101 protein-coding genes and 3 pseudogenes are annotated in these 112,100 nt (G+C 72.3%); 50 read left to right on the top strand and 54 right to left on the bottom strand.

The window, feature by feature from the left end:
* Positions 1 to 61: 61 nt before the first annotated feature.
* Positions 62 to 1,147, top strand: coding sequence for an excalibur calcium-binding domain-containing protein (locus tag SVTN_RS45460; RefSeq protein ID WP_245727499.1), 1,086 nt, complete (start codon positions 62 to 64; stop codon positions 1,145 to 1,147).
* Positions 1,148 to 1,225: 78 nt separating this feature from the next.
* Positions 1,226 to 1,549 (top strand): hypothetical protein, encoded by a 324-nt coding sequence (locus tag SVTN_RS11150; RefSeq protein WP_041128953.1) that lies wholly within the window; start codon positions 1,226 to 1,228, stop codon positions 1,547 to 1,549.
* 47 nt (positions 1,550 to 1,596) lie between these two features.
* Here SVTN_RS11150 and SVTN_RS11145 read toward each other — a convergent pair whose 3' ends face one another.
* Entirely contained in the window at positions 1,597 to 2,373 is a 777-nt protein-coding gene (locus SVTN_RS11145) for an SDR family oxidoreductase (RefSeq protein ID WP_052499053.1), read from the bottom strand.
* Positions 2,374 to 2,475: 102 nt separating this feature from the next.
* Between SVTN_RS11145 and SVTN_RS11140 the strand changes: the two genes are divergently transcribed.
* Positions 2,476 to 4,104, top strand: a complete 1,629-nt coding sequence (locus SVTN_RS11140; protein WP_041128951.1) for an alkaline phosphatase D family protein — start codon at positions 2,476 to 2,478, stop codon at positions 4,102 to 4,104.
* Here SVTN_RS11140 and SVTN_RS11135 read toward each other — a convergent pair.
* Entirely contained in the window at positions 4,091 to 5,092 is a 1,002-nt protein-coding gene (locus SVTN_RS11135; RefSeq protein ID WP_041128950.1) for a Gfo/Idh/MocA family protein, read from the bottom strand. The genes SVTN_RS11140 and SVTN_RS11135 overlap by 14 nt on opposite strands.
* A 91-nt stretch (positions 5,093 to 5,183) precedes the next feature.
* Here SVTN_RS11135 and SVTN_RS11130 point away from each other — a divergent pair, with 91 nt between their 5' ends.
* Positions 5,184 to 6,488, top strand: a complete 1,305-nt coding sequence (locus SVTN_RS11130; RefSeq protein ID WP_052499650.1) for a Bcr/CflA family multidrug efflux MFS transporter — start codon at positions 5,184 to 5,186, stop codon at positions 6,486 to 6,488.
* A gap of 9 nt (positions 6,489 to 6,497) precedes the next feature.
* Entirely contained in the window at positions 6,498 to 7,520 is a 1,023-nt protein-coding gene (locus SVTN_RS11125; protein ID WP_041128949.1) for a small ribosomal subunit Rsm22 family protein, read from the top strand.
* Between the two features lie 13 nt (positions 7,521 to 7,533).
* On the opposite strand, the gene ddaH is transcribed toward SVTN_RS11125, so the two are convergent.
* A complete protein-coding gene (gene ddaH / locus SVTN_RS11120; RefSeq protein ID WP_342669672.1) occupies positions 7,534 to 8,364 on the bottom strand; it encodes a dimethylargininase in 831 nt (276 codons plus the stop codon).
* Between the two features lie 202 nt (positions 8,365 to 8,566).
* Between ddaH and SVTN_RS11115 the strand changes: the two genes are divergently transcribed.
* Positions 8,567 to 9,199: a TetR/AcrR family transcriptional regulator gene (locus SVTN_RS11115; protein ID WP_041133779.1), complete on the top strand. Its 633-nt coding sequence runs from the start codon at positions 8,567 to 8,569 to the stop codon at positions 9,197 to 9,199.
* 93 nt (positions 9,200 to 9,292) lie between these two features.
* Complete coding sequence (locus tag SVTN_RS11110; RefSeq protein ID WP_041128947.1) at positions 9,293 to 10,066, top strand: bifunctional DNA primase/polymerase; 774 nt, start codon at positions 9,293 to 9,295, stop codon at positions 10,064 to 10,066.
* A gap of 16 nt (positions 10,067 to 10,082) precedes the next feature.
* Here the strand turns inward: SVTN_RS11110 and SVTN_RS11105 are convergent, their stop codons facing one another.
* The 4 genes from SVTN_RS11105 to efeO are packed head-to-tail and all read right to left on the bottom strand — an operon-like array spanning position 10,083 to position 14,402.
* On the bottom strand, positions 10,083 to 11,108 hold the full coding sequence (locus SVTN_RS11105) for an SCO2278 family lipoprotein (protein ID WP_041128946.1): 1,026 nt from the start codon (positions 11,106 to 11,108) through the stop codon (positions 10,083 to 10,085).
* Positions 11,077 to 11,946 (bottom strand): iron uptake transporter permease EfeU, encoded by an 870-nt coding sequence (efeU, locus tag SVTN_RS11100; RefSeq protein WP_041128945.1) that lies wholly within the window; start codon positions 11,944 to 11,946, stop codon positions 11,077 to 11,079. The genes SVTN_RS11105 and efeU overlap by 32 nt, the downstream gene beginning before the upstream one ends.
* Positions 11,947 to 11,964: 18 nt before the next feature.
* Positions 11,965 to 13,227, bottom strand: a complete 1,263-nt coding sequence (efeB, locus tag SVTN_RS11095) for an iron uptake transporter deferrochelatase/peroxidase subunit (RefSeq protein ID WP_041128944.1) — start codon at positions 13,225 to 13,227, stop codon at positions 11,965 to 11,967.
* Between the two features lie 20 nt (positions 13,228 to 13,247).
* Positions 13,248 to 14,402: an iron uptake system protein EfeO gene (gene efeO, locus SVTN_RS11090; protein ID WP_041128943.1), complete on the bottom strand. Its 1,155-nt coding sequence runs from the start codon at positions 14,400 to 14,402 to the stop codon at positions 13,248 to 13,250.
* Positions 14,403 to 14,658: 256 nt separating this feature from the next.
* Between efeO and SVTN_RS11085 the strand changes: the two genes are divergently transcribed.
* On the top strand, positions 14,659 to 15,327 hold the full coding sequence (locus tag SVTN_RS11085; protein WP_041128942.1) for a PhzF family phenazine biosynthesis protein: 669 nt from the start codon (positions 14,659 to 14,661) through the stop codon (positions 15,325 to 15,327).
* Positions 15,328 to 15,351: 24 nt separating this feature from the next.
* Here the strand turns inward: SVTN_RS11085 and SVTN_RS11080 are convergent, their stop codons facing one another.
* Positions 15,352 to 16,002: a biliverdin-producing heme oxygenase gene (locus tag SVTN_RS11080; RefSeq protein ID WP_041128941.1), complete on the bottom strand. Its 651-nt coding sequence runs from the start codon at positions 16,000 to 16,002 to the stop codon at positions 15,352 to 15,354.
* 115 nt (positions 16,003 to 16,117) lie between these two features.
* Positions 16,118 to 16,975, bottom strand: coding sequence for a type I methionyl aminopeptidase (map, locus tag SVTN_RS11075; protein ID WP_041128940.1), 858 nt, complete (start codon positions 16,973 to 16,975; stop codon positions 16,118 to 16,120).
* A 61-nt stretch (positions 16,976 to 17,036) separates the two neighbouring features.
* Here map and SVTN_RS11070 point away from each other — a divergent pair, with 61 nt between their 5' ends.
* Positions 17,037 to 17,270 carry a hypothetical protein gene (locus SVTN_RS11070; RefSeq protein ID WP_041128939.1) on the top strand — a complete coding sequence of 78 codons (234 nt, stop codon included), beginning with the start codon at positions 17,037 to 17,039 and terminating at the stop codon, positions 17,268 to 17,270.
* Between the two features lie 110 nt (positions 17,271 to 17,380).
* On the opposite strand, the gene SVTN_RS11065 is transcribed toward SVTN_RS11070, so the two are convergent.
* Positions 17,381 to 18,676, bottom strand: a complete 1,296-nt coding sequence (locus SVTN_RS11065) for an MFS transporter (protein ID WP_041128938.1) — start codon at positions 18,674 to 18,676, stop codon at positions 17,381 to 17,383.
* A gap of 187 nt (positions 18,677 to 18,863) precedes the next feature.
* Between SVTN_RS11065 and SVTN_RS11060 the strand changes: the two genes are divergently transcribed.
* From SVTN_RS11060 to SVTN_RS11050, 3 genes are all read left to right on the top strand, one after another.
* Positions 18,864 to 19,466, top strand: coding sequence for a hypothetical protein (locus SVTN_RS11060; RefSeq protein ID WP_041128937.1), 603 nt, complete (start codon positions 18,864 to 18,866; stop codon positions 19,464 to 19,466).
* A gap of 73 nt (positions 19,467 to 19,539) precedes the next feature.
* Entirely contained in the window at positions 19,540 to 20,238 is a 699-nt protein-coding gene (gene npdG, locus SVTN_RS11055) for an NADPH-dependent F420 reductase (RefSeq protein ID WP_041128936.1), read from the top strand.
* 91 nt (positions 20,239 to 20,329) lie between these two features.
* On the top strand, positions 20,330 to 20,515 hold the full coding sequence (locus SVTN_RS11050; protein WP_041128935.1) for a hypothetical protein: 186 nt from the start codon (positions 20,330 to 20,332) through the stop codon (positions 20,513 to 20,515).
* 17 nt (positions 20,516 to 20,532) lie between these two features.
* Here SVTN_RS11050 and SVTN_RS11045 read toward each other — a convergent pair whose 3' ends face one another.
* Together SVTN_RS11045 and SVTN_RS11040 are read right to left on the bottom strand one after the other, a co-directional pair.
* Positions 20,533 to 21,846, bottom strand: coding sequence for a carotenoid oxygenase family protein (locus tag SVTN_RS11045; RefSeq protein ID WP_041128934.1), 1,314 nt, complete (start codon positions 21,844 to 21,846; stop codon positions 20,533 to 20,535).
* A complete protein-coding gene (locus SVTN_RS11040; protein WP_041128933.1) occupies positions 21,843 to 22,397 on the bottom strand; it encodes a hypothetical protein in 555 nt (184 codons plus the stop codon). The genes SVTN_RS11045 and SVTN_RS11040 overlap by 4 nt, the downstream gene beginning before the upstream one ends.
* Positions 22,398 to 22,503: 106 nt before the next feature.
* Between SVTN_RS11040 and SVTN_RS11035 the strand changes: the two genes are divergently transcribed.
* Entirely contained in the window at positions 22,504 to 23,016 is a 513-nt protein-coding gene (locus SVTN_RS11035; protein WP_041133778.1) for a PadR family transcriptional regulator, read from the top strand.
* A gap of 155 nt (positions 23,017 to 23,171) precedes the next feature.
* Here the strand turns inward: SVTN_RS11035 and SVTN_RS11030 are convergent, their stop codons facing one another.
* Positions 23,172 to 23,969, bottom strand: a complete 798-nt coding sequence (locus SVTN_RS11030; protein ID WP_041128932.1) for a site-2 protease family protein — start codon at positions 23,967 to 23,969, stop codon at positions 23,172 to 23,174.
* 533 nt (positions 23,970 to 24,502) lie between these two features.
* Here SVTN_RS11030 and SVTN_RS11025 point away from each other — a divergent pair.
* Positions 24,503 to 27,964, top strand: a complete 3,462-nt coding sequence (locus SVTN_RS11025; protein ID WP_041128931.1) for an AfsR/SARP family transcriptional regulator — start codon at positions 24,503 to 24,505, stop codon at positions 27,962 to 27,964.
* Between the two features lie 15 nt (positions 27,965 to 27,979).
* On the opposite strand, the gene SVTN_RS11020 is transcribed toward SVTN_RS11025, so the two are convergent.
* The 3 genes from SVTN_RS11020 to panB form a co-directional block, all read right to left on the bottom strand.
* Positions 27,980 to 28,831, bottom strand: a complete 852-nt coding sequence (locus tag SVTN_RS11020; RefSeq protein ID WP_041128930.1) for an ABC transporter permease — start codon at positions 28,829 to 28,831, stop codon at positions 27,980 to 27,982.
* Entirely contained in the window at positions 28,828 to 29,838 is a 1,011-nt protein-coding gene (locus SVTN_RS11015) for an ATP-binding cassette domain-containing protein (RefSeq protein WP_174518249.1), read from the bottom strand. The genes SVTN_RS11020 and SVTN_RS11015 overlap by 4 nt, the downstream gene beginning before the upstream one ends.
* Before the next feature lie 109 nt (positions 29,839 to 29,947).
* Positions 29,948 to 30,811, bottom strand: a complete 864-nt coding sequence (gene panB, locus SVTN_RS11010) for a 3-methyl-2-oxobutanoate hydroxymethyltransferase (RefSeq protein WP_041128929.1) — start codon at positions 30,809 to 30,811, stop codon at positions 29,948 to 29,950.
* A gap of 189 nt (positions 30,812 to 31,000) precedes the next feature.
* Between panB and SVTN_RS11005 the strand changes: the two genes are divergently transcribed.
* The 3 genes from SVTN_RS11005 (at position 31,001) to SVTN_RS10995 (ending at position 35,154) form a co-directional block, all read left to right on the top strand.
* Complete coding sequence (locus SVTN_RS11005; protein ID WP_041128928.1) at positions 31,001 to 32,620, top strand: MFS transporter; 1,620 nt, start codon at positions 31,001 to 31,003, stop codon at positions 32,618 to 32,620.
* A 721-nt stretch (positions 32,621 to 33,341) separates the two neighbouring features.
* Positions 33,342 to 33,941, top strand: coding sequence for a TetR/AcrR family transcriptional regulator (locus SVTN_RS11000; RefSeq protein WP_041128927.1), 600 nt, complete (start codon positions 33,342 to 33,344; stop codon positions 33,939 to 33,941).
* Positions 33,942 to 34,131: 190 nt separating this feature from the next.
* The gene (locus SVTN_RS10995; RefSeq protein WP_041128926.1) at positions 34,132 to 35,154 is read left to right on the top strand and encodes an endonuclease/exonuclease/phosphatase family protein; all 1,023 of its coding nucleotides are present in this window, start codon (positions 34,132 to 34,134) and stop codon (positions 35,152 to 35,154) included.
* Between the two features lie 9 nt (positions 35,155 to 35,163).
* Here SVTN_RS10995 and SVTN_RS10990 read toward each other — a convergent pair whose 3' ends face one another.
* Positions 35,164 to 36,918: an NAD+ synthase gene (locus tag SVTN_RS10990; RefSeq protein ID WP_041128925.1), complete on the bottom strand. Its 1,755-nt coding sequence runs from the start codon at positions 36,916 to 36,918 to the stop codon at positions 35,164 to 35,166.
* Positions 36,919 to 37,022: 104 nt separating this feature from the next.
* Between SVTN_RS10990 and gadC the strand changes: the two genes are divergently transcribed.
* Positions 37,023 to 38,501: a glutamate/gamma-aminobutyrate antiporter GadC gene (gene gadC / locus SVTN_RS10985; RefSeq protein WP_041128924.1), complete on the top strand. Its 1,479-nt coding sequence runs from the start codon at positions 37,023 to 37,025 to the stop codon at positions 38,499 to 38,501.
* A gap of 60 nt (positions 38,502 to 38,561) precedes the next feature.
* On the opposite strand, the gene SVTN_RS10980 is transcribed toward gadC, so the two are convergent.
* The 4 genes from SVTN_RS10980 to SVTN_RS10965 all read right to left on the bottom strand — a co-directional run bounded on the left by SVTN_RS10980 (position 38,562) and on the right by SVTN_RS10965 (position 40,844).
* Positions 38,562 to 38,981: a CBS domain-containing protein gene (locus SVTN_RS10980; RefSeq protein WP_041128923.1), complete on the bottom strand. Its 420-nt coding sequence runs from the start codon at positions 38,979 to 38,981 to the stop codon at positions 38,562 to 38,564.
* Between the two features lie 122 nt (positions 38,982 to 39,103).
* Positions 39,104 to 39,724 carry a DUF305 domain-containing protein gene (locus SVTN_RS10975; RefSeq protein ID WP_041133776.1) on the bottom strand — a complete coding sequence of 207 codons (621 nt, stop codon included), beginning with the start codon at positions 39,722 to 39,724 and terminating at the stop codon, positions 39,104 to 39,106.
* Between the two features lie 2 nt (positions 39,725 to 39,726).
* Positions 39,727 to 40,407, bottom strand: a complete 681-nt coding sequence (locus SVTN_RS10970; RefSeq protein ID WP_041128922.1) for a thioredoxin-like domain-containing protein — start codon at positions 40,405 to 40,407, stop codon at positions 39,727 to 39,729.
* A gap of 74 nt (positions 40,408 to 40,481) precedes the next feature.
* Entirely contained in the window at positions 40,482 to 40,844 is a 363-nt protein-coding gene (locus SVTN_RS10965; protein ID WP_245727497.1) for a hypothetical protein, read from the bottom strand.
* A gap of 304 nt (positions 40,845 to 41,148) precedes the next feature.
* On the opposite strand from SVTN_RS10965, the gene SVTN_RS10960 reads away from it, so the two are divergent.
* A complete protein-coding gene (locus SVTN_RS10960; protein ID WP_041128921.1) occupies positions 41,149 to 42,510 on the top strand; it encodes a glutamine synthetase family protein in 1,362 nt (453 codons plus the stop codon).
* Between the two features lie 173 nt (positions 42,511 to 42,683).
* Here the strand turns inward: SVTN_RS10960 and SVTN_RS10955 are convergent, their stop codons facing one another.
* Both SVTN_RS10955 and SVTN_RS46390 read right to left on the bottom strand, forming a co-directional pair.
* Positions 42,684 to 42,962, bottom strand: coding sequence for a hypothetical protein (locus SVTN_RS10955; RefSeq protein ID WP_041128920.1), 279 nt, complete (start codon positions 42,960 to 42,962; stop codon positions 42,684 to 42,686).
* 257 nt (positions 42,963 to 43,219) lie between these two features.
* Positions 43,220 to 44,231, bottom strand: a pseudogene (locus SVTN_RS46390) (tyrosine-type recombinase/integrase); the annotation flags it as partial.
* A 76-nt stretch (positions 44,232 to 44,307) separates the two neighbouring features.
* On the opposite strand from SVTN_RS46390, the gene SVTN_RS46580 reads away from it, so the two are divergent.
* The 6 genes and pseudogenes from SVTN_RS46580 to SVTN_RS10915 all read left to right on the top strand — a co-directional run bounded on the left by SVTN_RS46580 (position 44,308) and on the right by SVTN_RS10915 (position 47,667).
* Positions 44,308 to 45,425, top strand: a protein-coding gene (locus SVTN_RS46580; RefSeq protein WP_425428957.1) for an IS630 family transposase whose coding sequence is annotated in 2 segments (ribosomal slippage) — positions 44,308 to 44,755 and positions 44,755 to 45,425 — 1,119 coding nt in all. Because the reading frame shifts where the segments join, the coding sequence is not laid out codon by codon here.
* Between the two features lie 254 nt (positions 45,426 to 45,679).
* Entirely contained in the window at positions 45,680 to 45,895 is a 216-nt protein-coding gene (locus tag SVTN_RS10935; RefSeq protein ID WP_041128918.1) for a hypothetical protein, read from the top strand.
* Between the two features lie 131 nt (positions 45,896 to 46,026).
* Positions 46,027 to 46,389, top strand: coding sequence for a hypothetical protein (locus SVTN_RS10930; protein WP_041128917.1), 363 nt, complete (start codon positions 46,027 to 46,029; stop codon positions 46,387 to 46,389).
* Positions 46,390 to 46,553: 164 nt separating this feature from the next.
* Positions 46,554 to 46,694: pseudogene (locus SVTN_RS45060) on the top strand (glutamine synthetase); the annotation flags it as partial.
* A gap of 41 nt (positions 46,695 to 46,735) precedes the next feature.
* Positions 46,736 to 47,137: a hypothetical protein gene (locus SVTN_RS10920; protein ID WP_245727494.1), complete on the top strand. Its 402-nt coding sequence runs from the start codon at positions 46,736 to 46,738 to the stop codon at positions 47,135 to 47,137.
* A gap of 41 nt (positions 47,138 to 47,178) precedes the next feature.
* Complete coding sequence (locus tag SVTN_RS10915) at positions 47,179 to 47,667, top strand: GNAT family N-acetyltransferase (protein ID WP_052499048.1); 489 nt, start codon at positions 47,179 to 47,181, stop codon at positions 47,665 to 47,667.
* Between the two features lie 422 nt (positions 47,668 to 48,089).
* Here the strand turns inward: SVTN_RS10915 and SVTN_RS10910 are convergent, their stop codons facing one another.
* Positions 48,090 to 50,213, bottom strand: a complete 2,124-nt coding sequence (locus tag SVTN_RS10910) for a PIG-L family deacetylase (protein ID WP_041128914.1) — start codon at positions 50,211 to 50,213, stop codon at positions 48,090 to 48,092.
* A 241-nt stretch (positions 50,214 to 50,454) separates the two neighbouring features.
* Here SVTN_RS10910 and SVTN_RS10905 point away from each other — a divergent pair, with 241 nt between their 5' ends.
* The gene (locus SVTN_RS10905; RefSeq protein WP_041128913.1) at positions 50,455 to 53,442 is read left to right on the top strand and encodes a bifunctional [glutamine synthetase] adenylyltransferase/[glutamine synthetase]-adenylyl-L-tyrosine phosphorylase; all 2,988 of its coding nucleotides are present in this window, start codon (positions 50,455 to 50,457) and stop codon (positions 53,440 to 53,442) included.
* Between the two features lie 32 nt (positions 53,443 to 53,474).
* Here the strand turns inward: SVTN_RS10905 and SVTN_RS10900 are convergent, their stop codons facing one another.
* On the bottom strand, positions 53,475 to 53,915 hold the full coding sequence (locus SVTN_RS10900; protein ID WP_041128912.1) for a MarR family winged helix-turn-helix transcriptional regulator: 441 nt from the start codon (positions 53,913 to 53,915) through the stop codon (positions 53,475 to 53,477).
* Positions 53,916 to 53,978: 63 nt separating this feature from the next.
* Here SVTN_RS10900 and SVTN_RS10895 point away from each other — a divergent pair, with 63 nt between their 5' ends.
* Positions 53,979 to 54,389, top strand: coding sequence for a VOC family protein (locus SVTN_RS10895; protein WP_041128911.1), 411 nt, complete (start codon positions 53,979 to 53,981; stop codon positions 54,387 to 54,389).
* Here SVTN_RS10895 and SVTN_RS10890 read toward each other — a convergent pair.
* A complete protein-coding gene (locus SVTN_RS10890) occupies positions 54,380 to 54,994 on the bottom strand; it encodes a TetR/AcrR family transcriptional regulator (RefSeq protein ID WP_041128910.1) in 615 nt (204 codons plus the stop codon). The two genes, SVTN_RS10895 and SVTN_RS10890, sit on opposite strands and share 10 nt — an antisense overlap.
* A 116-nt stretch (positions 54,995 to 55,110) precedes the next feature.
* Here SVTN_RS10890 and SVTN_RS10885 point away from each other — a divergent pair, with 116 nt between their 5' ends.
* Both SVTN_RS10885 and SVTN_RS10880 read left to right on the top strand, forming a co-directional pair.
* A complete protein-coding gene (locus SVTN_RS10885) occupies positions 55,111 to 56,646 on the top strand; it encodes an APC family permease (RefSeq protein WP_052499047.1) in 1,536 nt (511 codons plus the stop codon).
* Positions 56,556 to 58,124, top strand: coding sequence for an amidohydrolase (locus tag SVTN_RS10880; protein ID WP_041128909.1), 1,569 nt, complete (start codon positions 56,556 to 56,558; stop codon positions 58,122 to 58,124). The genes SVTN_RS10885 and SVTN_RS10880 overlap by 91 nt, the downstream gene beginning before the upstream one ends.
* A 99-nt stretch (positions 58,125 to 58,223) precedes the next feature.
* Here SVTN_RS10880 and SVTN_RS10875 read toward each other — a convergent pair whose 3' ends face one another.
* Together SVTN_RS10875 and SVTN_RS10870 are read right to left on the bottom strand one after the other, a co-directional pair.
* On the bottom strand, positions 58,224 to 59,141 hold the full coding sequence (locus SVTN_RS10875) for a phosphatase PAP2 family protein (protein ID WP_041128908.1): 918 nt from the start codon (positions 59,139 to 59,141) through the stop codon (positions 58,224 to 58,226).
* Between the two features lie 75 nt (positions 59,142 to 59,216).
* Positions 59,217 to 60,251, bottom strand: coding sequence for a LacI family DNA-binding transcriptional regulator (locus tag SVTN_RS10870; RefSeq protein ID WP_041128907.1), 1,035 nt, complete (start codon positions 60,249 to 60,251; stop codon positions 59,217 to 59,219).
* Positions 60,252 to 60,587: 336 nt separating this feature from the next.
* Between SVTN_RS10870 and SVTN_RS10865 the strand changes: the two genes are divergently transcribed.
* From SVTN_RS10865 to pulA, 7 genes are all read left to right on the top strand, one after another.
* Positions 60,588 to 61,862 (top strand): extracellular solute-binding protein, encoded by a 1,275-nt coding sequence (locus SVTN_RS10865; protein ID WP_041128906.1) that lies wholly within the window; start codon positions 60,588 to 60,590, stop codon positions 61,860 to 61,862.
* A 19-nt stretch (positions 61,863 to 61,881) separates the two neighbouring features.
* Positions 61,882 to 62,895: a carbohydrate ABC transporter permease gene (locus tag SVTN_RS10860; protein WP_041128905.1), complete on the top strand. Its 1,014-nt coding sequence runs from the start codon at positions 61,882 to 61,884 to the stop codon at positions 62,893 to 62,895.
* A complete protein-coding gene (locus SVTN_RS10855; protein ID WP_041133771.1) occupies positions 62,889 to 63,761 on the top strand; it encodes a sugar ABC transporter permease in 873 nt (290 codons plus the stop codon). Before SVTN_RS10860 ends, SVTN_RS10855 begins: the two co-directional genes overlap by 7 nt.
* 54 nt (positions 63,762 to 63,815) lie before the next feature.
* Positions 63,816 to 65,489 (top strand): glycoside hydrolase family 13 protein, encoded by a 1,674-nt coding sequence (locus tag SVTN_RS10850; RefSeq protein WP_041128904.1) that lies wholly within the window; start codon positions 63,816 to 63,818, stop codon positions 65,487 to 65,489.
* On the top strand, positions 65,477 to 66,556 hold the full coding sequence (locus tag SVTN_RS10845; RefSeq protein WP_041128903.1) for a LacI family DNA-binding transcriptional regulator: 1,080 nt from the start codon (positions 65,477 to 65,479) through the stop codon (positions 66,554 to 66,556). Before SVTN_RS10850 ends, SVTN_RS10845 begins: the two co-directional genes overlap by 13 nt.
* Positions 66,557 to 66,678: 122 nt before the next feature.
* Positions 66,679 to 68,367 (top strand): carbohydrate-binding module family 20 domain-containing protein, encoded by a 1,689-nt coding sequence (locus SVTN_RS10840; protein ID WP_041128902.1) that lies wholly within the window; start codon positions 66,679 to 66,681, stop codon positions 68,365 to 68,367.
* A gap of 55 nt (positions 68,368 to 68,422) precedes the next feature.
* Positions 68,423 to 73,711, top strand: coding sequence for a pullulanase-type alpha-1,6-glucosidase (gene pulA, locus SVTN_RS10835; protein WP_041128901.1), 5,289 nt, complete (start codon positions 68,423 to 68,425; stop codon positions 73,709 to 73,711).
* 42 nt (positions 73,712 to 73,753) lie between these two features.
* Here pulA and SVTN_RS10830 read toward each other — a convergent pair whose 3' ends face one another.
* Positions 73,754 to 74,266 carry a GNAT family N-acetyltransferase gene (locus SVTN_RS10830; protein ID WP_041133770.1) on the bottom strand — a complete coding sequence of 171 codons (513 nt, stop codon included), beginning with the start codon at positions 74,264 to 74,266 and terminating at the stop codon, positions 73,754 to 73,756.
* 66 nt (positions 74,267 to 74,332) lie between these two features.
* Between SVTN_RS10830 and SVTN_RS10825 the strand changes: the two genes are divergently transcribed.
* The gene (locus SVTN_RS10825) at positions 74,333 to 74,665 is read left to right on the top strand and encodes a 5-carboxymethyl-2-hydroxymuconate Delta-isomerase (protein WP_041128900.1); all 333 of its coding nucleotides are present in this window, start codon (positions 74,333 to 74,335) and stop codon (positions 74,663 to 74,665) included.
* Here the strand turns inward: SVTN_RS10825 and SVTN_RS10820 are convergent.
* On the bottom strand, positions 74,650 to 75,363 hold the full coding sequence (locus SVTN_RS10820) for a TetR/AcrR family transcriptional regulator (protein WP_041128899.1): 714 nt from the start codon (positions 75,361 to 75,363) through the stop codon (positions 74,650 to 74,652). The two genes, SVTN_RS10825 and SVTN_RS10820, sit on opposite strands and share 16 nt — an antisense overlap.
* 37 nt (positions 75,364 to 75,400) lie before the next feature.
* On the opposite strand from SVTN_RS10820, the gene SVTN_RS10815 reads away from it, so the two are divergent.
* A complete protein-coding gene (locus SVTN_RS10815; protein ID WP_041128898.1) occupies positions 75,401 to 75,856 on the top strand; it encodes a hypothetical protein in 456 nt (151 codons plus the stop codon).
* A gap of 24 nt (positions 75,857 to 75,880) precedes the next feature.
* On the opposite strand, the gene SVTN_RS10810 is transcribed toward SVTN_RS10815, so the two are convergent.
* On the bottom strand, positions 75,881 to 76,933 hold the full coding sequence (locus tag SVTN_RS10810) for a PDR/VanB family oxidoreductase (RefSeq protein WP_041128897.1): 1,053 nt from the start codon (positions 76,931 to 76,933) through the stop codon (positions 75,881 to 75,883).
* Positions 76,933 to 77,817 (bottom strand): metal-dependent hydrolase, encoded by an 885-nt coding sequence (locus SVTN_RS10805; protein ID WP_041128896.1) that lies wholly within the window; start codon positions 77,815 to 77,817, stop codon positions 76,933 to 76,935. Before SVTN_RS10805 ends, SVTN_RS10810 begins: the two co-directional genes overlap by 1 nt.
* Positions 77,818 to 78,051: 234 nt before the next feature.
* Between SVTN_RS10805 and SVTN_RS10800 the strand changes: the two genes are divergently transcribed.
* Together SVTN_RS10800 and SVTN_RS10795 are read left to right on the top strand one after the other, a co-directional pair.
* Positions 78,052 to 78,774, top strand: coding sequence for a hypothetical protein (locus SVTN_RS10800; RefSeq protein WP_159026434.1), 723 nt, complete (start codon positions 78,052 to 78,054; stop codon positions 78,772 to 78,774).
* A gap of 95 nt (positions 78,775 to 78,869) precedes the next feature.
* On the top strand, positions 78,870 to 79,679 hold the full coding sequence (locus SVTN_RS10795) for a hypothetical protein (RefSeq protein ID WP_041128894.1): 810 nt from the start codon (positions 78,870 to 78,872) through the stop codon (positions 79,677 to 79,679).
* Between the two features lie 122 nt (positions 79,680 to 79,801).
* Here SVTN_RS10795 and SVTN_RS10790 read toward each other — a convergent pair whose 3' ends face one another.
* From SVTN_RS10790 to SVTN_RS10755, 8 genes are all read right to left on the bottom strand, one after another.
* The gene (locus SVTN_RS10790) at positions 79,802 to 82,231 is read right to left on the bottom strand and encodes a hypothetical protein (RefSeq protein ID WP_041128893.1); all 2,430 of its coding nucleotides are present in this window, start codon (positions 82,229 to 82,231) and stop codon (positions 79,802 to 79,804) included.
* 57 nt (positions 82,232 to 82,288) lie between these two features.
* Positions 82,289 to 83,089 (bottom strand): tyrosine-protein phosphatase, encoded by an 801-nt coding sequence (locus SVTN_RS10785; protein WP_041128892.1) that lies wholly within the window; start codon positions 83,087 to 83,089, stop codon positions 82,289 to 82,291.
* Between the two features lie 163 nt (positions 83,090 to 83,252).
* Positions 83,253 to 84,251, bottom strand: coding sequence for an NAD-dependent epimerase/dehydratase family protein (locus SVTN_RS10780; protein WP_078908287.1), 999 nt, complete (start codon positions 84,249 to 84,251; stop codon positions 83,253 to 83,255).
* A 101-nt stretch (positions 84,252 to 84,352) separates the two neighbouring features.
* Positions 84,353 to 84,904 (bottom strand): winged helix-turn-helix domain-containing protein, encoded by a 552-nt coding sequence (locus tag SVTN_RS10775; RefSeq protein ID WP_041128890.1) that lies wholly within the window; start codon positions 84,902 to 84,904, stop codon positions 84,353 to 84,355.
* A gap of 374 nt (positions 84,905 to 85,278) precedes the next feature.
* A complete protein-coding gene (locus tag SVTN_RS10770) occupies positions 85,279 to 86,193 on the bottom strand; it encodes a DUF6891 domain-containing protein (RefSeq protein ID WP_041128889.1) in 915 nt (304 codons plus the stop codon).
* Between the two features lie 88 nt (positions 86,194 to 86,281).
* A complete protein-coding gene (gene glnII, locus SVTN_RS10765) occupies positions 86,282 to 87,313 on the bottom strand; it encodes a glutamine synthetase (RefSeq protein WP_041128888.1) in 1,032 nt (343 codons plus the stop codon).
* A 156-nt stretch (positions 87,314 to 87,469) separates the two neighbouring features.
* Positions 87,470 to 88,621 carry an ARPP-2 domain-containing protein gene (locus SVTN_RS10760; protein ID WP_041128887.1) on the bottom strand — a complete coding sequence of 384 codons (1,152 nt, stop codon included), beginning with the start codon at positions 88,619 to 88,621 and terminating at the stop codon, positions 87,470 to 87,472.
* Complete coding sequence (locus SVTN_RS10755) at positions 88,618 to 90,201, bottom strand: hypothetical protein (protein WP_245727492.1); 1,584 nt, start codon at positions 90,199 to 90,201, stop codon at positions 88,618 to 88,620. The genes SVTN_RS10760 and SVTN_RS10755 overlap by 4 nt, the downstream gene beginning before the upstream one ends.
* On the opposite strand from SVTN_RS10755, the gene SVTN_RS10750 reads away from it, so the two are divergent.
* Entirely contained in the window at positions 90,200 to 91,105 is a 906-nt protein-coding gene (locus SVTN_RS10750; protein WP_041128885.1) for a Gfo/Idh/MocA family protein, read from the top strand. The two genes, SVTN_RS10755 and SVTN_RS10750, sit on opposite strands and share 2 nt — an antisense overlap.
* Positions 91,089 to 91,577, top strand: coding sequence for a GNAT family N-acetyltransferase (locus SVTN_RS10745; RefSeq protein WP_245727491.1), 489 nt, complete (start codon positions 91,089 to 91,091; stop codon positions 91,575 to 91,577). Before SVTN_RS10750 ends, SVTN_RS10745 begins: the two co-directional genes overlap by 17 nt.
* Here SVTN_RS10745 and pdxR read toward each other — a convergent pair.
* Positions 91,552 to 92,967 carry a MocR-like pyridoxine biosynthesis transcription factor PdxR gene (pdxR, locus tag SVTN_RS10740; protein ID WP_041128883.1) on the bottom strand — a complete coding sequence of 472 codons (1,416 nt, stop codon included), beginning with the start codon at positions 92,965 to 92,967 and terminating at the stop codon, positions 91,552 to 91,554. The genes SVTN_RS10745 and pdxR overlap by 26 nt on opposite strands.
* A gap of 221 nt (positions 92,968 to 93,188) precedes the next feature.
* Positions 93,189 to 93,614, bottom strand: a pseudogene (locus tag SVTN_RS10735) (MarR family transcriptional regulator); the annotation flags it as partial.
* 75 nt (positions 93,615 to 93,689) lie between these two features.
* Here SVTN_RS10735 and SVTN_RS10730 point away from each other — a divergent pair.
* On the top strand, positions 93,690 to 94,544 hold the full coding sequence (locus SVTN_RS10730) for an alpha/beta fold hydrolase (RefSeq protein WP_041128882.1): 855 nt from the start codon (positions 93,690 to 93,692) through the stop codon (positions 94,542 to 94,544).
* Between the two features lie 18 nt (positions 94,545 to 94,562).
* On the opposite strand, the gene SVTN_RS10725 is transcribed toward SVTN_RS10730, so the two are convergent.
* Complete coding sequence (locus SVTN_RS10725) at positions 94,563 to 94,922, bottom strand: arsenate reductase family protein (protein WP_041128881.1); 360 nt, start codon at positions 94,920 to 94,922, stop codon at positions 94,563 to 94,565.
* Positions 94,923 to 95,082: 160 nt separating this feature from the next.
* Between SVTN_RS10725 and SVTN_RS10720 the strand changes: the two genes are divergently transcribed.
* Positions 95,083 to 95,358: a hypothetical protein gene (locus SVTN_RS10720; RefSeq protein WP_041128880.1), complete on the top strand. Its 276-nt coding sequence runs from the start codon at positions 95,083 to 95,085 to the stop codon at positions 95,356 to 95,358.
* 79 nt (positions 95,359 to 95,437) lie between these two features.
* Here the strand turns inward: SVTN_RS10720 and SVTN_RS10715 are convergent, their stop codons facing one another.
* From SVTN_RS10715 to glnA, 3 genes are all read right to left on the bottom strand, one after another.
* Positions 95,438 to 96,631: a cytochrome P450 gene (locus SVTN_RS10715; protein WP_041128879.1), complete on the bottom strand. Its 1,194-nt coding sequence runs from the start codon at positions 96,629 to 96,631 to the stop codon at positions 95,438 to 95,440.
* Positions 96,631 to 97,365, bottom strand: a complete 735-nt coding sequence (locus tag SVTN_RS10710) for a cyclodityrosine synthase (protein ID WP_078908286.1) — start codon at positions 97,363 to 97,365, stop codon at positions 96,631 to 96,633. Before SVTN_RS10710 ends, SVTN_RS10715 begins: the two co-directional genes overlap by 1 nt.
* A 229-nt stretch (positions 97,366 to 97,594) precedes the next feature.
* Positions 97,595 to 99,016, bottom strand: a complete 1,422-nt coding sequence (glnA, locus tag SVTN_RS10705; protein ID WP_041128878.1) for a type I glutamate--ammonia ligase — start codon at positions 99,014 to 99,016, stop codon at positions 97,595 to 97,597.
* A gap of 220 nt (positions 99,017 to 99,236) precedes the next feature.
* Between glnA and SVTN_RS10700 the strand changes: the two genes are divergently transcribed.
* Entirely contained in the window at positions 99,237 to 99,704 is a 468-nt protein-coding gene (locus tag SVTN_RS10700) for an RDD family protein (protein ID WP_041128877.1), read from the top strand.
* A 62-nt stretch (positions 99,705 to 99,766) separates the two neighbouring features.
* Here the strand turns inward: SVTN_RS10700 and SVTN_RS10695 are convergent, their stop codons facing one another.
* The 4 genes from SVTN_RS10695 to lipB form a co-directional block, all read right to left on the bottom strand.
* Positions 99,767 to 100,471, bottom strand: a complete 705-nt coding sequence (locus SVTN_RS10695) for a DUF4191 domain-containing protein (RefSeq protein ID WP_041128876.1) — start codon at positions 100,469 to 100,471, stop codon at positions 99,767 to 99,769.
* Positions 100,472 to 100,481: 10 nt separating this feature from the next.
* A complete protein-coding gene (locus SVTN_RS10690; protein ID WP_041128875.1) occupies positions 100,482 to 100,697 on the bottom strand; it encodes an SCO2195 family GlnR-regulated protein in 216 nt (71 codons plus the stop codon).
* Positions 100,698 to 100,976: 279 nt separating this feature from the next.
* Positions 100,977 to 101,945 (bottom strand): lipoyl synthase, encoded by a 969-nt coding sequence (gene lipA, locus SVTN_RS10685; protein ID WP_041128874.1) that lies wholly within the window; start codon positions 101,943 to 101,945, stop codon positions 100,977 to 100,979.
* A 104-nt stretch (positions 101,946 to 102,049) separates the two neighbouring features.
* A complete protein-coding gene (gene lipB, locus SVTN_RS10680; protein WP_041133767.1) occupies positions 102,050 to 102,871 on the bottom strand; it encodes a lipoyl(octanoyl) transferase LipB in 822 nt (273 codons plus the stop codon).
* A 288-nt stretch (positions 102,872 to 103,159) separates the two neighbouring features.
* Between lipB and SVTN_RS10675 the strand changes: the two genes are divergently transcribed.
* Positions 103,160 to 104,635: an NsdA family TPR-like regulatory protein gene (locus SVTN_RS10675; RefSeq protein ID WP_041128873.1), complete on the top strand. Its 1,476-nt coding sequence runs from the start codon at positions 103,160 to 103,162 to the stop codon at positions 104,633 to 104,635.
* 537 nt (positions 104,636 to 105,172) lie between these two features.
* Here the strand turns inward: SVTN_RS10675 and SVTN_RS10670 are convergent.
* On the bottom strand, positions 105,173 to 106,534 hold the full coding sequence (locus SVTN_RS10670; protein WP_078908284.1) for an FAD-dependent oxidoreductase: 1,362 nt from the start codon (positions 106,532 to 106,534) through the stop codon (positions 105,173 to 105,175).
* A gap of 191 nt (positions 106,535 to 106,725) precedes the next feature.
* Complete coding sequence (locus SVTN_RS10665) at positions 106,726 to 107,646, bottom strand: TIGR01777 family oxidoreductase (protein ID WP_099055184.1); 921 nt, start codon at positions 107,644 to 107,646, stop codon at positions 106,726 to 106,728.
* 155 nt (positions 107,647 to 107,801) lie between these two features.
* Between SVTN_RS10665 and SVTN_RS10660 the strand changes: the two genes are divergently transcribed.
* On the top strand, positions 107,802 to 108,284 hold the full coding sequence (locus SVTN_RS10660) for a GNAT family N-acetyltransferase (RefSeq protein WP_245727490.1): 483 nt from the start codon (positions 107,802 to 107,804) through the stop codon (positions 108,282 to 108,284).
* A gap of 38 nt (positions 108,285 to 108,322) precedes the next feature.
* Here SVTN_RS10660 and SVTN_RS10655 read toward each other — a convergent pair whose 3' ends face one another.
* Positions 108,323 to 109,015, bottom strand: coding sequence for a TetR family transcriptional regulator (locus SVTN_RS10655; RefSeq protein ID WP_041128872.1), 693 nt, complete (start codon positions 109,013 to 109,015; stop codon positions 108,323 to 108,325).
* Between the two features lie 118 nt (positions 109,016 to 109,133).
* Here SVTN_RS10655 and SVTN_RS10650 point away from each other — a divergent pair, with 118 nt between their 5' ends.
* Both SVTN_RS10650 and SVTN_RS44200 read left to right on the top strand, forming a co-directional pair.
* Positions 109,134 to 109,928: an SDR family NAD(P)-dependent oxidoreductase gene (locus SVTN_RS10650; protein WP_099055183.1), complete on the top strand. Its 795-nt coding sequence runs from the start codon at positions 109,134 to 109,136 to the stop codon at positions 109,926 to 109,928.
* Positions 109,928 to 110,065: a hypothetical protein gene (locus SVTN_RS44200; RefSeq protein WP_159026433.1), complete on the top strand. Its 138-nt coding sequence runs from the start codon at positions 109,928 to 109,930 to the stop codon at positions 110,063 to 110,065. Before SVTN_RS10650 ends, SVTN_RS44200 begins: the two co-directional genes overlap by 1 nt.
* 410 nt (positions 110,066 to 110,475) lie before the next feature.
* Here the strand turns inward: SVTN_RS44200 and SVTN_RS10645 are convergent, their stop codons facing one another.
* Entirely contained in the window at positions 110,476 to 110,997 is a 522-nt protein-coding gene (locus SVTN_RS10645; protein WP_041128871.1) for a DUF4240 domain-containing protein, read from the bottom strand.
* Positions 110,998 to 111,118: 121 nt separating this feature from the next.
* Here SVTN_RS10645 and SVTN_RS10640 point away from each other — a divergent pair, with 121 nt between their 5' ends.
* Positions 111,119 to 112,039, top strand: coding sequence for an SDR family oxidoreductase (locus SVTN_RS10640; protein WP_041133762.1), 921 nt, complete (start codon positions 111,119 to 111,121; stop codon positions 112,037 to 112,039).
* Positions 112,040 to 112,100: the final 61 nt, after the last annotated feature.

Raw genomic sequence — 112,100 nt, 5'->3', positions numbered from 1 at the left:
GTGCAGGTCATACCCTGTGTGGCGCCGAGATGTCGTCAGGGAGGGGCAGGGTCGGGTGGGCGTGTCGCTGGACAAGGCGGGCAAGGGGGACGAGGGGAACGAGCGGGGCAAGGGGGACACGGGGCCGGTTCGCGAGGAGTCGCGGTGGCGGCGGCCCGGGGTCGTCGTCCTCTGTCTCGTCCTCCTGCCGCCCCTGGGCATCATCCTTGCCTGGCGCAGCCGTTGGTCGCCGGGGCGGAAGGTGCTCGCGACGGTGCTGTCCGGCGTCTGGTTCGTGGCCATGGGCACGAGCGAGCCGCCGGCGGACAAGCCGGCGGTGGCCGACGCCAAGCCGCAGGTCGGCAAGTTCCCGTCCTACACCCCGTACACCCCGTACACCCCCACGCCGACTCCCCTCGTGCGCCGGGTCGTCGCCGACTACACCGGCCAGAACCTGGAGACCGCCTCGCAGGCGGCGTACGAGGCCGGGTTCCGGGCGCGTTCGCACGACGCCACCGAGGACGACAAGATGCAGCTCGTCGACGGCAACTGGAAGGTCTGCTTCCAGGAGCCGGCCGCCGGGGAGACCGCCACGACCGAGGAAGGACGCAGGGCCCGGATCGAGTTCGCCGTCGTCGAGAAGAGCAGCCCCTGTCCGGCGCGGGACGGCGAGGCCGTCGTCTTCCCCAAGGTGCCGAACGTCGTCGGCAAGACCTTCGCGGCCGGCTCCGCCGTGCTCCGGAAGGCGGGCCTCAGTGAGATCCGCGGCGACAGCGTGTACACGGACGTCGACCTGGCGGCCCGTCACGACGACTGGCGGATCTGCTTCCAGGACCCGGAGGCGGGCGAGGACATCGAGCGGCCGGAGTACATGTCCGTACGGCTCTCCCTCGCCCGGCCCGGCCTCTCCTGCCCGTCCGAGGACTACGCGCAGCTGAACCCGGACCCGGACCCGAATCGCCACGGCGGCGGCAGCGGAGGCTCCGGTTCCGGAGGTTCCGGCGGCTCCAGCGGCGGTGGCGGCTCCAGTGGCGGTGGCGGCGCCGCCTACTACAAGAACTGCGACGCCGTCCGCGCCGCCGGCAAGGCCCCCATCTACGCCGGCCAGCCCGGCTACCGCTCGGGTCTCGACCGCGACGGCGACGGCAAGGCCTGCGACTGGTCCTGACGGTTCAGGACCGCTGTCGGAGGGACCTCACGGCCGGGGCGCCCGGAGACGGGCGCCCCGCGGGTGTACGGGTGGGGCATGACCATTCCCGTGAAGCAGCTCAGCGACCCGGCCGTGCGTGAATTCGTCACGGCCCTCAACGCCAACGACGAGTCGGCCCTCTTCGAGGCCATGACCCCCGGCGCGACCATGTCCGACGACGGCTCCGACCGCGATGTGCGGGAGTGGCTCGACCGGGAGGTGTTCGCCTCGCGCGGGCACATGGACGTCGTGTCCGAGGCGGACGGCGGGCGCAGCCTCGTCGCCGACTACCGCAACGACACCTGGGGCTCGATGCGGACCAAGTGGGTCTTCACCGTCGACGGCGGAAAGGTCTCGCGCTTCGAGACCGGGCAGGCCTGACCCCCGCGTCGTCGGCCGGGGGCGCTACCCCCCCGGCCGATGTCGCGCTACCCCCGGCCGATGTACGGCATCGTCGTCGCCATCACCGTCGCGAACTGCACGTTCGCCTCCAGCGGCAGCGCCGCCATGTGCACCACCGTCGCCGCCACGTCCGCCGCGTCCATCACCGGCTCCACCGCCAGCTGACCGTCGGCCTGGAGGATGCCGGTCTGCATGCGGGCCGTCATCTCCGTCGCCGCGTTGCCGATGTCGATCTGGCCGCAGGCGATCCGGTACGGGCGGCCGTCGAGCGACAGGGACTTCGTCAGGCCCGTCATCGCGTGCTTCGTCGCCGTGTACGCGATCGAGTGCGGGCGTGGCACGTGCGCCGAGATCGAGCCGTTGTTGATGATCCGGCCGCCCTGCGGGTCCTGCTCCTTCATGGCCCGGAAGGCGGCCTGGGCGCACAGGAACGCGCCCGTCAGGTTCACGTCGACGACCGCGCGCCAGGTCGCCGGGTCCAGGTCCTCGACGGGGACGCCGCCGCCCGCGAACGTACCGGCGTTGTTGAAGAGCAGGTCGACCCGGCCCCAGCGGTCCCGCACCGCCGTGAAGAGGGCGGCGACCTCCTCTTCCGAGGTCACGTCCGTCGGGACGGCCAGGAAGTCGCCCGTCGGCAGGGACGCCGCCGTCTCCTCCAGGGCCTCCGCCCTGCGGCCCGCCAGGGCCACCGACCAGCCGGCCGCCGCGAGGGCCAGCGCCACGCTCCGGCCGATGCCCGAACCGGCTCCCGTCACCACTGCGATGCTCATGGGCGCGCAGCGTACGCGAGACGCGTGCCCCATGAACTCATCCGTCCGACACGTGGATGTTCTGTACTCGACAATGCGAGGTCGTCCCCTGCCCTTCGAATGACGGACGGACAGCATCCGTCTGGGGAGGGGCACATGACCCACGTACGCCATTCCGAGGAACTCCGCGCCGCCGCACGCCACTTCGGCCGCCGGCGGTTCCTGACCGTCACCGGCGCCGCCGCCGCGCTCGCCTTCGCCACCCAGCTGCCGGCGGCCGGCGCCGCGGCCGCCGCCGAACTCGACGCCCGGCGTGTCGCCGAGGACCCGTTCACCCTCGGCGTCGCCTCGGGCGACCCGCTCCCGAGCTCCGTACTGCTCTGGACGCGGCTCGCGCCCCGCCCCTTCGAGCCCGAGGGCGGACTGCCCGCCGAGCGGGTCTCCGTGCACTGGGAGCTCGCCCACGACGAGCGGTTCACCCGGACCGTCCGGCGCGGCCTGGCCATCGCGCACCCGGAGTTCCGGCACGCCGTCCACGTCGAGGTCGAGCACCTCGACTCCGACCGCGTGTTCTTCTACCGCTTCCGCGTCGGCGACTGGACCAGTCCGGTGGGGCGGACCCGTACGGCCCCGGCACCCGGCGCGCGGAACAGCGAACTGAAGCTCGCCGCCGTCTCCTGCCAGGCCTACCACGACGGGTACTTCACGGCCTACGGCCACCTCGCGCAGGAGGACGTCGACGTCGTCTTCCACCTCGGCGACTACCTGTACGAGTACGCCGTCAACGCCACCGGCGGCGCCCGCGCCTACACCGACCGCCGGCTTCCCGACCTGTTCAACCGGGAGACCCTCACCCTGGAGGACTACCGGCTCCGCTACGCGCTCTACAAGTCCGACCCCGACCTGCGCGCCGCGCACGCCGCCCACCCCTTCGTCGTCACCTGGGACGACCACGAGACCGAGAACAACTACGCGGGCGACATCCCCGAGAACGGCGTCCCGCCGGAGGAGTTCCTGCTCCGCCGCGCCGCCGCCTACCGCGCGTACTGGGAGCACCAGCCCCTGCGCCGCCCCCAGCAGCCCGAGGGCCCCGACATGAAGCTGTACCGGCGGCTGCGCTTCGGGCGGCTCGCCCAGTTCGACATCCTCGACACCCGCCAGTACCGCTCCGACCAGGCGTACGGGGACGGCTGGCAGGTCCCGGGGCCCGAGTCCGAGGACCCGGCGCGCACCCTGACCGGTGCCGCGCAGGAGCGCTGGCTGCTCGACGGCTGGCAGGCCTCCGACGCCCGCTGGAACGTGCTGCCGCAGCAGGTCGTCCTCTCCGAGCGCCGCGACCGCTCCACCGCCGACTTCAAGCTCTCCATGGACTCCTGGGACGGCTACCCGGCCTCCCGGCAGCGGATCCTCGCCGGGGCGGAGGCCGCCGGCGTCGAGAACCTGATGGTGCTCACCGGAGACGTCCACGTCGGCTACGGCCTGGACATCAAGGCCGACTTCCGCGACCCCGGCTCCCAGACCCTCGGCACCGAGATCGTCGCCACCTCGATCTCCAGCGGCAAGGACGGCGCCGACCGGCCCTCGAACCACGACCGGCTCATGCAGGCCAACCCGCACCTGAGGTTCTTCAACGGGCGGCGCGGCTATGTCACGGTCGCGCTCGGCGAGGAGAGCGCCCGCGCCGACTTCCGTACGGTCCCGTACGTGACCCGGCCGGGCGCCCCCGTCACCACCGCCGCCTCCTACGTCACCGAGGCGGGCGACCCGGGCCTCAAGCCCGCGTAGCCGCGAGCTCGGAGGGATAGCGGACGCCGATGCGGTCCCGTACCGCGTCGAGCGTCCGCATCACGGCGAGCGAACCGTCCAGGGGGACGAGCGGGGACTCCGTCTCGCCCGCCCGCAGACAGCGCATCACCTCGGCGGCCTCGTGCCGGAAGGAGAGCGGGTCGTCCGTCGACACGAACTCCTCCGGCTCGTGGCCGTTGCGGCGCAGGGTGAACCGCTCGGGGAAGAAGAAGCCGCGCGGGACGTCGATCCGGCCCTCCGTGCCCGTCACCGAGGCCGTCAGCGGAGTGTCCGCCTCCAGCGAGCAGGACAGCAGCGCCGAGGCGCCCGAGTCCCAGCCCAGCAGCATGCCCGTGTTCAGGTCGACGCCCTCCGGCGAGATCCGCGCGTGCGCGTGCACCGCCGACGGCTCGCCGAGCAGCAGCTGCGCGAACGACACCGGGTACACCCCGAGGTCGAGCAGCGCCCCGCCGCCCACCGCCGGGTCCCGCAGCCGGTGGCCGGCGTCGAAGGGGCCCAGGAGCCCGAAGTCCGCCTGGACCGTGCGGACCTCGCCGATCGCCCCGCCGCGGACCAGTTCCGCGATCCGCCGGATCAGCGGGTTGCAGTACATCCACATGGCCTCCATGAGGAAGAGGCCGCGGTCCCGGGCGAGAGCCGTCAGTTCCTCCGCCTCGCGGGCGTTGAGTGTGAGAGCCTTCTCGCAGAGCACCGCCTTGCCCGCCTCAAGGGCGAGGCCGGAGGCCGTGCGGTGCGCGTGATGCGGAGTCGCCACGTACACCACGTCGACGGACTCGTCGGCGAAGAGCCCGGCCCACTCCCCGTACGCCCGCGGAATCCCGAACCGGTCCGCGAAGGCCTTCGCCGAGGCCTCCGTACGGGACGCCACCGCGACCACCTCGGCGCCTTCGAGCGCCAGCAGGTCTTTGGTGAACCGTTCCGCTATGCCGCCCGTCGCCAGGATCCCCCAGCGCACCCTGTCACCCATGTCCCCACCCGTCCGTCATGTCCCAGAGAGGTCTCGACCATCCCGGTCGAGCTGAGAGCATAAGTAAGGATTCAACGAAATGGAGCAGTCGATGCCGGAGAGCGGCCAGAAAACAACACAGGGACACATAACCGAAACCGCCCCCGTCGCCACCGCCGCCCGGCGGACGGGGCTCCTCGTCACCCTCGTCCTGGGCGGGCTCACCGCCCTCCCCCCGCTCTCCATGGACATGTACCTCCCGGCACTGCCGGAGGTCACCGGCGCGCTGCGGGCCCCCGCCGCCACCGTGCAGCTCACCCTCACCGCCTGCCTCGCCGGCATGGCCCTCGGCCAGCTCGTCGTCGGCCCCATGAGCGACAAGTGGGGGCGCCGCCGCCCGCTGCTCATCGGCATGCTCGTGTACGTCCTCGCCACCGCCGTCTGCGCCCTCGCGCCCACCGCCGAACTGCTCATCGGCTTCCGGCTGCTCCAGGGCCTCGCCGGCGCCGCCGGCATCGTCATCGCCCGCGCCGTCGTCCGCGACCTCTACGACGGCGTCGAGATGGCCCGCTTCTTCTCCACCCTGATGCTGATCTCCGGCGTCGCCCCGATCATCGCCCCCCTCATCGGCGGCCAGATCCTCCGGCTCACCGACTGGCGGGGCGTCTTCCACGTCCTCACCGTGATCGGCGTCCTGCTCACCGTCGTCGTCTGGCGCTTCCTCCACGAGACGCTGCCCGCCGAGCGGCGGCACGAGGGCGGGGTCGGGGAGGCCCTGCGCACCATGCGCGGACTCCTCGCCGACCGGGTCTTCACCGGCTACATGCTGACCGGCGGCCTCGCCTTCGCCGCCCTCTTCGCGTACATCAGCGCGTCCCCGTTCGTGGTGCAGGAGATCTACGGCGCCTCCCCGCAGACCTTCAGCCTGCTCTTCGGCCTCAACTCCATCGGGCTCGTCGCCGTCGGCCAGATCAACGGCAAGCTCCTCGTCGGCCGCGTCAGCCTCGACAAGGCCCTCGGCTTCGGCCTCGGCACCATCCTGCTCGCCGGCCTCGCGCTCACCCTCATGACCACCGGCGTCCTCGGCAAGGTCGGCCTCGCCCCCGTCGCCGCCGGACTCTTCGTCCTGATGTCCGCGATGGGCCTGGCCATGCCCAACACCAACGCCCAGGCCCTGATGCGCACCCCGCACGCCGCCGGCTCCGCCTCCGCGCTCCTCGGCACCTCCTCCTTCCTCATCGGCGCCGTCGCCTCCCCGCTCGTCGGCATCGCCGGCGAGCACACCGCCGTCCCGATGGCGGTCGTCCAGCTCGGCTGCGCCGTCCTGGCCCTCGCCTGCTTCCTGGGCCTGTGCCGCCCCTGGCGCACGACGGAAGCCCGGCGCACGGCGAAACCCCGGGCCGACGAGCCCGCCTAGACTGTTTCGGTGAACGCCTCCGCTCCCTCCGCCGACTCCCTGCGCGCCGCCCTCGCCGCGCTCCTCGACGGGCTGCCGCCCAACCGGGCCGCGCAGGCCGTCGAGCGGCTGATCGCCAACTACCGGGGCACCACCCCGACGGACGCCCCCGTGCTGCGCGACCGCTCCGACGTCGCCGCGTACGCCGCGTACCGGATGCCGGCGACCTTCGAGGCGGTACGGGGCGCCCTGTACGCCCTGCGGGAGGCGGCGCCCGACTGGGAGCCGCGCAGCCACACCGACGTCGGCGGCGGCACGGGCGCGGCGAGCTGGGCCGTCGCCGAGGCCTGGGAGGGCGCGCCGCCCCGCACCACCGTCCTGGACTGGGCGGAGCCCGCCCTCACGCTCGGCCGCGAGCTGGCGGCCGGGGTCTTCGACGCCGAGTGGCGGCGCGAGCGGATCGGCGCGGCGCTGAACCTGCCCGCATCCGACCTGGTCACCGTCTCGTACGTCCTCAAGGAGCTGACCGAGGCGGACAGGACGGCGCTCGTCACCGAGGCGGCCCGCGCCGCGCAGGCCGTCGTGATCGTCGAGCCCGGCACCCCCGACGGCTACGAGCGGATCATCGCGGCCCGTACGCAGCTGATCGAGGCCGGCTTCACCGTCGCCGCGCCCTGCCCGCACAGCGGGGCCTGCCCGATCGTGCCCGGCACGGACTGGTGCCACTTCTCCGCCCGGGTCAGCCGCTCCTCGCTGCACCGGAAGGTGAAGGGCGGTTCGCTGCCGTACGAGGACGAGAAATACGCGTACGTCGTCGCCGTCCTCCCCCAAGCTCTCGGCTTCGCTCGAGCAGGGGGGACCCCCCTCCCGGTGACCCCGGCGGCCTCCCGCATCATCCGCAGGCCGCAGATCCGCAAGGGCCAGGTGCTGCTCGAGCTCTGCGGGCCCGAGGGCCTCGGCCGCGACACGGTCACCAAGCGGCACGGGCCCCTGTACAAGCAGGCCCGTGACGCGGAGTGGGGCGACGCCTGGCCGCCGGAGGACGAGGACTAGGGCCTGCCCGGCTCTAGGGCCGCAGCTCCTGGGTGCAGCACTTCACGCTGCCGCCGCCCTTGAGGAGTTCGCCCAGGTCCATGCCGACCGGTTCGAAGCCGCGGGCGCGGAGCGGGTCGAAGAGACCCACCGCGGCCTGCGGCAGCAGGACGTTCCGGCCGTCGCTGACCGCGTTGAGGCCGAGGGCGGCGGCGTCCGTCCCCGTCGCGATCAGGGCGTCCGGGAAGAGCCGGGCGAGCACCTTGCGGCTGCCGGGCGAGAAGGCGTCCGGGTAGTACATGACCTCGTCCCGGGCGTCGTCCAGGACGCACAGTGCCGTGTCCAGGTGGTAGTAGCGCGGGTCCACCAGCTCCAGGCCGATCACCGGGCGGCCGAAGAACTCCTGCGCCTCGTCGTGGGAGAGCGGGCTGGAGCGGAAGCCGCGGCCGGCGAGGATCCAGGAGGCGGTGACGGCGAAGTCGCCCTCGCCCTCGTTCACGTGCTCCGGGGCCCGCACGGCGTCGTCCGGCCAACCGTTCCTGCGGAACCAGGACAGATGGGCGTCGGCCTCGGCCGCGCGCTCCTGGTGGGCGAACTTCGCGCCGAGGACCCGGCCCTCGACGACCGTCGCGCCGTTCGCCGCGAAGACCATGTCCGGCAGCGCCGGGTCGGGCTCCAGGAGCTCCACGGTGTGGCCGAGCGAGCGGTAGCGGTCGCGCAGGTCCTCCCACTGGGCGAGGGCGAGCGGCAGGTCGACCGGTTTCGTGGGGTCCATCCAGGGGTTGATGGAGTACGTCACCGTGAAGTGCGTGGGTGGGCACATCAGATAACGGCGGGGCGAGGACGTGCGCGGAGTGGTGCGCAATGAAGCCTCCTCACGGAGAACGGTCGGTGATCGGTTGACGATCGGAGGACCCCATGGTCCGCTCTCGGCGGGCTTCGCGCAGTGGACCGTTCGGGTGGTTCGGGCCTGTTCGAGTGGCGAGACGTCTCGTCTCGCCCGCTGCTAGATTGAGGCCATGTCCGAGACCAGGCCCGATCCCATGCCCGATCCCAAGTCCGCGCCCATGTCCGCGTCCAGGCCCGCCAAGGCCGCCCCCGACGCCTCCCGCCGCAGCGAGCGCTCCCGCCGCGCCATCTTCGACGCCGCCCTCGCCCTCGTCTCCGAGACCGGCTACGCGAAGACCACCATCGAGGGCATCGCCGCCCGCGCCGGCGTCGGCAAGCAGACCATCTACCGCTGGTGGCCCTCCAAGGCGGCCGTCCTCCTCGACGCCTTCCTCGACCTCGCGGCCCGCGCGAACGAGGCGCTCGGAGGCGACGCCGACAGTGAGATCCCCGACACCGGGGACCTCGCCGCCGACCTCAAGCACGTCCTGCGCGCCACCGTCGACGAGCTGAACGACCCCGCCTTCGACGCCCCCACCCGCGCCCTCGCCGCCGAGGGAATCGTCGACCCCGAGCTCGGCGCCCGCTTCACCGAGGCCCTCCTCGAACCCCAGCTCCGGTACTACGTCCGCCGTCTCGAGGCCGCCCGGGCCAAGGGCGACATCGACCCCGACGCCGACCTCCGGATCGCCGTCGAACTCCTCGTCGGACCGCTCCACCACCGCTGGCTCCACCGCACCGGACCGCTCACCCACGCCTACGCCGACGCCCTCGTCGACCACGCCCTGCGCGGACTCGCCCCGCGCACCTGACCGACCCCGGTTCCGCACTCCGGTCACCCGGGGCGCAGGATGGTGGGACCATGGGCAGAGCCGAACGGGCGAGCATGAGGTGTGAGGGGATAGATGGGCGACGGCATCGGCCGCTACCGCGGCACGGAGAGCAGACTCGCACAGTGGCTGCGCAGGCGCCCCAAACGCACCGCGGCCGACGACGAGAACGACCGCGAGAAGCTGCTCCTGGCCACCGCCGCCGCCGGGCTGCCCCTGGCCCCCGCCGCGTACCCCGTCGGCTACAGCTGTTCCTGTGAGCGGATCGGCTGTCCCACCCCCGCCCGGCACCCCGTCTCCTTCGCCTGGCAGACGCAGTCGACCACCGACCGCGCGCAGATCGAGCGCTGGGCGCGGAACGAGCCCGAGGCGAACTTCATCACCGCCACCGGCATGGTCCACGACGTCCTCGACGTGCCCCTCGCCGCCGGCCGCGCCGCCCTCGAGCGCCTCCTCGCCGAGGGCGTCGAGGTCGGGCCCGTCGCCGAGTCCGCCGACGTCGACACGGTCGGCGGCCGGATGCTCTTCTTCACCGCCACCCGCGGCACCCCCGAGGACGAGGACGAGTGGTGGCCGTGTGAGCTGGACTGCCACCCGGAGACGATGGACGAGCACCCGGGGCTGCGCTGGCACTGCCGCGGCAGCTACGTCCTCGTACCGCCGGCCCGGCTCCCCGGCGACGAGGACGCCCACCCGGTCGTCGCCTGGCTCCGCGGCCCCGAGCACCCGCTGCCCGACCCGCTGAACCTCCTGGAGGCCCTCCAGGACGCCTGCGCCCGCCACGCGGCCGAGCGCGAGGCGGACGGGGGGCACACGGCCCACGAGATCGCCTGGCCGATGACCCGCTGACACCGGGGGAGGAGGACTACGAGCCCTCCGCGCCCACCACGCCCTGGAGCCGGCTCGCGACCGTGACGCCGTTCCGGTCCGTGCCCGCCGGCTTCACCAGGACCGCCTGGCTGGACACCCACTCCCGGGTGACCGTGTTCTTGATCTCGCCGGTCAGCAGCGCCCTGGTGTCGGCGCCGACCTTCGGCCGGTAGCCCTTCGCCGCCGTCTGCCGCTCGTAGTACCGGGTCGCGAAGAAGACGAGCGCGCCGCCGTCCCGGGTCCGAAGCCCGAGCGGCGCGAAGTCCCCCTGGTCCGTGGTCCGGTCGATGTACTGGGTGGCCATGCCCGGCCGCTTGGCGGCCTTCTGCCGCTGCGCCCGCCACTCCGTGGTGTGCATGCCCGGAGCGAACGGCCCCGGCTGCCCGTCCTTCAGGTACGCGACGTACTTCGCGCCGAGCTCCCCGGGCGCGACGGCGAGCGTGTCGGTGTCCGCGGCGACCGGCACCGCGTACCCCTCCTCCTCGGCGAACTCGGGGACGTCGCCCCGGGGGAGGATCGTGAGGTAGGCGGCCTCCCACGGCTGCCCGGGGCCGTTGCGCACGAAGGCCAGGAGCCAGCGGTCGCCGCCGGAGCCCCGGTTGGACGCGGTGTCGGCGACGAACCAGCGCGGCCAGCCCGCCTTCCGGGGCAGCACGAACCGCGCGTCGGTGAGGGCGAGGGGCTTGTGGTCCGGGTTGCCGCCGGGGGTGTTGATCGAGCGGGCGCGCAGGCCCGCCTGGTTGATCGCCCCGAGCGGACCGGTGACCCGGTCCCTGTCGAGGGCCGGGTCATAGGCCTTGTCGGCCTTGTTGTAGGCCGCCGTGAAGTCGGCGAGCGCCTGCGCGGCCTCGGCCTTCGACGCCGGCGGCAGCAGTGCCAGCTCGCCGTGCACGGTCACGCAGCCGCTCGCCGTCAGCGACAGGACGGTCGCCGCCGCCGTCGCCGCGAGGAACCTCGCCGGCCGGCGGTCCCCGGAGGGCGACCACCGCTCAAGCGCTCGCCTCAGCCTCAGCCTTCTCATCGGTCGCCTTCTGCTTCTTCACCCGCACGGACGGACCCGACCCTATCGGGGCCAGGAACAGCGCGAGCGTCGGGATCAGATACAGCGCCCACACCGTGACCTGAACGACCGTCGGATCCGGCTGGAAGTTGAAGACGCCCTTGAGGAGCGTGCCGTACCAGCTGTCCGGCGGGATCGTCGCCGAGATGTCGAAGGCCTTGTCCGCGAGGCCGCTGATGAAGCCGGCCTCCTGGAGGTCGTGCACGCCGTACGCGAGCACGCCCGCCGCCACCACGACCAGCATCCCGCCGGTCCAGGTGAAGAACTTCGCCAGGTTGATCTTCAGCGCGCCCCGGTAGAACAGCCAGCCGAGGAAGACGGCCGTGAGCAGGCCGAGGATGACGCCGGCCAGCGGCGCGTACGAGCCGTCCGAGGAGGCCCGGACCGACGCCCACACGAAGAGCGCCGTCTCCAGGCCCTCGCGGCCCACCGCGAGGAAGGCGGTGGCGACCAGCGCGCCGGTGCCCATCTGCAGGGCCGCGTCGAGCTTGCCGTGCAGCTCCGTCTTCAGGTGCCGGGCGGTCCGACGCATCCAGAAGACCATCCAGGTCACCAGGCCCACGGCGAGGACCGACAGCGAGCCGCCGAGCGCCTCCTGCGCCTCGAAGGTCAGCTCCTGGGAGCCGAACTCCAGGCCCGCGCCGAAGGCCAGGGCCACGCCGACGGCCACGCCGATGCCGATCCAGATCGGCTTCAGCGCGTCCTTGCGCCCGGTCTTCACCAGGTACGCGATGAGGATGCAGACGACCAGGCTGGCTTCGAGGCCCTCACGCAGGCCGATCAGATAGTTTCCGAACACGTCGGTTCTCCTCCTCGGTTACGCGAACAGCGCCCGGCCCCACCAGTCGTCCTTGTCGCGGACGCCCGGCGGGACGGCGAACAGCGCCGAACCCACGTGCTGTGTGTACTCGTTGAGCGCGTCGTTCTTGGCCAGCGAGGTCTGCACCGGGATGAAGCCGGTGCGGACGTCCTTCATGTACGCCAGGAAGAACAGGCCCGCGTCCAGCCGGCCGAGGCCGTCCGTGCCGTCGGTGAAGGAGTAGCCGCGGCGCAGGATCGTCGCCCCGTTGTTGCTGTCCGGGTGCGCGAGCCGGACGTGCGAGTCCGGCTTCATCGCCTTCAGGAACGGCTCGTCGTGCTCCTTGGCCTTGCCGACCGGAGCGCCTTCCTTCTTGTCCCGGCCGAAGATGTCCTCCTGCTCGGAGAGCGGAGTGCGGTCCCAGGTCTCGACGTTCATGCGGATGCGGCGGGCGACGAGGTACGAGCCGCCGTCCATCCAGGCCGCGGCGCCCTCGGCGTCCTTGCCGGAGACCCACACGTGCTTCGCGAGCCGGTCGGTCTCGGTGCCCGCGATGTTGCGGGTGCCGTCCTTGAAGCCGAAGAGGTTGCGCGGGGTCTGGGCGTCCGGGGTCGTCGAGGACGTCTTGCCGAAGCCCAGCTGCGACCAGCGCACCGCGACCTTGCCGAAGCCGATCCGGGCGAGGTTGCGGATGGCGTGCACGGCGACCTGCGGGTCGTCCGCGCAGGCCTGCACGCAGATGTCGCCGCCGCTGCGCGCCGGATCCAGGTTGTCGCCCGGGAACTTGGGCAGCTCCACCAGGGCCCCGGGCCGCTTGTCCTTCAGCCCGAAGCGCCCGTCGAAGAGCGAGGGGCCGAAGCCGATCGTGAGGGTGAGGCGGGAGGGCTTGAGGCCGAGGGCCTCGCCCGTGTCGTCCGGCGGGGCCTCCGGCAGGCCGCCGTAGGCGCCCTCGCCGACCTCGGCGCCGGCCGTCATCCGCTCGGCGGCCCGCGTCCAGTCCTTGAGGAGCTGGATCAGCTCGTCGCGGTCCTTCGTCTTCACGTCGAAGGACGCGAAGTGCAGCCGGTCCTGCACGGCGGTGGCGATGCCGGCCTGGTGCGGGCCGTGGAAGGGCACGGCCCCGCCGCTGTCGGCGACCGGGGCGGTGTGGTCGCCGTCGCGGGTCAGCGCGACGGCGCCGCCGGCCGCGGCGGCACCGAGCGCGAGCCCGGCACCGCCCCAGCCGATGACCTTGCGGCGGGAGGGCGCGGCGCCCTGCTCCTCAGTGGTGTTCTCGGACATCCGGTGCAGCTCCCTTCCGATTACTTGACGACCGCGGCGGCGAGCTTGGAGAGCGGCTCGGCGAGCGCGTTGACGCCGTCGGAGAGCTCCTTGCGCTCGGCCTTGCCGACCTTCTCGTACGAGGTGAAGACGTAACCGCTCTTGTCCGTGCGGTACTTGTCGAGCAGCGCGTTCAGCGCGGCGAACTGCTTGTCGAGTTCGGCGACCAGCTTCGGGTCGTTCTTCGAGGCGACCGGCTTGAGCAGGTCGAAGGACTTCTGCGCGCCCTCGACGTTCGCCTTGAAGTCGACGAGGTCGGTGTGGGAGTAGCGCTCCTCCTCGCCGGTGACCTTGCCGGTGGCGACCTCGTCCAGGAGTTCCTTGGCGCCGTTGGCCATGGAGGTCGGGGTGATCTCGGCCTTGCCGACCCGCTTCTGCCAGTCCGCGAGGTCCTTGTCGAGGAGGTCGGCGAGCTGCTTCTCGCGGTCGCCGATCTTCTTGTCCTGCCAGAGCGCCTTCTCCAGGCGGTGCCAGCCGGTCCAGTCCTTCGCCGGGTCCTGGCCGTCCTCCAGGCCGTCCTCGCGGACGTCGACCTTGGGGTCGATGTCGCCGAAGGACTCGGCGACCGGCTCGGTGCGCTCCCAGCCGATGCGGGACTCGGCGTAGGCCTTCTTCGCGGCCTCGACGTCACCGGCGCGGACGGCGTCGGTGAAGACCTTCACCTTGGGGAGGGTCTCGTCGGCCTGCGCCTGGACGTACTGGCGGTAGGCGGCGACGGCGGCGTCCATCTCGGGGGAGCGCTTGGCGGCGGCCTTGCCGCCGGTGGCCTTGACGGTCTGGCGGATGCCGTCGCCCTTCATGCCGGGCTTGCAGGCGATGACGTAGTCGCCGGCCTTGAACTCGGCGGTGATGGTGGCCTTGGTGCCGGGGCCGATGTTCTCGCGCTCGGCGACGATCCGGTCGTCCGGGAAGAGGGCGTAGACCTCGGTGATCTTGGAGCCGCGGTTCTCGACGGCGAGCTTCACGTGCCCGGCCGGGAACTCCTTCTTCGAGACCTCGCAGGAGTCGTCCTTGGCGACGACGGTGATCGCGTCGTCGCTCGCCTTGGAGTCGCTTTTCTCGGCGCAGCCCGTGACGGCGGTCAGAGCCGCCGCGGTCGCGGCGGCGGTGACGACGGAGAGGCGGACGGCTCGCATGGGGACTCCAGGAACGCGGGGACGGACTGAGGCGGACCTAACTTAACCGAGGCTTACCTCAGCAATACCCACCGGTCCAGTGATTCAGCTCTCAGGCCGGGCGTACCGGACACGACCGGGTCACAGAGTCTCCATGGGGCCCTCATGTCTTGGTCAAGGGAAGGTCAAGCGCGGCGGATTGTCCGGATTCTCGTTACGCGCCGGTACGGAGGAAGGAAGCCCTCCGCGCGGGACCGGTCGATGATTCAATTCCGACATGAACACGACCGCCACTGACATCGACGTCCTCCGGGTCTTCTGTGCGGGCGACGGCCGGCACGGCAACCGTCTCGGAGTCGTACGGGACGCCCGTACCCACCCCGACGAGTCCTCCCGGCAGGCGCTCGCCAAGGAACTCGGCTTCAGCGAGACGGTCTTCGTGGACGACCCGGAGCGCGGGATCGTCGACATCTACACGCCCGGCCTGCGACTGCCCTTCGCCGGACACCCGCTCGTCGGCACCGCCTGGCTCCTCGACCTGGAGGTCGTCCAGCCTCCGGCCGGCGAGGTCTGGGTGCGCGGCGACGGGGAGTTCACCTGGATCGAGGCGCGCGCCGAATGGGCGCCGCCCCGCACGCTGCGCCAGTACGGCTCCGTCGCCGAGGTCGAGGCCCTCGACGTGCCCGAGCCGGGGGAGTGGATCTACGCCTGGGCCTGGGAGGAGGAGGCCGCGGGCCGGATCAGGGCGCGGGCCTTCCCGGGCCGCGGCGACGGCATCGACGAGGACGAGGCGACCGGCGCGGCGGCGCTGCTCCTCACGGCGGAGCTGGGGCGGGCCCTGAACATCATCCAGGGGCAGGGCTCGCAGCTGCTCACCGCTCCCGGCCCCGACGGCATCGTGGAGTTGGGCGGCCGGGTCCGCCTGGAGGGAACGATCCAGCTCTGAACGATCCGGCGCCGCCCCGGGGGCTCAGGCGCTGAGGGGGTACTCCCCGCCCAGCTCGCGGAAGACCGCGCTGTTGAAGTCGAAGGCGCGCTTGCACTCGTCGACGATCCGCTGCTTCTCCAGGTCGTCGGCGTTCACCCGGTCGAGCAGCTCCCGGTACGCCCGCTTGAACGCCGCCGGGTTGGAGATCTCCTCGAACACGTAGAACCGGACGCCGTCGCCCTTGCGGTCGAAGCCCCAGGTCCGCTCCGCCCTGTCGCGGATGATCTGACCGCCCGACAGGTCGCCCAGGTAGCGCGTGTAGTGGTGGGCCACATAGCCGGCCGGCCAGTCGCGGGCGCACTCGGCGACCCGCTCGGCGTACGCCGCGGTGGCGGGCAGCGGGGAGACCCCCGCGCGCCAGCCGGGCCCGCGCAGGTGGGCGAGGTCCTGCTCCAGGGCGGCCGTGCGGAACAGCTCGGGCTGTATGAACGGCCCCGCGACCGGGTCCGCGCGGAGCGCCTCGGCGCCCTCCTCCAGGGCCCGGTACACGAACCAGAGCTGCTCCGTGTACCGCGCGTACGCGTCGACGGCGAGGCGTCCGCCCAGGAGGTCGCCCATGAAGGACGAGGTCTCCGCCTCCGTGTGCTGCTCGTGCGAGGCCGTGCGGATGAGCGTGGAGAAGGGCGTGTCCAAGGCGTGCCTCCGAGACCGATGGGACGGGAACCGGTGACGATCCTGCCGAGTTAGGCTTGCCTAAGTCAACCGGTTCCCGACGTCCTGTCGGTAAAAACGCTACCCGCTCACGGGCTCAGGGCAACGTAAGGATTTCGGCCCCGTTGTCGGTCACCACGAGCGTGTGCTCGAACTGCGCCGTCCGCTTCCGGTCCTTGGTCACCACGGTCCAGCCGTCGTCCCACATGTCGTAGTCGTGGGTGCCGAGCGTCAGCATCGGCTCGATCGTGAACGTCATGCCGGTCTTGATCTCGGTGGTGTGGTGGGGCGAGTCGTAGTGCGGGACGATCAGGCCGGAGTGGAACGACGAGTTGATGCCGTGCCCGGTGAAGTCGCGCACGACGCCGTAGCCGAAGCGCTTGGCGTACGACTCGATGACCCGCCCGATGATGTTGATCTGGCGGCCCGGCTTCACCGCCTTGATCGCCCGGTTCAGGGACTCCCGGGTGCGCTCCACGAGCAGCCGCGACTCCTCGTCGACGTCACCGCAGAGATAGGTGGCGTTGTTGTCGCCGTGGACGCCGTTGATGTACGCGGTGACGTCCAGGTTCACGATGTCGCCGTCCCGCAGGACGGTGGAGTCCGGGATGCCGTGGCAGATGACCTCGTTGATCGAGGCGCACAGCGACTTCGGGAAGCCGCGGTAGCCCAGCGTGGACGGATAGGCGCCGTGGTCGCACATGTACTCGTGCGCGACCCGGTCGAGCTCGTCGGTGGTGACACCCGGAGCGATGTGCTTGGCGGCCTCCTCCATCGCCTGCGCGGCGATGCGGCCGGCGATCCGCATCCGTTCGATGGTGTCGGAATCCTGCACCTCGGGCCCGGTGTACGGGGCCGGTGCGGGCTTCCCGACGTACTCGGGGCGGCGGATGGAGCCCGGAACGGAGCGGTGGGGGGAGAGCTCCCCCGGTACGAGAAGCGACTGGCCAGACATGCCAGCGAGTCTAACGACCGGGTCTGGGGCAGCATGGTCCCGAAGGAAGGAGCCGAAGACGATGGCCCTGTTCAAGAAGCGCCCCACGGGCAAACCGGGCGAGTGGTACTACTGCCTGGAGCACAAGAAGGTCGAGGAGGGCCCCGAGTGCCCGGCGAAGAACCGCTTCGGCCCGTACGCCAGCCGTGAGGAGGCCTCCCACGCCATGGAGACCGCCCGCGAGCGGAACCTGGAGTGGGAGACCGACCCCAAGTGGCACGACGCCGCGGGGAAGGACCAGACACCGGAGGACTAGGACCCCGCGGGGCCGGGGCCCCTTGGGCCCGGGACTCCTTGGGCGGGCTCGGGCTCCGCGGGGACCCGGTTTCGCGGAGTACAGGACCCCGCGGGGGCCGTCGGGGCCGTTCAGGCGGCCTCGGCGGCCTCCCGCCGGGTCGCCTCCTGCTGGGCCTTGCGGCGCAGCGAGTCCTCGTCCGTCTCGGAGTCGTACGAGAGCAGCTTCGGCAGCGCCAGGCAGAGCAGCCCCACCGAGGCCACGCACGCCACGCCACCCGTCCAGACGGCCGTCCGCGTGCCGGTCCAGCCGGCCATCGCGCCCGCCCGGACCTGGCCCAGCTGCGGGCCGATGCTCCAGGAGAGGACCTCGATGCCGGCGAGCCGGCCGCGCAGCTCCTCCGGGATCGTCTGGTTCCAGATCGTGGCCCGGCCGAGCCCGCTCAGCATGTCGCCCGCGCCCGCGAAGGCCAGGCACAGCAGCACCAGCCACACGTTCCCGAACCAGCCGGCCGCCGCGATCGCCAGACCCCAGCCGGCCGCGCCCCCGGCCACGAGCAGCCCGTGCCGCCGGACCTTCGAGGTCCAGCCGCTGGTCAGGCCGAGGACCAGGGAGCCGACCGAGCCCGCCGCGTACATCAGACCGAGCGACCAGTCCGCGTCCAGCTCGTCCGCGAGGAACGGGAAGATCGTGTTCGGGAACGCGAAGAACATCGCCGCCATGTCGATCACGTACGTGCCGAGCAGCACCGGCCGCGACCAGGCGTACCGCGCGCCCTCCGCGATGCCCCGCAGCGAGGGCTTCTCCGCGTCGTGCGCGGGCGGTGCGGGGGACAGGCGGCGGCACATCAGGACCGAGACCGCGAAACAGGCGACCGTCACCCCGTACGCGGACGCGTGACCCGCGTACGCCACCACCAGGCCGCCGAGCGCCGGACCCGCGATCGAGCCGACCTGCCAGCGCAGCGAGTTCAGCGCGGCCGCCGCCGTCTGCTGCTCGTGCGGCACGATCCGGGAGAGCAGCGAGTCGAGCGCCGGACGCTGGAGCCCCGCGAGCATCGACACCCCGGCCGCCACCACGTACAGCGGCCACAGCATCGGCTCCGGGAACAGCGAGTTGAGCAGCAGGAGCACGGCGAGCAGCCCGAGCCCCGCCTCCGTCCAGAGGATCACCTTCCGCCGGTCGACCGCGTCCGCGAGCGCCCCGCCGTACAGGCCGAACACCACCAGCGGCACCAGCTCGACCGCGCCCATCGCGCCGACCGCGAGCGGCGAACCCGTCAGCTCCTTGATCTGCAGCGGCAGGGCGATCATCGCCATCGCGCTGCCGAAGTACGTGACGATCCCCTGCACCCACAGGAGCCGGAAGTCGGAGGACGAACGCCAGGGCGCGAGATCGGGCAGCAGGGCGGAGAGCTTGGCGGACACAAAGGGTCATGCTCCGACCGATGGATGGAGGGGGCAACCGAATTACGGCCCGTACGGGGCTCTCGTACGGGGCTCCCGCACGGACTCCCGCACGGACTCTCGTACGGGCTCCCATGCGGGCTCCCGTACGGGTGGAAGCTCCCCGATCCGCCGCGCGCGGCCCCCGACTCCGGCAGGATGCGGGCCCATGGATGCCGTACGGGTCGCCTTGTTGCGGGAAGTGCTCGCCGGGACGGAGTGGCCCGGGGCGGCCCGCCGGTTCGCGGGCGCGCTCCGGTCCTCCGTCGTACCGCACCGGGGCGGACTGCTCCTGGTCGGCACGGAGGAGTACGAGCCCTGGCACCTCGCGGCGCACCTCGTCGACGAGTCCGCCTGGTCGGGCCTCCCGGAGCTGGCGCCCACGCTGGTACGGCACCGGGTGCGGCCCGGCGCCCCGGCGCACCTGGCGGTCGGCCTCGGCCGCCTGGAGGCCGCAGGGCGCGGGGCGACGCTGCTCATGGTGGCGCCGGAGCGCCCGGACGCGGGGCTGCTCCAGCGGGTGCACGACGCCCGGCGGGCGGGGGCGACCGTGCTCTCGCTCGACGGCGGCGACGAGGAGGTCCGGGGCCTCGCGCACGAGACGCTCACCGTGGCCGAGGGCGCCGAGGTCGACCTGGACACGGTGCAACACCTGGTCAGCGCGGCGGCGGGCGAGAACAGCCTGCCGTCACCACGGGGCAGCCGCCGCTTCAGGGATCGCCTCTCGGGCCTCGCCGACCGGCTGACGGCCCCGCCGCCGGCGCGGTGGTAGACGGCGCGGCCGTCTCCGGCCGATGGCGCGCGGCCGTCCCCGACGGACCCGACCGATCGGTAATGTCGGGGCCATGACTACGACTGAGAGCAAGCCCGCCCCCAAGGACCCGTGGGACCTCCCCGACGTCTCCGGTCTCGTCGTCGGCGTCCTCGGCGGCACCGGCGACCAGGGCCGCGGCCTCGCCTACCGGCTCGCCAAGGCCGGCCAGAAGGTGATCATCGGCTCCCGCGCCGCCGAGCGCGCACAGGACGTCGCCGCGGAGATCGGCCACGGCGTCGAGGGCGCCGACAACGCCGAGACCGCCCGCCGCAGCGACGTCGTCATCGTCGCCGTGCCGTGGGACGGCCACGCCAAGACCCTGGAGTCCCTGCGCGAGGAGCTCCGCGGCAAGCTCGTCGTGGACTGCGTCAACCCGCTCGGCTTCGACAAGAAGGGCGCCTACGCCCTCAAGCCCGAGGAGGGCTCCGCCGCCGAGCAGGCCGCCGCGCTCCTCCCGGACTCCCGGGTCGCCGCCGCCTTCCACCACCTCTCCGCCGTCCTCCTCAAGGACACCTCCATCGAGGAGATCGACACGGACGTCATGGTCCTCGGCGAGGAGCGCGCCGACGTCGAGATCGTCCAGGCCCTCGCAGGACGCATCGCCGGCATGCGCGGCGTCTTCGCGGGCCGGCTGCGCAACGCCCACCAGGTCGAGTCGCTCGTCGCCAACCTGATCTCCGTCAACCGCCGCTACAAGGCGCACGCGGGCCTGCGGGTCACCGACGTCTGAGCAGACATCTGAGCCGGTCCCGTCACGGATCGGGGCATGGGGGACACTGGACGGGCAGCATCAGCCGTACCGTCCGACAGGAGCCGACCCCATGCCCCGCCTCGCCCTCTACGCCCTCGTGGTCTGCGCCCTGGCCGTCGCCGCGGCGGTCGTCTCCTTCGTCCAGGGCAGCTTCCTGGGCGTGATCTGGGTCCTCCTCGCGGGCCTGTCCTCCAACATGGCCTGGTACTACATCCGCCGCGCGAAGGCAGAGAAGGCCGCCGCAGCCCAGGGCTGACGGAGGCCACGGCGGGGCTACGGCAGGTCCGGCAGCCAGTTGCCGTGGAAGCCGTGCGGAACCCGGGCCGGCAGGTGGATCACGGCCACCGGTCCGGCCGTGAGGTCGTCGGCGTCCAGGACGACCAGGTCGCTGCGGCCGGAGCCGGCGTCGTGGACGTACGTCATGAGCCAGCCGGCGGAAGACCCGTCGGCGGCCGGGGCGAACGCGGCCTCACCGGGCGTGCGGGCCGGCCCGAAGTCGTGGCCGACGGACGCCCCCGCGTCCAGGTCGTAGCGCACCAGCGAGTTCCCGCAGGTCACGTGCCCGTGCGTCGCCCGCAGCCCGACCAGCCGGTCGTCCGTCCTCGGGAACTCGCCCGGCCGGTCGTCGCACTGCTCCTCCCGGACGGTCCCCGTGGCGGGGTCGACCGTCCACTTCCACAGCACGGCCTCCCGGCCCCGGTCGACGGTCCCGTCCGCGGCGCGCCGCCACAGCTCGGGGTAGCGCATGACGTGCACGACGATCGTCCCGTCCGCCGCGTCGTACGCGTTGAGCACGTGGAACACGTAGCAGGGGTCGAGGGCGAACCAGCGCACCCGCCCGTACGGGTCGTCGCGGCGCAGCACGCCGATCCGGGCCCCGTAGCCGTCGTCCCAGCGGTACGGCATCGTGCCGGTGCCGACGAGGCCGAGGTCGAGGACCACCGGAAGGTCCAGGAAGACGACGTGCCCGGCGGTGAGGGCGAAATCGTGCATCATCGTCGGCCCCGGCACCTCCACCGGCCGGCTGACCGTCAGCTCGCCGGAGGCGTCGGCCCGGTGGTAGGTGAGGTACGGGGCCTCCGCGATCCCGTAGCCGAAGAAGTGCAGCTCCCCGGTGAGGGGGCAGGCCTTGGGGTGCGCGGTCATCGCGGTCGTCAGCCGGCCGCCGAAGTCGTACGGGCCGACGGTGTCCAGCGCGGGGGTGAGCTCGTGGGGCAGGGCCGTCTCGACGAGGGCGAGGGTGCGGCCCGCGTGCCGGACGACGTGGGTGTTGGCCGGCCCGGCGGTGAGGTCCCGCCGGCCCCGCTCGTCGTACATCCGGGCCCCGTCGGTGAACGCGCTCGTGCGGACCCAGCGGTTGCGGTACGAGACGGCCCGGCCCCCTTCGAGGCGCACGCCGTGGACCATGCCGTCGCCGAAGAACCAGTGGCCGGAGGCGGCGTCGGCCGGGTTCGGCCCGTTGCGCAGGTACCAGCCGGTCAGCTCCTCGGGGATCCGGCCGGTGACGGGCAGCTCGTGCGCGGTCAGCTCCTCCGTGACGGGGGCGTAGTTGCCGGAGAGGTGGCGGGGAGCGGTGGAGGAGGTCATCGGGCACCGGCCTCGGTCCGGAGGGAGGCGACGTAGCGGGAGGTGAACAGCATCGGGACGACGAACCCGGCGACCTGGACGGCCGTGGCGGCCGTCGAGTGGCCCTGCCCGGCGTGGGCGAGGAGCGCGAGCACACCGGCGGTCAGCGCGAAGGCGGCCGTCCAGACGGCGGTGATGACGGTGTTGGCCCGCACGAAGGGGCGCAGCCCCCAGACCTCGCGCGGCGTGGTGCGCTTGGCGATGCCCAGGGTGAAGGGCCTGCGGATGAGCAGCGAGACCGCGGCGATCAGGGCCAGGGTGGCCGAGGACAGGGCCGCCGAATAGCCGTGCACGGCCGATCGCGGGTCGGCGAAGGCGACGGCCGCCAGGGCCGCGAAGAAGAGCGCCGAGCCGGTCTCGATGATCAGCGCGTCGAACCCGGCCCCCGCGCGGCGCTGCTGCACGATCACCGCGACGGCGGCCACCAGGGCGGCGAGCGCGCCCCACTGCCACTGGGCGGACGGGATCACCGCGAAGACGATCCACGGAAGGAAGGTGCGCACGTACGACATCGAAGACCCCCGGTAGCTGTTCACTGCCCTGACGTTCCTGTTCTGACATGTCGAAAGTAGACGTTCCAGAACTGACATGTCAAGAATGGAATGTAGGGTGGTGCTCATGAGCCTTCGACACGCCCTCCTGGGCCTTCTCTCCGAGCGCCCCGCCAGCGGCTACGACCTGCTGAAACGCTTCGAGACCTCGCTGGCCAACGTCTGGCCCGCCACGCAGAGCCAGATGTACGGCGAGCTGTCCAAGCTCGCCGCCGCCGGACTGATCAGCGTCTCGGCGGAAGGGCCGCGCGGCCGCAAGGAGTACACCCTCACGGACGAGGGACTGGCCGAGCTGCGCCACTGGCTGACGGAGACCGAGCCGCAGCGCAACCCCCGCAGCGACACCCTGCTGCGGGTCTTCTTCCTCGGCGTGCTGACGCGGGAGCAGGCGAGCGGCTACCTCACCGGGCTGATGGACCTGTCCGACCGCGAGCTCGAAGCCCTGCGCGAGCTGGAGCGGTCGATCGACTGGGGCGACGACCAGCTGTCCGTGTACGGCCGCATCGCCCTGGAGTACGGGCTCCGCTTCAACGAGATGAAGCGCGAGTGGGCCCGCTGGGCGGCCACCCAGCTCCGTTAGGCGAGCCGGGCGTACGGTGCGCCGGCCGGGTGCGCCGGCCGGCCGGACCTACGCGCGCTCGCCGGTCGCGGCCGGGGCCGGCACGCCCACGCGGGGAAGCGGCGCTCCAGGTCCGACGGACGGGGGTGGGCACATCGTGACCCGGTGAGTCCCGCTCACCCCACCCGGCAGAACTCCGGGGCCTCCTCCCAGAACCGGAACAGCTGCGAACCGCAGTAACGGCTCAGCTCCGGCACCCCGAGAGCCCGCATCAGGGCGTCGATCGCGTCGAAGAAGGCGTTGTTGATCTGCGGGACGAACAGCAGCGCGATCACGATGAAGAAGCCGTACGGCGCGTACGGCTCGATCTGCCGCTTCACCTTGTACGACAGCCAGGGCTCCACCACCCCGTAGCCGTCGAGCCCCGGCACCGGCAGGAAGTTCAGGAGCGCGGCCGTCACCTGGAGGAACGCCAGGAACGCCAGCGCGAACTGGAAGGCGAGCGGCACGCCGTCGAGCGCGCCCAGCCAGAACGGCGCCGTGCACACGAGCGCGAACAGCACGTTCGCCAGGGGGCCCGCCGCCGAGACCAGACTGTGCTTCCAGCGGCCCCTGATCCGGCCCTGCTCGATGAAGACCGCGCCGCCCGGCAGACCGATCCCGCCCATGATCACGAACAGCACCGGCAGGACGATGCTCAGCACGGCGTGCGTGTACGCGAGCGGGTTGAGCGTCAGATAACCCTTGGCGCCCACCGTGATGTCCCCGCCGTACAGGGCGGTCCGGGCGTGCGCGTACTCGTGCAGACAGAGCGACACCACCCACGCCGAGGTCACGAACAGGAACACCGCGAGCCCGGGCGAGGCGGCGAAGCCCGTCCACACCGCCCAGCCGGTGACGGCCATGACGGCGAGGATCGCCAGAAAGACGGGGCTGATCCGCCGCTCGTGGCGCCGGGTGGTGGCGGTGGTCATGGCGGGGGCTCCCAGGGGACGGAGGACAGCTGCGGGGGAAACGTACCGCCCCCCGACCGGAGTTCCACCCCCAGGCCCCCACCGCTTCCGGGCCCGCCCCCGCCGGGGCGTCCCCCCGCTGCCGTGTGGGCCCGCGCCCGGCTGGGCCTTCTCCCCGCCCCGTGTGGGCCCGCACCTGGCCGGGCGGTGCCCTTCGCCGCCCCGTCTGGCCCCGCGCCCGTGTGGGGCGTTGCCCCGCTGCCGTGTGGGCAATCGTCCCGCTGGGGCGGGACGGGTGGGCACACGGGACGGCGCCCCCAGCCGGGCCTAGGCGTTCCGCGCCCTGACCCGCACCACCGCCGCGGCGCACACGGGGTGCGGGTTCGGGCGCGGGAGCCTCGGGCGCCGGCAGGGCGCGGGTCCGTTGTGCCCACCCGTTCCGCCCCAGCGGAACGATTGCCCACAACGGGGCGGGCGCAGGCCCGCAGCGGGGTGGGTGGCGGCCGGCGTGGGTGCGGGATCGTCGGGGTCCCGGCTCGCGGAGAATGGGGGGCGTGCGTTACTTCGTGCTCGGTTCGACCAGCGCCCGTGATTCCGACGGCACCGACCTCCCCACAGGCGGCCCCCGCGTGCGCGCGCTGCTCACCGTCCTCGCCCTGCGGGCCGGCCGGACCGTTTCCGTGCCCGATCTCGTCGACGAGGTGTGGCACGGCGACGAGCCGCCCGCCGACGCGCCCGCCGCGCTCCAGGCCCTCGTCGGGCGGCTCCGCCGGGCCCTCGGGCGGGACAGGGTGCTGTCCGCGGAGGGCGGCTACCGGCTCGACGCCCGGCCCGAGGACGTGGACGCCCGCCGTTTCGAGCGCCTCGCCGCCGAGGGCGTGGCCGCGCTCGGCGCCGGTGACCCGGCCCGCGCCGCCGCCCTCCTCGACGAGGCCCTCGGGCTCTGGCGCGGCCCCGCCCTCGCCGACCTGCCGGACCGGGACGCGGAGGCGGCCCGCTGGGAGGCCCGCCGGCTCGACGCCCGCCGCGCGAGGCTCGAAGCGGCCCTCGCGCTCGGCCACGCACCCGACGCGCTCCCCGAGCTCACCGCCCTCTGCGAGACCCACCCCCTCGACGAACCCCTCCAGGCCCTCCGGATCCGCGCCCTGCGGGACACCGGCCGGGAGGCCGAGGCGCTCGCCGCGTACGAGTCGGTCCGCCGCGCCCTCGCCACCCGCCTGGGGACCGATCCGTCACCCGCCCTGCGCGCCCTCCACGCGGAGCTCCTCGCCCCCGAGCCCCAGCCCGTTCGGGGCAACCTGCGCGCGCGGCTCACCAGCTTCGTCGGGCGCGACGAGGAGATCGCCCTCGTCCGGGACGACCTGTGCCGCGCGCGGCTCGTGACGCTGCTCGGGCCCGGCGGGGCCGGGAAGACCCGGCTGTCGCAGGAGGCGGCCGAGCGGGGCGCCGGGGACTGGCCGGACGGCGTCTGGGTGGCGGAACTCGCGCCCGTACGGGACCCGGAGGCCGTCCCCGAGGCGGTCCTCGCGGCCGTCGGCGCCCGCGAGACCGTGCTGCGCGGCGCCGGAGCCGAGGAGCTGCGCGGCGGCGGCGACCCCATCGCCCGGCTCGTCGAGCACTGCGCCGGGCGGCGGATGCTGCTCCTCCTCGACAACTGCGAGCACCTGATCGGCGCGGCCGCCGAACTCGCCGAGACCCTCCTCGCGCGCTGCCCGGAGCTCCGGGTGCTCGCCACGAGCCGGGAGCCGCTCGGCGTCCCGGGGGAGGCGATACGGCCCCTGGGCCCGCTGCCGACCGGGATGGCGCTGCGGCTGCTCGGGGAGCGGGGGGCCGCGGTCCGCCCCGGGTTCCGCGTCGAGGACGACCCGGTGGCCGCGGGCGAGGTGGTGCGGCGCCTCGACGGCCTGCCGCTGGCGATCGAACTGGCGGCGGCCCGGCTGCGGATGCTGACCCTGCGCCAGATCGCCGACCGGCTCGACGACCGCTTCCGGCTCCTGACGTCCGGCGCCCGGACCGTACTGCCCCGGCAGCAGACCCTGCGAGCCGTCGTGGACTGGTCGTGGGACCTCCTCGACGAGGCCGAGCGGGGCGTGCTGCGCCGCCTCGCCGTCTTCACGGGCGGCTGCGACCTGGAGGCCGCGGAGGCCGTCTGCGCCTCCGGCGAGGGCATGGACGAGAAGGGCGACGCCCGCGAAGCCGCAGCCGGCGAGCCGCGCCCGGGCGCGGAGGCCGACGGCGAGCCGGGCCCCGGCGGGGAGCGCGCTCGCGCGGACCGCGTCGGTGAGCCCCGCGCACGCGGGGAGGCCGGCCCGACCCGGCCCGTACGCGACCGATCCGTCGACGACCAGCCCGTCCTCGACCTCCTCGGCGCCCTCGTCGACAAGTCGCTCGTCGTCGCCGTTCCCGGGGAGGCCGGCATGCGGTTCCGGCTCCTGGAGACCGTCGCCGAGTACGCGGGGGAGCGGCTCGACGAGGCGGGGGAGCGGGCCGGCACCGAGCGCCGGCACCTCACGTACTACCGCGAACTCGCCCGCCGTACCGACCCCGAGCTGCGAGGCCCCGGGCAGGTCGAGGCCGTCGCCCGGTTCGGCACCGAGTACGGGAACATCCGCGCCGCCCTGCGCCGGGCCGTCGACGCCCGGGAGGAGGACGAGGCGCTGGTCCTGGTCCACTCCCTGCTCTGGTACTGGCAGATGCGCGACCTGCGCGCCGACGCCCTGCACTGGGCGGAATCCGTCGCCGTGCTGGGGCCCGACCCGTTCGGGACGCCCGCCGCTCCCGTCGTACCGCTGCACGAGCCGTGCACCGCCGCGCCTCCGCCGCTCTCCGAGGAGCAGCGGTGGGAGGCCCGGCGCGGGGTGCGGCTGGTCGAGCTGCTCAACATGGACTACGAGACGGGCCACTGGACCTCCCCCGCCGGGCTCGCCCGGCTGCGGCGGATCAACGAGGTCTATCCGCCGGGACTCCCGCAGACCTGCCGGCTGCCCGGCTCCTTCACGGTCTTCGCCGTCCTCCTCATCGGCGAGCCGGGCCGCATGGGCGAGGCCCTGGAGGCGCACGTCGCCGCCTGCCGCCGCCACGGCGGCGAGTGGGAGCTCGCCAACGCCCTCCAGCTGCGCGCCAACATGCTCGCCAATCGCGCCGACCTGGCCGAGCGGGCCGCCGCCGACGCCGAGGAGAGCCTGGAGATCTTCGTACGCCTCGGGGACTCCTGGGGCGCGGCCGAGGCGCTGGCCTCGCGCGCCGAGGCCCGTGAGCGGCGGCTCGAGTTCGAGGGCGCCGCCCGGGACTTCGCCGAGGCCATCACGTACGCGGAGCGGATCCGCGCCCAGTCCCAGATGGCCCTGCTGCGCGCCCGATACGCCGACATGCTGATCGAGACCGGCCGCGGCGAGGAGGCGGAGCGGATCCTGCGCGAGGTGGTGGAGGGCGAGCACGGGCGCGGCCACGAGCCGATGCTGGCCGGGCGGATCTTCCTGGGGCTGCTGCTCGGCCGGACCGGCCGGACGGCCGAGGCCCGGATGCATCTGGAGCGGCTGCTCGACGAGTTCAGCGCCCAGAAGCTGTTCAGCGCCGAGACGTTCTCCATCTTCGAGGGTTTCGCGCTCGGCAGCCTGGCCTGGGTGTGCGACCTCGAAGGCCGGTACGAGGAGGCGTTCGACCTGTCCTGGCGGGCGTACGGGCGCGCCCTGGGCGGCCTGTCGCTGATGGTCGCCCCGCAGATGCCGGCGATCCACCTGATCACCGCCGCCTGGGCGCTCGCCGGGCTCGGCGGTCCTGCGGCCCGTACGGCCGCCGTCCTGCTCGGCGCGTACGAGGGGCTGCTGCCGCCCGGTCACCTGTCGCCGCCCATGGAGCGGGAGAACCGGGCGCGGGCGACGGAACTGGCCCGGTCCGCCCTCGCGGACGGGGAGTTCGAGGCCGCGTACGCGGAGGGCGGCGGCCTCTCCTTCGAGGAGGCCGCCGCCCTGCTCGGTCGCGCCGCCGACGCGATCAGTGAGCGCGCCGAGTCATGATCCCCCGGTCGGGACTCAGGTCTTCTTGCGGAACTTGGCGACCGCGAGCGGTGCCGTGATCACCGTGATGACGACCGACCAGCCGAGGGTCATCCACACCGAGTGGGCGACCGGGCCGCCGTTGATGAGGCGGCGGGCGGCGTCGGCGAGGTTGGACAGCGGGTTGTAGTCGGTGAAGGTCTGCAGCCAGCCGGGCATCGTCGTCGGCGGGGCGAAGATCGAGGAGCCGAACTGGAGCGGCATCAGGACGAGCATGGCCACGCCCTGGACGGCCTGGGCCGTCTTCATGGTGAGGCCGAGCAGGATGAAGATCCACATCAGGGCGGCGCCGAAGACCATCGACAGGCCGATCGCGGCGAAGAGGTGCAGGACCGAGGTGTGGATCGTCAGGCCGAGCAGGAAGCCCATGCCGAGCAGGATCGCGGTGGCGATGAGCATCCGGCCCACCTCGACGACGATCTTCGCGATGAGGACCGAGGAGCGGGCGATCGGCATGGTCCGGAACCGGTCCATGACGCCCTTCTTGAAGTCGTCGTTGATGCCGGTGCCGACGCCCATCGCGATGTTCATGCCCATCATGGCCATCAGGCCGGGCGTCACGTAGTTCACGTAGACGTCGTTGTGGCCCTTGCCCGCGATCGCGCCGCCGAAGACGTACACGAACAGCAGGATGAAGATGATCGGCATCAGGACGGCGTCGAACATCGACTCCGGGTCCTGCTTGATCTGCAGGGCGTTGCGCCGGGCCAGGGCGCCGATGTGGCGCAGGTTGGCCCGCAGGCCGATCCGGCCCTCCGCGGCGGGCGCGGCGGCCGGGCGGGAACCGCCTGTCTGCGCGGGGGACTTGGTGACAGTGGTCGTGCTCACGCGGCGACCTCCTCGTTGATCGCGTCGGAAAGCTCGGCGTCGGCGGTCTTCTGGCCGGTGATCGCGAGGAACACCTCGTCCAGGCTGGGCAGATGGGTGCCGATGTGGGCGATGCCGAAGCCGCGCGCGCCGAGCAGGCCCACGACGGCCGTCAGCTGCTCGTCGGTGAGGATCGGCACGTACAGCACGCCCTCGTCGGGGACGACGGTCGAGCCGGCGACCCCGTCGAGGCCGGTCTCGCGGAGCGCGGCGGCCATGGCGGGCAGCTGCGCCGGGTCCACGGGGCGGACCTTGAGGGTCCGGCCGCCGACCTTGGCCTTGAGCTCGTCGACGCCGCCCTTGGCGATGACCTTGCCCTTGTCGATGACGGTCAGCTCGCTCGCGAGCTGCTCCGCCTCCTCCATGTACTGGGTGGTGAGGAGGACGGTCGCGCCCTCGGAGACCATCCGCTGGACCTCGTCCCACACCTCGTTGCGGGTGCGGGGGTCGAGGCCGGTGGTCGGCTCGTCCAGGTAGAGGACGGCGGGCTGCCCGATCATCGAGGCGGCGAGGTCGAGGCGGCGCCGCATGCCGCCGGAGTAGTTCATCGCCGGGCGCTTGGCGGCCTCGGTGAGGGAGAAGCGCTCCAGCATCTCGTCGGCGCGGGCGCGGGAGTCCTTGCGGGAGAGGTCGAGCAGCCGCCCGATCATGTACAGGTTCTCCCAGCCGGACAGCTTCTCGTCGACCGAGGCGTACTGGCCGGTGAGGCCGATGGTGCGGCGCAGCTGGCGGGGGTGCTTCACCACGTCGTAGCCGGCGACGGTGGCGGTCCCGGCGTCCGGGACGAGGAGGGTGGACAGGCAGCGGACGAGGGTGGTCTTCCCGGCGCCGTTGGGCCCGAGGACCCCGAGGACGGTGCCCTCCCGGACGTCCAGGTCGACCCCGTCGAGGGCCCTGGTGGCGCCGAAGTGCTTCACGAGGCCCCGGACCTCGACGGCGTTGGTGTGTGATCGCGTCATGTCCACCATGGAACAGGGCGCCACCGACAAGCCTCCGACAGACGACCGACAGCCCGCCGATGGGGGATGTCGGCGGGCTGTCGGAGGTGCCGCAGTGGCTCTGTGCGTCCTGCTGGACCTAGTGGAAGGTGTGCTCCTCGGCGGGGAACGCCCCGCCGCTGACGTCCTCGGCGAAGGCGCGGGCGGCGTCGCCGAGCGTCTCGCGGAGGTTGGCGTACTGCTTGGTGAAGCGCGGCACCTTGCCGCCGGTCAGGCCGGCCATGTCGGTCCAGACGAGGACCTGCGCGTCGGTGCCGGCGCCGGCACCGATGCCGATGGTCGGGATGTGCAGGGAGCGGGTGACCTCGGCGGCCAGCTCGGCCGGGACGAGCTCCAGGACGACGGCGAAGGCGCCCGCGTCCTGCGCCGCCTTGGCGTCGCTGAGCAGCCGGTGGGCGGCCTCGTCGCTGCGGCCCTGGACCCGGTAGCCCATGGTGTTGACGGACTGCGGGGTCAGGCCCAGGTGGGACATGACGGGGATGCCGGCCTGGACGAGCAGCTCGGTCTGCGGCAGCGAGCGCTCGCCGCCCTCCAGCTTGATCGCGCCGACGCCCGCGTCCTTGACGAGCCGGGTGGCGTTGCGCAGGGCCTGGACGGGCCCCTCCTGGTACGAGCCGAACGGCAGGTCGCCGACGACGAGGGCGCGCTTGGTGCCCCGGACGACGGCGGCGGAGAGCAGCGTCATCTCGTCCATCGTGACGGGCACGGTGGTGTCGTAGCCGAGGTGACAGTTGCCCATCGAGTCGCCGACGAGGATCACCGGGATGCCTGCCTCGTCGAAGACGGAGGCGGTCATCGCGTCGTAGGCGGTGAGCATGGGCCACTTCTCGCCGCGGACCTTGGCGGCGGCGATGTCGTGGACGGTGATGCGGCGCGTGCCCTTCCCTCCGTACAGCGCCTTGCTGCTGTCGGTGGGCTTTTTCTGGGCAGCCTGAAGCGTCATGGTGAACGGCTCCTCTTGTCATCTCGAGGCGCCCTGTGGCGTCCCCGGACCATGTCCATGGTGGCACTTCGCCGGGCGGGCGGGGAAGTGGGCCGGAGTGGCGCTGTTCACACCGCCGCAACGTAAAGACTTCTCCTTGATTTTCGATACGAGACGGTCTCGTATCGAAATGGTTCTAGGGTGGTGGGCATGTCACAGCCGTCCACCGCACCCGCCAGGCCCGCCGGGCCCCGCGTCCCCGAGGCCGTCCACCGGCGCCGCTGGGCCGTCCTCGGCGTCCTCATGCTCAGCCTGCTCATCGTCGTCCTCGACAACTCGATCCTGAACGTCGCCGTCAAGACGATCGCGGCCCCCGCGCCCACCGGCATCGGCGCCACCCAGAGCGAGCTGGAGTGGTCCATCAACTCCTACACGCTCGTCTTCGCCGGACTCCTCTTCACCTCCGGCCTCCTCGGCGACCGCCTCGGCCGCAAGAAGGTCCTGCTCTTCGGCATCACCGTCTTCGGCATCGGCTCCGCCCTCGCCGCCCTCTCCGGCTCCCCGGGCGAACTCATCGCCTACCGGGCCGTCATGGGCCTCGGCGCCGCCTTCGTCATGCCCGCGACGCTCGCCGTCCTCATGAACGTCTTCGAGCGCGACGAGCAGCCCAAGGCCATCGGCATCTGGGCCGGCAGCGTCGGCCTCGCCATCGCCATCGGCCCCATCACCGGCGGCATCCTCCTCGAACACTTCTGGTGGGGATCGATCTTCCTCGTCAACGTGCCCGTGGTGCTCCTCGCCCTCGCCCTGATGCTGTGGCTCGTCCCCGACTCCCGCGACCCGAACCCCGGCCGCGTCGACATACCCGGCGTGCTGCTCTCCGTCGTCGGACTCGTCCTCCTCGTGTACGGGATCATCCGCGGCGGCGAACTGGCGAGCTTCACCGACGTCACCGTCCTCGCGCCAGTCCTCGGCGGCCTCGCGGTCCTCGTCGTCTTCGTCCTCCACGAGCGGCGCAGCGACCACCCGGCCATCGACATGTCGTACTTCAAGAAGCCCGCGTTCTCGGCGGCCGTCGCCGCGATCGCCCTCGTCTTCTTCGCCCTCATGGGCGTCACCTTCTTCTCCGCCTTCTACCTGCAGAGCGTCCGCGGCTACAGCGCGCTGGAGTCCGGGCTGCTCATCCTGCCGCTCGCCGTCGCGCAGATGGTCTTCGCGCCCCGGGCCCGGCTCGTCGTCGAACGCTTCGGCGCGCGGGCGGTCTGCACCGCCGGCATGCTGCTCGTCGCCCTCGGCCTGGCCGCCTTCGCCTTCTTCGAGGCCGACACGCCCGTCTGGGTCCTGGAGGTCGTCTTCTTCCTCCAGGGCGCGGGCATGGCGCACATCATGCCGCCGGTCACGGTCTCGATCATGCAGGCGCTGCCCCGCGAGAAGGCGGGCTCCGGCTCCGCCGTCAACAACACCTTCCGGCAGGTCGGCGGCGCGCTGGGCGTGGCCGTCCTCGGCTCGGTGCTCTCCTCCACGTACCGGGGCGAGATCGAGGGACACCTCGGTGCCGTCCCGGCGGCCCTGCGCGACACGGCGGGCGAGTCCGTCGAGGCGACGCTCGCGGTCGCGGCGAGGCTCGGCCCGGCGGGCAAGGACCTGGTCGCGCCCGCGTACACGGCCTTCCTGGACGCGATGCACGTCACGGCGCTGGCCTCGGCGGTGATCGGTGTGGTGGGCGCGGTGGTGGTGGCGCTGTTCCTTCCGGGCCGGGCGCCGACGGGGGCTCCGGGCCAGGGCGCGACCACCCCGAACCAGACCCCGGCCACAACCCCAACCAGCTGACCCCGCCCCGCCCGTCCGGGCCCGCACCCGGCAGGGCGGCGCCCCCGCCCGGGGCTTCGCCCCGCCCCGTGTGGCCCGCGCCCGTGCTGGGCGGCGCCCTTCGCCGCCCGCCGTGTGGCCCCGCGCCGAGCCGGGCGGTGCCCCGCCGCCGTGCGGGCCCGCGCCTGGCTGGGCGTTGCCCACCGCCGTGTGGGCCCGCACCCGCTGCCGTGTGGGCAATCGTCCCGCAGGGCGGGACGGGTGGGCACACGGGACGGCGCCCTTCAGCGGCGCCTCCGCCCCCTGTGCCTGGACCCGCACCGACCGAGCACCGTGCACGGGGGTGCGGGTTCGGGCGCGGAAGCCTCTGGCGCCGGCAGGGCGCGGGTCCGTTGTGCCCACCCGTTCCGCCCCAGCGGAACGATTGCCCACAACGGGGGCGGGCGCAGGCCCACAACGGGGGGCGGCTCAGGCCGGGCGTGGTGGTCGGGGCAGGGGGGACGCGGGAGAATCGGGGGACCACATGGCAGTACCCGGACGGACGAGAGACGGAGCGCACGTGCCCCTGCAGGACGGCGGGATCCCCGAACCCCAGGACGACGGGCCGGTTCAGGCAAGGCCCGCAGCGACCGGGACCCGCCCTGCGCCCGCGCCGGAAGCGACCGGGACCCGCCCTGCGCCCGCGCCGGAAGCGACCGGGGCCCGCCCTGCGCCCGCGCCGGAAGCGACCGGGGCCCGGCCCGTGCCCGCGCCGGAGGCGGTCCGGCGGGGGCGTCCGCGGTCCGAGGCCGTCGAGCAGGCCATCTTCGACGCCGTCGTCGGCCTCCTGGAGGACGGCGTCCCGCTCACCGAGCTGTCCATCGAGCGGATCGCCCGTACCGCCGGCGTCGGCAAGGCCACCATCTACCGCCGCTGGCCCGGCAAGGAGGAGCTCTTCGTCGAGCTGGTCCGCTCCGTGGAGCCCCGGGACCCCGTGCTCACCGGCACCTCCGTCCGGGACGACCTCGTCATGCTCCTGGAGATGCTGCGGCAGCGCGGCCTCGCCAAGCGCTCCTCCGCCCTGCTCCACAACGTGTTCTCGCAGATGCAGGCCTATCCCAAGCTGTGGGAGGCCTACCAGAACACCGTCATCGAGCCGCGCCGCCGCCTCGGCCTCGACACGGTGCGGCGCGGCATGGAGCTGGGGGAGATCCGCGACGACCTCGACGTCGAGTTCGTCAACGACCTCTTCACCGGCCCGCTGCTCCTCCGTACCGTCATCCGGCCCGGCGCAGACCTGGAGCCCGGTCTCGCCGAGCAGGTCGTCGACGCCGTCATGGAGGGCCTGCGCCCCCGGCCCTGAACCGTACGAAGAACCGTACGAATGTGCGCGTTCTGTCACAGCCTCCCCGCCCGCGCCACCTGCAGGAACCCGCCACGCGCCCGTGTCGTCCCTGGGGGAGTACGACGGACCCGTCATCGCCTAGTGTCGACGTCGGGTCACGGAGCGGGACAGCAGTGCGGCAAGGCAGCAAGGCAGTGAGGACAGTGCGATGGCGCGGGTGGACATGACGGAGACCGATCACGGCGGCGCGGGGAGCGAGCGTCCCCGGTCCCGGTTCCGGGCCGCGCTCGGCCGGCTCCGCCGCGATCCGGGGATCTGGCGCCGGGGCATCCTGCTCGCCGTGATCGCCGTGGCGGTCACGCTGCTCATGGTGTTCCACTCGGACATCCCGAACCGGATCGGCAACCTGGGCAGCCTCACCGAGACCTTCCTGCCCTGGTTCGGCCTCTTCGTGCCGCTCCTCCTCGTGCTCGCGCTCGTGCGCCGCTCGGCCACCGCGCTGATCGCCCTGCTGCTGCCGGCCGTGGTGTGGCTGAACCTCTTCGGCGGTCTCGTCGCCGACAAGTCGGCCCCGGGCGGCGACCTGACCGTCGCCACCCACAACGTGAACGCCGACAACGCCGACCCCGAGGGCACGGCCCGCGCCCTCGCCGCCTCCGGCGCCGACGTGCTCGCCCTGGAGGAGCTGAAGGGCGACATGGTGCCGGTCTACGAGAAGGGCCTCGCCGCCACCTACCCGTACCACTCCGTCCAGGGCACGGTCGGGCTCTGGAGCAGGCTTCCGCTGCGCGCCGCGCAGCCCGTCGACATCCACATGGGCTGGACCCGCGCCATGCGCGCCTCGGTGGTCACCCCGAAGGGCGAAGTGGCCGTGTACGTGGCCCACCTGCCCTCCGTACGGGTCAAGATGAACGCCGGCTTCACCGCCAACCAGCGCGACACCAGCGCCAACGCGCTCGGCGAGGCCATCTCCAAGGACCGGCACGAGCGGATCGTCCTCCTCGGCGACCTCAACGGCACCATGAACGACCGCGCCCTCAACGCCGTCACCTCGCAGCTGCGCTCCACCCAGGGCGCGGCGGGCGACGGCTTCGGCTTCAGCTGGCCGGCCTCGTTCCCGATGGCCCGCATCGACCAGATCATGGTCAAGGGCGTGGAGCCGGTGTCCTCCTGGGCGCTGCCGGAGACGGCGAGCGACCATCTGCCGCTCGCCGCCCGGGTGAAGCTCTGAGGCCCGGCCTCAGACCGTCTCCCGCCAGCCGTTCGTGATCGGCAGGCGCCGGTCCTTGCCGAAGCCCTTCGCCGAGATCTTGGTGCCCGGCGGGTACTGGCGCCGCTTGTACTCCGCCATGTCCACCATCCGCAGCGTCTGCGTCACCAGCTCCTCGTCGAACCCGGCCGCCACGATGGCGTCCCGGCCCCGGTCCTGGTCCACGTACAGCGAGAGGACCGCGTCCAGGAGGTCGTAGTCCGGCAGCGAGTCCGTGTCGACCTGGCCCGGGCGCAGCTCGGCGCTGGGCGGCTTGACGATCGAGGCCTCCGGGATCGGCGGGGTCTGGCCGCGCTCCTCGGCCGCCCGGTTCCGCCAGCGGGCGAGCCGGAAGACGTCCGACTTGTAGACGTCCTTGATGGGCCCGAACGCGCCGACGGAGTCGCCGTACAGCGTCGAATAGCCCACCGCCAGCTCCGACTTGTTGCCGGGCGCGAGGACGATGTGGCCCTCCTGGTTGGAGAGCGCCATCAGCATCGTGCCGCGCAGCCGCGACTGGAGGTTCTCCTCGGCGAGACCGGTGAGCCCGAGCGCACCCATGTACGCGTCGAACATCGGCTCGATCGACACGGTGCGGAAGTGCAGCCCGGTGCGGCGGGCCAGCTCCTCGGCGTCGCCGCGCGAGTGGTCGGAGGAGTACTTCGAGGGCATCGACACCCCGTACACCTGGTCCGCGCCGAGCGCGTCGCAGGCGATCGCCGCGACGAGCGCCGAGTCGATGCCGCCGGACAGGCCGATCAGGACCGAGCGGAAACCGTTCTTCGCGACGTACGCCCGCAGCCCGATCACCAGCGCCGAGTACACCTCCTCGTCGTCGTCGAGCCGGTGCGCGTAACCGCCCGTCAGCTCCGGCTCGTACGCGGGCAGCGGCTCCTCGGAGAGCACCACCCGGTCGATCCGCAGCCCGTCGTCGACCACGCCCTCGGGCGCGTCCGGTTCGGCCGCCGGAAGGTCCAGGTCGAGGATCACGCTGCCCTCCACGAACTGCGGGGCGCGCGCGATCACTTCGCCGGCGGCGTCCACGACGATCGAGTCGCCGTCGAAGACCAGCTCGTCCTGACCGCCCGTCATCGCCAGGTACGCGGTGACGCACCCGGCCTCCTGGGCCCGCTTGCGGACCAGTTCGAGCCGGGTGTCGTCCTTGTTCCGCTCGTACGGCGAGGCGTTGACCGAGAGCAGCAGACCGGCCTTGGCGCTGCGCGCCGCCGGCACCCTGCCGCCCTCCTGCCAGAGGTCCTCGCAGATCGCCAGGGCCACGTCGACGCCGTGGACGCGGACGACCGGCAGGGTGTCGCCCTGCACGAAGTAGCGGTACTCGTCGAAGACGCCGTAGTTCGGCAGGTGGTGCTTGGCGAAGCGCAGCGCCACCTCGCCGCCGTACAGCACGGCGGCGGCGTTCTCCGGCGACCCGGCGGGCCGGCCGAGCCGCGGCTCGGCCCGCTCCGAGCGGTCGAGGTAGCCGACGACGACCGGCAGCTCCCCGAACCCCTCGTCCGCGAGACGCCGGGCCAGACCGCGCAGGGCGGTCCGGGACGCCTCGACGAAGGAGGAGCGCAGCGCGAGGTCCTCGACGGGATATCCGGTCAGCGCCATCTCGGGGAACGCGACGAGATGCGCGCCCTGCCCGGCGGCGTGCCGGGTCCAGTGCACGATCGCCTCGGCGTTCCCGGCGATGTCTCCGACGGTCGAGTCGATCTGATTCAGTGCGAGGCGTAGTTGAGGCACCCGCCCAGTGTAATCGTCAGACCGACACTATGTCCTGGGATACGGACGGGCCGTGTCCCGACCGCCGACATGCGGGGCGGCCGCACCCCGCTGATCATGGCCCCATGACGACCACTGACGAACCGGCAGAGTCGGCACGGCCCACCGCGACCGACACCGCGGCCCCACCGGACGACGGCACCAAGAGGCAGTTCATCAGCTGGCTGACGCTCGCCTTCATGACGACCGCGTCCGTCGCCAGCCTGCGGCCCTCGCCGTCCATGGCCATCTACGGACTCGCCGCGATCTTCCTCTACCTGCTCCCCGCCCTCGTCTTCCTGCTCCCCACCGCCCTCGTCGGCGCCGAGCTCGCCTCCGGCTGGTCCGGCGGCCTCTACCGCTGGGTCAGCGAAGCCCTCGGCAAGCCCCTCGGCTTCCTCGCCGTCTGGTGCCAGTTCGCCATGACCATCGCGTACTACCCGAGCCTGCTCGCGTACGTCGCCTCGACCTTCGCGTACGTCATCGACCCCTCCCTCGCGGAGAACGGGCTCTACGTCGCCGTCGTCATCATCGTCATCTACTGGTCCGGGGTCTGGATCTCCTCGCGCGGTACGAAGACGATCGCCGGCCTGTCCTCCTTCGGCCTGATCGTCGGCACCCTCATCCCCGGCGTGCTGCTCGTCGCCCTCGGCATCGTCTTCCTCGCCCAGGGCAACCCCTCCGCCCAGCCCATGAGCGCCGACCACTGGCTCCCGCCGTGGACCGGACTCGCCAGCCTGGTCCTCATCGTCAACAACTTCCTGTCCTACGCGGGCATGGAGATGAACGGCGTCCACGTCTCCTCGCTGCGCGAGCCCAAGCGCGAGTACCCGAAGTCGATGTTCCTGGCGACCGGCCTCGTCCTGCTGATCTTCATCCTTCCGGCCCTGGCCATCGCCTGGGTGATGCCCTCCGAGCAGCTCAGCCTGACCGCCGGTCTGATGCAGGCCTTCCAGGCCTTCTTCGACCACTTCTCCATCGGCTGGATGACCAAGGTCGTCGGCATCATGCTGGTCTGCGCCGCCCTCGGCGGCATGCTCACCTGGCTCGCCGGACCCGCCAAGGGCCTCGTCCTGCTCTCCCGGCAGGAGGGCTACCTGCCGCCCTCGCTGCAGAAGTTCAACAAGGACGGCGCCCCGCAGAACATCATGATCGCGCAGGGCGTCATCACCACCCTGATCGGCATCCTCTACGCCTTCAGCGACGACGTCTCCAGCGCCTACTGGATGTTCTCCGTCATCACCGTGCAGATCTATCTGATCGCCTACCTGCTGATGTTCGCGGCCGTCGTCAAGCTCCGCAGGACCCAGCCGGACGTCGACCGGGGCTTCCGCGTCCCCGCCGTCGAATGGGTCGCCGGCATCGGCTTCGTCGCCTCCGTCGCCGCGCTCGTCATCGGCTTCGTCCCGCCCGACCAGTTCGGGAACCAGCCGCTCTGGCGCTACCTGCTGATCGTCGGCGGCGGCCTGCTGCTCCTCGGCATCGTGATCCCGGCCGCGCTCCTCAAGTACCGCAAGCCCGGCTGGGTCCACCCCGACCACCGGGAACCGACGGCAGCGCCCTGACCCGACAGCCCCGACCGCCCGGACGCGGTGCGTCCGGGCGGCACAGGTCCCGCTTGACGGTCAGGAGGCGGCGTACACGCTCGCGCAGAACGCCTTGAGCTGCTCGTCGGAGAGGTGCTGGGCCAGGTCGGCCTCGCTGATCATGCCGACGAGCCGCTTGTCCTCGATGACCGGCAGCCGCCGGATCTGGTGGCTCTCCATCTCCTCGAGGACGGCGCCCACGTCCGCGTCCGCCTCGATCCAGCGCGGGGTGCCCTTCGCCATCTCGCCGCAGGTGACCTCCGACGGGTCGTGGCCCATGGCCACACAGCCGACGACGATGTCGCGGTCCGTGATGATGCCGGTCAGCCGTTCGTTCTGGTCGGCGATGGGCAGTGCGCCCACGTTCAGGTCGCGCATCATCTGCGCGGCACGGTCGAGCGTCTCGTGTGCCGGGATCCACTGGGCCCCGGGATGCATGATGTCCTTCGCCGTGGTCATGGGGTGCGTACCTTTCGTCGAACGTGTCGTACGAATCCCCGAGCCCACCCATTGTCGGCGGACGACCCGGCCCCCGCGACCGCAGCGGTCACGGGGGCCGTAGGCCCTGCGTACAGGGGGTGTCAGGCCCCGCGCTTCTTCAGCATGTCCGCCATCAGCGCCATCTCGGACTTCTGCGCGTCGACCATGCCCTGCGCCAGGTTCCGCTCGATGTCCACCGAGCACTTCTGGACGCAGCCCTCGGCCATGTGGACCCCGCCCCTGTGGTGCTCGGTCATGAGCTTCAGGTACAGGACCTCGGCCTCCCGGCCGCTCGCCCTGCGCAACTCGTCCAGCTGCGCATTGGTCGCCATGCCCGGCATCAGGGCCCCGTCCATGTCCATCGAACCCATGTCGCCCATGCCCATCCAGGCCATCGGCGCGACCCCGGACACGTTCTTCGGCAGACCCCACAGGTCGAGCCAGCCGAGCATCATGCCCCGCTGGTTGGCCTGCGTGTTGGCGATGTCGTACGCGAGCCGCCGGACCTCCTCGTCCTTCGTCCGGTCCCGGACGATGAACGACATCTCGACGGCCTGCTGGTGGTGCACGGACATGTCCCGGGCGAAGCCGGCGTCCGCCGACGAGGAGACCGGGGTGCTCGGGGCCTCGTCACGGTCGGCGGAGGCGACGGTGACCGCGCCCCCGGCGAACAGCACCGCGAGGGCGACGGCGGCGACCGCGGCCCCCTGCGTACGGTTCAGCTTCACTGGCCCATCCCCGTACCGCCCTGGCCGCTGGCGTCCAGGCCTCCGGTGCAGGCCGCGCCCGGCTCCGGGGTCTGCGGGCCGTTCACGTACTTGGTGAAGAAGGCGTCGACGCGCGGGTCGCTCGCGCCGTCCACGGTCACCTGCTTGCCCCAGGCGGACAGCATGATCGCCCCGGCCTGGTCGTCCACGGGGCTCATCAGCGAGTACTTGGTGTTCTTGACCTTGTCGGCCAGCTTCTTCACATCGGCCTGGGAGGCCTTCTTGTTGTACGTCACCCAGACGGCGCCGTGCTCCAGGGAGTGCACGGCGTTCACGTTGGCGATCTTCTTGTCGTAGACCACGCCGTCGCAGTTCATCCAGACCGGGCTGTGGTCACCGCCGACCGGCGGCTCCATCTCGTACTTCACGGCCGTCTGGACGTGGTTGCGGCCGAGCTTCTTCGGGTCCCAGGACTTCTCGGCGGCGATGGGGGCGTTGGCGGCGGCCTTCTCCGCGTCCCGCTTGTCGGACTCCTTCATCAGGATGAAGGTGCCGAAGCCGACGAGGCTCAGCACGACGACGGAGGAGATGCCGATGGTGAGGAAGCGGTTGCGGCGCTCGCGGGCCTGCTCGGCACGGCGCGCGGCCTCTATTCGGGCGCGGCGGTCGGCGGAGGAGGCGGTGCGGGGTGCGGCCATGGTGAGGTCGTCCTTCTTCAGGAGTGGGGTGGAGTTCGGGGGTGGACATGCGGGGGGCGGGGCGCCCGTCGCCGCTATGTCCGGAGAACTTGAAGGACGTGCAGACCCGGCGCGCGCGGCCGGGCGTCCGAACGGCGCGCCTGCCCGTCACCGGAGGGCGGCGCGAGACGCGGGAGCCCGCCGGCCGCGTCGAGCGGGGGGTCGAGCGGGGGCGCGCTGAGCACCGCGGGGGACAGGGAGGGGAAGAGGGAGCAGCCGCCGCGGTCGTACGGGCAGACGTACTCGCCGGTGAGGGCGGTGGCCTCGACGGTGACGGCGGTGGTCGTGGCCTTCGCCCGCGGACCCGCCTCGTGATGGGCGTCCTGCCGCGCCGGCCCCGTCCCCAGACAGAGGAAGAGCGCGGCGAGGAGCGTCGCCACGGCACTCGCCAGTGCCATGGGACGCGCGTGTCGGAACGGGCGTACGAGCCGTGGGGCCCCCATGGGCGCAGATCGTAGTGGGAGAGGAGCCCGTATGGGCCGAACGGGGTACCACTCGGTAGCGAAGGGCAACCGCCGGACGGGCGAACGAGGCACCTCCCGCCGTCCGAATCCGGACGCTCCCCCGTTACCTGAGTCACACCCGAGCAGGCAGTATGGGTGTGCAACGTGCGCGAAACCATGTGGTGGGATGCTCAGGTGCCCCCCGATGTACCGGAGGCGGTGGGAGCAGGCGGCCTGACCAGCGAGGATGGGTGTGGAAATGGACAAGCAGCAGGAATTTGTGCTCCGTACGCTCGAGGAGCGCGACATCCGCTTCGTACGTCTGTGGTTCACCGACGTGCTCGGCTTCCTGAAGTCGGTGGCCGTGGCCCCCGCCGAACTGGAGCAGGCCTTCGACGAGGGCATCGGCTTCGACGGCTCCGCGATCGAGGGCTTCGCCCGCGTCTACGAGTCCGACATGATCGCCAAGCCGGACCCGGGCACCTTCCAGATCCTGCCGTGGCGCGCCGAGGCCCCGGGCACGGCCCGGATGTTCTGCGACATCCTCATGCCGGACGGCTCGCCGTCCTTCGCCGACCCGCGGTACGTCCTCAAGCGCGCCCTCGCCAAGACCTCCGACCTCGGCTTCACCTTCTACACCCACCCCGAGATCGAGTTCTTCCTCCTGAAGGACAAGCCGCTCGACGGCACCCGGCCCACCCCGGCCGACAACTCGGGCTACTTCGACCACACCCCGCAGAACGTCGGCATGGACTTCCGCCGCCAGGCCATCACCATGCTGGAGTCGATGGGCATCTCGGTGGAGTTCTCCCACCACGAGGGCGCGCCCGGCCAGCAGGAGATCGACCTCCGCTACGCCGACGCCCTGTCCACGGCGGACAACATCATGACCTTCCGCCTGGTCATGAAGCAGGTGGCGCTCGAGCAGGGCGTGCAGGCCACGTTCATGCCGAAGCCGTTCTCGGACTACCCGGGCTCGGGCATGCACACCCACCTGTCGCTCTTCGAGGGCGACCGGAACGCCTTCTACGAGTCGGGCGCCGAGTACCAGCTGTCGAAGGTGGGCCGCTCCTTCATCGCGGGCCTCCTGCGCCACGCGGGCGAGACCTCCGCCGTCACCAACCAGTGGGTCAACTCGTACAAGCGCATCTGGGGCGGCTCCTCCCGCACGGCCGGCTCGGGCGGCGAGGCCCCCTCGTACATCTGCTGGGGCCACAACAACCGCTCCGCGCTCATCCGCGTCCCCATGTACAAGCCGGGCAAGACGGGCTCCTCCCGCGTCGAGGTCCGCTCCATCGACTCGGGCGCCAACCCGTACCTGACGTACGCGGTCCTCCTCGCCGCCGGCCTCAAGGGCATCGAGGAGGGCTACGAACTCCCGGCGGGCGCCGACGACGACGTCTGGGCCCTCTCCGACGCGGAGCGCCGCGCGATGGGCATCGAGCCGCTCCCGCAGAACCTGGGAGAGGCGATCGCCCTGATGGAGAAGAGCGAACTGGTGGCGGAGACGCTCGGCGAGCACGTCTTCGACTTCTTCCTGCGGAACAAGAAGCAGGAGTGGGAGGAGTACCGCTCCGAGGTCACCGCCTTCGAGCTCCGCAAGAACCTGCCGGTGCTGTAGTCGCAGGTCAAAATAGGTTCTGGCGTATGCCAGCGTCCGGGTCGACGATGAGGCAACGCCGACCCGGATGCGGCCGCCGTCATGCGGGGCCGTCTGCGGGCCGTCTGGCGACTCAGAGGGGAGTGGCTAGGTGCTGACTGTCGATCTGAGCATGCGCCGCCGGCCGTGGCGGTTCACTTCACGGGGACGATCTTGCTGCAGATCTTGTAAGCCTCCAGCTGCGGATTGTTGTGTGTGACGAGCCCGATAGACACTGCGACCTGGCAGTAGTAGTTCAGCAGGCTACGGGCGCTCGGCTTACCGGCGAGGCAGTGAATCTTCGTGAGAATCGGCTGCCCCGCACACGGATCGGTCACTGACGGTGTGGCGGCCTGTGACATCGGTGCGAACAGCAGCACGGATGCGGCGAGAGCCAGGCCGACGACCACGCTGAATATCTGCTTGATGTGCATTGCTGCTCCCCACGTATTGGTGGAGCGTGTCCCCATTACCCTCCGGCGAGTCTGCACAATAGGTGCACTTTTGACTCAAGCCGGAGAAAGATGCGTAACCAACCTTCCCGTCTTCCGTCCTACACCCGCAGATCGGCTCTGTCGAATTGGGCGCCTTTGTCTCGGGTGATGGTAATCCAGGGCGTCAGTGAGGCTGTCTGGTCGATGATATGACGACCCTTGATTGACCATTGAATATTAATTGTGACTAAGTTTCATTACTCCTTGCGTACCTTGTGGAGGGTGTAGATGGCGTCCACGGCTTTGCGTGTGCGCGCGTCACTGCTTGGCATGAGGTGGGTGTAGACCCGGAGCGTGAAGCCCGGGTCTGGGTGCCCGAGGTAGTGACTCAGGGCCTTGATGTTCTCGCCGGCGTCCAGCAGGACCGAAGCGTAGAAGTGCCGCAGCGCGTGCATCCCGTGCTCGCGGGCGGCCAGGTGTCGCTCGCCCTCCTTGGGCTCCGGAATGACGCCTGCCTGGACGAGCGCGGACTTCCACGCACGGGTGTTGAAGTCAGTTCGCCGTACGGTGCAGCCGCCCTTTAGGGAGAAGAGCAGCCGCTTGGTTACGAGCGGCCCGTCGAGCTTCAGCCAGGGCAGAGAGACGTCAACCGGCGAGAATTCCTTGGCGTGCTCGCGGAGAACATGGGCGACCTGGCGGGGGAGGGGGACGTCCCGCTCCTTTCCACGCTTCGGCAGGCCGAATATCAGGCGACCGTTGACCACCTTCACCTGATTGGCCACATGAAGCCAGCCAGTGTCGAACCGGACGTGCTCCTCGGCGAGCCCAAAGACCTCCCCTTGACGGAGCCCGCACCCACTGCCGAGGTGGACCATCGTCTGGTACTGCTTCGGGAGCGCGGACCGCACTGCGAACACGCGCGCAGCGGTCCACGGCTTCACGCGGGGCGGGACCAGCGCCGGCGGCCCGACGGAGCGGGACTTGCACGGATTCTTGGCGAGCAGGTCGTCATCGACCGCCGCGCGCCGCGGCGAGGACGGCCGAGACGCTGGCGAAGATGACGCGCCGGTACGACGACACAGGCAGCGACTTCTCCAACCCCGCAAGCCACTCACGGATGTGCTCGGGGCGGAATGAGTCGATCGGCCGAGTACCGAGGTACGGGAACGCGTGCAGCCGAAGGTGAACGCCCACTGTCGTGCGTGTCGTCGTATCCGTGGTCTGGGAGGCGAGCCACTTCTCGCCGTACTGCCGGAACGTGATCCGGCTGGCGCTACGGAACTTGATTGGGTGATGTCGGACCGTTCGCCTGATGGTGGTCGGTCCGTTCCGGTAGCCCTGAACTGTGAGATACGCGCAGGGCGGCGGGTTGACCGACATCGGAAGGGCCGCGAGGGAGCGGGTCCGGCTGCAGGCCGTGACACGCTTCCAAGGCGGGCAGAAGAACAGGGACATCGCTGCGACGCTGCGGGTCAGTGAGCGGTCTGTGGAACGGTGGCGCCGTCAGTGGCGCGAGCGCGGTGAAGCGGGGGTCCTGTCGAAGGGATCGCCGGGGCGGCCGAGGCTCGGCGAAGCACAGATCGCGAGGCTGGAACGGGAACTGGAGCGTGGGCCGCTGGTCCACGGCTGGGCCGACCAGCGGTGGACACTGGCCCGGATCAAGACGCTGATCGGCCGGCTGTTCCACGTGAGCTACACCGTGGAGGGGACGTGGCTGCTGCTGAAGCGGCACGGCTGGTCCTGGCAGCAGCCGGCTCGGCGGGCGATCGAGCGTGGCGACGCGGCGGTCGAGGTCTGGAAGAAGGAGACCTGGCCGCGGGTGAGAGCACCGCGGCGGCATGTGACGGCTGGATCGTCTTCGAGGACGAAGCCGGGCAGTCGATGACGCCGCCGCGAGCGAGAAGCTGGGGACGCAAGGGCTCAACGCCAGTGGTCCGGGTCCGTGGCCGGGGCTCGGGCCGGGTGTCCATAGCCGGGCTGACCTGCTACAAGCCGGGGAAGCGGTCCCGGACGCTCTACTCGGTCCGCGAGTACCGGGGCCGCAAGGGCGAGCCGAAGGGCATCGGCTGGCGCGACCTGTGCGACCTGCTGGTCAGAGCGCACATCCAGCTCGGCGGCCCGATCGTGCTGGTCTGGGACAACCTGCGCATGCACCTGGTCGAGGCGATGCGCCGATTCATCGCCGACCACGCGGACTGGCTCACCGTCTTCCAACTTCCGAGTTACGCACCGGACTTGAACCCGCAAGAGGGCATTTGGTCACTGGTCAAACGCGACATCGGCAACCTTGCCGCAGCCGACCTCGGCCAGATCACTCGCGCCGTCAAGCGCAGGCTCAAGCAGATCCAGTACCGTCCGGACCTGGTCGACGGCTGCCTGACCAGCACCGGCCTGATCACGGACGACTGGCCGGCATCACGCATTCAAGCTCAGGCAATAGCTTCGAGCGTTTCTAGACAGTGACTAAAATTCGCCCTTGAATGACAGTGTGGCGGTCAGTAAATTCAGCTGCCCGCCGGACTGTTGTCCGGCGCCGTAGGTCGATATGCAGGGAGACAGGGATGCGCAGCAGGTTTCGAACCTGCCGCTGACTCGTGAAACGCGGGCCAGCGGGGTTCTTCATTAGCTTGGTTGCCCTGACAAGGCACCGTCCGAGGGAGACGTATGCCCTCAGTCGGACACCAGGTGACCCCGCTCGCGTATCCGAGGAGTACACCTTGCTGGACCGTTTGATCGACCTCCTGTTTCAGACCCGGACCCTCCGCGCCCTGCTGGACTTCTGCACCATCGTGGTCCGTCTGCTGCCCGCGTTGGTCGTGATCGTGGCGCTCATCCCCTCGTTCGTCGTCTTCGCGTTCATCTCCGCCGGGGCACGCAGGTCGGTTCTCGACATCGTGGACCGCCTCACGAACTGGACCCTCGCCCGCTACTGAACTCGATTGAGTGATGTCGGTGCCGTTCGCCTGACAGCTGGCCGGCGGCACCGACCTGGCCCTGTGAGCGTCGGGTCGACGGACCCGAAATTGGTCGAAGCCCGAAGCTGCTGGTCAGCTACGGTGGCGGCATGCCTGAAAGTCTGCCCGAGGATGTAGCCGACGTGCTTGGCCTCGTCCTGAACCCGGACGAGCCGATTCACGTCGCCCTCCGACGGCAGGTGCCCCAACTCAGGGTGCAATCCCGCTGCAAGTGCGGGTGCGGCACTGCCTACTTCGACCTTGACGCCGACGCGTTGGAGCCCGCGCCAACGGGCCCCGGCACCGTCGTGGCTGCCGACGTGCAGCTGTTCACCGAAACCGGCGAGTGCCCTGGTGAGGTCTTGGTCTTCGCGCAAGGCGGCTACCTCTCATGGCTGGAGGTCTGTTCTTGGAGCGATGACGTCGAGGTGAACCTCTCCGCGGCGCGGCGCTGGCTACAGCCGTCGTCCTGAACCCGAGCCGGTAACAGCCGACGTCTCGGACCCTGACGCCGCCACCACGAGTCGACCGACATCACGAGTTCAAGTTCAGTAACCGGGCAGGGCTGGGCCGTCTGTGGGCCGTCCCAGGGTCGCCATCGGTAGCCAGGGATACCCAACAACAACCACATGGGAGACGATCTCAAGTGCTCGCTTCAGCTGTAGCTGAGGTGCCCTCGGTGTCTCGTCACTTCCTGCGGAACAAGAAGCAGGAGTGGGAGGAGTACCGCTCCGAGGTCACCGCCTTCGAGCTCCGCAAGAACCTGCCGGTGCTGTAAGGGCGGTGGGCGTTCCCCGACGTGCCGGCGGCACGGAACTCGTGCCCACGCGCGCGAACCGGGTGGCCAACACGGCGCCCGGCCTGGTGCTCGGTCCCGGCTGCCTCGTGTACGGGGCGGAGGCCGGGACCGCGGGGGAGCGGACGGCGGCGGCGGTCGCCGTCCTGGCGTGCGCGGTCCTCGCCGTGCGCGGGTTCCGCGCGGGCGTCCGGTGCGAGGGCGAGCGGCTCGTGGTCCGCGGGTACGCGTGGACGCGGGTGATACCGCGGGCGGCCGTCACGGAGGTCACCGGCTTCCCGGCCGTCCGCTGGACCTCGCCCGGAGGCCGGCGCCGGTGGACGCCGGTCGTGGCGTTCGCGGAGGTCTCCGGCGAGCTCGACGGGGCGCGGGCGCGCAAGCGGAGCAACACGGCGCGGCTGCGGCGCTGGGCGGCCCGGGGCTAAACCCGTTGCCCGGCTCCCCGTGGGCGGTCCACACTTCCGCGGTGAAGATCGATTCCGTCGCCACCGCGCGGCTTGTACTGCACCCCCTGACCGCCGCCGAGGCCGAGCGCATCGTCGCCCGGGAACCCGGGGACGGGGACCTGTGGGGGGAGGGGTACCCCGGGGACGGAGACATCCGGGCGAACACCGGGTTCCTGCGTGGGCTTGCCGAGCGCGGCGACCCGGGGGCGTTCCGGCCCTACGAGATACGGCTCGACGGCGTCGCCGTCGGCGGCATCGGGTTCCACGGGCCGCCGGACGAGATCGGTGTCGCGACCATCGGGTACGGACTGGTCCCCGGGGTACGGGGGAACGGGTACGCCTCCGAGGCGCTGCGGGCCGTCCTCGAACTGGCCCGGAGGGCCGGCGTCGCCGGGGTGAAGGGCGACGCCGACCTGGACAACCCGGCCTCGCACCGGGTGATGGAGGCCGCCGGGATGCGGTGCGTGGCGGAGGACGAGCAGCTCCGACACTTCTACCTCGGCTTCTAGGACCTGTTCCAGGACCTGCGCGGCTCCGGCGGCCGCCCGCGCGGTCCGTGCCGGCCGTGCGGGGCCCGCGCCCGGCTGGGCCTTCGCCCCGCGCCCGGCTGGGCCTCCGCCCCGCGCCTCGTGCGGCCCGCGCCCGACGGACCGGTGCCCCGCCGCCGTGCGGTCCCGCGCCTGGCTGGGCGTCGCCCCGCGCCCGTGTGGGCAATCGTCCCGCTGGGGCGGGACGGGTGGGCACACGGGACGGCGCCCTTCAGCGGCGCCTCCGCGTCCCGAGCCTGGACCCGCACCACCAGCGCGTCGCACCGCACGTGCGGGTTCGGGCGCGGAAGCCTCGGGCGCCGGCAGGGCGCGGGTCCGTTGTGCCCACCCGTTCCGCCCCAGCGGAACGATTGCCCACAACGACGGGCGCGGGCCCGCAAGGGTCAGTGGCTGGCCGGGGTCCAGTGCAGGTGGCCGTCCAGGCCGATCGCCGCCACCCCGTCCGTACCGGCGTCCGGCGCGCCGGAGAACAGGAACTTCTCCAGGGTCCACACCGGCCGCACCCCCGCCCGGCCGTGGGAGGCCGTCGCCAGGAAGCCGGTGCGGGACCGGACCGCGAGCAGGTCGTCGCCGCCGCTCACCGGGCCGAAGCCCGCGACGCCGGTGCCGGGCAGTTCCGTGAACGGCGAGACCGGGCGCGTACCGGAGAAGTCGGCGCTCCGCAGGTCGCCGGAGGACGGCTTGCGGAACCAGAGCCGTACGCCGTTCCCGTCCGGCGCGGCGCTCGCGCTCAGCGCGAGGGTCGTCGGCGGCAGCCCGGTCGGCGCCGGCCCCGTCAGCGGCCCGCCGGGGGTCTGCTCGGCCCAGGCGAGGACGGTGCTCGGGGTGCTGATGAAGACGTATCCGCGGCCGTTCGCGTCCGTCGCCGCCACCGGGTCGCCGTACACCTCCGTGCCGCCCAGGGACCGCCACGGACCCCAGCCGCCGTCGGCCCGCTGCTCGCGGGCGGCCAACTGGTGGAGGCTGTCGCGCAGGACCAGGGTGGCCCGGCCGTCGGGGGCCACGGTCACGGCGGGCGCGCTGATGTCCGAGGTGCCGGAGGCGTCGTTCCGTTCGGGAGTGCCGAGCGAGGTCCAGGGGCCGAAGGCGCCGCCGGGCGCCGACTGGACGGTGGTGACCACCTCGCGCCGGTAGTCGGCCGCGGCCGCGCCGAGGATCGTGCGGGTGCCGAAGACGGCTATGCGCCCGTCGGGCAGCGTCACGGAGGTGATGCCGCTGTCGAGGCCGCCGCCGGGCAGCAGCTCCGGGCCCTGCCAGGTCACGGCGTCGGCCGGCTTCCGCCAGGTCGCGAGGCGCCCGTCGAGGACGGAGAAGGCGTGCAGCCCGCCGTCGGGGTCGCGCTGGACCCAGGAGGTGGAGGTGCCCCGGGCGTACCGGACGGTCTTCGTCCAGCCCCGCCCGGTGGGCCGCACGGACACCTTCAGGTCGCCGCAGCCCGCGTCGGCCTCGCAGTCGTGGACGCCGTTCAGCCAGGAGTACGTCTTGAGGGTGTTCAGCTTCGCCTCGGCCGCCGCCGCGTCGAGGGTGTGCGGCAGGACGGTGGTCGGGTAGCCGAGGTAGTTCTGCACGCCGACGTGCGGGTGCCCGGGCAGCTGCTCGTACCGGGCGAGCGCGGTCTGGACGAAGCGCGCCCCGTACAGGTGGTCCTGGTGGTCCCGGAACTTCCCGCTCTTCGGGTACGTGCCGGGGCTCGGGTCCTGCATCCGGACGAAGGTCGGCCGGAACCGCTCCAGGAGCCCGGTCACCGTGGCGACGACCTGCTCCTTCGTGTAGGCGAAGTCGGTGGGGACCGGGGTGCCGGAGGAGCGCTGGGACTCCAGGGTGGTGATCCGGCCGTCCCAGAGGCCGTGGAGACTGTGCGGCCGGTTGCCGTTGGTGGCACCGGCCTCGCGTATCTGCAGCCACACCAGCTTGATCTGCGGCTGGGCACGCAGGGTGTCCAGTTCGGCCCACCCGCCGCCGGCCGTCGGTATCGCCTCCCGGTCCCAGACGCTGGTCCGGCTGCCCGTCGCCATCTCGGCGTACGCGGCGCGTATGCCGTTCTGCCGGGCCTCGGCGTAGCCCGCCTTGTCAGGGGCGACCAGGTGGCGGTCGTGGGGGCGCGAGTTGACCCCGTCGGACTCGCCGGCGGTGAGGTAGATGCCGGTGAGGGGGCTGCCGGAGTGCAGGGACTGGGAGACGTCCGGGTTCATGAAGAACAGGTCGTCGTCCGGGTGGGCCACGATCTGCACCACGGAGACCGCGGAGCCGGGGCCCTTCCCGGGCTGCAGACCCTTCCCGTGCGCCCCGGCCTTCCCGCGCGTCTCGCCCTTCCCGTGCGCCTCGGCCGGCAGGACCTTCACCGGCGGGTGCGTCTCCGGAGGACCCGCCTGCGCCGAAGGTGCGTGCGAGGTCGCGCTCACCGAGAGGAGCCCGACGAAGGTGCCGCCGAGGAGGGCGGCCGCCACCACCGTCGCGGCGGTCCTGCGGCGGGACGGGAGGGCGGGGCGGCGGAGGCGGCGGGGCATGTCTCGGTGGCGTGCTTTCACATGAGGTCGGACGGGCGGGGTGCTCTTGCGGAAAGCAAGACGAACTTTCAAGGAATACGGTTCATCGCCCCCAAAAAGCGACCACTGTGTGAGACGTCACGTGTCATCCGCCGCGGTCCGCCGCGACCGGCCGCCCTGGACGCCCGCACCCCCGGCTGCGGATAGGCTCGATGCCCAAGGTTCGTTCCTGGGGTCGGACCTGCTCGGAGGGAGCGGCGGAATGACGGTGCCGGGACGCAGGAGCAGTACGTTCTCACGTCTGCTGCGGCACGGGTTCACCGACCCCTCGGGCGCCGAGCGGCTCCTCGACGTGCCCGAACTGTCCGCGCTGCGCGACGACCCCGTCCTCCTCGACGCCCTCGGCGCCACCGCCGACCCCGACCTCGCCCTGCGCGGCCTGGTCCGGCTCGTCGAGGCGCAGCCCGAGACCGAGCGGCAGACCCTCACCACCACGCTGCTCTCCGCGAAGCCGTTCCGGGACCGGCTCCTCGGGGTGCTCGGCGCCTCCGAGGCGCTCGCCGACCACCTGGCCCGGCATCCCCGCGACTGGGAGTCCCTCGTCACGTACGAGGCGGCCGATCTGCACCCGGGGGTCGCCGAGTTCGAGCAGGGGCTCGCCGAGGCCACCGACGCGGTGTCGCTGCGGGTCGCCTACCGCCGCTGCCTCCTCGCCATAGCGGCCCGTGACGTGTGCGGCACCACCGACGTCGCCCAGGCCGCCGCGGAGCTCGCCGACCTGGCGACGGCGACCCTGCGGGCCGCGCTCGCCATCGCCCGTTCGGCCGAGCCCGCCGACGCCGCCATGTGCCGGCTCGCGGTGATCGCGATGGGCAAGTGCGGCGGCCACGAGCTGAACTACGTCTCCGACGTCGACGTGATCTTCGTCGGGGAGCCCTCGGAGGGCGCCGACGAGGGCAAGGCCATCCAGGCCGCGACCCGGCTCGCCTCGCACCTGATGCGGATCTGCTCGGAGACCACCGTCGAGGGCACCATCTGGCCGGTCGACGCCAATCTGCGCCCCGAGGGCCGCAACGGCCCCCTCGTCCGCACCCTCTCCTCCCACCTCGCCTACTACCAGCGGTGGGCGAAGACCTGGGAGTTCCAGGCCCTCCTGAAGGCGCGCGCGGTCGCCGGCGACCTGGAGCTCGGCGCCCAGTACATCGACGCCGTCTCCCCGCTCGTCTGGCAGGCCGCCGAACGCGAGAACTTCGTCCCCGACGTGCAGCAGATGCGCCGCCGCGTCGTCGCCAACATCCCGGCCGCCCAGGTCGAGCGCGAGCTCAAGCTCGGCCCCGGCGGCCTCAGGGACGTGGAGTTCGCCGTCCAGCTGCTCCAGCTGGTCCACGGCCGCAGCGACGCCACCCTGCACAGCGGCACCACCCTCGACGCGCTCGCCGCCCTCGCCGCCGGCGGCTACGTCGGCCGCGCCGACGCCTCCCAGCTCGACGAGGCCTACCGCTTCCTGCGCGCCATGGAGCACCGCATCCAGCTCTACCGGCTGCGCCGCACCCACCTCGTCCCCGAGGACGAGGCCGACCTGCGCCGCCTCGGCCGCTCCCTGGGCCTGCGCACCGACCCGGTCGCCGAGCTCAACAGGGAGTGGAAGCGGCACGCCGCCGTCGTCCGCCGGCTGCACGAGAAGCTCTTCTACCGGCCGCTGCTCGACGCCGTCGCCCAGCTCGCCCCCGGCGAGATCCGGCTCAGCCCGAGGGCCGCCGGGCAGCGCCTCGAAGCCCTCGGGTACGCGGACCCCGCCGCCGCCCTGCGCCACCTGGAGGCGCTGGCCTCCGGCGTCACCCGCAAGGCCGCGATCCAGCGGACCCTGCTCCCCGTCCTCCTCGGCTGGTTCGCCGACTCGGCCGACCCGGACGCCGGACTCCTCGGCTTCCGCAAGGTCTCCGACGCCCTCGGCAAGACCCCCTGGTACCTGCGGCTGCTCCGCGACGAGGGCGCCGCCGCCGAGAACCTCGCGCGCGTCCTCTCCGCCGGGCGCCTCGCCCCCGACCTGCTGCTCCGCGCCCCCGAGGCCGTCGCCCTCCTCGGCGACCCGGAAGGGCTCAAGCCGCGCGGCCGGGACCATCTGGAGCAGGAGGTCCTCGCGGCGGTGGGCCGCGCGGACGACGCCGAGCACGCGGTCGCGGCGGCCCGCGGGGTGCGCCGCAGGGAGCTGTTCCGTACCGCCGCCGCCGACCTGATCCGCTCGTACGGCACCGAGGACAACCCCCGCGAGCCGGACCCGGGCGCGCTCGTCGACCGGGTGGGGGAGGCCGTCACCGACCTCAACGCGGTGACGATCGCCGGCGCCCTGCGGGCCGCCGTGCGCGCCGAGTGGGGCGAGGAGCTGCCGACCCGGTTCGCGGTCATCGGCATGGGCCGCTTCGGCGGCCACGAGCTGGGGTACGGCTCCGACGCCGACGTGCTGTTCGTGCACGAGCCGCGCGAGGGCGTCGACGAGCAGGAGGCCGCGAAGGCCGCGAACCGGGTGGTCGCCGAGATGCGTCGGCTGCTCCAACTGCCCACCGCCGACCCGCCGTTGCTGATCGACGCGGACCTGCGTCCGGAGGGCAAGAGCGGCCCCCTGGTGCGCAGCCTGAAGTCGTACGAGGCCTACTACCGCCGCTGGTCGCTCGTCTGGGAGAGCCAGGCGCTGCTGCGCGCCGCACCGATGGCGGGGGACCAGGAGCTGGCGGACCGCTTCATCGAACTCGTCGACCCGCTGCGCTACCCGGCCGAGGGGCTCGGCGAGGACGCGGTCCGCGAGATCCGCCGCCTCAAGGCCCGGATGGAGTCCGAGCGGCTGCCGCGCGGCGCCGACCCGACGCTCCACGCCAAGCTCGGGCGCGGCGGTCTCAGCGACGTCGAGTGGACGGTCCAGCTGCTCCAGATGCGGCACGGCTGGGCCGAACCGGGCCTGCGGACGACCCGTACCCGCGAGGCCCTGGCCGCCGCCCACGCGGCGGGCCTGATCCCGACGGAGGAGGCCCAGACCCTCGACGAGGCCTGGGTGCTCGCCACCCGCGTGCGCAACGCGGTGATGCTGGTCCGCGGCCGCCCCGGCGACACCTTCCCCTCGGACCCGCGTGAACTCGCGGCGGTGGCACGGTACTTGGGGTACGAGCCGGGTCACGTCGGCGAGATGGTCGACGACTACCGCCGGATCACCCGCCGTGCCCGCGCGGTGGTGGAGGAGCTCTTCTACGGGGCCTAGGGCCTGTCCGGTGGAGCAGGGCCGGGCAGGCCCTAGAGCCCCTCGTGCACGCGGAGCAACAGGCCCTGGAGCAGGTCCCGTTCCTCCGGGCTCAGGGGTGCGAGCAGCGTGTCCTGGACGGCTCGCGCCTCGGCGTCGAGCTCCGCGAGGAGGTCACGGCCGGCGGGGGCGAGGGTGACGGAGACCCGCCTTCGGTCCTCGGGGTCGCGGGCCCGCTCGACGTATCCGCCGCCGGCCAGCTGCTCGACCACCTTGGCCATGTCGCTGGGGTCGACGCCGAGCCGGACGGCGAGGTCGCGCTGGGCGTGCGGCCCGAAGTCGGAGAGGGCGGCGAGGACCGCCATGTCCCAGAGGCGCAGGCCGCGTTCGGCCAGCCGGTCCGCCAGTCTGCCCCGGGCCGTCTTGCCGATCCTGGAGAGCAGATAGGTGCTGAGGCCGAGCAGGGCGGGCGGGGTGGATCGCGCGGAAGGCATGACCGAAGTCTAAGGTCCGCTCCTATAGTGGGTGCGGACCTACTATTTTTCGAGGAGCCCGCCGTGGACGTCCCGTACCCCCGCCTGCTCGTCACCCGCTTCGCCGACTGCTTCCGGTTCTACGCATCCGTCCTGCCGCCGCTGACCGGCGCGGACCTCGACAAGGGCGGGCCGGAGGGGCCGTACGCCAACTGGGAGGTGGGCGGCCGGGCCGTCCTGGTGCTGTTCGACCGCGCCGCGATGGCCTCCGTCCTCGGCACCGGGGACCTGCCGGCCCGGCCCGCGCCGGCCCAGGACGCCGCGATGCTCGTGCTGCGGGTGACCGACGTGGACGAGGCCCTCGCCCGCTGCCTGGAGGCCGGCGGGGTTCCCATGCTCGGCGCGGTCGACCGCCCGGAGTGGGGGCCCGGCCTGCGGACCGCCCATCTCCGCGACCCCGAGGGGTACTTGATCGAGCTCCAGTCCTACAGCTGACCCGATTCCAACAGCCCCCGGACATGGCTCAGATAGCCGGTGAGGGCCAGCTCGAAGGCCTGGTCGGTGCGGCCCTCCGTGGCCGCGCCGAGGGCGCGGGCCAGCCGGGGGGTGGCCGTCTCGTCGGCCAGCTCCCACATCGCCTCGGGGGCGGCCATGTCGAGGGCCGAGCCGAGGACGATGTTCTCCAGGGCGATGATCACCGGCATGACGTCCGGCAGGGCGAAGCCCGCGTCGAGCAGGCGGCCGACGGCCCGCTCGTACTGGCCGAGGACCTGCGGCGCGCGCACCGGTGAGGTGGTGAGCAGCGGGATCGCGCGCGGGTGGGCGGCGAAGGCGGCCCGGTAGGAGCGGGCCCAGGCGGCCATGGCGGCGTCCCAGGGCTCCTGGTCGAAGGCCGCGTCGTCGATGGCGGCGGCCACCCGCTCGCGCAGCAGCTCGACGATGCCGTCCCGGCCATCCACGTGGTGGTAGACGGAGGCCGTCTGCACCCCGAGGCGCTTCGCGATCTGCGGGACGCTGAACTCGCCCAGCTCGTCGACGATCTCGAGCGCCGTGGTGGTGATCCGCTCCCGGTCGAGGAGGGGTCTGCGCGGCCGGCCCATGAGTCGTCACTCCCTGTTCAGATGCCCGTCGGGTCTTCCCGAATCGATGAACGCGAGGCTACATTGCGCAAACCGAAAGCCTTTAGGTTTCCTGTCGCGGAAAGGCTTCCCCCGCCATGTCCTCACCCACCTCCGACGAGCCCCCAGGACTGAGAACCGGCACCCTCACCACCGCCGACATCTCCTTCTTCGTCGTCTCCGCCGCCGCCCCGCTCACCGTCATGGCCGGCGTCGCCCCCGTCGCCATCCTGCTCGGCGGCATCGGTGCCCCCGTCGGCTACCTCCTCGCCGGCCTCACCCTCGCCGTCTTCGCCGTCGGCTTCACCACCATGAGCCGCCACGTCCGCAGCGCCGGCGCCTTCTACGCGTACATCACCCGCGGCCTCGGCAAACCCGTCGGCATCGCCGCCGCCCTCGTCGCCATGCTCGGCTACAACGGCATGGAGATCGGCGTCTACGGACTCCTCGGCTCCGCCACCTCCGACACCGCCGCCGCCCTCGGCCACCACATACCGTGGCTGCCCATCTCCCTCGCCGGGCTCCTGCTCATCTGGTACGGCGGCTACCGCTCCATCGACTTCGGCGCCAAGGTCCTCGGCGTCCTCCTCGTCGCCGAGACCGGCATCCTCGTCCTCCTCGCCGGCGGCGTCCTCCTCGACGGCGGGGCCCACGGCCTCTCCCTCGCGGGCCTCGCCCCCGCGCACGTCCTCACCGGCGGCACCGCCGCCGTCCTGGCCTTCGCCTTCGCCGCCTTCACCGGCTTCGAGTCCACCGTCATCTACCGGCGCGAGGCGAAGAACCCCGAGCGCACCATCCCCCGCGCCACCTACATCGCGGTCGCCTTCCTCGGCCTCTTCTACGCCTTCGTCGTCTGGACCGTCATCCAGGCCTTCGGCGAGGACAAGGTCGTCCAGGCCGCCGCCGACGACCCCGGCGGCCTCTTCTTCGCCGCCATCACCACGTACGTCGGAGCCTGGGCCGCCGACCTGATGCACCTGCTCATCATCACGAGCATCCTCGCCTCCCTCCTCGCCTTCCACAACGCCATCAACCGCTACGCCCTCTCCCTCTCCGAGGAGGGCGTGCTGCCGAAGGCCCTCGGCCGGATCCACCCCCGCCACCGCTCCCCGTACCTCGCCGGAGCCGCCCAGACCGCGCTCGGCGCCCTCGTGGTCCTCGCCTTCGCGTTCGCCGGGGCCGACCCGTACCAGCAGCTCCTGCTCTGGGTGAACACGCCCGGGATGATCGGCCTGATGCTCCTCCAGCTGCTCGCCGCGCTCGCCGTGCCCTGCTTCTTCCGGAAGATCGACCACCGGGAGGGCGCGCTCCGCACGGTCGTCGCCCCCGTCGCCGCGTTCGTCCTGCTCGCCGGGGCGATCGGCCTGGTCACCGCCCACGTCGACCTCTTCACCGGGGCCTCGACCACCGTCAACACGGTGCTCGTCTCCCTCGCCCCCGCCGTCTTCCTCCTCGGGCTCCTCCTCGCCCACCGGCTCCGCCGCACCCGCCCCGAGACCTACGCCCGCTTCGCCGCCGAACCGTCCGACCCTGGAGACCCCTCGTGTCCGCACCCGACCTCGTCCTCGTCAACGCCCGCGTCCGCGACCCCGAGCTCACCGGCCACACCGCCGTCGCCGTCCATGGCGGACTGATCACCGCCCTCGGCAGCGACGCCGAGGCCCGCACCTGGACCGGACCCGGCACCGAGACCGTCGACCTCGGCGGCGCCACCCTCACCCCCGGCCTCACCGACTCCCACAGCCACCCCGTCTGGGGCCTGGAGATGTTCACCGGCACCGACCTCTCGGCCGTCACCGACCTCGAAGGACTCCGCGCCGCCCTCCGGAACGCCGAACGCCGCGACGGCTGGATCCTCGGCTTCGGCCTCGACCACAACGTCTTCGGCGGCCGCCCCGTCCACCACGACCTCATCGAGGACGTCCTCGGCGGCGCCCCCGCCCACCTGCGCCTCTACGACGGACACTCCGTCCTCGTCAGCGCCACCGCCCTCAAGGCCGCCGGCATCGAAGGCCCCCGTGCCTTCGCCCAGCACTCCGAGATCGTCTGCGACGCCGACGGCCGCCCCACCGGGCACCTCGTCGAGCACGCCGCCATGGACCTGATGACCCCGGCCCTGCCCACCCAGCCGTACGCCGAGCGCCGCGACCGGCTCGTCGAGCTGCTCTCCGGCATGGCCGCCACCGGCCTCACCGCCGCCCACGTCATGGACCTCGGCGGACACGACGTCCCCGGCCTGCTCGCCGGCATCGAGGAGGACGGCGACCTGCCGGTCCGGCTCCGCCTCGCCCCCTGGTGCATGCCCGGCGCCACCGCCGAGGAGCTCGACGCCTTCGTACGGCTCCAGGAGCGGGCCGGACGCCTGTGGGCGATCGGCGGCGTGAAGTTCTTCATGGACGGCACCGTCGAGGGCGGCACCGCCTGGCTGGAGCACGCCGACTGCCACGGCCAGGGCACCGACGCCTTCTGGCCCGACCCGGCCGCGTACTCCGCCGCCGTACGCCGGCTCCACCGGGCCGGCGTCGGCACCGCCACCCACGCCATCGGCGACGCGGCGGTACGACACGTCCTCGACACCGTGGAATCCCTCGGTACGGGCGGTCCCCGCCACCGCATCGAGCACATCGAGACCGTTCCCGACGACCAGCTCGGCCGCTTCGCCGCACTCGGCGTCGTCGCCTCCATGCAGCCCCCGCACACCGCGTACACCCGCGCCGACCACACCGACGAGTGGTCCAAGCGGCTCGGCGAGGAGCGGGCCGCCCGCGCCTGGCGCTGCCGCGACCTGCGGGACGCGGGCGCGCACCTCGCGCTCGGCTCCGACTGGCCCATCGCCCACTACGACGCCCGGCAGGTCCTCGCCACCGCGCAGGCCCCGCGCGGCGCGGCCTCGGCCCACCACGGGCTCACCGGCCTGATGGCCCTGGAGGGGATGACCACGCACGCGGCGGTCGCCGCGGGGGAGGAGACGGTCGCGGGCCGGATCGCCCCGGGCTTCCGGGCCGACCTCGCCGCCTTCGCCGTGGACCCGGTGGAGGCCCCGGCGGACGAGACGGCGGAGACCCCGGTCCGGCTGACGGTCGCGGGCGGCCGGATCACGTACCGGGACTGACGGGCGGCCGGATCACGTACCGGGACTGACGGGCGGCCGGATCACGTACCGGGACGGCCGGGCGGCCGGATCACGTACAGGAGCTGACCGGAGGCCGGGTCACTTGCCGGAGCCGACCGGCTCCTCGGCCGTTTCCTTCTCACGGTCCGTCCCCGCGTCCGCCGGGGGCGGACCGCTCCGCTGCGGGGTCGACGCCGCCGGCTCCACCAGCTTCGGCAGCCGGTGCGGGCGGGAGCCGTACCAGAAGTAGGAGACGGCGAAGCCGAAGGAGAGGCAGAGCATGCCGCCGACCGCGTCCATCCAGAAGTGGTTGGCGGTGGAGACGATGACGACGAGGGTCGCCGCCGGGTAGAGCAGGCCGAGGATCTTCGCCCAGGGCGCCCGGGCGAGCAGGAAGATGGTCACTCCGCACCAGAGCGACCAGCCGATGTGCATCGACGGCATCGCCGCGTACTGGTTCGACACGTGCTTGAGGTTGCCCGAGGCCATCGAGCCCCAGGTGTGGTGGACCAGCACGGTGTCGACGAAGTTCTGGCCGTCCATGAGCCGGGGCGGCGCGAGCGGGTACAGGTAGTAACCGACCAGGGCCACGGCGGTGGTGGCGAACAGGACCGTGCGGAACGCCGCGTAACGGCCCGGATGCCATCGGTACAGCCACACGAGCACACCGATGGTCACGATGAAGTGCAGCGTGGCGTAGTAGTAGTTCATCGAGACGATCAGCCACGTCACCGAGTTCACGGCATGGTTGACGGCGTGCTCGAAGGCGAGGCCGAGGGACTGCTCGGTCTTCCAGATCCAGTCGGCGTTCCTGAGCGCCTCGGCCTTCTGCTCCGGCACCGCGTTGCGCGTGAGCGAGTACACCCAGTAGCTCACCGCGATGAGCACGATCTCGAACCAGATCGTCGGGCGCCGGGGCGTGTGCGCGCGCAGCCGCGCGAACCGGCCCTCGTCGGCCACGATGGGTGACGACGGGGTCGTCCGGCTGTCCAAGCTCTTCACGGTCGTTTCACCCATAGCGAGAGAGTCTGCCAGATCCCGTTCCCCCGACCGATCATCCCTCGGTCGGGTGCCGGGTGCACCCGCTCCACCTCAGGAAGGAGTGCGGGAGGACGCCGGAGCCGATGCGGTCGAACCGCGAACGACCAGCTCAGGCATGAAGACGAACTCGGAGTGCGGGGCGGGGGTGCCCCCGACCTCCTCCAGGAGCGCGCGGACCGCGGCCTGCCCCATCGCCTGCACCGGCTGCCGGATCGTGGTCAGCGGCGGATCGGTGAACGCTATGAGCGGAGAGTCGTCGAAGCCGACGACCGAGACGTCCCGGGGGACGTCGAGACCCTGCTGCCGGGCCGCCCGGATCGCGCCGAGCGCCATCATGTCGCTCGCGCAGACGACCGCCGTGCAGCCGCGGGAGATCAGCGCCCCGGCCGCGGCCTGGCCGCCCTCCAGGGTGTAGAGGGAGTGCTGGATCAGCGCCTCGGACTCCTCGGGGGCCAGGCCGAGCCGCTCCTGCATGCCCTGCTGGAAGCCCTCTATCTTGCGCAGCACCGGCACGAACCGCTTCGGGCCGACGGCCAGGCCGATCCGGGTGTGGCCGAGCGCGGCCAGGTGCGTCACGGCGAGGCGCATCGCCGCCCGGTCGTCGGGCGAGACGAACGGCGCCTGGACCTTGGGGGAGAAGCCGTTGAGGAGGACGTACGGGACGCCCTTGCCGCGCAGCTGGTCGTAGCGCGTCATGTCGGCGGTGGTGTCGGCGTGCAGTCCGGAGACGAAGATGATGCCGGCGACGCCCCGCTCCACCAGCATGTCGGTGAGCTCGTCCTCGGTGGACCCGCCGGGGGTCTGGGTGGCGAGGACCGGCGTGTACCCCTGCCGGGTCAGGGCCTGCCCGATGACCTGGGCGAGGGCGGGGAAGATCGGGTTGTCCAGCTCGGGGGTGATGAGGCCGACGAGCCCCGCGCTGCGCTGGCGCAGCCGTACGGGCCGCTCGTAGCCGAGCACGTCGAGCGCGGCAAGGACGGACTCGCGGGTGGCGGCGGCCACACCCGGCTTGCCGTTGAGCACGCGGCTGACTGTGGCCTCACTGACCCCCGCCTGGGCTGCGATGTCTGAGAGCCGCGCGGTCATGAACGTGGACTGTACCGGTCACGGGGCGTATTGCCCACTGCCACCCCACGTACCGTCACCGCAGGTCCCTTGCGCAAGCTCTTGCAGTCCTTGCGGGCGCCTTGCGGGGGCATTCGGGCGGGAAAAGGGGCCGACCGCCCCTGTCAAGCGATCCTTCGGCAACCTTCGGGACACGCGAATGTAACGATCGCCGGGTCTTGCAGAAAGTTCTCGCAAGGTCTTTCGGCGCGTTTTCATCCCTGTTACGTTCCTGGCAACCCGGAGCGCCGCGAGGGAGCGGTCGCATGAGGAAGGTTCCAGCCCCTCGTCACCCCCGGGATCATCGAAGGAGTTCACATGCGGCGTGGCATAGCGGCTACCGCGCTGGTCGCGGCCCTGGGCGTGACCCTGGCGGCGTGCGGCGGCAGCGACAGCGGTTCCAGCGGTTCGAAGGGCTCGGGCGAGCTCTCCGGCACCGTGACCTGGTGGGACACCTCCACGGTCGGCTCCGAGGACAAGGTCTTCAAGAAGGTCGCCGAGGACTTCACCAAGGCGCACCCCAAGGTCACCGTCAAGTACGTGAACGTGCCCTTCGGTGAGGCGCAGAACAAGTTCAAGAACGCCGCGCAGTCCGGCTCCGGCGCGCCCGACGTCATCCGCTCCGAGGTCGCCTGGACCCCCGAGTTCGCCGACCTCGGCTACCTCGCCCCGCTGGACGGCACCGCCGCCCTCAAGAACCAGGACGACTTCCTCAAGCAGGCCGCGGCCTCCACCAAGTACAAGGGCAAGACCTACGCCGTCCCGCAGGTCATCGACTCCATGGGCATCTTCTACAACAAGAAGATCTTCAAGGAGGCCGGCGTCCAGGTCCCCAAGACCGTCGACGAGCTCAAGGCCGTCTCCGCCAAGATCAAGCAGAAGACCGGCAAGACCGGCCTGTACCTGCGCGGCGACGACGCCTACTGGTTCCTCTCCTTCCTGTACGGCGAGGGCGGCGACCTGGTCGACGCCCCCAACAAGAAGGTCACCATCGACAGCCCGGCCGGCGTGAAGGCCTTCAAGGTCGTCAAGGACCTGGTGGACTCCGGCGCGGCCAAGACGGACGCGACCGACGGCTGGAACAACATGCAGACCGCCTTCAAGGAAGGCAAGGTCGCCATGATGATCAACGGCCCGTGGGCCGTCGCCGACACCTACGCCGGCAAGGAGTTCGCCGACAAGGCCAACCTGGGCATCGCCCCGGTCCCGGCCGGCTCGGCCGGCCAGGGCGCCCCGCAGGGCGGCCACAACCTCGCCGTCTACGCGGGCTCCAAGAACCTCGACGCCTCCTACGCCTTCGCCGAGTACATGACCTCGGCCGAGACCCAGGCGAAGATCTCCAAGGAGCTCAGCCTCCTCCCCACCCGTGAGTCGGTCTACCTCAAGTCGGACGTCGCGCTGAACGAGCAGATCGCCTTCTTCAAGCCGGTCGTCGACAAGGCCGTCGAGCGCCCCTGGATCCCGGAGACCGGCAGCCTCTTCGCGCCGCTCGTCACCGAGTACACCAAGGTCCTGACCGGCCAGACCACCCCGGAGAAGGGAGCCAAGACGGTCGGCGACGGCTACCGCAAGCTCCTGAAGGACTGGAAGTAACAGGAAGGCAGGCCGGCTGATGGCCGTGGACACCACCGGCCAGTCGGTGGCGAAGGCCGCGGGCGACCACGTCGCCCGCGGCCGGAGCCGCGGAACTGGCAAGTCGCGGGGCGCGGCGAAGCGCTCCCTCTCCACCCACTGGTACGCCTGGGCGATGGTCGCCCCGGTGACCGTGGTGATCGCCGTGATCATCGGCTACCCGCTGGTCCGCGGCATCTACCTGTCGCTGACCGACGCCAACGAGCGGAACGTCGCGCGGTCGATCGGTGTCAACCAGATCCCGGCCACCTACGAGTTCGTCGGTCTGGACAACTACACCGACGCGCTCACCGGCAGCCAGTTCCTCGGGACCCTCGGCTGGACGATCGTCTGGACCGTGTCCTGCGTGGCCCTGACCTTCGCCCTCGGCCTCGGCCTCGCCAACATCCTGAACCGCAGGATCGCCGGCCGCTCCGCCTACCGGCTGCTGCTGATCCTGCCCTGGGCCGTGCCCGGCTTCGTCTCCGTCTTCGCCTGGCGCTTCCTCTACAACCAGGACAACGGCCTGCTCAACAAGGTCCTCGCGGGCGGCGGCATCGACGCCGTCCCGTGGCTCAACGACCCCACCTGGGCCAAGCTCTCGGTCATCGCGACCAACGTCTGGCTCGGCGTGCCGTTCATGATGGTCGCCCTCCTCGGCGGACTCCAGTCCATCCCCGGCGAGCTGTACGAGGCCGCCGAGATGGACGGCGCCAACCCCTGGCAGCGCTTCCGGCACATCACCATGCCGGGGCTGCGGTCCGTCAGCACCACCGTGATCCTGCTGAGCACCATCTGGACCTTCAACATGTTCCCGGTGATCTTCCTGCTCACCCGGGGCGGGCCCGGCGAGGCCACCCAGATCCTCGTCACCCAGGCCTACAAGTTCTCCTTCGAGGTCAGCCCGCGCGACTTCGCCCAGTCGTCCACGTGGGGCGTGCTCATCCTGGTCCTCCTGATGGTCTTCGCCGCGTTCTACCAGCGCGTCCTCCGCAAGCAGGGAGAAGTCTGGTGACCACCACGACCCCCACCCCCCAGGCCCTGAACACCCCGGTCCGGGGGCGTCGCTCCCCGCTCGCCTCGGTCGGCCTGCACGTCACGCTGATCGTGGCGTCCGTGATCGCCGTCTTCCCGGTCCTGTGGGTGCTGCTGACCTCGCTGAAGCCCGCGAAGTTCGCCACCACCACGGACTTCTTCAAAGAGACGACGTTCGAGAACTACACGAACCTGCTGAACGACACCCCGTTCCTCACCTGGTTCGGCAACTCGCTGCTCGTCGCGGGACTCACCACCGTCGTCGGCGTGTTCATCTCCGCCACCACGGGCTACGCCGTCAGCCGCTTCCGGTTCCCCGGCAAGCGCGGCCTGATGTGGACGCTGCTCGTCACCCAGATGTTCCCGGTCGCCGTCCTGATCGTGCCGATCTACAACATCATGGCGTCGATGGGCCTGCTCAACCAGCCGGCCGGCCTGGTCATCACGTACCTGACCATCGCCGTCCCGTTCTGCGCCTGGATGATGAAGGGCTTCTTCGACACCATCCCGCGCGAGATCGACGAGTCCGGCTACGTCGACGGCCTCACCCCCTTCGGCACCTTCTGGCGGCTCATCCTGCCGCTCGCCAAGCCGGGCATCGCCGTCACCGCCTTCTACTCCTTCATCACCGCCTGGGGCGAGGTCGCCTACGCCTCCGCCTTCATGGTCGGCGACGAGAACCTCACGCTCGCCGGCGGACTCCAGAAGTTCGTCAACCAGTACGGCGCCCAGTGGGGCCCGATGTCCGCGGCCTCCGTGCTCATCGCCGTCCCCGCCGCCCTGGTGTTCCTCTTCGCCCAGCGCCACCTCGTCACCGGCATGTCGGCCGGCGCCGTCAAGGGCTGATCCCGGCTGCGTCCGGCCGAACCCCTCCCCATGTCCTTACGACCCAAGGAAGACATGACCCAGCACCTCGCCACCCCCGCCGCCGCCCCGACCACCGGCACGCACACGGGCTGGTGGAGAGACGCGGTGATCTACCAGGTCTACCCGCGCTCCTTCGCCGACGGCAACGGCGACGGCATGGGCGACCTGGAGGGCATCCGCAGCCGGCTGCCGTACCTCAAGGAGCTCGGCGTCGACGCCGTCTGGCTCTCCCCGTTCTACGCCTCGCCGCAGGCCGACGCCGGCTACGACGTCGCCGACTACCGGGCCATCGACCCCATGTTCGGCTCGCTCCTCGACGCCGACGCCCTGATCCGCGAGGCCCACGAACTGGGCCTGCGCATCATCGTCGACCTGGTCCCCAACCACTCCTCCGACCAGCACGAGTGGTTCCAGCGCGCCCTGCGCGAGGGCCCCGGCTCGGTGCTCCGCGAGCGCTACCACTTCCGCCCCGGCCAGGGCGCGAACGGCGAACTCCCGCCCAACGACTGGGAGTCCATCTTCGGCGGCCCCGCCTGGACCCGTACGGAGAACCCGGACGGCACCCCCGGCGACTGGTACCTCCACCTCTTCGCCCCTGAGCAGCCCGACTTCAACTGGGAACACCCCGCCGTCCGCGACGAGTTCCGCTCCATCCTGCGCTTCTGGCTCGACATGGGCGTCGACGGCTTCCGCGTCGACGTCGCCCACGGCCTCGTCAAGGCCGCCGGCCTCCCGGACATCGGCGCCCACGACCAGCTGAAGCTGCTCGGCAACGACGTCATGCCCTTCTTCGACCAGGACGGCGTCCACGAGATCTACCGCTCCTGGCGGCGGATCCTCGCCGAGTACGACGGGGAGCGCATCCTCGTCGCCGAGGCCTGGACCCCCACCGTCGACCGCACCGCCAACTACGTGCGCCCCGACGAGATGCACCAGGCCTTCAACTTCCAGTACCTGGGCACCCACTGGGACGCCGCCGAACTCCGCGCCGTCATCGACGCCTCCCTCGACGCGATGCGCCCGGTCGGCGCCCCCACCACCTGGGTGCTGTCCAACCACGATGTCACCCGGCACGCCACCCGCTTCGCCAACCCGGCGGGCCTCGGCACCCAGCTCCGCGAGGCCGGCGACCGCGAACTCGGCCTGCGCCGCGCCCGCGCCGCGACCCTCCTCATGCTGGCCCTGCCCGGCTCCGCGTACGTCTACCAGGGCGAGGAGCTCGGCCTCCCGGACGTCACCGACCTGCCCGACGAGGTCCGCCAGGACCCGTCGTTCTGGCGGGCCAGCGGCCAGGACGGCTTCCGCGACGGCTGCCGCGTGCCGATCCCGTGGACCGTCGAGGGCTCCTCGTACGGCTTCGGCGACGGCGGCTCCTGGCTGCCGCAGCCCGCGACCTGGAGCGCCCTGAGCGTCGAGGCGCAGACCGGCGACCCCGGCTCCACCCTGGAGCTCTACCGCAGCGCCCTCGCCGTCCGGCGCGAGCGCCCCGAACTCGGTGCGGGCGACGCCGTCGAGTGGCTGGAGGCACCCGAGGGTGTGCTCTCCTTCCGCCGCGACGGCTTCGTCTGCACCGCCAACACCACCGGCCGGGCCATCACCGTCCCGCTGCCCGGCCGGTATCTCCTCTCCAACGAGGAGGTGGACGGCTCCGCCGTGGAGGGGACGGTGGAGCTGCCCGCCGACACCACCGTCTGGTGGGCGGTGTGACGATCCCCCTGCCGCGGGGCGCCGGGAACGGCGCCCCGCGGCTCGCGGACATCGCGGCCCAGTCCGGGGTCAGCGAGGCCACCGTCAGCCGCGTCCTCAACGGCAAGGCGGGGGTGGCCGGCGCGACCCGGCACAAGGTGCTCGCGGCCCTCGACGTGCTCGGCTACGAGCGTCCCGTACGGCTCAAACGCCGCAGCGCGGGCCTCGTCGGGCTCGTCGTGCCCGAGCTGACCAACCCGATCTTCCCGGCCTTCGCGCAGGTCGTCGAACAGGTCCTCGCCGGGCACGGCTACACCCCGGTGCTCTGCACCCAGATGCCCGGCGGCGCCACCGAGGACGAGCTCGTCGAACAGCTCGTGGAGCGCGGGGTGGCCGGCATCGTCTTCCTCTCCGGGCTGCACGCCGACGCCACCGCCGACCCCGCCCGCTACGCCAGGCTGTCGGACCGGGGCGTCCCGTACGTCCTCATCAACGGCTACAACGAGCACATCGACGCCAACTTCGTCTCCCCGGACGACCGGGCCGCGGCCCGGATGGCCGTCCGGCACCTGGTCGAGCTGGGCCACGAGCGGATCGGCCTCGCCATCGGCCCCACCCGCTACGTGCCCTCGCGCCGCAAGGCCGAGGGCTTCACCGCCGAGCTGTACGAGCTCCTCGGCGTCGACCGCACCGAGGCCGAACGGTTCATCAGGCCCACGCTCTTCGGCGTCGAGGGCGGGCACGCGGCCGCCGAGATCCTGCTCCGCGAGGGCTGCACGGGCATCGTCTGCGGCTCCGACCTGATGGCGCTCGGCGTCATCCGGGCCGTCCGCGCCCGCGGCCTCGACGTGCCCGGCGACGTCTCCGTCGTCGGCTTCGACGACTCCCCGCTCATCGCCTTCACCAGCCCCCCGCTCTCCACCGTGCGCCAGCCCGTGCAGGCCATGGCGACGGCGGCCGTCGGCGCGCTCCTGGAGGAGATCGAGGGGAACCCGGTGCAGCGCACGGAGTTCGTCTTCCAGCCGGAGCTGGTCGTGCGCGGTTCCACCGCACAGCCGCCCGGCCGGCTCCCGCAAGTCCTTTCGTAACAAGTTGCGTCGGGGTGTCCGGAGGGTTGACCGGGCGCCGGGGCACTCGTACGGTCACGGCTGAAAACAGTTGCTGAACCTTTCGGCAACTTCTTGCGACAGTGAAGTCAGCAGGAGGAAGCATGGCCAGAAAGACCGTGGCCGCTGCACTCGCCCTCGTGGCGGGAGCCGCTGTGGCCGTCACGGGCAACGCCCCGGCGCAGGCCGCCCCGCCCGGCGTGAAGGACGTCACCGCGGTGATGTTCGAATGGAACTTCGCCTCCGTCGCCCGGGAGTGCACCGACCGCCTCGGCCCCGCCGGATACGGATACGTCCAGGTCTCCCCGCCCCAGGAACACCTCCAGGGCAGCCAGTGGTGGACCTCGTACCAGCCGGTCAGCTACAAGATCGCCGGACGCCTCGGCGACCGCACCGCCTTCAAGAACATGATCGACACCTGCCACGCGGCGGGGGTCAAGGTCGTCGCCGACTCCGTCATCAACCACATGGCGAACGGATCGGGCACGGGAACGGGCGGGACCCCGTTCTCCAAGTACGACTACCCCGGCCTCTACTCGGGCGCCGACATGGACGACTGCCGGGCCACCATCTCCAACTACCAGGACCGCGCCAACGTCCAGAACTGCGAACTGGTCCAGCTCCCCGACCTCGACACGGGCGAGGACTACGTCCGCGGGAAGATAGCCGGCTACCTCAACGACCTGGCCTCCCTCGGCGTCGACGGCTTCCGCATCGACGCCGCCAAGCACATGCCGGCCACCGACCTCGCCAACATCAAGTCGCGCCTGACGAACCCGAACGTCTTCTGGAAGCAGGAGGCCATCTACGGCGCCGGCGAGGCCGTCCAGCCCAGCGAGTACCTCGGCAACGGCGACGTCCAGGAGTTCCGCTACGCCCGCGACCTCAAGCGCGTCCTGCAGAACGAGAAGCTCGCCTACCTCAAGAACTTCGGCGAGGCCTGGGGCTACATGCCCTCCGACCGGTCCGGCGTCTTCGTCGACAACCACGACACCGAGCGCGGCGGCGACACCCTCAACTACAAGGACGGCGCGAACTACACCCTCGCCTCCGTCTTCATGCTCGCCTGGCCCTACGGCTCCCCGGACGTCCACTCCGGCTACGAGTGGACCGACAAGGACGCGGGCCCGCCCAACAACGGTCAGGTGAACGCCTGCTACACCGACGGCTGGAAGTGCCAGCACGCCTGGCGCGAGATCTCCTCCATGGTGGCCTTCCGCAACACCGCCCGCGGGCAGGCCGTCACCGACTGGTGGGACAACGGCAACAACGCGATCGCGTTCGGCCGCGGCTCCAAGGCGTACGTGGCGATCAACCACGAGTCCTCCGCCCTCACCCGCACCTTCCAGACCTCCCTCGCCGCCGGCACCTACTGCGACGTGCAGTCGAACACCCCGGTCACCGTCGGCACGAACGGCCAGTTCACCGCCACCCTCGCCGCGAACACCGCCGTCGCCCTCCACACCGGCGCCATGAACTGCGGCACCACCCAGCCCGCCACCGCCGGCGCGTCCTTCAACGTCAACGCCACCACGGTCACCGGCCAGAACATCTACGTCACCGGCAACCGCGCCGAGCTCGGCAACTGGGCCCCCGCCTCCGCCCTCAAGCTCGACCCGGCCGCGTACCCCGTCTGGAAGCTGACGGTGAACCTGCCCGCCGGAACGGCCTTCGAGTACAAGTACCTCCGCAAGGACGCGGCCGGGAACGTGACCTGGGAGTCCGGTGCCAACCGCACCGCGACCGTGCCCGTCTCGGGCCAGATCGTCCTGAACGACACCTTCCGCAACTGACGTCCCCCGTCCCCCTCTCCAGGGACCTTTCAGGGACTTTCCAGGGAGCACCCCCGTGATACCCAAGAGAACGGCGGTCGCGCTGGCCGCCGCCCTGTGTGCCGCCCTCGTGCCCGCCGTCCCCGCGACGGCGGCACCCCGGCCGCCCGCCCCGCCCTCCGACAAGGCCCTCGCCGCCCAGCCCGCCCGCCAGGACCTCACCCGCGAGCAGTTCTACTTCGTCCTGCCCGACCGCTTCGCCAACGGCGACACCGGAAACGACCGCGGCGGCCTCACCGGCAGCCGCACGGAGACCGGCTTCGACCCGAGCGACAAGGGCTTCTACCAGGGCGGCGACCTCAAGGGCCTCACCGAGCGGCTCGACTACATCAAGGGCCTCGGCACCACCGCCATCTGGATGGCGCCGATCTTCAAGAACCGGCCCGTGCAGGGCACCGGCAAGGACGCGAGCGCCGGCTACCACGGCTACTGGATCACCGACTTCACCCAGGTCGACCCGCACTTCGGGACCAACGAGGACCTGGAGCGGCTGATCGCCGCCGCCCACGCCAAGGGCATGAAGGTCTTCTTCGACGTCATCACCAACCACACCGCCGACACCGTCGACTACGCGGAGAAGAAGTACGGCTACCGCCCCAAGGGCGCCTACCCGTACCTCGACGCCTCGGGCCGCCCCTTCGACGACCGTACGAAGATCGGGAAGGTCGACGCGGACTCCTTCCCGTACACGCCGACGACGACCGGAGGGAAGGTCCCGTCCTGGCTGAACGACCCGACGATGTACCACAACCGGGGCGACTCCACCTGGGCCGGGGAGTCCGCCGAGTACGGCGACTTCGTCGGCCTCGACGACCTGTGGACCGAGCGCCCCGAGGTCGTCGAGGGCATGAAGAAGATCTACGAGAAGTGGGTCCGGGACTTCCGAATCGACGGTTTCCGCATCGACACCGTCAAGCACGTGAACCTGGACTTCTGGACCCAGTGGGCCACCGCCCTGGACAAGTACGCGGCCGAGCAGGGCCGTGAGGACTTCTTCATGTTCGGCGAGGTCTACTCCGCCGACACCGCCGTCACCTCCCCGTACGTCACCCGGGGCCGGCTCGACGCCACCCTCGACTTCCCCTTCCAGGACGCGGCCCGCGCCTTCGCCTCCCAGGGCGCCGGAGCCGACCGCCTCGCCAAGGTCTTCGCCGAGGACTACCGGTACACCACCGACAAGGCCAACGCCTACGAGCAGGTGACCTTCCTCGGCAACCACGACATGGGCCGCATCGGCACGTTCCTGAAGCAGGACAACCCGAACGCCTCCGACGAGGAACTCGTCCGCCGCGACCGGCTCGCCAACGAGCTGATGTTCCTCTCCCGGGGCAACCCGGTGATCTACTACGGCGACGAGCAGGGCTTCACGGGCCCCGGCGGCGACAAGGACGCCCGCCAGACCCTCTTCGCCTCGAAGACCGCCGACTACCTCGACGACGACCAGCTCGGCACCGACCGCACGCACGCCTCCGACGCGTACGACACCACGCACCCCCTGTACCGCTCGATCGCCGCGCTCTCGAAGCTCACGCGGGAGAACCCTGCCCTCCGCGACGGCGTCCAGCAGGAGCGTCACGCCGAGGGCTCCGTCTACGCCTTCACCCGTACGGACCCGAAGACGCGCACCGAGTACCTGGTCGCCGTCAACGGCGCCACCGAGCCGAAGACCGTCACCGTCCCCGTCGACTCCGCCGCCTTCCGCACCCTGTACGGGGGTCAGGGCGCCGTCACGGCCGTCGACGGCAAGGTGACCGTCACCGTCCCCGCCCTCTCCTCCCTGGTCCTCAAGGCCGACGCCCCGCTGCCCGCCCCGGCGGCCCAGCCCACCGTGACGCTCAAGGCCCCGGCCGCCGGCTCCACCGGCACCGTCGAGCTCTCCGCCGACGTCACCGGCGGCGGCCTGAACCGGGTCGTCTTCGCCGCCCAGGTCGGCGACGGCCGCTGGCAGACCCTCGGCACCGCCGACCACACCCCCTACAAGGTCACCCAGCACGTCACCGCCCCCGCCGGCACCGCCCTGCGCTACAAGGCCGTCGTCGTGGACAGCACGGGCCGCACCGCGAGCGCCCTCGCCGCCACCACGGCCGGCGCGCCCCCGGCCCCGGAGAAGCCGGTCGCCGTCGAGCGGGCGTACGCCGTCGTGCACTACAAGCGCGCGGACGGGAACTACGACGGCTGGAAGCTGAAGGCCGCGGGCCAGGAAGCCGCCTTCACCGGCCGCGACGCCTTCGGCGCCTTCGCCTGGGTGAAGGTCCCCGAGGGCGCCTCCACCGTCACGTACACCGTCGAGAAGGACGGCACCGCCGACGGCCCGCAGCGCGGCATCACCCTCGGCCGCACCGGCGAGGTCTGGATCACGCAGGGCTCCGACGGCCAGTCCGACACGAACCCGGCCCCCGCCACCCCGGACAAGACCAAGGCCGTCATCCACTACAAGCGCGAGGACGGCGACTACGACGGCTGGGGCCTCCACCTGTGGACCGGCGCCGCCCAGCCCACCGACTGGTCACGGCCGCTGATGCCGACGCGCGTCGACGCGTACGGCGCGGTCTACGAGGTGCCGCTGGCGGACGGCGCGAGCTCCCTCTCGTACATCCTCCACAAGGGCGACCAGAAGGACCTGCCCACCGACCAGTCCCTCGACCTCTCCACGTACGGGACCGAGGTCTGGCTCCTGGCCGGACAGCCGAAGTACCTCCTCCCCACCACCGGCGGCACCCCGAACCTCGACCTCGGCAAGGCCGAGGCCCAGTGGATCGACCGGAACACCGTCGTCTGGAAGGTGAAGAGCACCGACGCCACCAGCCAGCAGTTGGTGTACGCCGAGGACGGCGGGATCACCGTCACCGACGGCGCCCTCAGCGACGAGGGCCGCTGGCTCCGCCTCACCCCGTCCGCGCTCACCGACGCCCAGAAGGCGAAGTTCCCGCACCTCGCCGCGTACCCCGCCTTCACCGTCGACCCGCGCGACGCCGACCGGGTCCGGGACTCCCTGCGCGGCCAGCTGATCGCCACCCAGCGCGCCGCCAACGGCGCCCTGCTCGCCGCCACCGGCGTCCAGACCGCCGGCGTCCTCGACGACCTGTACGCGGCGAAGGCCACGCAGGCGCAGCTCGGCCCGGTCTTCCGGCACGGCCGCCCCACCCTCTCCCTCTGGGCCCCCACCGCCCGGTCCGTCGCCCTCGAACTCGACGGGAAGACCGTGCCCATGCGGCGCGACGCCGCCTCCGGCGTCTGGTCGGTCACCGGCCCGCGCGACTGGGCGGGCAAGCCGTACCGGTACGTCGTGAAGGTCTGGGCACCCAGCGTCCAGAAGGTCGTCGAGAACCGGGTCACCGACCCCTACTCCACCGCCCTCACCACCGACTCCGCCCGCAGCCTCGCCGTCGACCTCACCGACCCGAAGCTCGCACCCGTCGGTTGGAAGGAGCTGAAGAAGCCCGCCGCCGTACCGCTGCGGGACGCCCAGATCCAGGAACTCCACATCCGGGACTTCTCGATCGCCGATCCCACGGCGAAGGCCGACCACCGGGGCACCTACCTCGCCTTCACCGACAAGAACAGCAAGGGCTCGGAACACCTGAAGGCGCTCGCCGCCTCCGGCACCTCCTACGTCCACCTCCTCCCGGCCTTCGACCTCGGCACCGTCCCCGAGAAGAAGTCGGACCGGACCACCCCCGCCTGCGACCTCAAGGTCTACGCCCCGGACTCGGCGGAACAGCAGGCGTGCGTGACCGCCGCCGCGGCCGAGGACGCCTACAACTGGGGCTACGACCCGCTGCACTACACGGTTCCGGAGGGTTCCTACTCCACCGACCCCGAAGGCACCCGCCGCACGGTCGAGTTCCGGCAGATGGTCCAGGCCCTCAACGGCGACGGACTGCGCACCGTCATGGACGTCGTCTACAACCACACCGTCGCCGCCGGACAGTCCGACAAGTCCGTCCTCGACAGGATCGTCCCCGGCTACTACCAGCGCCTCCAGGCCGACGGCTCCGTCGCCACCTCCACCTGCTGCGCCAACACCGCGCCCGAGAACGCGATGATGGGCAAGCTCGTGGTCGACTCGATCGTCACGTGGGCGAAGCAGTACAAGGTCGACGGCTTCCGCTTCGACCTCATGGGCCACCACCCGAAGGCCAACATCCTGGCGGTGCGCCACGCCCTGGACGAGCTGACCCTTGAGAAGGACGGCGTCGACGGAAAGTCGATCATCCTCTACGGCGAGGGCTGGAACTTCGGCGAGATCGCCGACGACGCCCGCTTCGTCCAGGCCACCCAGAAGAACATGGCCGGCACCGGCATCGCGACCTTCTCCGACCGGGCCCGCGACGCCGTGCGCGGCGGAGGCCCCTTCGACGAGGACCCGGGCGTCCAGGGCTTCGCGAGCGGCCTGTACACCGACCCCAACACGTCGACGTCCAACGGCACCCCGGCCGAACAGAAGGCCCGCCTCCTGCACTACCAGGACCTCATCAAGGTCGGCCTGAGCGGCAACCTCGCCGACTACACCTTCACCGACACCTCGGGCCGTACGGTCAAGGGCAGCCAGGTCGACTACAACGGCGCCCCCGCCGGGTACGCCGCCGCCCCCGGCGACGCCCTCGCCTACACCGACGCCCACGACAACGAGTCGCTGTACGACGCGCTGGCGTTCAAGCTCCCGGCGGGCACGTCTCCGGCCGACCGCGCCCGCATGCAGGTCCTGGCCATGGCGACGGCGACCCTCTCGCAGGGCCCGGCCCTGTCCCAGGCGGGCAGCGACCTGCTGCGCTCCAAGTCCCTGGACCGCAACTCCTTCGACAGCGGCGACTGGTTCAACGCGATCCACTGGGACTGCCGCGACGGCAACGGCTTCGGCCGGGGCCTGCCCCCTGCCGCCGACAACAAGTCCAAGTGGTCCTACGCCAAGCCCCTCCTGGCGAACCCGTCCCTCACGGTCGGCTGCGCCCAGATCGACGGCGCCTCCGCCGCCTACCGGGACCTGCAGAAGATCCGCACCACCGAGCCGGTCTTCTCCCTGGCCACGACCGACCGGGTCCAGGAGGCCCTGTCCTTCCCGCTCTCCGGCCGCGACGAGACGCCGGGCGTGATCACGATGCGCCTGGGTGACCTGGTGATCGTCCTCAACGCGACCCCGGCGAGCACCTCGCAGAAGGTCGCCGACCTCGCCGGGAAGGGTTACCACCTGCACCCGGTCCAGGCGGGCGGCTCGGACCAGGTGGTGAAGTCGTCCACGTACGACTCGACCACGGGCACCTTCACGGTCCCGGCCCGGACGGTGGCGGTCTTCAAGGCCTCGTAGGCCTTCGAGGCGAGCCGGTCACAGGCCCTGGCGTGGCGGTGCTCACGCCAGGGCCTTCTCCATCAGCCGCACCGCGTACACCCGGCCGTCGGCCCCCACCTTCTCCAGGTGCGGGCCGACGGCCGCATACCCGGCCCCCTCGTAGTACGTCCCCAGGACCGGATTGCGCGCCTCGCAGTCAAGGCGCGCCAGCGACCGGCCCGAGGCCGCGATCCGGTCCTCCGCGTGCGCGAGCAGCACCCGCCCCGCACCGGCGGGCGCCGCCTCCCGGTCGGTCATCAGCCGGTGCACGTACCCGGCCACCGGCGGCTGCGGCCCCCAGACCTCCCGGTCCTCCCACCACAGCTCGTACGCGCCGACCGCCCGATCCCCGTGGGACGCGATCCAGACCTCGCCCTCCGCGATCCGCGTACGGAAGTGCTCGGGGCCCCGGGCCCCCGGCTTCCACTGGTCTATCCCGCTGCGCACCATCCAGCGGGCCACCCCGTCGAACATTCCCGCCAGAAGGTCGAGATCGCGTTCGTCCGCCTGCCGGAAGGTCACTTGTGTCGTCATGGCGATCACCGTAAAGGTGTGGCCAGACATCCGACAGAAAAATCCTTTTGGCCAGGAGCGACCCCCATGCCGCAGATCACCGTCGACTACTCCGCGCCCCTCGACCGGCGCGGCTTCGCGCGCGCCCTGCACCCCATCGTCGTGGAGACGGTCGACGCCTCGCTCGACGCCTGCAAGACCCGGTTCCGGGAGGTCGAGGAGTTCGTCGTCGGCGACGGAGCGACCGATGACGTCATCGTGCACGTCGACATCGCCCTGCTGGCCGGCCGTACGGACGAGGCCAAGGCGCGGCTCTCGGACGCCGTTCTCGCCCTGCTGCCCGCGTACCTCAAGGCGAAGGAGGGCGTCCACCTCTCCGTCGAGGTCCACGACCTCGACGGTTCCTACCGCAAGCGCTGATCGGGTACGTGGGGCACGAGGGCCGAGAGCCTGGCCACCAGGTCCCCGAAGGGGCCGTCGGCCGGCTCGTCGGCGAGGATGCCGACCAGGATCTCCGCCATGTCCGGGTCGTACGCGGCACTCACCGCCGCCAGCGCCGCGAAGTCGTGCACGAGCTGGAGCTCCAGCTCGGCGCGCGGCACCCGGCGGCCGTCCAGCCAGAGGAGCGCCGTCGACTCGGCGAGCGACACCCAGGAGCGGACGACCAGTTCGAGCCGAGCGGAGGGCTTCTCGACCTCCAGGTGGGCGAGGATCTGCTCGTACGCGGCCTGCCGGACCTCGTCGATCATCGCGTTCGTCGTGGACGAGCCGACGGCGGGCCCGCCGCGCATCAGCGCCGCGAAGCCGGGCCCGTGGTCGTCGACGAAGTCGAAGAACCGGCCCATCACCCGCAGCAGCCGCGGCCCGAGCGGCCCGCGTGCCGGTTCCACGAACCGGGCCGCCAGTTCGTCCGCCGCCCGCCGCAGCGCGGCCTCGTAGAGGCTCTGCTTGCCGGGGAAGTAGTGGTAGACCAGCGGCCGCGAGATGCCCGCGGCCGCGGCGATCTCGTCGATGGAGACCTCGTCGGGAGAGCGGTGGCTGAAGAGTTCGAGGGCCACCCCGATCAACTGCTGCTTGCGCTCCTCGACGCCCATCCTGCGGCGTACCCCGGTCGTCATACGAACAGCCTAACCGCGTCCGTTACGCTCCTGCCCCATGAGCGCTGCCGACCAGGACATCCCGAAGGCCGAGGCCCCGGAGGCCGATGAGCCCCAGGAGGCCGAAGAGGCCCAGGAAAACCCCGACTCCCTTGAGGCGGAAGAGGAGTCCCCGGAGTCCTCAAAGCCTTCGGAGTCCCCGGAGTCCCCGGAGTCCTCGGAGTCCTCGGAGTCCCCGGAGTCCGAGGCGTCTGCCGGCGGGCTCACCCCGAAGCAGGCGCGGCGGCTGCGCGTCGCCGCCGCGTCCGTGCTCCTGGTCGCCCTGGCCGTGGTGCTGGTCATCCGGCTCGCGAGCCGTACGTCCGTCCTGGTCGTCGGCGTGTACGGACTCGCCATGATCCTCTGCGGGATCGTGATCGAACTCTCCCGCAACGGCCGCACGCGACTGGGCACCTGGCTCCTGGCGGGCGGCCTTCTCACGGCACTGGCCCTGGACTGGCTGGTCCTGCCGTAGCCCTCGTCAGAGGTCTCAGAGGTCTCAGAGGTCGAGGACGAGCCGCTTCCCCGCGCAGCGCGAGACGCAGATCAGCATCGAGTCGTCCCGCTCCTCGTCGGTGAGCAGCTCGTCCCGGTGGTCGATCTCGCCCTCCAGGACCCGCTGTTGGCAGGTCCCGCAGAAGCCCTGTTGGCAGGAGTATGTGATCCCCGGCAGCTCCTCGCGTACGGCCGACAGGAGCGACTGGTCGGCCGCCACCGTCAACGTACGCCCGGAGCGGCGCAGTTCGACCTCGAAGGCGGTGCCGCCGGTCGTCGCGGCGGCGGTGAAGCGTTCGAGCCGGGGCGCCCGGCCCTCGGGCATCGCCGCGCCGACCGCGTCCATCAGACCGTCGGGCCCGCAGCAGTAGACGGCGGTCTCGGCGGGGAGCCGACCGAGGAACTCCAGGTCGGGGAAGCCGGATTCGTCCTCGGCGACGACCGTCACGCGCTCGCCGCCGAGCCGTTCGACCTCCGCCAGGTACGGCATGGTGGCCCGGCTCCGCCCGCAGTACACGAGCCGCCAGTCCGCCCCGGCCGCCTCGGCGGCGCGCAGCATGGGCAGGACCGGGGTGATGCCGATGCCGCCGGCGACGAAGACGTACGCGGGGGAGCCGACGAGCGGGAAGCGGTTGCGGGGCCCCCGGATCTCGATCTCCACGCCCTCGTGGAGCTGCTCGTGCACCTCGCGCGAGCCGCCGCGCCCGTCCTCGATGAGGCGGGTGGCGACGGTGTACGTGTCCGTCGCGGCCGGATCGCCGCAGAGCGAGTACTGCCGGACGAGCCCCGAGGGCAGGACGAGGTCGACGTGGGCGCCCGGCTGCCAGGCGGGCAGACCAGCGCCCTCCAGGCGCAGTTCGACGACGCCCTCGGCGGGTGTGGTGCGGCCGGTGACCAGGACCTTGCGGGGGACGGTGCTGCCCCGCCCGTACCCGGAGACGGGGGTGTCGAGGGCGGGCATCGGCCAGAGCGGGGCGGTGGACATGCGGCTGCGGACGGCGCGGCGGACGAGCAGCGCGGCTCCGGCGACGAGGGCGACGGTGGTGAGGCGGGGCATCAGCGGCCTCCGTTGGCGCCGGGGGAGGAGGCCAGGTAGGCCATGGCCTGCGCGGTGTTCCCCTCCTGGGAGGGGTGGTAGGCGCGGCTGAGGTAGCGGGGTATGGAGCGCAGCATGGCCGGGGTGGAGGGCAGGACGCCCTGCCGCCCCTTGCGGACGAAGTCCGCGAAGGAGGCCTTCGGGTTGACGAGACCGGGGTCGTTCTCCATGAAGAAGCGGATGCCCCGCTGCCAGAGGAAGACGAGCGCGGAGAAGGCGAGCGCCCAGGTGCGGGCGCGGCGCCGGTAGCCGCCGTCGAGGTGCATGAAGAGCTCGAAGGCGACCGCGCGGTGCTCGACCTCCTCGGCCCCGTGCCAGCGCAGCAGGTCGAGCATGGTCGGGTCGGCGCCGACGCGGTCGAGCTCGTCGGCGTTGAGGACCCAGTCGCCGAGGAAGGCGGTGTAGTGCTCGATGGCGGCGATCAGCGCGACCCGCTCCATCAGCCACCAGCGGCGCGGCCGGCCGGGCGGCAGGGTCCGGTCCCCGAGGAGCTTCTCGAAGAACCAGTCGACCTGCGCGGTGTACGGGGTGGGGTCGAGGCCCAGCTTCCGCAGGTGCGGGAGGACGTCGTCGTGGGCCTGGGAGTGGATGGCCTCCTGGCCGATGAAGCCGATGACGTCCTCGCGCAGCCGGTCGTCGGTGATGTACGGCAGCGCCTGCTTGTAGACGTGGACGAACCAGCGCTCGCCGGCCGGGAGCAGCAGGTGCAGCACGTTGATGGTGTGCGTGGTGAAGGGGTCGCCCGGTACCCAGTGGAGCGGCGTCTCTTCCCAGTCGAAGGAGACCTTGCGGGCCTTGAGCTCGACGTGCTCCGACGCCACCGGTGCAGGCTGCGTATTAGACATGACGTCAATGTACTGAGGGGTAAGTCCGGCGAACAGGGGTGTGTGCCGAATTCTTGGAAGTGAGTCGGCCGCTCATGGGTCGGGCCGGTCATGGGCGTGGATGGATCGGCTGCCGAGGAGTGCCATCGAGGGAAGCGGTCGCGCCTGTCGCGGACCTCATGGAGCCGACAAGTCCCCCTGGTTTGAGCGTAGTTGTCGGTAGACCTTCAAATTTCGCTCGTATACCATCCGAGGATGCCGGGGGATCTGTTCGAAAGTGTCATGGGAGCAGCGGGTGACCAGCTGCTTTCGGTGATCGTCGGCGGTGCTGTCACCGCAGTGGTGGCGTACGCACGGTGGCTGGTGCTCCGCCGGTGGCCCGCCCGAAGGATCTGGCGATACGACGACGGCAACAGGCTTGTGGTCGTCGTGGCGGCGTCCGCCGAGATTCACACTGGAGAGTACGCACGGCCGACCACGGGCATCGGTCAGGTGCGAGCCATGTCCCTGCTGGTGCCGCTGCTGGTCCGGGCCTACCGGGGGATCGACCTCGAGCAGGTGCTGCTGTCCTCCCGGACGCCGGGAAGGGATCTGGAGGCGGACATGCTCACCCTGGGCGGACCGAAGAACAACGAGGTCACGTCCATGCTCCTGAAGGCGGTTCCGCAACTGCCCTTCACCGTCGACGGCAGCTCGATCCGATGGCAGGGCACTACCTATGAGGGACGCGCCGTCGGGGAGCAGGTGGTGCACGATTACGGCTACATCGTGCGTGCCCCGAATCCGTTCGCCCAGGACAAGCGGATCGTGGTGGTCGGTGGGTCCCACACCTTCGGCACGGTGGCGGCGGCCCGCTGGCTGGCGGAGAACGGGGACGCCCGGAACCTTCCCGCCGATGTCGCGGTGCTCGTCGAGGCAGAGGTCCTGCAGGATGGCCACGTCGTCAGGCCGAGGATGCTGCACACGGCGGAGATCTGAGCGTTCCCGTCGCGCCTGGACCGTCGCGGGGCATGCCTCCCTTGGGCGGGGGGCAGGTATGCCCGGAAGGGCCGACAAGTGCCATCCTGTTCGACGTGAAGATCCTCGAGCGTTCCGTGACTCCCAAGACCGGCAACCTCGACGCATGCGAGGACGGCATCGTGGTCTGCGACGGGTACGTCGCTGTCATCGACGGCGCGACCGACAAGACCGGGGCGCGTTATCGGGGTCTGACGGGTGGGCGTCACGTGATGCTCGTCCTCAGCGATGCGATTCCACGCCTTCCTCCGTCGGCCGACGCATACGCGGTGGCCGGGGCCCTCACCGACGCCGTCGCGGAGGGCCTTCCCGGCAATCTGTCGCCGGAGTTGCGGCCGAGCGCGTCCGTCACCCTCTTCTCGGCGGCCCGTCGGGAAGTGTGGCAGATCGGGGATGTGGGGTTCTGGTATCAGGGCCTCGCCCAACGACAGGAGCGCAAACAGGTCGATCTGATCAACACGGCCATGCGGGTGGCGCTTCTCAAGGCGGAAATGCTGGATGGCGCCGCAGCCGAGCAGCTTGCGGCACACGATCCAGGTCGTGAGGTGATCCTGCCGCTTCTGACCCGACAGGCACTGTTCGCCAACACTCTCCGGGCCGGGACGCTGGCCTACGCAGCCATTGACGGGCGCCCCGTGCCGCACGAGTTGATCAGGGTGGTCGGCGTCCCCTCACCCATCACAGAACTCGTCCTGGCAAGCGATGGCTATCCCGCGATCCTGCCGTCCCTCGCCGAATCCGAATCCCATCTGAAGACCCTGCTCGCGGCGGACCCGTTGTGCGTTGACGAACTGGCGGGAACCAAAGCCGTCAAACCCGGGCACAGCAGCTACGACGATCGGTCCTATCTGAGATTGGAGATCTGACGACGGCGGGCTCCCCGGTGCTACGGGACGTGCCGGTGGCCTTCGACGAGATGAGCGGCCAGGAATCCGGACACCGTCGATCAGTCTCGGATCCTGCCCGCCTGCCCGCCTGCCCGCGCGTACTAGCGCAGCGCGGCCCTCCGCGTTCCGTCCCGCAGGGTGCCGTCCAGGTCGGCCCGTGCTCCCGTCTTCGCCTTCACCGCCAGAAGCGGTCCGTTCGAGCGGCCCTTCACTCCGCCCGAGGTCTCCAGGGACGCGAAGTCAGGACTGCCCGCCGCCATCACGTACCAGCTCCCGCCCGGCGCCTGCCACAGCACGCCCGCGAGGACCCGGGGATCCCGCACCCCGCAGGCCGGCGAGCCCTCGGAGCGGGCCGCGAGCGCGGCCGGGACCTGGGGCGACGGGACCAGGAACTGGGCGAGGACCCGGCTGCCCGTGCCCCGCCAGGTCTCCGCGCGCGTGCACACCCAGGTGCCGAGCCCGGCGCCCTCCGGCAGCGGCTGCCGGGCGTACCGCCAGGCGTTCACGGAGCGCACCCCGTGCGCCCGTACCGCCGTCAACTGGCAGGCGGTCCGCGCCCAGTCCCCCCGCGCCTCCGGCCCTGTCGCGTCCACGGGCGCGGCGGGCGGCCCCCAGAGCAGCCGGGCGGGCGCCAGCTCGCCCAGGTCGGTGAGGATCCTGACCCCTCCGCGGTCCCGTACCTGAAGGGCGTTCCAGCGGGTGCAGCCGCCGGTCTGTGCGGGGCTCGGCAGGGGAGCGGTCACCCCGTCGGTGTCCCGCGCGAGCGGCCAGGGGGCCTTCGCGGGCGCGAGGAGGTCCCGTACGGCCGTCTCCCGGACCCAGGGGGCCGTCAGATAGCGGACGTTGCCCGCCGCGCGGGAGACGACGAGCGCGGCCGCGTCGGCGGTGTCGGCCGCGTCGGTGCGGGCGAAGTCGAGGGCGGCGCCCGCCGTCCCCTCGACCGGCTCCGCGTACCGCACGGCCCGCAGCCCGTCGTGGAAGAGCACGACCCGCATGGCGTCGACGCGGCCCGCGAACAGCAGCTGCGGCGGCCCCATCGGCGGCCCGACGGGAGTCCCGGGCGTGGCGGACGACCGTACGGAGTCACCGGGCCGGGCCCACACGGCGAGCGCCCGCCGCAGCAGCGCGCTGTCACCGGTCAGCCCGCCGCGCGCGGGCCACACGGAGAAGTCCTGCCGGGTCGCGCCGGGCCACACCGCCGGATCCACCCGCTTGACGGCACCGGGGTCGAGGGCGGCCTCGGCGGCGGGGTTACGGGCGTACGAGGGCGCTGCAGCACCGTTTCTGCCCCAGCCGTCACCGGGCAGCCCGAGCAGCGTCCCGCACACGACGAGCGCCACGACGGCGACGAACGCGGCCCGCGCGTGCTGCCGCCGCCGCATCAGATCGGTCGGCCGCGCCTGCAGGGCACACGGATCGAACTCGTCGGACTCCAGCAGGGCGGCACCACTGAGACGACGGGGGAGACCGGGCCCTCCGGCACCTGTTGGTTTTTCGGGCGCGACGGTCCCGGACCCGCCGTACCCTCCGGTGCCTCCGGCTCCGGCGTCGGCTCCGGGCTCCCGGGCGGCGCCTGCGGCGGCGGCACGGCCACCGGCCCTGCCCGGACCGGCCTGTTCGCCGACCCGGTCGGAGCGGCCGTCCTGGGGGCGGGCCCCGGGGGTGCCGCCGGCTCCGGCCGGGGCGCCGGACCGGCCCGGCTCACCCGTGGCCCCGCCCGGGCCCCCGGCCCCGCCGAGGGGACCAGCCCCACCCGGGACCCCGGCCCCACCCGGACCTCCAGCCGCACCAGGGCCCCCGGCACCACCCGGGCCCTCAGCTTCCCCAGGGCCCCCGGCCCTCCCGGGGCCGTCCTGTTCGCCGACCCTGGCGGGACCGTCCTTCCAGGGCTCCGTTCCGGGGGCGGACCCGGGAGTGGCCCCGGTGGCAGGAGGCTCGGTGAAGCGGTCGGTTTCGGTGAAGGCAGGGTCGTCCAGGGCGTCCGCCTCCGCCAGGGCCGCCGCCGGGTCCTCGACGCCCGCCGCCGCCAGGACGCGCAGGACCTCCGGGTCGCCCTGGCGCTCCAGGCCGCGGAGCACGTACGCCGCGCGGCCGGGGCCGGAGAGCCGGGACAGCCGCTGGTCCAGGGCGAGTTCGTCGGCGCCGCCCACCCGGGGGAAGAGCCGCAGCCCCCACACGTGCGGCAGCAGCGGCGGGAACTGCGCCCGGCGCGGCAGCGCGAGGCGCCGGAGCGGCAGCCCGGCGATCAGCGCCTGCCGCAGCACCTCGCCCCGCACGTACGCGTAGCCCGGGTCCACCGCGTCCTCGGCCTGCCGCGGCCCGGGCACGGCGGGGCCCGGGACCCGGCGGCGCGGCAGCGACCGCTGGACGAGGGCGTGCGCGGTCAGCACCCGGCGGTTGCGGCCGAGGGACGGCGGCAGGACGAGATAGGCGATGCGGACGAGCCGCGGATACCGCTCGACGAGCGCGGCCTCGGCCTGTTCGACGTCGACGGGACCCACGGGCGAGGGAACGAGATCCTGGGTGCTCACGTTCAGCAGAACGAGCGATTCTTCCGATGGTCACCCCGGCCCGCCCCCTCGGGGGGATCAGGCCGCGGTGACCGTCAGCCGCTCGCGGATCAGGTCCGTCACCTCGTCCGGGACGCCGAGCCCCTCCCGTACGTACTTCTCCATCGACCCGTGCCGGACCGCCACTTCGTCGAGCGCCGCGTCCAGGTACTCCGGCAGGACCCCGATCAGTTCGAGCGCGAGCTCGGGGTCGCCGCCCTGGGCCGTGAAGCCCTCGATCATGGGCGCGAAGGCAAGCCGTACCGCCGGGTTGACCGAGAGGTACTCGGCCCGCACGGTCTCCTCGTCCGCGCCGAGCAGCGACAGGACGACCGTCGCCGCCCAGCCCGTACGGTCCTTGCCCGCCGAACAGTGGAAGAGCAGCGGCCCGGCACCCGGGGTGCCGAGCTCGCCGAGCAGGGCGCGGTAGGAGGCGCGGGCGGAGTCGCCGGAGACGAAGGTCCGGTAGGTCCGGGCGAAGGCCGCCCTGACCCGGCCCCCGCCGAGGTGCTCCTCGGCGAGCGCCGGGTCGGCGAGCAGGGCCTTGAGACGCGCGGCGGGCGGCAGTCCGCTGCCGGCCAGGTAGTCGGCGAGGACGTCGGCGACGAGCAGCCGGGCGCCGGGCGGCAGCCGGTCGGGCCGGTCGCCGCGCTCGGTCTCCGTGCGGAAGTCGACGACGGTACGGATGCCCAGGCCGGCCACGGCGGGCTCGGCCGGGTCGAGCCGGTCGAGCTGCGCGGAACGGAGGACGAGACCGTGCCGGACGGAGCGCCCGTCACCGAGCGGCAGACCGCCGAGATCGCGGAGGTTGGCGACGGAGGTGGCGGGGATGGCGGGCATGGCGTCGACTCCTCCGATTCGTACGGGTTCCTCGACGGTAGTGGATCGCCCGGTTTCGGGCAGTTCCACACTTTTCGAGCAATGCCCCGCGCAGGACCCCCCGGGCGCCCCCGTCACCTCACCCCTTCCACCCCTCCTACCCCTTCCACTCCCCCCGCCCCTTTCACTCCTTCGCCAGCGCCGCCAGGACCTCCGCCTCCCGCTCCGGGGTGAGTCCGGCGCCCGGACGGTCCGGGCGCTGGGGTGCGATGCCGCCGAGGGACTCCATCCACGCCCAGGTGTCCGCGACCGTCTCCTCCGCCGGGCGGCAGCGCAGCCCGGCCGCCAGCGCCCGGGAGACGTCGGCGGTGTGCATCGCGTCGTACATCTCGCCCGGCGGCAGCCACACCGGCAGCTCCGTCCAGGGCGCCGCCCCGGCCGCGAGGAGCGCCTCCGGCTCCGTCCAGCGCAGTTCGGCGTCGGCCCCCGTCGCCCGTACGCAGGCGTCCAGCAGTTCGCCCATGGTGGTGTGCCCTGGCGGCGAGACCAGGTTGTACGGCCCCGAGAGCCCCGCCGCCACCGCGTCGAGCGTCCATGCGGCGAGGTCGCGGGCGTCGACGTACTGGACCGGCAGCGTGCGCGGCCCGGGCGCGAGGACCGGCCCGCCGCGCGCGATCCGGCCCAGCCACCAGGGGAGCCGGCCCACGTTCTCGTACGGGCCGAGGATCAGGCCCGCGCGCACGAGCAGCGTCCGGTCGGGCCCGAAGGCGGCGGTGGCGGCGAGCTCGCCGCCCCGCTTGGACTCCGCGTACGGCACCTCCCCGTCGTCGGGCGAGCCCTCCACGAGCGGGCCGTCCTCCGCGAGCCCGGCGGCGGGCGGCCAGGCGTACACGGAGCGGCTCGACACGTACGCGTACCGACCGACCCGGTCCGCGAGCAGCCGGGCCGCGTCCCGGACCGCCGAGGGCGCGGCCGACCAGGTGTCCACGACGGCGTCCCAGGAACCGGTGGCGAGGGCGGCGAGACCGTCGGGGGCGGTGCGGTCCCCGATCAGCGAGACGGCTCCCGCCGGAGCCTCGTGGCGGCCCCGGTGGAAGACCGTCACCTCCCAGCCCCGTTCGAGCGCGTCCTCGACGATCGCGCGGCCGACGAACTCCGTACCTCCGAGCATCAGCAGTTTCATGATCCGAGCCTGCCCGGCGGGGACGGCCGGGGCCAGCGAGTTCCGCTCCGGGAGGATTCCGCCAGGGGAGGAACACCGGCCGGCCCGGCCGGACAGCCCTGTCAGGGCGTGTACTTGTAGCCGACCCGGCGCACGGTCTGGATCGTGTGGCGGTGCTCGGCGCCCAGCTTGCGGCGCAGCCGGGCCACGTGCACGTCGACCGTCCGGCCGTCGCCCACGTGCCCGTATCCCCACACCGTCGTGACCAACTGGTCGCGGGTGTGCACCCGGTGAGGGTGCGCCACCAGGTGGGCGAGCAGCTCGAATTCGAGGTACGTCAGGTCGAGGGCCTGCCCGTCGACGAGGGCGATCCGCTGGACGCCGTCGATGGTCACCGGCCCCTGCTCCTCCGCCGCGACGGGAGCCGGTGCGGGGGCGGGGGCCACGGGCAGGTGCGGCTGCTGGTCGGCCGGGACGAGGACGAGGTACCCGACCATCGGCGGGCGCCCCGGCAGCGTCGGCAGCGTGTGCTGCGGCGCGGGCAGCAGGGTGGCGCCGGGCGGCAGGAAGTCCGCCACCTGGGAGAGGTCGACGACCTCGTTCGGATCGACGGCACGCAGCCGGTGCCGGCCGGAACGGACGGCGGTGAGGGAGGCGGTCTGGGTGTGGGCCATGGCAGGTCAGCTCTTTCGCGCGGGGAACGGACGGAGAGGTCTCGTACGTCGTGCGCGTGCGGCCGAAGGCCGGGATCGGACCGTGTACCGATCGGGGCGTTAGAGGGCCGACGCGTTCCTCACGCGTCGACAGCACCGGTCGAAGTCGTGGTGCGCCCGGGTAGGCCAGAACGGCTCGAGGTCGTGGCGACCCGTCGCGGTGTCGTTCTGCATGATGGCCATATCCCTATTAAACCAGGAGGGAAAAGAGCTGGGCACCCCCTGTCACGTCACACCCACTCCACCGGCTGAAAACGAGCCGCCGATCGCCTCGACGGCTCAACCACTCGACGGCTCGACCGCTCAATCGCTCGATGGCTCAACCGCGCGACCGCTCAACCGATCAGCCGTCTCCGCCAGTCGAGCCCCGTGACCAGGATCGCCTGCCCCGGGTCCCCGTCCCACTGCACGCCCAGCCCCTGCCCGCGCAGCGCCGCGGCCACCTCCTCGCCGACCGCCGCGGTCGTCTCCGCCGAGTCGTCGAACCCGCCGTACAGCAGATACAGCGGCCCGCCGTTCGCCGCGCCCTCGGTGCACTGGGTGTGGAAGAACACGAACCCGCGCGCCCGGTCCGCACCGTCCTCCGCGCCGATCTCCGCCGTGCCGCAGGACCGGCAGCAGGTGAAGTGCTCGCGGGCGACGATCCCGGCCGCGTCCAGCTCGGCGAAGGCGGCGGTGATCCGCTCCGGGTCGGTCGTGCCCTCCCAGCCGGCCATCTCCGCGACCCGCTCCAGCCACAGCCGGTCCACCAGCGCGGCGGCCTGCTCCCGGGTCACCGGGTGCTCGTCCGGGGAGAACACGTCCTCCTGGGCGCTCCGGGTCAGCCGCGCCCGGTCGTCGTACCCGCAGACGATCAGCGAGCGCACCCGCCGCTCGACCTCCTCCCGTACCTCCCCGGGGAGTTCGGGGACGGCCGGCGCGGCCGGGAAGCCCAGGTTCTCCCAGCTCAGCCCGGCGTCCCAGGCGGCCTCGCCGCGTGCCCAGGCCGCCAGGACCTCCGCGACCCGCTCCGGCGTGTCGAGCCGTGTCCCGACGTGCAGTTCGGGCGCGCCGGCCCGGTGCTCCAGCTGGTAGTGCCCGCCGGCTTCGTGCCACACCTGCGCGAAGACGTCCGGCAGGTCCGGTATCCGCTGGAGGACCAGGAAGCGGTCCCCCTCGGCGCCGATGCGCCGCACGAGCCCGGTCAGGTCCTCCTCGGACGGCCGGACGTGCTTCTCCCAGTTCTCGGTCTGCACCGCGATGTCGAGCATGGGCCCACTGTCACAGACCCCACTGACAACGCCGCAGGGGCGCCCACCGTGTGAAACGGCGGGCGCCCCTGTCAGGGTGTGCGCGGGATCAGACCTGGCCGGCCTTCTCCAGGGCCTCGCAGCAGGTGTCCACGATGAGGCGGGTCACCACGTACGGGTCGACGTTCGCGTTCGGGCGGCGGTCCTCGATGTAGCCCTTCTGGTCCTGCTCGACCTGCCACGGGATGCGGACCGAGGCGCCGCGGTCCGAGACGCCGTAGGAGTACTCGTCCCACGGGGCGGTCTCGTGCAGGCCCGTCAGGCGCTCGTCGATGCCGGCGCCGTAGTTCTTGACGTGGTCGAGCGGCTTCGAGCCCTCGCCGAGCGACTCGCACGCGGTGATGATCGCGTCGTAGCCCTCGCGCATCGCCTTCGTGGAGAAGTTGGTGTGCGCGCCCGCGCCGTTCCAGTCGCCCTTCACCGGCTTCGGGTCGAGGGTCGCGGAGACGTTGAAGTCCTCGGCCGTGCGGTAGAGCAGCCAGCGGGCGACCCACAGCTGGTCCGAGACCTCGAGCGGGGACAGCGGGCCGACCTGGAACTCCCACTGGCCGGGCATGACCTCGGCGTTGATGCCGGAGATGCCGAGGCCGGCCTTGAGGCAGTTCTCCAGGTGCGCCTCGACGATCGGGCGGCCGTGGATCTCGTCGATGCCGACGCCGCAGTAGTAGCCGCCCTGCGGGGCCGGGAAGCCGTTGACCGGGAAGCCGAGCGGGCGGGTGCCGTCGAAGAAGGTGTACTCCTGCTCGATGCCGAAGATCGACTCCTGCGCGGCGTACTTCGTGGCGACCTCGGCCAGCGCGGCACGGGTGTTGGACTCGTGCGGCGTCATGTCCGTGTTGAGGACCTCGCACAGCACCAGGACGTCGTTGCCGCCGCGGATCGGGTCCGGGCAGGAGAAGACCGGCTTGAGGACGCGGTCCGAGGCGTGACCCTTGGCCTGGTTCGTGCTGGAACCGTCGAAGCCCCAGATCGGCAGCTCGTCGAGGGCGAGGCCCTCACCCGCGATGATCTTCGTCTTGGAGCGAAGCTTCGCGGTCGGCTCGGTGCCGTCGATCCAGATGTACTCAGCCTTGAAGGTCACGGGTCTCATCCTTTGGCGTGCTGCTGCGGGGTTCCGCTGCGGCTCGCGGCACTGCGAGAAGCTGCGGTCTCAACGCTGACTGCGCTGTTTGTGTTCGACCGCAGCTTGGCAACACGGGATTTCCCGTCGGTTGCCCGAATGTGAACCCCGTGTTACTCAGCTTTCCTGATCTTCGCGGAGCCGCCGTGCGACGGCGTGCGCGTCGAGGAGCCCGCCGAGGCCCGCGCCCCGCACCCGCCGGACCACCTCGGCGTACGAGGTCCCCAGCGCCTCCGCCGTCCGCCCGAGGTGCCAGTCGCAGTCCGCGAGCCGGTTCAGGAGGTACCCCTTCCGGATCTGGTTCTCGGAGAGCCGGAAGGTCTTCAGATAGGCCGCCCGACCCTTCCGGTCGGTGATCACCTCGCCGATGTGCTGCTCCCGCCCGCCCCGCTCGAACGGCGGCAGGAACCGGTACAGGGAGAACGGACCCATCCGGTAGGCCCGCTCGAAGGAGTACGAGGTCTCCCGCAGGTCCCGCGCCATCAGCCCGTCGTGCGCCACCGCCCACGCCCGCTCCTGCTCGAGCGCTGCCGCCCGCAGGTCCGCGAGCCCGCGGATCCCGCCGGCGCCGTCCCGGATCCGCGCCGTGAACTCGGGCACCGGGGCGCCGTAGTACGCGTACTGGTGGACCAGCTCCCCGTACAGGTCCTCCACCAGCGTCGGATGCAGAAGGCGGTAGTCGTCCGCGTGCGGCACCACGAACGCCGAGGCCAGTGCGTCCGCCACGTACAGGAGCAGCCCGCACTGCCCCGGATGCAGCTCGAACACCCGCAGCGCCTCCGCGAGCCCGGGCACCGCCCACCCCGCGTACGCCGCCTCGGCCCGCGGCGAGAGCCCGCGCCGCAGCGCCTCACGCGACCAGTCGTCCCAGACGACGGACGGCCCGCCGAAGTGCAGCGCGAGATAGCCCTCCAGGGCGAGGTGCAGCGGCAGGAACCGCAGCCGGTCCTCACGCCCCCGGCGCTTCGCCATCCGGTGCAGCCGGCGCACGGGCACGGCCGTCGGCTCCCCTTCACCCCCGAGCCGGGTCCCGTACGCGGCGGCCTCCGCCCCCGTCCCCGTCCAGTCGGCGACGAAGCCGTGCGGGATGTACGAGGTGTACGCGGTCCGGTCGCCCAGCGCGACGGAGTCCGCACCCCACCCCTCGTACACCTCCCGGTGCAGCCGCAGCCCGGGCACGGGCTCGTCCCGCACGAGCGGCACGAGCCGCACCCCGCCCCACACCTGCGCGGGCCGCGTGACGAGCCCGCCGAGATCGATCCGGGTCACGGTGCCGCCTCCTTCAGGAACTGCTCCACCCGCCGGTCCAGATACGCCCGCAGCTCCGCGAAGCCCGTCCGTCCCTCCGCGAACTGCGCGATCTCCACCAGGGCCGCCAGGTCCTCCGCGTCCCTGATCCCCGCCGTCGGCACGCTCGGGGCCAGCCGGCGCACGTCGAAGCCCTCCGTGTCGTATACGGGGTTCAGGTGCACGACACTCGTCGCCCGCTCCGGATCCAGCCGCGACCGCCACACCCGCAGCACCTCGCCCGCGAGCCCCGGAGGCGCGTTGTCCCAGCCGTCCGAGACGATCACCAGCCGCTCGGGACCGGTGTCCAGGGCGTCCAGGATCCGCAGGCCGAGCGGGGTCGGGCCGTAGGGGTGGACGAGCAGGGGATCGTCCCGGCCCGAGGTCCACAGCGGGGTGTACGCCCCCGGGGACGCCAGCGCCTCCAGGAGGAAGTGGCAGCCGAGGGCCACGGCCAGCGGACGGCGCCGCTTCACCGCCGAACCGGAGGAGGAGAAGCTGTCGTCGAGCACGGCCGCCACCCGCCCCCAGCTCCCGGCGTACGGCCCCGCCGCCCGCCGGGCCGCCGCGCGCAGCGCAGCCGTCAGCTCGGCCCGCCGCTCCACCCGTTCGGCGAACGGGAGGGCGAGGACGTACAGGGCGAGCCGGGTGAGCGGCATGACCGACAGATCCGCGGCCCGGTCCGTACGCAGCCGTTCGAGCCGCGTCATCCGGGGCGCGATCCGCTCCAGGAACACCGCGCGGGGTATCCCGTGCTTCGCGGCGAACCCCTCGGCGACCGTGAACGGCAACTCGTACAGCGCGCCCTGCTCGTAGTGCGCCCGGCGGTGCGCGTCGAGCGTGGCGTTCTCGTAGCGGACCCGGCGGCCCGGCGCGAAGAGGAAGTCGCCCGTCTCGGGGTCGGCCGGCCGCGCGTGTACGTGCCGGAGGGCGGCCTTGAGACCGGTCCGGTACTTCACCGCGTCGAGCGCAGGGTCGGGGCGGGCCGCGAGCCACGCGCGCACGATCGCGCGCGTGCGGCGGTTGTTGACCCCGGCGGCGCGCAGGGCGCCGAAGAGCCGGTAGACCCGCTGCGGCGGCAGCAGCGCGAGGCGGGCGGCGATCAGCCGGCCCTCGCCCGGCTCCGCCTCCTTCGGGGTGCGGAGCAGGTGCTCGGCGATGAGCGCGGCGTTGTGGTCGTTGATGTCGAGCGCGAGGGCGGCGGCGTACACGGGCCGGTAGTTGACCCGTACGTACTCGTGGAGGAAGGCGAGGGAGAAGCGCTGCTCGGCTGCGGAGGAACGGAACTCGCGCTGGCCGGTGGCGGTCACGGCGGCGTTGACGAAGAGGAGCACGTCCTCGGCGGCGACGAGCTCGGACACGGCACCCTCCCCTTCGTGCGCATGGACGCCGGCCGGGGAATGGGGGCGCGAGCAGCGAAGACGTTGCTGTAGAGGCAGGTTCCGGAAGTCGCACCGGAGTCCCGCGGCCGGCCCGGGAACGCTAACACCGGGCCGGGGGAGGACCGCCAGCGGATTACGGGCAGCGGTCGTTGTCGGTGCCGCCCGGCAGACTGGGGGCATGGCGAAGCAACTGGGCGCGAAGCCCCGTATCGGACTCCTCGGCACCGGCCCCTGGGCCGAACGCACGCATGCGCCCGCGCTCGCGGGGCATCCGGGCGTCGAGTTCAGCGGGGTGTGGGGCAGACGCCCCGAGGCGGCCGCCGCGCTCGCCGCCGCGTCCGGCACGCGTGCGTACGAGGACGTGGACGCCCTCTTCGCCGCGAGCGACGCCGTCGCCCTGGCCCTCCCGCCGGACGTCCAGGCCCCCTTCGCCGTCCGGGCGGCGGCCGCCGGCTGTCACGTCCTGCTCGACAAACCGGTCGCCACGACGGTGGCGCTCGCCCGCGAGGTGACCGAGGCCGTGGAGGCGGCCGGGGTCGCCTCGGTGGTCTTCTGCACCCTGCGGTTCGCCGAGCCGACGGCCCGCTGGATAGCCGAGCAGACGGCGGCGGGCGGCTGGTTCCTCGGCGAGGCCCACTGGCTGGGCTCGCTCTACGGCCCCGGCTCCACCAGCGCGTACGCGGCCTCGCCCTGGCGGCGGGAGAAGGGCGGCCTGTGGGACGTCGGCCCGCACGTCCTCTCCGTCTACCTGCCGGTCCTCGGCGACGTCACCGACGTCACCGCCGCCCCGGGCCCGGACGACACCCACCACCTGGTGCTGCGCCACGCCTCGGGCGCGAGCAGCACGGCCACGCTCACCCTGAGCGCGCCCCCGGAGGCGGCGGAGGCGGCCCTCAGCCTGTACGGCACCGGCGGCCGGGCCGAACTGCCCCGCTGGGGCGGCGCGGTGGGGGCCTTCGCGGCGGCCGTCGACGCCCTCGTCACGGCGGCCCGCACGGGCGAACCCCACGCCTGCGACGCCCGCTTCGGCCTGCGCATCACGGAGATCCTCACGGAGGCGGAGCGTCGTGCGATCAGTGGCTGACGGCCCCGGCCGGCCGGTCCTCCGGGCCGTCGCGCCCGCCGACTGGCCCCTCTGGCGCGAGGCCCGGATCGCCTCGCTCACCGCCTCGCCCGAGGCGTTCAAGGCGCGGCTCGCCGACTGGGAGCGGGGCGGGGAGGAGCAGTGGCGGGCCCGGTTCGACGACCCCGCCGCGTACGGCGTCCTGGCCGTCCTCGGCGCCCGGCCCGTGGGCCTCGCGGCCGGATTGCTCGCGCCCGATGCCGTACCCGAGCTGCGCTCCGTCTGGGTCGCGCCCGACGCCCGGGGCCACGGCCTCGCGGCCCGCCTGATCGCGTCCGTCGAGAGCTGGGCCCACGGGACCGGAGCGGGCGTCCTCCGGCTCTCCGTACTGGCGTCCAACGTCCCGGCGATCACGCTGTACGAGCGCCTCGGGTACGCCCCGGACGGCGGCGCGGGTCAGGAGCTGTTCATGACGAAGGAGCTGAGCGACTGAGGCTCTCGGCGAGGGCGTCCCCCAAGGCATCGAGGGCGGCCCCGTACAGCCGTTCCGGCGGGGTGGCGTAGCCGACGACCAGGCCGTCCGGACGGGCGGGGCCCTCGGCGTCGGGGTGGCGGTAGGAGGCCAGGCCCTCCGTGGCGACCCCGTGCCGGGCGGCCGCGGCGAGCGCCGCCCGTTCCGTGCCGGCGGGCAGCTCCAGGACGGCGTGCAGACCGGCGGCGATGCCCGTCACCCGTACCTCCGGCACACGGGAGGCGAGCACCGCCGTGAGCCGGTCGCGCCGCTCCCGGTGGCGGCGGCGCATGCGCCGGACGTGCCGGTCGTACGCGCCGGAGCCGAGGAAGTCGGCGAGGGTGAGCTGGTCCGTGGCCGAGGCGTACGGCTCGCGTTCCCCCTTCGCGGCGACGACACCGTCCACGAGCGCCGCCGGCAGGCACATCCAGCCGAGCCGCAGTGCGGGGGAGAGGCTCTTGCTGACGGAGCCGAGGAGGACGGTCCGTTCGGGGTCGAGGCCCTGGACGGCGCCCACGGGCCGCCGGTCGTACCGGAACTCCCCGTCGTAGTCGTCCTCCACCACGAGCCCGCCGGAGCGCCGCGCCCACTCCAGGACGCCGGCCCGGCGCTCGGGGTGCAGGGGTCCGCCGGTGGGGAACTGGTGGGCGGGCGTGAGCAGTACGGTGCGGGCCCCGGGCGGGATCTCCCCGGTGCGGGCCCCGTCGCCGTCGACCCCCACCGGCACCGTACGGACCCCGGCCTCGGCGAGGAGGCCCCGGTGGAAGGGCAGGCCGTACGCCTCGACGGCCCAGGGCCCGGCAGTGCCGAGGACCCGCGCGAGCAGCCGGAGGGCGTGGGCGGCGCCCGAGCAGATCACGATCCGGTCCGGCGAGGTCCGTACGCCCCTGACCCGGGCGAGGTACTCGGCCAGGGCCCGGCGCAGTTCGATCCGGCCGTGCGGGTCGCGGCTCCCGAAGGCCTCGTGCGGCGCGTCGGTCAGGGCCCGCCGGGCCGCCGCCAGCCAGGGGCCGCGCGGGAAGACGCCGGGGTCCGGTTTGCCCTGGACGAGGTCGTACGGGAGCGGTGGCGGCGCGGCCGGGCGCACGGGGCCGGGGGCGGGCGCGGCGACCCGCTCGGCGACGCGGGTGCCGGAGCCCTGGCGGGAGGTGAGCCAGCCTTCGGCGACCAGCTCGGCGTACGCGTCGGCGACGGTGTTGCGGGCGATCCCGAGGTCGGCGGCGAGCGACCGGTAGGGCGGCAGCAGGGTGCCGGGGGCGAGCCGGCCCTCGCGCACGGCCTCGCGCAGGGCCCCGATGAGCGCGGCCCGGCGGCTGCCGCCGGCGCCGAGGTCCAGGTGCAGATCGTTCCCGAGCCCGCCGACGCCGCTCACGCCCCTTCTCCTGCCGCGACGCCCCCGGTCCTGGTGCCGTCCTCGCCCCCGGCCCCGTCCCCGTCCCCGTTCCCGGTCCCGGTCCCGGTCCCAGTGCCGGTCCCGTCCCCGTTCCCGGTCCCAGTCCCAGTGCCGGTCCCGTCCCCGGTCCCAGTCCCGTCCCCGGTCCCGTCCCCGTTCCCGGTCCCGTCCCCGTCCCCGCTTCCGTCCCCGGCCCCGCCCTCGCTTCCCTCCATGAGGTCCCGCACCCCGGTCAGGAACCGCCGTACGGCCCGGGTCTCGTGTTCGGTGAAGCCGCCGAGCAGGGCGACCGTCCCGTCGATCAGCGGCCCGAAGTACGCGCGGCCCAGTTCCTTCGCCCGGTCCTCCACGGTCAGCAGGACGCGCCGCCGGTCCCGGGCGTCGCGCGCCCTGGCGACGTGGCCGAGCCGTTCGAGCCGGTCCACGACGGCGGTCGTGCCGGCCGAGTTGAGGCCGAGCCGCTCGCCGAGCCACCCGGCGGTCGCGTCCGTGCCGGCGCGCTCGGCGTCGAGGAGGCAGATCAGGGCCCGTACGTCCGTCGGGTGCATGCCGTTGCGGGCGGCGAACTCGCCCTGGCGCAGGCCGTATTCGACGGTGACCTCGCGCAGCAGGTGAAAGATCCGCATCTCCGGTGACTCGGCCACGACATCCTCCTATTATCTTGCTGAGCGAGATTATTGCCGAGCGAGAGGACGAGCGCGATGCCGCATGCCAGGACCACCGCCGGTACCTACGACGCCGCCTACGAAGCGCTCCTCGCCACGTGGCCCCACCCCACCACCGCCTCGGAACTCCGCACGCCCCACGGCACCACCCACGTCCTCCACCACGGCCCCGAGGACGGCCCGCCGGTCCTCCTGCTGCCCGGCGGCGGGAACACCGCCTGCTCCTGGCGGGCGACGGCCGCCGCGCTCGGCGCGACGCACCGGGTCCACGCCGTCGACCTCGTCGGCGGACCGGGCCGCAGCCGGGCGGACGGCCGCCCGATCCGTACCGCCGCCGACCTCACGGCCTGGCTCGACGCCCTGCTCGACGGCCTCGGACTGACGTCGGCGTCGTTCTGCGGGCACTCGTACGGCGGGTGGATCGCGCTCCGGTACGCCCTGGCGGCCCCCGACCGGACCGACCGCCTCGCCCTCCTCGACCCGACCGGCTGCTTCGCCGGCTTCCACCCCGGCTATCTGCTGCGGGCCCTGCCCCTGCTGCTGCGCCCGACGGCCGCCCGGGCGGAGGCCCTCCTGGCCTGGGAGACCGGCGGGGCCGAGCACGATCCGGCGGTGCGGCGCCTCGACGCCCTGGCGGCGGAGCTGCCCCGGTACCGCCCGGTCACCGGCCCCCGCCCGACCCGCGCCGAACTGGCCGCCCTGCGACCGCCGACGCTGCTGCTCGTCGCCGGGGGGAGCCGCGTCCACGACGCGGCCCGGATCGCCGCCCGGGCGCGGGCGGCCGTCCCCGGGATCGTGACGGAGTCCCTGCCGGCCGCGACCCACCACACCCTCCCGGCGGACCTGCCGCCCGCCGCACTGTCGACGCTCACGCGCTTCCTGGCGGGCTGACAGGCCGAGCGCGGCGGCTCAGCGGGACAGCGCGTCCCGCACGGCCTCCTCGGTCCGGCCGACGACGGCCGTGCCGTCCTCCGCCGTGATGATGGGCCGCTGGATCAGCTTGGGATGGGTGGAGAGCGCCTCGATCCACCGCTCCCGGTCCGCCTCGTCCCGGGGCCAGTCCTTCACCCCGAGCTCCTTGGCGATGTCCTCGCCGGTCCGCGTGATGTCCCAGGGCTCGAGCCCGAGCCGCTTCAGCACCTCCCGGATCTCCTCCGGCGTCGGCACCTCCTCCAGGTAGCGGCGCACGGTGTAGTCGGCGCCCTCCGCGTCGAGGAGCGTGAGGGCGCTGCGGCACTTGGAACAGGCGGGATTGATCCAGATCTCCATGCCCCACACGCTACCCGCACGGCACCCCCCACGGCCCCCTCCACCACCCCCCAAACCCCACCTGGCCAGGGGCGATTGTCAGTGGGGGTCTCTAAAATGGGGGGTGAAGGTGAGGGTCCCGAGGAGGGCCCGCACCCCACCGTTCGCCAGGAGGTAGCCCATGGCTCTCGCCGTGATCCGGACGCCGTCCCTCGAACCCTGGAAGCCGCTCCAGAAGAAGCCGCTCCCCGCGGGCCGACCCCGCGAGTGGTACGTGTCGCACAACCGCCGTCTGAAGGCCATGCGCCTCGCGATCGCCCTGCTCGACGCCGGGGTCTACATCCCGTCGAAGGCCACGGACGCGACGATACGGGACACGGCCCAGAGCATCGGCATCCACCCGCCGTCCGACACCACCTGCCGCATGGTCCGCGCCCTGATCCGCTACGGCCGCTGACACCGCAGGGACGCTGCCCGGGCCCGGGTCCGAGCCCGGGCCCGGGCAGCGTCGTCGTCGGATGCCGGGATCCCGCCTGCTACCAGGCCACCGGCAGCCGCTCGGGGAGCCGCTTCATGAAGTTGGTGCGCCACACCAGCTGCTCGACCGGCACCGCGAGCCGCAGCTCCGGCAGCCGGTCGAGGAGCGTCTCCAGGGCGATCTCGGCGTGCCGCTTGCCGAGCGCCGTCGCCGGGCAGTAGTGCCGCCCGCCGCCGAAGGAGAGGTGCTCGGCGGCGTTCTCCCGGTCCGGCCGGAAGGCCAGCGGGTCGGGGAAGCGCTCGGGATCGTGGTTCGCGGCCTCCACGAGCACGAGGACCAGTTCACCGGCCCGTACGTCGACGTCGCCGAGCCGTACGTCCTCCAGGGCGAGCCGCGGCAGCCCGTCGCCGATCGACAGGTTCACCCGCAGCAGTTCGTCCATCGCCCCGGAGACCCCGTGCGCGCCGCCGGCGGTCAGGGCCTCCCGCACGTCCGGCCGGGTCAGTACGGACACCAGCGCCATCGTCAGGAACCCGGCGGTGGAGATCACCCCGGCCCCGAAGAGGGTCACGCCGACCGTCGCCAGCATCTCGTCCGTCAGATGCGCGTAGTCGGGGTCCTCGCGCAGCGCCGCGAGCTCCGCCATCAGCCCGCCCGTCGCCGGATCGTCCAGGCGCTCGGTCATGTAGGTGATGTCCCGGTCCCAGTTGAGCCGGGCCGCCTCGATCTCGCGCGGTGCGTTCATGAAGGCCACGTCCAGGCTGCGCAGCAGCCGCGGCCCGTCCTCCTCCGGGATGCCCAGCATCCGGCAGTGCAGCCCCGCCGAGTACGGATCGGCATAGCCGCCCCGCAGCTCCCCGGGCGCCCCCTCGGCGACCAGCGCGTCCACCAGGGACCCGGCCCGCGCCCGCAGCCACTCCTCCAGGCCGGGCGCCTTCGGGTTGATCGCCTTCATGACGGCCTTGCGCAGCCCGGCCCCGGTGATGTTGCCCATGTTGTTCACCACGTGCGGCGGGATCGTCAGCGCGTACTGCCGGGGCGCTCCCGGCGCCGAGGTGTCCTTCAGGCTGAACCTCGGGTCCTCCAGGACCTGCTTGCACAGCTCGTACGAGGAGATCAGCCAGGCCTCGGCCCCGGCGATCGTGCGGACCTTCCGGACCGGTTCGGTGCGCAGCGCGGCGACCTCGGAGGGCAGCCGGGTCCCGTCCCAGTCGAAGGGGAAGGCAGGCAGGGTCTCGACGGCGACGCTCATCACGCGGCTCCTTCAACGGTCGTCTCGGCGGCGGTTTCGACGGGGGTGAGGATGCCGTGGCCCTGGTTGCGCGAGGCCCGGAGCCCGGACCCCCGCCCGTACAGCAGATCGGCCAGCGGCAGTGCCTGGTGGTAGCAGTTGAGCGAGGACGGCACCCCGAGGATCGCGGGCGTGTCCAGGAACAGCGGCACCTCGGCGCAGATGTACGCCCGGCACACCTCCCGCTGCCGCTCGTCGGTCACCTGCCCCGGCGCCAGCTTCCCGGCCAGGAAGATCCCGGTCAGCGCATCGCAGGTCTCCCGCACCACCGGGTCCGCCGCCACCGCGTCGAGCACCGTGCGGTGCAGCTCGCGGTAGGCCGGGACGTCCCCGAACTCCGACATCCCGCGGGCCCGTACCCGCACGCCCGTGGGATCGGCCTCCGCCACGGCCGCCCCGACCTTGGCCCGCACCCCCCGCAGGTTCTTGACGGCCTTCCGCCGCGCCTCGTCGGCCCCGTACCCCAGCGCCTCGTACATGTCGGCGACATGCAGATCGGTGTAGACGAGATCGACCTGATCGAAGTGGTCCAAGCCCCAGCGCGTCAGCTCGCGCAGCCGCTGGGCGGTGAAATAACTGTTCCCCGGGGAGACGCCGATGACCACGTGCGCGCCCTCGTCGGCGATGACGCGGCAGTGATCGGTGTACGGCTTGAGTCGGAGCGTCTCTGCAGGGGCGAAAGCCGCCTGAGTCACGTAGGCAGTCCTCATCGCGCCAGCTAGTCCCAGCGGAGCCCTGTGCTCCGGGTGTGGCGGCAGCGACGACGACACGCTATCGATCAGTCGCGGAGCGTGAATCCCCTACTCGTAGGTACGGCCGATAGTTCGTCAGCTGTTCGCATTGCTGTGATCTTGGCGAGAAAACGGCGAGGCCCGCCGTCCCCTCGGAAGGGGGCGACGGGCCTCGCCGGGCAGCGGCCTCGGCTTAGAGGTCGAAGTAGAGCTCGAACTCGTGCGGGTGCGGGCGCAGCTGGATCGGGGCGATCTCGTTGGTGCGCTTGTAGTCGATCCAGGTCTCGATGAGGTCCGAGGTGAAGACGCCGCCGGCCTGCAGGTACTCGTTGTCGTCCTCGAGGGCGTTGAGGACGGCCTCCAGGTTGGTCGGGACCTGCTGGACGTTCGCGTGCTCCTCGGGAGCGAGCTCGTAGAGGTCCTTGTCGATCGGCTCCGCCGGCTCGATCTTGTTCTTGATGCCGTCGAGGCCCGCGAGGAGCAGCGCCGAGAAGGCGAGGTACGGGTTCGAGGACGGGTCCGGCGCGCGGAACTCGACGCGCTTGGCCTTCGGGTTCGAGCCCGTGATCGGGATGCGCATGGCGGCGGAGCGGTTGCGCTGCGAGTACACCATGTTGACCGGGGCCTCGAAGCCCGGGACCAGGCGGTGGTACGAGTTCACCGTCGGGTTGGTGAAGGCGAGCAGCGACGGGGCGTGCTTGAGGATGCCGCCGATGTAGTAGCGGGCGGTGTCCGAGAGGCCCGCGTAGCCCGTCTCGTCGTAGAACAGCGGGTCGCCGTTCGACCACAGCGACTGGTGGACGTGCATGCCCGAGCCGTTGTCGCCGAAGATCGGCTTCGGCATGAAGGTCGCGGTCTTGCCGTTGCGCCAGGCGACGTTCTTCACGATGTACTTGAAGAGCATCAGGTCGTCGGCCGCGGCGAGCAGCGTGTTGAACTTGTAGTTGATCTCGGCCTGGCCGGCGGTGCCGACCTCGTGGTGCTGGCGCTCGACCTGCAGGCCGACGTTCTCCAGCTCCAGGGAGATCTCCGAGCGCAGGTCGGCGAAGTGGTCGACCGGCGGGGCCGGGAAGTAGCCGCCCTTGTAGCGGACCTTGTAGCCGCGGTTGTTCTCCTCCGCACCGGTGTTCCAGGCGCCGGCCTCGGAGTCGATGTGGTAGAAGCCCTGGTTCGCGGAGGTCTCGAAGCGGACCGAGTCGAACACGTAGAACTCGGCCTCGGGGCCGAAGTAGGCGGTGTCGGCGATGCCGGTGGAGGCGAGGTACGCCTCGGCCTTCTTCGCGATGTTCCGCGGGTCACGGCTGTACTGCTCGCCCGTGATCGGGTCGTGGATGAAGAAGTTGATGTTCAGCGTCTTGTCGCGACGGAAGGGGTCCACGCGGGCCGTCGACAGGTCGGCGCGGAGCGCCATGTCGGACTCGTGGATGGCCTGGAAACCGCGGATCGACGAGCCGTCGAAGGCGAGCTCCTCGGACGGGTCGAAGGCCGTCGCCGGGATCGTGAAGTGCTGCATCACACCCGGGAGGTCGCAGAACCGGACGTCGACCATCTTGACGTCGTTGTCCTTGATGAACTTCTGGACCTCGTCGGCGTTCTGGAAGCCGTTCTGGGACATCCAACTCCTCCTACTCCCGGCCCGGGGAGGGGCGGGGTTGCAGCGGTCGTGCGGCCAGTGCGGTGGCACACGCTGGACCCGACCATAGGCAGACGGGATTTCTCAAGCATGACCCGTTTGTTTCGTAGAAGTTAACCGGGCCGGGTGGCGCACCGCCTCTCTTGCACCGTACTCCGACCCGGGCCGAACTGATCAAAAACGGGCACAGTACCGTGGTCGGGTGGACAACAGGCAAGCACTCGGATCTTGGCTCTCCGGCCCCCGCGCGGCGGCCGAGGACGCAGGCGTCGACTTCGGCTACCGCGGTGAGCAGCTCGGGCTGCCCGAGGAGGGCCCCGGCTCGATCGCCCGCCCCGGGCGGCGCCTCGGCGCCCTCGCCGTCGACTGGGCCCTCTGCATGCTGATCGCATACGGCTTGATCACCGACGGCTACAACCAGGCGACGGGCAACTGGGCCCTGCTCATCCTGTTCGTCCTGGGCGTCCTGACGGTCGGCACCGTCGGTTCGACGCCCGGCAAGCGGATCTTCGGCCTGCGGGTCGTCTCCGCGAACGGCGGACGCCTCGGCCTGTTCCGCGTGGCGCTGCGCTCCCTGCTCGTCTGCCTGGCGATCCCGGCCCTCATCTGGGACCGCGACGGCCGCGGCCTCCACGACCGCCTCTCCGGCGCCGTCCAGGTCCGCATCTGAGAATCGAATACGAGAAAGGCCCCGGACCGAGTGGTCCGGGGCCTTTCTCGTCAGGTCGGGTGTCAGCGCATCTTTCCGCCGCGCGGCATCCGCATGCCCTTCGGCATCGGACCCTTCGGCAGCGGCATGTTGCTCATCAGGTCGCCCATCGCCCGCAGCCGGTCGTTGGCCGCGGTGACCTGCGGGCCGGTGAGCACGCGGGGCATCTTGAGCATGGTCGTACGGATCTTCTTCAGCGGCACCTGGCCCTCGCCGTCGCCGACGATGATGTCGTGCACCGGCACGTCCACCACGACGCGGTTCATCCGCTTCTTCTCGGCCGCGAGCAGGGTCTTGACCCGGTTCGGGTTGCCCTCGGCCACCAGGACGATGCCGGCCCGGCCGACCGCGCGGTGCACGACGTCCTGGTTGCGGTTCATCGCGACCGCGGGGGTCGTCGTCCAGCCGCGCCCGACGTTCTGCAGCACCGCCGCGGCCGCGCCCGGCTGGCCCTCCATCTGCCCGAAGGCCGCGCGCTCGGCACGTCGTCCGAAGACGATGGCCGCCGCCAGGAGCGCCAGGACGAAGCCCAGGATGCCCAGGTAGACCGGATGACCGATGAGGAAGCCGATCCCGAGGAGGACACCGAGTACGACGATGCCCACGCCCGCGACGACCAGACCGACCTTCGGGTCCGCCTTTCGGGTCATCTGGTACGTGAGGGCGATCTGCTTCAGTCGCCCGGGGTTCGCAGCGTCAGCGCTGCCCGTGTTTGCCTTCCTCGCCATGTCCTGAAGTTTACGTGGCCCGGGAAGCCCGGCCGGACGCGACCTCCATCACGTGCTGGGCCTCCACCCGGTCCTTGGCGCGGCGGCGGTCCTCCAGGACGGAGTTCCAGGCGTTGCGCCGGGCGGTGCGCTGGCCGGCGCCCAGGAGTAGGGCCTCCACGGCCTTCAGGGCGTCGGTGACGGACGGGATCGCGGTGACGCGGACGTGCGTCGATGCGGCCGGCATGTCGGGGTCCTCTCTCGATTGCGGGTGAGACGAGGTGGGGGGTCGTGAGCGGGTGGTGGCGGTGAGTGAAACCAGGCTCACAGATCGGTGTTACCAGGGCGTGACCCGGTGGTCAAACACTGATGAAACGTTGATGCGGCCGGTCGGGCGAGTGGGGGAACGACGATGCGGCCCGTACGTCCCCGCTGAGCTGCGGGGTCGTACGGACCGCATCGAATTCGGCCAGTACCGGCCGGTAACTACTTGTGCGCCGATTCACACGGCGGGCGCGTGGAGCGATCAGACCGCCTGCGTGGCGTTGTCCACCGCGCCGCGCTTCTCGATCGCCTGCTGGTACAGCCGGCCCGCGCGGTACGAGGAGCGGACCAGCGGGCCCGACATCACACCGGAGAAGCCGATCTCGTCGGCCTCCTCCTTCAGCTCCACGAACTCCTGCGGCTTCACCCAGCGCTCCACGGGGTGGTGCCGGACCGAGGGGCGCAGGTACTGGGTGATCGTGATGAGCTCGCAGCCCGCGTCGTGCAGCTGCTGGAGCGCCTCGCTGATCTCCTCGCGGGTCTCGCCCATGCCGAGGATCAGGTTCGACTTCGTGACCAGACCGTAGTCGCGGGCCTGGGTGATGACGTCCAGGGAGCGCTCGTACCGGAAGCCCGGACGGATCCGCTTGAAGATCCGCGGGACGGTCTCGACGTTGTGCGCGAAGACCTCCGGGCGGGAGTCGAAGACCTCCTTCAGGAGCTCCGGCACCGCGTTGAAGTCGGGGGCCAGCAGCTCGACCTTCGTACGGCCGTCGGCGCGGTCCGCCGTCTGCTGGTGGATCTGGCGCACGGTCTCCGCGTACAGCCAGGCGCCGCCGTCCTCCAGGTCGTCGCGCGCGACGCCCGTGATGGTGGCGTAGTTCAGGTCCATCGTGACGACCGACTCGCCCACGCGGCGCGGCTCGTCACGGTCGAGGGCCTCGGGCTTGCCCGTGTCGATCTGGCAGAAGTCGCAGCGCCGGGTGCACTGGTCACCGCCGATGAGGAAGGTCGCCTCGCGGTCCTCCCAGCACTCGAAGATGTTGGGACAGCCCGCCTCCTGGCAGACCGTGTGCAGGCCCTCGCTCTTCACGAGGCCCTGCATCTTCGTGTACTCCGGACCCATCTTCGCGCGGGTCTTGATCCACTCGGGCTTGCGCTCGATGGGGGTCTGGGCGTTCCGGACCTCCAGGCGCAGCATCTTGCGTCCGTCGGGGGCGACTGCGGACACATCGGCTCCTGTAGCTTCGATTCTTCGGCGCACACCAGGGTACGCCCGTTGCTTCCATGCCTTGCTCTACGCGTGGCCAACCCGTGGCCAGAGCCCGGCATTCCTCAGGCCGAGGCCCGTACCGCCTGGCCCGCGCCTTCGCGCTCGATCTCCCGCGGCTTCAGGTCCGCGTTCTCCAGGACGTCCCGCAGGTGCCTCTCCACGACCGGGAGCACCTCCTCGATCGTGACGTTCCGGCCCAGCTCGTTCGCGAGCGAGGCCACGCCCGCGTCCCGGATGCCGCACGGGATGATCCGGTCGAACCAGGTGTTGTCCGGGTTCACGTTGAGGGCGAAGCCGTGCATGGTGACGCCCTTGGCGACCCGGATGCCGATCGCGGCGAGCTTGCGGTCCTCGCGGCGCTGGCCGGCGTTGGACGGGGCGTACTCGGGACCGTTGAGGCGCGGGTCGAACTCCTCGTCCGTCAGCCGCGGGTCGAAGTCCAGCGACAGGCCGCCGATCGACGGGCGCTGCTCGACCGGGTCGCCCAGGACCCAGACCCCGCTGCGACCCTCGACCCGCGTCGTCTCCACGCCGAACTCGGCGGCCGTACGGATCAGGGCCTCCTCCAGGCGGCGCACGTGCGCGACGACGTCCACCGGGCGGGGCAGCTTCATGATCGGGTAGCCGACCAGCTGGCCGGGGCCGTGCCAGGTGATCTTGCCGCCGCGGTCCACGTCCACCACCGGCGTCCCGTCCAGCGGCCGCTCGTTCTCCTGCGTGCGCCGGCCGGCCGTGTAGACAGGCGGGTGCTCCACCAGCAGACAGGTGTCGTCGATCTCGTCGGCGAACCGTGCGGCGTGCACTTCGCGCTGCTTGTCCCAGGCCACCTGGTACTCGACGGCTTCCTCGCCGAACCCAAGGCGGACGAATCGCAGCTCACTCACGGCCATGCCTCCTCCTGGGTGCCGGGAACCGGGGACCGGGGATCATCCCGGGCCGGCTCGGCACCATGCGTCATTCGCGCCCATGCCACTGTACGGCGGCGCCGGGGACGCCCCTCCGGCAGGTGGACGGCGGCGCCTACGTCAGCGATGCCGTCAATCCTCACACGATCGGATGAATGTGGGGCGAAGGTGGCGGTACGGGCCGTGGAGACCGCTAAATTCACGCCGTTCCATGAGGGTCCGACGGGGCTGCCGCCCGGACCCGGAAGGCAGGAGACCGCACAGCTGATGACGGAACGACCACCGCAGCGCATCCCGAACCGCCAGCTCGCCGCGCTCATCGCCGAAGCCGGGTTCTCCAACGCGGGGCTCGCCAGACGGGTCGACCAGCTCGGTCTGGAACACGGCCTCGACCTGCGGTACGACAAGACCTCCGTGACCCGCTGGCTCCGCGGACAACAGCCGCGCGGCACCACCCCCGCCCTCATCGCCGAGGTCTTCACCCGCCGCCTGGGCCGCCGCCTCTCCGCCCAGGACCTCGGCCTCGACGCCTGCGCGCCCGTCTACGCGGGCCTGGAGTTCGCCGCCACCCCCGAGGAGGCCGTCGACATCGTCAGCGGCCTGTGGCGCAAGGACTCCGGCAGCCACGCCGAACTCCGCAAGATCGCCTTCACCCCGGCCGGCCTCGTCGTCCCCAGCCGCGACTGGCTCATCGGCCGCGCCGACGACCGGGTCGCCCGCGGCGAACCGGCCCCCGCCGCACCCCGCGCCTCCGCCGGGCCGCCCCCGCACGACCTCCGGGTCCCGCCCCAGGGCCGCTTCTCCGTACCCCGCCAGCGCGGTACGGACCGGGGGCCCGGCCAGCGGGTCTCCAGCGGCGACATCGCCGCCCTCCGCTCCGTCGGCGAACTCTTCCGCACCCTCGACCACGCCTACGGCGGCGGGCACGCCCGGCAGGCCCTCGTCCGCTACCTGGAGCACGAGGCCGAGCCCATGCTGCGCGGCACGTACGGGGAGTCCACGGGCCGCCGCCTCTTCGCCGCGGCCGCCGACCTCACCCGGCTCGCCGGCTGGACCTCGTACGACATCGCCGCCCACGGCCTCGCCCAGCGGTACTTCGTCCAGGCGCTGCGCCTCGCCCAGGCGGCCGGGGACCGGGCCTACGGCTCGTACGTGCTCCTCACCATGAGCTGCCAGGCCGTCTACCTCGGCCACGGGCGCGAGGCCGTCCAGCTCGCCCGGGTCGCCCAGCAGGGCGTCGGGCCCGCCGCGCCGCCCGTCGTCCAGGCGATGCTGCACGCGGTCGAGGCGCGGGGCCACGCGGTCCTCGGCGAGGCGCGGGCCTGCAGCGCCTCCCTGGTCCGGGCGGAACGGGCCCTGGAGGCGGCCCGGCCGGGGGACGAGGTCCCGTACTGGGCCCGCCACTTCGACGAGGCGCAGCTCGCCGACGAGCTCGGACACTGCCACCGGGACCTCCAGCAGTACCGGCCCGCCGCGCAGCACGCGGAACGCGCGCTCCAGCTCCGGGCGCCCGGCTACGCCCGCAGCCGGTTGTTCTGCCGCGTCGTCCTGGCCACGTCGCGCCTGGCCCTCGGCGAACTGGACCAGGCGTGCGCGCTGGGCGCGGAGGCGGCGCAGCAGGCCTCGGAGATGCGGTCGGCCCGTGCGGTGGAGTACGTCCGGGACTTCGAGCGCCGGCTTGAGCCGTACCGCGACGCGGCGGCGGCCCGCACGTACCGCGACCGCGTAGCCGCCCTCGGCTGACGCCCCCGCCCCGTGTGGGCCCGCGCCTGCGCTGGGCGGCGCCCCCCGTGCGGGCGGCGCGGCTCCGGGACCTCCGCGCTGCCTGCGCGCCCCGCGCCCGGCTGGGCTTCGCCCGCCCGGGGCTTCGCCCCCGCCCCCGTGTGGCTCCGCGTTTGGGCGGGCGTCGCCCCGCCGCCGTGTGGGCAATCGTCCCCCAGGGCGGGACGGGTGGGCACACGGGACGGCGCGCTTCAGCGGCGCCTCCGCGTTCCGCGCCTGGACCCGCACCCCGGCGGCGCCGTCACTCGCGGTGCGGGTCGGGGCGCGGGAGCCTCGGGCGCCGGGAGGGCGCGGGTCCGTTGTGCCCACCCGTTCCGCCCTGCGGAACGATTGCCCACAACGGCGGGGCGCCGCCCACAACGGGGGCGGCGGGGGCGCCGCCCCGGACGGGCGCCGCCCGCAACGGGGTGGGCGCCGTTCGGGCGGGTGGGCACCGCCCCAGCGGAACGGGTGGGCACAACGGCGGTGGCACGCGGCGCCCACGACAGGGCGGTCCCGTCAGGCCGCTGCGTCTCGTTCCGGTAGGGGCGTGCGGACGCCCAGGTCCCTCAGGAGGGACGTCGTCGCGCGGTGGGCCGAGGCCAGGGCGCCCCCGACCGTGCTCGCGTCGCGGTGGTCGCCGCACACGTACAGCCCCGCAAGCAGGCGGACCGAGCGGTGGGTGTCGTGCGGGGGCGGCATCGCGGGGACCGCCTCCGGGGTGTGGTGGAGGGCCAGGAGCTCCCAGTCGTCCGTCGAGGTGCCGTAGAGCGTGGCCAGGTGTTTGCGGACCCGGCGTTCCGTGTCGTCCGGCGGGGTGCCGAGGACCGTCGAGGTGATCAGGGCCCGGCCCGCCGGCGCCCGCGTCGGGTCGACCGTGCTCATCACCGCCGTGTGGGCCACCGGACCGCCCGGGTCGGACTCCAGGAGCAGCGTCGGGTCCCCGCACGGCGCCACGGGGGCCGTGTGGTGCAGGACCGTGACCGGGTGGAAGGCGGGGACCCGCAGGCCCGGGAGCAGCCCGGCCGCCGTGCGTGCCCCCGTGGCCAGGAGGACCGAGCGGCAGCCGATGACCCCGTGCTCGGCCGTCGTGACCCGGGAGACCGACACGTCCGTGACCCGGACGCCGGTCCGGACCGTGCCCGGCGGCAGTCCGGCCGCAAGCCGCGAGGGCAGCGCCGCCGAGCCGCCCTCGGGGACGGCCGGCCTGCCGCGGGCGAAGGCCCGTAGCGCCAGGTCCGCCTGACGGCTCGACATGCCGAGGTCCGGATCGGCGAGGAGCGCGGCGAGCAGCGGCCGCAGCACCCCCTGGACCGTACGGGCGGGGAGCCGGGACGTCAGGGCCTCCCTGGCGGTCCGCTCCGGCCGGGTCAGCAGTCGCGCCGTCGGCGTCGCGGCGAGTCGGACGAGGGACGCGCCGAGCCGCGCCTGGTCGAGCGAGGCGGCCGGATTCCGGGGGGCGCTCGCGAGGGCGCGCGCCATGCTGAACGCTCCCCCCACGCCCCGGTGGACCCCGCCGCCCCGCTGGCCGGCCGCCCGGCGCGGGTGCGGGACGCCCCACCGCGCGTACCGCCCGTCGCTGTGCACGAGCACCCCGGGGGCGAAGGGGCGGAGGGCGAGGCCTTCGAGGCCCGGCACGGTCCGCAGTTCCTCGGGCGAGAGGGTGAGCAGCGGGCCCACCCGGTCGAGCAGGAAGCCGTCGACGTCGTCGGTGGCCAGCCGGCCGCCGATCCGCGGTTCCGCCTCCAGGACGGCGACGGCGAGCCCGGCGCCGGTCAGCCGGTGCGCGGCCGCGAGCCCCGCGGTCCCGGCTCCTACGATGACGACGTCGACGGTCTCCACGACGTCCCTGTGCTGTGCGCTGATTGCGGTACTGAGCACGTGCCCCTCCCCAGGTAGGCGCCGCCGGTGGGAGGCCTTATGCCCCCAACGGGCCTCCGGAATGCCCGAGTTCGCGTTCGTATCGAACAGCGGGCATCGAACGGTGGGCGTCGAGCCTAGGAGGCACCCGCACGGAAGTCGGCCCGCGCGCGGCGGGGTGCACGCAGCACGGGGGAGCGCAGACGCACCCGCTAGCGGAGCGCCGCGCGGATCGCGTCGTCGATCGTCGGGAAGGCGAAGTCGAAACCGGTCTCCAACAGCCGCCCCGGCAGCACCCGCTGACTGCCCAGCACGTCGTCGGCGAAGTCGCCGAGGACGACCTTCAGGACGGGCGCGGGGACGGCGAAGAGGGTCGGGCGGCGCAGCACGCGGCCCATCGCCGCCGTCACCTCGCGGTTGGTGACGGGCTCGGGGGCCGTCAGGTTCACCGGACCGGAGAGGGCGGGGGTGTCGACGAGATGGCGCAGGGCGGCCACCTCGTCGTGGAGGGAGATGTGCGACCAGTACTGGCGGCCGTCGCCCATCCGCCCGCCGAGCCCGGCGCGGAAGACGGGGAAGAGCCGTCCCCAGGCGCCGCCCTCGCGGGCCACCACCAGGCCCGTACGGGCGTAGGTGACCCGGATGCCGGCCTCCTCGGCGGGGGCGGCCGCAGCCTCCCACTCCACGCAGACCGAGGGCAGGAAGCCCGTACCGGCGGGGGCGCTCTCGTCCACCGCGCGCGTGCCGGTGTCCCCGTACCAGCCGAGTGCCGTGCCGCAGACCAGCGCCTCCGGCGGGTTCGCGAGCGAGGCGAGCGCCTGGGAGATCGCCGTCGTGCCGAGCACCCGGCTGTCCCGGATCTCCTTCTTGTACGCCTCGTTCCAGCGGCGCTCGCCGACGCCGGCGCCCGCCAGGTGCACGACGGCGTCGACGCCGACGAGCCCGGCGGCGTCCACGTAGAGACGCTCGGGGTCCCACTCGACCTCGTCGGCGGTCCGGGCCGGGCGGCGGACGAGGCGGAGGACGTCGTGGCCGTCGGTGCGCAGGGAGCGGACGAGGGCCGAGCCGATGAGCCCGGAGGCGCCGGTGACGGCGACACGCTTGCGGATGGGGGAACGCTGCATGGTGACCATCCTGCCCTCCCGGAAGGCCGTGTGGTCACCCTCCTGCCCTCCCGGAAGGCGGCCTGGTCGCCCTCCTGTCCTCCCGGAAGGCCGCCCGGTCGCCCTCCTGCCCTCCCCGCCCGCTGCGTGGCACAGTGGCCGCCATGATCGTGCCGGAGACGCAGATGCGCATACGTACCGCCGTGCAGGACGACGACGCCGCGCTCGCGGAGCTCGACCGGGCCACCTGGTCGACGCTTCACGCAGTGCAGCCCCTTCCGGAGCCGGGCGCGCCCTTCTTCGACGAGCGCCACCTGCCCGGGCACTACCTCGTGGCGGTGGACGGGGGAGCGGTCGTCGGTTTCGTCCGGGTGGCGCCGCCGACCCCGCTCGCCGCCACCGCCCACGTCCGCCAGATCCAGGGCCTCGCCGTGGCCGAGTCCGCCCGGGGCAAGGGCGTCGCCCGGGCGCTGCTGCGGGCCGCGATGGACCGGGCCCGGGAGGAGGGCGCCGTCCGGATCACCCTGCGGGTCCTCGGGCACAACGCGCCGGCCCGCGCGCTCTACGCCTCGGAGGGCTTCGCGGTCGAGGGCGTGCTGCCGGGGGAGATCTTCCTCGACGGGGCGTACGTGGACGACGTCCTCATGGGTCGGTCGCTACGGAGCTGAGGAGCTTCGCGGCATCCGCGTACCGCACGGGCCGGTTGCTACGGAGCTGAGGCCTCCCCCGTCCCGTCCCGCAACAGCCGCATCCCGCCCATCAGTTCCCGCAGGCACCGCACCGCGAGGGCGGCCGGTGAGCCCTCTCCGAGCTCCGGGGCGTCCGTCTCGGCCCAGCTCTCCAGGGCGATCCGGATCGCGTCGGTGGCCGCCGCCGCCGCGAGCCGTACCTCCAGCGGGTCGGCGTCCGGCCCCGTGAGCCCGGCGACGACCTCGCGCAGGCGCTCCTCGGACTCCTGGTTGACCCGGTACCAGACGGCCCGGAGGGCGGGGTCCTGGGCGGCGGCCCGCAGCAGCCCGCGCGTCCAGCGCAGGCCCTCCGCGTCGGCCTCGCTCGACGGGGTGAGCGAGGCGGCGATCGAGCGCTCCAGGGCCTCGGGCAGGCCCGCGCCCGGTTCCGTCGCGGCGAGGAGTTCCCGCCAGCGGTCGGCGCCGCCCGCGAGGAGCGGGGCGACGGCGTCCTGCTTGGAGCGGAAGTAGCGGTAGAAGGTGCGCAGGGCGACGCCGGCCCGCTGGGCGATGTCCTCGGCCGTGGTGTCGTCGGGGCCGCGCTCGGTGAAGAGCTCGACGGCGGCGCGGGCGATGTCCAGCTGGGTGGCCGCCTTGCGCCGCTCCGTCAGCGAGGGGAGCGGGGGCGGCGAGGGGGTGGGGGGCGTGGCGCCCTCGGGCTTGGTGCTCACCCACGAAGCGTACGCCCGCGACTGCCGAACGTGCATGACGTGCAGGTGTGGCAAAACGTGCCACTCGGGCGTACGGTGGCAGCACCCCCGGAAAGCTTGACATCGAGAGGTTGCCGACATGAACCAGCTGACCCGTTACGAAGGACGCCGCGCACTCGTCACCGGCGGCGGCTCCGGCATCGGCCAGGCCACCGTCCTGCGCATGCTCGCCGAGGGCGGCCGGGTCGTCGCCGCCGACATCAGCGAGGACGGCCTCAAGGACACCGTCGCCAAGGCCGGCGACGCCGCCGACCGCCTCACCACGATCGTCGTGAACATCGGCGACGAGGCCTCCGTACGGGCCGGCGTCGCCGCCGCCGTCGAGACCCTCGGCGGCCTGGACGTGCTGGTCAACGCGGCCGGCATCCTGCGTTCCTCGCACACCCACGAGACGAGCCTCGACGCCTTCGAGCAGGTGATCCGGGTCAACCTCACCGGCACCTTCCTCATGATCCGCGAGTCGATCCCGGCGCTCCTGGAGGGCAACGACTCCGCCGTCGTGAACTTCTCCTCCACCTCCGCGATGTTCGCCCACCCCTACATGTCCGCCTACGCGGCCAGCAAGGGCGGCATCCAGTCCATGACCCACGCGCTCGCCGCCGAGTACGCCAAGCAGGGCATCCGCTTCACCGCCGTCCAGCCCGGCTCCATCTCCTCCGGCATGACCGACGGCTCCGGCGCCTCCAAGCAGTCGACGGGCCCCGGCCTGCCCGAGGACACCGACTGGTCCCTCTTCGCCAAGCTCGCCCCCGCCCTCGGCCAGGGCTTCGCCGGCCCCGAGACCGTCGCCGGCGTCGTCGCGATGCTCGCCTCCGAGGACGGCAGGTTCATCACCGGCACCGAGGTCCGCATCGACGGCGGGACGCACTTCTGATGACCGCCGCCGAGGTCTTCTCCGGCCGTACGGCCGTCATCACCGGGGCCTCCTCCGGCATCGGCGCCGGCCTCGCCCGGCACTCCAGCCGTGCACGGACATGGTCCTCGGGCAGGAGAACCGTTCCTGGTGACTGAGCAGGAGCGAGTCCTGTTCAGCCGCACGCCCCGAACGGTCTTGGGCGCACTGGTCCCCGGCGTACTCAACCCCTGGGCAGCGACACGCATCGCGTGCGTGGTCCGGTCCAAGGAGGCCAGTTCCCTTACGACCTGGCCAAGTGGGTACGGACAGAAGGCGACGGAGAGGCCCCAGACCTTCTCTCCGGAGGAAAGGGGGCTCCGCACGCTGGCTCCGTTCCCGGTGTCCCAGATCACACCGCCACGTTAACCCGATCAGCCCAGGACGCCGCAAGCCTGCGACCGGACCATCACACGATCGAGCTAACTCGACCTCGCGCACTCCCCGGCGAGCAGTTACCAACCCCCGGCTCCAGCTGGGCTGAACCACCCGGGGGTGCGGATCCCCCATCCGCACCCCCGGTACCTTCCTACGCCGTCCCGAAGCGCTCCCACAGACGGGGGAAGCGGGCCGCGAGCACGTCGTCGTCCTCCAGGTCGAAGGGGGTGCCGAGCGGCTCCCCGCCCGGCATCGGGATGCCCAGATCGGGGGTCTCGGCGCCGGTCAGCGCCTCGTACGCCTCGTCCGCCGCGAAGCCGATCTCCTCACCGTCCCCGTCGATCTCCACGTCGAAGTCGCCGAGCAGCTCCGCCAGCGCGTCCGGATCGTGCACGCCCCCCTCGTACACCTCCCGGCCCTGGCCGATCAGCCAGCAGCGGAACGAGTCGAAGGTCTCCTCGGCCGCCCCGTCGAACAGCACGGCCGCGGCACCCCACAGATCCCAGAGGTACGCGCGGTTGAAGCGGGCCTCGAAATGGCGCGCGTAGTCCAGCACCGAGTCGGGGTCAAGCCGGGTCAGCCGCTCCACGAGCAGATCGGCCTGCTCCTCGGGGTCGCCCTCGGCTTCCTCGCGGGTGGCGTCGATCAGCTCCCAGAACTCGGTCTCGTCCATCACGGCACCAGCATCGTGGCTCGCGGAGTCCGACGCACCCGGAAAGCCCGAAATGAATCCGGATGGAATCCGGGCGGAATCCCGACAGAAGATGTCGTCTTTTCCTGTCAGCCTGGTGATCATGACGACTGAAACCACACCCCTGCGCGGACGGATCTGTCTGGTCGCCGGAGCCACCCGGGGCGCCGGACGGGCCATCGCCGTCCAGCTCGGCGCCTCCGGAGCCACCGTCTACGTCACGGGCCGCACCACCCGCGAGAAGCTCAGCGAGGTGGGCCGCGCCACGGAGACCATCGAGGAGACCGCCGAACTGGTGACGGCCGCCGGCGGCGAGGGCATCGCCGTCCCCACCGACCACCTGGAACCGGAGCAGGTCCGCGCCCTCGTCGACCGGATCGACCGCGAGCGGGGCCGGCTCGACGTCCTCGTCAACGACGTGTGGGGCGGCGAGCACCTCGTCACCTTCGGCAAGAAGACCTGGGAGATGGACCTTGACGGAGGTCTGCGGATGCTCGAACTCGGCGTGAGGACGCACGTCATCACCTCCCACGCGGTCCTGCCGCTGCTCACCCGCAACCCCGGCGGGCTCGTCGTCGAGGTCACCGACGGCACCGCCGCGTACAACGGCACCCGCTTCCGCGAGAACCTCTTCTACGACCTCGCCAAGAACGCCCCCATCCGGATGGCCTTCGGCCTCTCGAAGGAACTGGAGGAGTACGGCGGGACGGCCGTCGCCGTCACCCCCGGCTGGCTCAGGTCGGAGCAGATGCTCGCCGGCTTCGGCGTCACCGAGGAGAACTGGCGCGACGCCACCGAGAAGCTCCCCGACTTCGGCATCTCCGAGTCCCCGGTGTACGTCGGCCGTGCCGTCGCCGCCCTCGCCGCCGACCCCGACCGGCACCGCTGGACCGGACAGTCGCTCTCCAGCGCGCAGCTGGCCGGGGAGTACGGCTTCACGGACGCCGACGGCTCCCGGCCGGACGCCTGGGGCTTCATCCTCGCGAGCGAGACCGGAAAGCCGGACGTGGCCGACTACCGCTAGGACCCCGCCGGAGCCCTACCGCTAGAACTCTGCCGGAGCCCTACCGCTAGAACCCCGCAGC

Origin of the sequence: Streptomyces vietnamensis (genome assembly GCF_000830005.1) — a bacterium.
Classification (GTDB): Bacteria; Actinomycetota; Actinomycetes; order Streptomycetales; family Streptomycetaceae; genus Streptomyces; species Streptomyces vietnamensis.
Note: the sequence above shows the minus strand (reverse complement) of the source record. Positions and strands in the feature narration are given on the sequence as shown.

Bases quoted from the DNA above. Each gene is read 5' to 3' on its own strand.
- SVTN_RS11035 (WP_041133778.1), top strand. From the start codon at position 22,504: ATGAGCCTTCGACACGCCCTCCTGGGCCTTCTCTCCGAGCGCCCCGCC.
- SVTN_RS10850 (WP_041128904.1), top strand. From the start codon at position 63,816: ATGACCCAGCACCTCGCCACCCCCGCCGCCGCCCCGACCACCGGCACG.
- SVTN_RS10885 (WP_052499047.1), top strand. From the start codon at position 55,111: ATGTCCTCACCCACCTCCGACGAGCCCCCAGGACTGAGAACCGGCACC.
- SVTN_RS10645 (WP_041128871.1), bottom strand. From the start codon at position 110,997: ATGGACGAGACCGAGTTCTGGGAGCTGATCGACGCCACCCGCGAGGAA.
- SVTN_RS10720 (WP_041128880.1), top strand. From the start codon at position 95,083: ATGGCTCTCGCCGTGATCCGGACGCCGTCCCTCGAACCCTGGAAGCCG.
- efeB (WP_041128944.1), bottom strand. From the start codon at position 13,227: ATGTCCGAGAACACCACTGAGGAGCAGGGCGCCGCGCCCTCCCGCCGC.
- SVTN_RS10750 (WP_041128885.1), top strand. From the start codon at position 90,200: ATGGCGAAGCAACTGGGCGCGAAGCCCCGTATCGGACTCCTCGGCACC.
- gadC (WP_041128924.1), top strand. From the start codon at position 37,023: ATGACGACCACTGACGAACCGGCAGAGTCGGCACGGCCCACCGCGACC.
- SVTN_RS10870 (WP_041128907.1), bottom strand. From the start codon at position 60,251: ATGACCGCGCGGCTCTCAGACATCGCAGCCCAGGCGGGGGTCAGTGAG.
- SVTN_RS11115 (WP_041133779.1), top strand. From the start codon at position 8,567: ATGTCCGCGTCCAGGCCCGCCAAGGCCGCCCCCGACGCCTCCCGCCGC.
- SVTN_RS11040 (WP_041128933.1), bottom strand. From the start codon at position 22,397: ATGTCGTACGTGCGCACCTTCCTTCCGTGGATCGTCTTCGCGGTGATC.
- SVTN_RS10820 (WP_041128899.1), bottom strand. From the start codon at position 75,363: ATGACGACCGGGGTACGCCGCAGGATGGGCGTCGAGGAGCGCAAGCAG.
- SVTN_RS10890 (WP_041128910.1), bottom strand. From the start codon at position 54,994: ATGGGCCGGCCGCGCAGACCCCTCCTCGACCGGGAGCGGATCACCACC.
- SVTN_RS10715 (WP_041128879.1), bottom strand. From the start codon at position 96,631: ATGAGCGTCGCCGTCGAGACCCTGCCTGCCTTCCCCTTCGACTGGGAC.
- SVTN_RS10960 (WP_041128921.1), top strand. From the start codon at position 41,149: ATGGACAAGCAGCAGGAATTTGTGCTCCGTACGCTCGAGGAGCGCGAC.
- SVTN_RS10675 (WP_041128873.1), top strand. From the start codon at position 103,160: ATGACGGAACGACCACCGCAGCGCATCCCGAACCGCCAGCTCGCCGCG.
- SVTN_RS10980 (WP_041128923.1), bottom strand. From the start codon at position 38,981: ATGACCACGGCGAAGGACATCATGCATCCCGGGGCCCAGTGGATCCCG.
- SVTN_RS10690 (WP_041128875.1), bottom strand. From the start codon at position 100,697: ATGCCGGCCGCATCGACGCACGTCCGCGTCACCGCGATCCCGTCCGTC.
- SVTN_RS10640 (WP_041133762.1), top strand. From the start codon at position 111,119: ATGACGACTGAAACCACACCCCTGCGCGGACGGATCTGTCTGGTCGCC.
- efeO (WP_041128943.1), bottom strand. From the start codon at position 14,402: ATGCGAGCCGTCCGCCTCTCCGTCGTCACCGCCGCCGCGACCGCGGCG.
- SVTN_RS11045 (WP_041128934.1), bottom strand. From the start codon at position 21,846: ATGACCTCCTCCACCGCTCCCCGCCACCTCTCCGGCAACTACGCCCCC.
- SVTN_RS10930 (WP_041128917.1), top strand. From the start codon at position 46,027: ATGCCTGAAAGTCTGCCCGAGGATGTAGCCGACGTGCTTGGCCTCGTC.
- SVTN_RS44200 (WP_159026433.1), top strand. From the start codon at position 109,928: ATGACCGCCGCCGAGGTCTTCTCCGGCCGTACGGCCGTCATCACCGGG.
- SVTN_RS11140 (WP_041128951.1), top strand. From the start codon at position 2,476: ATGACCCACGTACGCCATTCCGAGGAACTCCGCGCCGCCGCACGCCAC.
- SVTN_RS10775 (WP_041128890.1), bottom strand. From the start codon at position 84,904: ATGGCCCACACCCAGACCGCCTCCCTCACCGCCGTCCGTTCCGGCCGG.
- SVTN_RS10800 (WP_159026434.1), top strand. From the start codon at position 78,052: ATGCCGGGGGATCTGTTCGAAAGTGTCATGGGAGCAGCGGGTGACCAG.
- SVTN_RS11110 (WP_041128947.1), top strand. From the start codon at position 9,293: ATGGGCGACGGCATCGGCCGCTACCGCGGCACGGAGAGCAGACTCGCA.
- SVTN_RS10970 (WP_041128922.1), bottom strand. From the start codon at position 40,407: ATGGCCGCACCCCGCACCGCCTCCTCCGCCGACCGCCGCGCCCGAATA.
- SVTN_RS11145 (WP_052499053.1), bottom strand. From the start codon at position 2,373: ATGGGGCACGCGTCTCGCGTACGCTGCGCGCCCATGAGCATCGCAGTG.
- SVTN_RS11060 (WP_041128937.1), top strand. From the start codon at position 18,864: ATGGATGCCGTACGGGTCGCCTTGTTGCGGGAAGTGCTCGCCGGGACG.
- SVTN_RS10965 (WP_245727497.1), bottom strand. From the start codon at position 40,844: ATGGCACTGGCGAGTGCCGTGGCGACGCTCCTCGCCGCGCTCTTCCTC.
- SVTN_RS10725 (WP_041128881.1), bottom strand. From the start codon at position 94,922: ATGGAGATCTGGATCAATCCCGCCTGTTCCAAGTGCCGCAGCGCCCTC.
- SVTN_RS10825 (WP_041128900.1), top strand. From the start codon at position 74,333: ATGCCGCAGATCACCGTCGACTACTCCGCGCCCCTCGACCGGCGCGGC.
- SVTN_RS11015 (WP_174518249.1), bottom strand. From the start codon at position 29,838: ATGGTGGACATGACGCGATCACACACCAACGCCGTCGAGGTCCGGGGC.
- SVTN_RS10815 (WP_041128898.1), top strand. From the start codon at position 75,401: ATGAGCGCTGCCGACCAGGACATCCCGAAGGCCGAGGCCCCGGAGGCC.
- SVTN_RS10995 (WP_041128926.1), top strand. From the start codon at position 34,132: ATGGCGCGGGTGGACATGACGGAGACCGATCACGGCGGCGCGGGGAGC.
- SVTN_RS10780 (WP_078908287.1), bottom strand. From the start codon at position 84,251: ATGAAACTGCTGATGCTCGGAGGTACGGAGTTCGTCGGCCGCGCGATC.
- SVTN_RS10865 (WP_041128906.1), top strand. From the start codon at position 60,588: ATGCGGCGTGGCATAGCGGCTACCGCGCTGGTCGCGGCCCTGGGCGTG.
- SVTN_RS10860 (WP_041128905.1), top strand. From the start codon at position 61,882: ATGGCCGTGGACACCACCGGCCAGTCGGTGGCGAAGGCCGCGGGCGAC.
- SVTN_RS11105 (WP_041128946.1), bottom strand. From the start codon at position 11,108: ATGAGAAGGCTGAGGCTGAGGCGAGCGCTTGAGCGGTGGTCGCCCTCC.
- SVTN_RS11030 (WP_041128932.1), bottom strand. From the start codon at position 23,969: ATGACCACCGCCACCACCCGGCGCCACGAGCGGCGGATCAGCCCCGTC.
- SVTN_RS11070 (WP_041128939.1), top strand. From the start codon at position 17,037: ATGGCCCTGTTCAAGAAGCGCCCCACGGGCAAACCGGGCGAGTGGTAC.
- SVTN_RS11130 (WP_052499650.1), top strand. From the start codon at position 5,184: ATGCCGGAGAGCGGCCAGAAAACAACACAGGGACACATAACCGAAACC.
- glnA (WP_041128878.1), bottom strand. From the start codon at position 99,016: ATGTCCCAGAACGGCTTCCAGAACGCCGACGAGGTCCAGAAGTTCATC.
- SVTN_RS10840 (WP_041128902.1), top strand. From the start codon at position 66,679: ATGGCCAGAAAGACCGTGGCCGCTGCACTCGCCCTCGTGGCGGGAGCC.
- SVTN_RS11050 (WP_041128935.1), top strand. From the start codon at position 20,330: ATGCCCCGCCTCGCCCTCTACGCCCTCGTGGTCTGCGCCCTGGCCGTC.
- SVTN_RS10730 (WP_041128882.1), top strand. From the start codon at position 93,690: ATGCCGCATGCCAGGACCACCGCCGGTACCTACGACGCCGCCTACGAA.
- SVTN_RS11150 (WP_041128953.1), top strand. From the start codon at position 1,226: ATGACCATTCCCGTGAAGCAGCTCAGCGACCCGGCCGTGCGTGAATTC.
- npdG (WP_041128936.1), top strand. From the start codon at position 19,540: ATGACTACGACTGAGAGCAAGCCCGCCCCCAAGGACCCGTGGGACCTC.
- SVTN_RS11085 (WP_041128942.1), top strand. From the start codon at position 14,659: ATGAACACGACCGCCACTGACATCGACGTCCTCCGGGTCTTCTGTGCG.
- SVTN_RS10650 (WP_099055183.1), top strand. From the start codon at position 109,134: ATGAACCAGCTGACCCGTTACGAAGGACGCCGCGCACTCGTCACCGGC.
- panB (WP_041128929.1), bottom strand. From the start codon at position 30,811: ATGACGCTTCAGGCTGCCCAGAAAAAGCCCACCGACAGCAGCAAGGCG.
- SVTN_RS10805 (WP_041128896.1), bottom strand. From the start codon at position 77,817: ATGTCTAATACGCAGCCTGCACCGGTGGCGTCGGAGCACGTCGAGCTC.
- SVTN_RS10955 (WP_041128920.1), bottom strand. From the start codon at position 42,962: ATGCACATCAAGCAGATATTCAGCGTGGTCGTCGGCCTGGCTCTCGCC.
- SVTN_RS10810 (WP_041128897.1), bottom strand. From the start codon at position 76,933: ATGCCCCGCCTCACCACCGTCGCCCTCGTCGCCGGAGCCGCGCTGCTC.
- map (WP_041128940.1), bottom strand. From the start codon at position 16,975: ATGTCTGGCCAGTCGCTTCTCGTACCGGGGGAGCTCTCCCCCCACCGC.
- SVTN_RS10755 (WP_245727492.1), bottom strand. From the start codon at position 90,201: ATGCCCCCAGTCTGCCGGGCGGCACCGACAACGACCGCTGCCCGTAAT.
- SVTN_RS10900 (WP_041128912.1), bottom strand. From the start codon at position 53,915: ATGCCTTCCGCGCGATCCACCCCGCCCGCCCTGCTCGGCCTCAGCACC.
- SVTN_RS10875 (WP_041128908.1), bottom strand. From the start codon at position 59,141: ATGGGTGAAACGACCGTGAAGAGCTTGGACAGCCGGACGACCCCGTCG.
- SVTN_RS10830 (WP_041133770.1), bottom strand. From the start codon at position 74,266: ATGACGACACAAGTGACCTTCCGGCAGGCGGACGAACGCGATCTCGAC.
- SVTN_RS10770 (WP_041128889.1), bottom strand. From the start codon at position 86,193: ATGCTCGACATCGCGGTGCAGACCGAGAACTGGGAGAAGCACGTCCGG.
- SVTN_RS11135 (WP_041128950.1), bottom strand. From the start codon at position 5,092: ATGGGTGACAGGGTGCGCTGGGGGATCCTGGCGACGGGCGGCATAGCG.
- SVTN_RS10905 (WP_041128913.1), top strand. From the start codon at position 50,455: ATGACGGTGCCGGGACGCAGGAGCAGTACGTTCTCACGTCTGCTGCGG.
- SVTN_RS10665 (WP_099055184.1), bottom strand. From the start codon at position 107,646: ATGGTCACCATGCAGCGTTCCCCCATCCGCAAGCGTGTCGCCGTCACC.
- SVTN_RS11005 (WP_041128928.1), top strand. From the start codon at position 31,001: ATGTCACAGCCGTCCACCGCACCCGCCAGGCCCGCCGGGCCCCGCGTC.
- SVTN_RS10785 (WP_041128892.1), bottom strand. From the start codon at position 83,089: ATGCCCGCCATCCCCGCCACCTCCGTCGCCAACCTCCGCGATCTCGGC.
- SVTN_RS10910 (WP_041128914.1), bottom strand. From the start codon at position 50,213: ATGCCCCGCCGCCTCCGCCGCCCCGCCCTCCCGTCCCGCCGCAGGACC.
- SVTN_RS10695 (WP_041128876.1), bottom strand. From the start codon at position 100,471: ATGGCGAGGAAGGCAAACACGGGCAGCGCTGACGCTGCGAACCCCGGG.
- SVTN_RS10660 (WP_245727490.1), top strand. From the start codon at position 107,802: ATGCGCATACGTACCGCCGTGCAGGACGACGACGCCGCGCTCGCGGAG.